This window comes from Bradyrhizobium sp. 153, assembly GCF_023073835.1.
In the GTDB taxonomy this organism is placed as follows: Bacteria; Pseudomonadota; Alphaproteobacteria; order Rhizobiales; family Xanthobacteraceae; genus Bradyrhizobium.
Map to the genome: position 1 here is coordinate 1 of NZ_JADPKH010000006.1, position 113,459 is coordinate 113,459.

Genomic DNA, 113,459 nt, shown 5'->3' on the forward strand with positions numbered 1-113,459 from the left:
ATCGGGGCATTCCTTGAATCATCGCAAAGTCCTTCTCGCAAAAGAACTTTCGCTGATTCGCGCCCCGATGCGCCTCAATACTGTGAGAAATGCGGGCTAGCTAATCTGGACCCCGACTTGTCGCTCGCCATTGCCTCAGTCGACGTTTCAAGCTAGCGACAGGCCGCCCGGGCGGGAACTCGATAGAGCCCTCGGGCGACACTTTGCCAATCCGGGAGCCGACCGTGATCATCACCCGCCGCGCCTTCACAACGATGCTGTCGCTGACCGGGCTTGCCGCGCTCGCCGGGTTCTCGCCGCTGCGGTTGGTGTCCGAGGCCATGGCCCAGTCCGCCGCTGATGTGGCGAAGCCCGTGTCGCTTCCCGACATGGCGCTCGGCCCGAACGATGCCGCGGTCACCATCATCGAATACGCCTCGATGACCTGCCCGCATTGCGCGGCCTTCAACGAGCAGGTGTTCCCCAAGATCAAGAAGGAATACATCGACACCGGCAAGGTGCGTTACATCTTCCGCGAGTTCCCACTCGACATCAAAGCCGCCGCAGGCTCGATGCTGTCGCGCTGCATCGCCAATGGCGACGCGCCGAAATATTTTGCGGTCACGGACATGCTGTTCCGCCAGCAGAACGACTGGATGGTGAAGAACACCACCGAGACCCTGACACGGATCGGCAAGCAGGCCGGCCTCACCCAGCAGCAGGTCGAGGCCTGCCTGAAGGACCAGGCGCTGCTCGACAAGATCGCCGCCGACCAGAAATACGCCAGCGACGTTCTGAAGGTGGATTCGACGCCGACGTTCTTCATCAACGGCGAGAAGATCAAGGGCGAGGCCTCATTCGAGGAGTTCGCCAAGAAGATCAATGCGCTGCTGAAGAGTTGATTCGCACGCCACAATTCTGATTCGCGCATCTAAAGCCGTATCATTCCTGGCATAAATCCCTTGGGAAAAGCGGCTTTCGCCGGTTGCCCTCGCGGCGCACCGCGGCCATTGTCCGCCGCACGAGCCGCCTCGCGCGACTCGCCCAGACAGCGACAATGCCTTCCATGGTATTGTCCCGGCAGGGGATTCGCGCCTGCCAACAGAGATGCGTGTTTATGAAAATCACCCGCCTGCGCCTTCACGGCTTCAAGTCCTTCGTTGAGCCCACGGACTTCGTTATCGAGCCCGGCCTGACCGGCGTGGTCGGCCCCAACGGCTGCGGCAAGTCGAATCTGGTCGAGGCGCTGCGCTGGGCGATGGGCGAGACATCATACAAGTCGCTGCGCGCCGCCGACATGGACGCCGTGATCTTCGCCGGCTCCGGCAACCGCCCGGCGCGCAACCACGCCGAAGTGACGATGACGATCGACAATGCCGACCGCACCGCGCCGGCGGCGATGAACGACAGCCAGCTTCTCGAAATCTCCCGGCGCATCGAGCGTGAGGCCGGCTCGGTCTATCGCATCAACGGCCGCGACGTGCGCGCTCGCGACGTGCAGATCCTATTCGCCGACGCCGCCACCGGTGCGCGCTCGCCGGCGCTCGTCCACCAGGGCAAGATCGGCGAAATCATCCAGGCCAAGCCCGAGCAGCGCCGCCGCGTGCTGGAAGACGCCGCCGGCGTCGCCGGTCTGCACGCCCGCCGTCACGAGGCCGAACTGCGGCTGAAGGCGGCCGAAACCAACCTCACCCGCGTCGAGGACGTGATCGGCCAGCTCTCCGGCCAGATGGAAGGCCTGAAGAAGCAGGCCCGCCAGGCGGTGCGCTACCGCGAGGTCGCGGCCAAGGTGCGCAAGGCCGAGGCCACGCTGTATCACCTGCGCTGGCTCGGCGCCCATGCCGACGTCAACGAGTCCGGGCAGACGCACGATCTCGCGGTCCGCGAGATGGCCGAGCGCACCCAGCACCAGGCCGAAGCCGCCCGCATCCAGGCCATCCGCGCCGCCGAGATGCCGGCGCTGCGCGATGCGGAAGCGCGCGCCGCGGCCGGGCTGCAGCGCCTCACCAATGCCCGCGAGCAGCTCGACCGTGAGGAAGAACGTGCCAAGGAGCGCGTCGCCGAGCTCGAACGCCGTCTCGCCCAGTTCGAGGGCGACATCTCGCGCGCCCAGCAGCAGACCATGGACGCCGACGTGGCGCTGCAGCGGCTCGACGCCGAAGACGCCGAGCTGAAGGAAGAGATCAAGTCGCGCGTCGAGAAGCGCTCCGGTGTCGACGAGCGCGTCGCGGAAGCCGAGGCGGTGCTGACCGAAACCGAGCAGCGCTTCGCCGAACTCACCACCGCGCTCGCCGACCTCACCGCCAAGCGCAACCAGTTAGAGGCCAACGTCCGCACCCATCGCGACAAGCTCGCCCGGCTCGACCAGGAGATCGCGAATGTCGCGGCGGAAGAGCAGAAGCTTGCGCAGGAGACCGGCGGCTTCGGCGATCTCGACGAGCTGACCGCTCTGGTCGAGATCGCAGAGCAGACGCTGGCCGCTTCGGAAGCCGCAGCGCAGGCAAGCGAAGCCGCGCATGTCGCCGCGCGCCAGACGCTGGAATCCTCGCGCTCGCCGCTGGTCGAAGCCGACAAGCGCGTGCAGCGGCTCGAGACCGAGGCGCGCACGATCTCCAAGATCGTCAACGGCGAGACCAAGAACCTGTGGCCGCCGATCATCGACGGCATCACCGTCGACAAGGGATTTGAAAAGGCGATCGGCGCCGCGCTCGGCGACGATCTCGACGCGCCGGTCGATCCCTCGGCGCCGATGCGCTGGACCAATGCCGGCGTCACCGACGGCGATCCGGAGCTGCCCGAAGGCGTCGTTCCGCTCGCCAACCACGTGCAGGCGCCGGCTGAGCTGGCCCGCCGCCTGGCGCAGATCGGCGTGGTGCCGCGCGAGCGCGGCGCCGAGCTGGTCTCGCAGCTCAAGACCGGCCAGCGGCTGGTCTCGCCCGAGGGCGATGTCTGGCGCTGGGACGGCTTTGTCGCCGCAGCTCATGCCCCGACGGGTGCCGCGCGGCGCCTCGCGGAGCGCGCCCGCCTTGTCGACATCGAGAACGAGCTGGAGCAGGCCCGCATCGACGCGCAGATCAAGCGCCAGGCGCTCGAGAATGCCGAGTCCGAGTTGCAGATGGCGGCCAGCACCGAAGGCGCCAGCCGCGAAGCCTGGCGTGCCGCGCAGCGCGAGCTCAACGTCGCGCGCGAGCGCCATGCCACCGCCGAGCGCGAGATCAGCCGCCATGCCGCGCGCAAGGCGACGCTGTCGGAAGCGCACAGCCGCCTCGCCGCCGACCGCGCCGAGGCCGAGGCCGCTTACGAATACGCCGAAGCCGGCATCGGCGAGCTGCCGTCGAGCGAGGACACCGAGACCCGTCTCGCCGCCGTCCGCAGCGACATCGAGGGGCATCGCCGCATGGCCGCCCAGGTCCGCGCCGAGGCGCAGGCACTGGCGCGCGAAGCCGAGCTCGCCGACCGCCGCGTGCAGGCGATCCTCGCCGAACGCACCGAGTGGCAGAACCGCAAGGAGAGCGCGGCCTCCCACATCGACACCATCCAGGCCCGCATCGCCGAACTGACGATCGAGCGCGGCGAGCTCGAAAACGCACCGGCATTGTTCGCCGAGAAGCGCAGCGCGCTAATCACCGAAATCGAATACGCCGAGAACGACCGCCGCATGGCTGCCGACGCGCTCGCCGCCGCCGAAACCGCAATGGCGGAGACCGACCGCGTCGCGAAGCTGACGTTAGAGGCGCTCTCCAGCGCCCGCGAGGCCACCGCGCGCGCCGAGGAGCGCATGGAAGGCGCGCGGCGCCGGCTCGAGGACATCGAGCGCGAGATCCGCGACATGCTCGAAGTCGAGCCGCAGGCCGTCGCCGGCCTCGCCGAGATCGAGCCCGGTGCCGAGCTGCCGCCGCTGCACGACATCGAGGAAGAGCTCGAAAAGATGCGCCGCGACCGCGAGCGCCTCGGCGCAGTCAACCTGCGCGCCGAGGAAGAGCTGCGCGAGGTCGAGACCCAGCACACCGGCCTCGTCACCGAGCGTGACGACCTGGTTGAGGCCATCAAGCGGCTGCGCCAGGGCATCCAGAGCCTCAACAAGGAGGCGCGCGAGCGGCTCCTGACCTCGTTCGAGGTCGTCAACAGCCACTTCAAGCGCCTGTTCGTCGAACTGTTCGGCGGCGGCGAGGCCGCACTGCATCTGATCGAGAGCGACGACCCGCTCGAAGCCGGTCTCGAAATCATCGCCAAGCCGCCGGGCAAGAAGCCGCAGACGCTGTCGCTGCTCTCGGGCGGTGAACAGGCGCTGACGGCGATGGCGCTGATCTTCGCGGTGTTCCTCACCAATCCCTCGCCGATCTGCGTGCTGGACGAAGTCGACGCGCCGCTCGACGACCACAATGTCGAGCGCTACTGCAACCTGTTGCACGAGATGACCGGCTCGACCGACACCCGCTTCATCATCATCACGCACAACCCGATCACGATGGCGCGCATGAACCGGCTGTTCGGCGTCACCATGGCCGAGCGTGGCGTCTCGCAGCTGGTGTCGGTGAGCCTGCAAGAGGCGGTGGATATTCTCGACCAGAACGTGGCGTGACGCGCGATCCCTCCATACCCATTGACGTCATCATCCGCGCAGGCGGATGATCCAGTACGCCGCGGCTTCTCGGTTTGACGGCACCTGTCTCGGAGTACTGGATGCCCCGCCTACGCGGGGCATGACCGCGGATGATAATCTCACCCACCCTCCCCGCTGAACTCAAGGCGGCCCTCGATGCCAGGCTCCAGGGCGTTTCGCGCACCGAGGCAGCACAGCGCTCGCAAAAGATATCCAACGCCTATCGCTCAGGCGGCGGCTCGGGCACGATCAAGTCGGAAGCCGATGCCCTTGCCTACGCGCTGGCGCGCATGCCGGCAACTTACGCGGCGGTGGCCGCAAGCCTGAATGCGCTGACCGCGATCGCACCGGCCCTCGCTCCGGAAAGCCTGCTCGACATCGGCGCAGGCCCGGGCACCGCGAGCTGGGCCGCCGCAGAGGCGTTTGCCTCGCTTCAGGATTTTACCCTGCTCGATGCCAACGCCACCCTAAGCCGGCTCGCGCTCGAACTGGCGCGCGACAGCTCGCGCCTGGCGGACTGCCGCTATCTGCCGGGCGACGCAGGCGCGAACCTCGCCGAGGTCTCGCAAGCCGATCTCGTCGTTGCGAGCTACGTCATCGGCGAGCTCAACGAAGGCGACCAGCGCAAGCTCGCGGCGGCCATGTGGACCAAAGCGCGGCACGCGCTGGTGGTGATCGAGCCCGGCACGCCCGCCGGCTACACGCGCATTCTCGCGCTGCGCCAGCAACTGATCGCGGCAGGCGCCTACGTCGCCGCACCCTGTCCGCACGACAAGCCGTGCCCGCTCATCGCGCCCGATTGGTGCCATTTCAGCCAGCGCCTGCCGCGCTCGCAGGCGCACCGCCAGATCAAGGGCGCCGAGGTGCCGTTCGAAGACGAGCGCTTCATCTACGTCGCGCTGACCCGCACGCCGCCTGCGCCGCGCGCCTCGCGCGTGCTGGCGCCACCGGACATCGGCAAGGCCGAGATCACGGCAAAGCTCTGCACCGAGACTGGGGTCGCGCTGACGAAAGTCCCACGACGCGACAAACCCGCCTATTCGCAGGCCCGGCGCTGGCGCTGGGGCGATGCGATCATGTCCGAAAGTTAACCTCGATCGCCCCTCTGGCCTTGAACTCGGATGGTTCCTCATCCGACCAAGCCTTACCTCCCCGCGCCGGGGCTCTCGCCCTGCGCCAATTTGGTCTAGGCTGCGCCCGCCTTCTTCCCCTCTCCAGGAGTTCTCCATGTCGACCGGCTGGATCGTTCTCGGCGTCATCGTCGTCCTCGTGCTGCTCGCCTTCAGCGCCTACAACCGCCTGGTGGCGCTGAGCCAGCGCGTCGGCCAGGCCTTTGCCGACATCGACGTGCAGCTCAAGCAACGGCACGACCTGATCCCGAACCTGGTCGAGACCGTGAAGGGCTACGCCTCGCACGAGCGCGGCACGCTCGACGACGTCATCAAGGCGCGCAATTCAGCGATGTCGGCGCAGGGACCGGCGCAGGTATCCGCGGCCGAGAACCAGCTCTCCGGCGCACTCGGCCGGCTGATCGCGCTGTCGGAGGCCTATCCCGACCTCAAGGCAAACGCAAATTTCCAGCAGCTCGCCAGCGAGCTCTCCGACCTCGAGAACAAGATCGCGGCGAGTCGACGCTTCTTCAACAACGCCGTCCAGGAATACAACACCGGCATCCAGCAGATGCCCGCCGCTTTGTTCGCCGGCATGTTCGGCTTCACCCGGAAGGAGTTCTTCGATCTCGGCGCCAGCCGCACCGAAGTCGAAATCGCGCCGCAAGTGAAGTTCTGATTGTCTAACATGTCCATTGCTTTTCTCCGTCATTCCGGGGCGTCGCAAAGCGACGAACTATGGTGCGCTGTTGCGCACCTGAGAATCTCGAGGTTCCGGGTTCACGCCTGCGGCGTGCCCCGGGACGACGGACTTTGACGAAGACGCATCATGGCGGCGTATGGTCTCTACACGCACATCGCCTCGAACAAGTTTCGTTCGATGCTGCTGCTCGCCGGCCTGTTCTTGCTGGTCTACGTGCTGGTCTATGCGGGCGCGCTGATTGCCGAGGTCGTCATCAACGGCAATGGCACGGTGGCCTACTATCTGAGCCGCGCCTTCGCCGACCTGCTCAAAGCCGCACCTTTCGCGACGATTGCGGCGATCGCCTGGATCGCGATCGCCTATTTCTTCCACCAGTCGATGATCGACGCCGTCATCGGCGGTCACGACGTCGACCGGCAGGAGCAGCCGCGGCTCTACAACCTGCTCGAAAACCTCTGCATCTCGCGCGGCATCACCATGCCGAAGCTGAAGATCATGGAGAGCCCGGCGCTAAACGCGTTCGCGACCGGCCTCAATCCGCGGCAATATTCAATCACCGTCACCACCGGTCTCCTCGATGCGCTGAACGACAAGGAGATCGAGGCAGTGCTGGGCCACGAGCTGACCCACATCAAGAACGGCGACGTGCAGCTCATGGTCGTTGCCGTCATCATCGCCGGCGTGGTCGGCTTCTTCGGGGAATTGTTCTTCCGCCTGTTCACGAATCTCAACTGGAGCTCCGGCTCGGGCGGCTCGTGGTCCTCGGGCTCCTCGTCGTCGTCGCGGTCGTCCTCGTCGTCGAGCGACAGCAAGAGCTCCGGCGGTGGCGCAATCATCGTCATCATCATTGCGATCGTGCTGCTCGTGGTGGCCTGGTTGCTGTCGCAGGTGGTCAAGCTCGCGCTGTCGCGGTCACGCGAATATCTCGCCGACGCCGGCTCGGTCGAGCTGACGAAAGACCCCGACGCGATGATCTCGGCGCTGCGCAAGATCGAGAATCGCGGCGAATTGCCCGGCGCGACCTCGGCCGTGATGGAGCTCTGCGTCGACAATCCGCGCGAGGGCTTTGCCGATCTGTTTGCAACCCACCCTTCGGTGCAGTCCCGGGTCGACGCGCTGGTCAAGTTTGCCGGGGGGCGCGACCCCGGTCCAATGCCGACGCTTACTGACGAGACGAAAGAGCCGGGGGCGCAAGCCGGCCAGCAGGATGCCCCACCGCCGCTGCGCCATGGCCCGTGGGATGATGCCGACAGATCGGGGAGCCCGCCGCCCGTGCCCGCAGCCAGTCCCTCCGGAACCGCAGGCAGCAACCCGGCGGGCAATCCCATGGGGAATTCTATGGGTCCTTGGGGCCGTCATTGAGCACCTGATTCCGGCCATGCGCGGCGAGTTTCTCCGCGATTGGGAAAAACCTCGGGATTTGCCGTAACTGGGGCCTCCGGAATTGAATTCTCCCTTGTTTCTGCCATGTTCGCGCCCAACAGCAGACTCGGGACATCGATTTGGGGCCCGGCCGATTGCGACCTCGCGATCGGGGGCGCGTTAGGGGACAGCAATGGCAAAGCCGGCAGTGGTTGTGGTGGGCGCAGACAAGGGCGGGGTCGGCAAGACCACGGTGTCGCGTACCTTGCTCGATTATTTTTCCGCCAACAACGTGCCGACGCGGGCGTTCGACACGGAGTCGCCGCGCGGAACCCTGAAGCGCTTCCACCCCGACATCACCGAGATCGTCGACATGACGACGACGTCGGATCAGATGAAGATTTTCGATACGCTCAACGCGGTGAGCCCGTCGGTGACCGTGATCGACGTCCGCGCCGGCCTGCTCTCGCCAGCGCTGGCTTCGCTCCGCGACATCGGCTTCCTCGACGCAGCCAAGGCCGGCCAGATTACCTTTGCCGTGTTCCACATCCTCGGGCCCTCGATCGCCTCGCTGGAGGAGATTGCGGAGACCGCGGGCTTCATGGGCGGCGCGAAATATTTCCTGGTGAAGAACTTCATCAACGACACCCAGTTCTTCCAGTGGGACCAGGCGACCTACAATTCCTACTTCCACCGCATCAAGGACGCGACTGAGCTGACCATCCCCAAGCTCAACGAAATGGCCTATGAGCAGGTCGAGGTCTCCTCCGTTCCGTTCCTGAAGTTCGTCGCCAACAAGGGCCTCAACGACGACGCCGCGAACTACTCGTTCGTGCTGCGCGGCTATGTCCGGCACTGGCTGGCAAATGTCTGGAGCGAGTTCGACCGGATCCGGCTGACCGACATCGTCGGTTCGAAATCCGCCACCCGCAACAGCGAAAAATAGTTGCGCAAGCGAGGCTGATACGGCTGGATTGGGCGGCGAGTTCGCTCAGATAATAGTTCGTGATGCCCGCGACACCCGTCTACATCATATGCTCGCCCCGCCCGCAGGTCGGTAAGACCCTGCTGGCGCGGCTGCTCGCCGAATTCTTGCTGCTCAAGAACGGTAACGTCGCGGCCTTTGACGTCAACCTGAAGGAGCCGTCGCTGCTCGATTACTTGCCTGCTGTCACCGAGACCGCGGACGTGATCGACACCTACGGCAAGATGCAGCTGATGGACCGCGTCATCGTCGATGACGGCCTTGCCAAGGTGATCGACCTCGGCTTCCACGCCTTCGACGAGTTCTTCAAAATGACCGAGGAGATCGGCCTGCTTAAGGAGGCGGCCCGCCGCCACGTCGCGCCTCAGATCCTGTTCGTCGCCGATACCGACCGCGCCTCGGCGCGGGGCCATGAGATGCTGCGCGGGCAAATCCCGCGCGTGAACCTGATCACGGTGGACAACGAATATATCGTGCGCGGCGAGCTGCCGCCCGCGATGGCCGGCGGCCGGCTGTTCCGACTGCCGGCGCTGCCGGGCTTCCTCAAGACCTATATCGACCGGCTGAACTTCTCCTTCACCGGCTATTTGCGCCAGGAAAAGGACGCCTCGACCGAGCTGCACCAGTGGACCCGGCGGAATTACATTGCGTTCCGCGAACTCGAACTCAGCTTGATCCTGCAGCGGTCGTAGCCTGGAATCACCAAGCCTAATATTGCTCAATGTCCCTCGAACGTCATCAGCGTGCGCACCGGCACGTCCATGGCGCGCAGCTTGGCAGCGCCGCCGAGCTCGGGCAGGTCGATAATGAAGCAGGCGGCGACGACATTGGCGCCGATCTGGCGCAACAGCTTCACCGCGCCTTCCGCGGTGCCGCCGGTGGCAATGAGGTCGTCGACCAGGATCACGCGCTCGCCGGGCTGGATCGCGTCGACATGCATTTCCATCTCGTCGATGCCATATTCGAGGGAGTAAGCGATGCGCACGGTGGTGTGCGGCAGCTTGCCCTTTTTCCGGATCGGCACGAATCCGGCCGAGAGCTGATGCGCCACTGCGCCGCCGATGATGAAGCCGCGCGCCTCCATGCCGGCAACCTTGTCGATCTTGTTGCCGGCCCAGGGATTGACGAGCTCGTCGACCGCGCGGCGGAACGCGCGCGCGTCCGCGAGCAGCGTGGTGATGTCGCGGAACATGATTCCTGGCTTCGGATAGTCCGGGATGGTGCGGACGCTGGCCTTCAGATCGTGGTCAAAGGTCATCGGTGTCTCACATCTCAGTTGTCATTCCGAGGCGCGCAAAGCGCGAACCCGGAATCTCGAGATTCCGGGTTCGGCTCTTCGAGCCGCCCCGGAATGACGAATATGAAATATCCTGCACTCAATTCGCTCCCGCATCCAGCCGGAACGCATTCTCGACAATTCGCAAACCCACCTCCCCACCGAGCGACATCAGCGATTCCGGGTGGAATTGCACGCCGGCGACCGGCAGGGTCTTATGCTCGAGCGCCATGGCGACGCCGTCCTCAGTGCTGGCGGTCACGCTCAGAACTTCGGGCATGCTGTCGCGCTCGACAAATAGCGAGTGATAGCGGCCAATGACGATCTCGTTCGGCAGATTGCGCATCAGCCGCCCGCCGCGCACCTGCACCCGCGAGGGCCGGCCGTGGGCGGGATGGGTGAGCTGCCCGAGCTCGCCGCCAAAATATTCGCCGATCGCCTGCACGCCAAGGCAGACGCCGAACACCGGCAGCTTCTTCTCCAGCGCCGCATCGATGGTCGTCTTGATTGCGAAATCCTCCGGCCTGCCGGGGCCCGGCGACAGAACCAGCAAGTCCCACCTCTTCTGCTTGAGCATGTCGAGCGCATGCACATAGCGGACCACGGTGACGCTGGCGCCGACCTGTCGGAAATAGTCGGCGAGCATGTGCACGAAGCTGTCGTCGTGATCGATCAGCAGCACCTGCTTGCCCGAGCCGGTTGCATCGGGCGCGAAGGTCGAGAGCGGCTTCGGCGGATCGCCGCGCAGCGCCTGGAACAGCGCGGCGGCCTTGACCTGGCACTCGCGATCTTCGGCGGCGGGATCGGAATCGAACAGGCAGGTCGCGCCGACGCGCACCTCGGCGAGGCCATCCTTCATGCGGATGGTGCGGATGGTGAGGCCGGTGTTGATGCTGCCGTCGAAATTTACCGCGCCGATCGCGCCGGCATACCAGCGCCGCGGCGAGCGTTCGTGATCTTCTACGAACTGCATCGCCCAGAGCTTTGGCGCGCCGGTCACGGTCACCGCCCAGGCGTGGGTGAGGAAGGCATCGAGAGCGTCGAAGCCGGGACGCAGCATGCCCTCAACGTGGTCGACGGTGTGGAACAGCTTTGAGTAGGTCTCGATCTGCCGCCGCGCCAGCACCTTGATCGTGCCGGGCACGCAGACGCGCGCCTTGTCGTTGCGGTCGACGTCGGTGCACATGTTGAGCTCGAACTCGTCCTTCTCCGAGTTCAGGAGCTGGCGGATCTGCTCGGCGTCGCCGATCGCATCGAGCCCGCGCGCGATCGTGCCTGATATCGGGCAGGTCTCGACGCGGCGTCCGTCCGAGCGCACGAACATCTCCGGCGAGGCCGACACCAGGAATTCGCCCTCGCCGAGATTCATCAGCGCGCCGTAAGGCGACGGGTTGATGACGCAGAGGCGCTGGAACACTTCGGCCGGCGAGCGGTCGCAGGGCTCAGCGAAGAGCTGCCCCGGCACCGCCTCGAACAGATCGCCACGGGCGAAGGCTGCGCGCGCCGTCTCGACCGTGGCCTGATATTCGCCGGGGGCGTGATCGGCAAATCCTTGCCGCGGCGTCTTCAGATACGGGTTGTCGGCGGTCTCGCGCGGCAGGCCTTCGGTAGACTTGCCCTTCCAGGCGAAATTGTAAGTGAGCACCACGCCGCGGCCGGTGGCGCGGTCATAAGCCAGCAGGCGATCGGGCACGTAGAGCACGATGTCGCGCTGGTCGCTTTCGCGCGGCCGCTTCTGCACGAGGTCCTCGATCTGGAACACGAGGTCGTAGGCGAACGCGCCGAACAGGCCGAGCAGCCCGTCGTCATTGGCGGAGAAGGCCGCGACGAGATCGCGCACCAGCGACATCACGCTGGCACGCCGGGTACGTTGGTCCTCCTCGACCGGGGCGTCGCCACGGATGATGTGGCCGGCAAGGCGCGTCGCCGTCTTCTCCGAGATCACCACGCAGGGCTCGCGCAGGACCTCAGCGAGGAAGGCGATCAGCACCTGGCCGCGGCCGTTCAGCGCCTCCAGCTTGAAATTGACACCGACGGTCTCGAGCTTCAGCGGCGGGTCGGAGAAGCCGAGATCGAAGCTCTCGTAGCGGCCAGGCACGGTCGTGCCCGAGGACAGCACCACGCCGCGGCGACGGTCGAGCAGGCTGACGAGATCGTCGAGCCGGCTCGCGCCGCCGGTGAACTGCTCGGTCATGCGCGTGACCGCAAGACCTGCACGGGTCACGTAGTCACTTCTGGGCGGGAGGGCAAAGACTGTCCTGTTCATGTGGTCCTCTTACGAGACTTGCCGAGGGAACGCCACACAGGACAAACGATCAGGCCGCCGCACTGCGTGGGCGACCTCAGACGATTTAGGAAAGGAAAATCGCACCGGCCACCTCGTTAGGAGGTGCGCCACCAGAGACGGGCTGCGCGGACGGCGGTGCTCATGGGGTCGATACTCACCATGGCGCGGGGGCGCCGTCAAGGGCGGTCACGTGGTGGCCGCCTGATGGTCAGCGCTGTGGGATACGGGGCGCTCCGACTTCGACCTCCGCCGTCATCCTGCCGAAGGGCCGGGATCGATAGCCACATGAATTGGTTTGACGAAGACTAGTGGTTACAAGCTCGCGCCATAACCCCTCCTGGGGTTATGCGTCCCGGCCTTCGCCGGGACATCGAAAATGTGGCGCGACTGATGGCGCTCCACCTACCCCAGATGTTTTCGGAAAAACTCCGTCGCCCTGCCCCAGGCGAGCTCGGCGGCTTCGCGGTCGTGCACGGCCTGGCGCTGCTCGTTGACGAAGGCGTGCTCGGCGTCATAGCGGAACAGCTCCAGCGACTTGCCGGCAGCCTTCATGGCCTTCTCGAATCCATTGACCAGCTCCGGCGTGCACCAATCGTCCTTGTTGGCGAAGTGGGCCTGGAGCGGGATCTTGACGTCGGCGGGCTTGGCCGCCTGCTCCGGCGGGATGCCGTAGAACACGACGCCGGCCGCGAGCTCCGGGATCTTGGTCGCGCCGATGATGGTGACGGCGCCGCCGAGGCAGAAGCCTGTTAGCCCGACCTTGGCGCCGTTGCGCGACAGATATTGCGTGGCGCCGCGCACCGTCTGCGTGGTGGCGTCCATGAAGTCGAGCGAGTTCATCTCGTTGTTGGCGCTGTCCGTGTCGTGATAGGGCACCACCTTGCCCTTGTAGAGATCGGGCGCCAGCGCATCGAAGCCGGCGAGCGCGAAGCGGTCGCACAGGCCCTTGATCTGGTCCGACAGGCCCCACCATTCCTGGATCACGACCACGCCCGGCGCGTTGCCGCGCGCGGCATTGGCGAGATAGCCGGAGGCGTCCTTGCCGTCCGGGCGCTTGAAGGTGATGGTGGTTCCCATGGTGTCCTCCGACGCGTTTTCTGAGGGAGCGATTGGCGGTATTTTGGCCGCTGAGAGCGCGCGGCGCAATCCACACTCGCGTCATTCCAGGACGCGCGTAGCGCGAGCCCTTGACCATCCAAAAAAAGCCCCCTCGCGGGGGGCTTCTTCTCCCGTTTCGGCTCGCGCCGCTCAGTGCGAGTCGGCCCAGACCTTTTTCTTGGTGAAGTACATCAGGATCGCGAAGATGATCAGGAACACGAACACCTGGAAACCGAGGCGCTTGCGCGCTTCCATGTGCGGCTCGGCGGTCCACATCAGGAACGTGGTGACGTCCTTGGCATATTGCGCCACGGTGGTCGGCGAGCCGTCGTCATAGGAGACCTGGCCATCGCTGAGCGGCTTCGGCATCTTGATGGCGTGGCCGGGGAAGTACTTGTTGTAATAGGAGCCTTCCGGGAGGGTGACGCCCTCGGGGGCCTTGTCCTCGAAGCCCTGAAGCACGGCCGCGACATAATCCGGACCCTGCTCCTGGTACTGGGTGAAGAAGTCAACGATGAACCAGGGGAAGCCGCGCTTGTAAGAACGCGCCTTGGTGATCAGGGACAGGTCCGGGGGCGCCGCGCCGCCATTCGCGGCACGCGCCGCCTGCTCGTTCGGGAATGGCGAGGGGAAATAGTCCGCCGGCCGGCCCGCACGCTCGAACATGTCACCGGCATCGTTCGGGCCATCCTTGACCTTGTACTCGGAAGCAAACGCCGAGGCCTGCGCCACCGAATAGCCGGGCCCACCGGGCTCGGCGAGGTTGCGGAAGGCGACGTAGGACAGGCCGTGGCAGCTGGCGCAGACCTCCTTATAGACCTTCAGGCCGCGCTGGAGCGCGCCGCGGTCGAACTTACCGAAGGGGCCCGAGAACGACCATTTGATTGACGGCGGCTGGTCGCCACCCTCGGACGCTTTCGCGCTGTCGATCGAGCCCGCGAACAACGAACCGGCGAGCGCCAGCATTATCGCGGTCGACACCATCGGGGTCGACCTGCTCCCGGTTTTGGCCAACACCGCATCCGAGATCGAATTCGGTACCGGTCGCGGCTTTTCGATGCGCGCGAGCAGCGGCAGCACGATCAGGAAGTAGGCGAAGTAGCAGAACGTCAGGACCCGGCCGGCAACGACGTAAATGCCCTCCGGCGGCTGCGCGCCGAGATAGCCGAGCAGGATACAGACCGCAACGAAGATCCAGAAGAACTGCTTGGCCAGCGGACGGTACTTCGATGACTTCGTCCTGGCGCTATCGAGCCAGGGCAGGAAGCACAGGATGATGATCGCCCCGAACATCGCGATGACCCCCGCGAGCTTGTTCGGTATCGAGCGCAGGATCGCGTAGAACGGCAGGTAATACCATTCCGGCACGATGTGCGGCGGCGTCACGCCCGGGTTCGCCGGGATGTAGTTGTCGGCATCGCCGAGATAGTTCGGCATGTAGAAGATGAACCAGGCGTAGAGCAGCATGAAGCAGGTGACGCCGAACATGTCCTTGATGGTCGCGTGCGGCGTGAACGGCACCGTGTCCTTTTCCGTCTTCGGCTCGACGCCGTCGGGGTTGTTCTGTCCGGCGACGTGCAGCGCCCAGACGTGGAGCACGACGACGCCCGCGATCAGGAACGGCAGCAGATAGTGCAGCGAGAAGAAGCGGTTCAGCGTCGGGTTGCCGACCGAATAGCCGCCCCATAACAGCGTCACAATGCTCTCGCCGACATAGGGAATGGCAGAGAACAGATTGGTGATGACGGTGGCGCCCCAGAAGCTCATCTGGCCCCAAGGCAGCACGTAGCCCATGAAGCCCGTGGCCATCATCAGCAGATAGATGATGACGCCGAGGATCCACAGCACCTCGCGCGGCTCCTTGTACGACCCGTAGTAAAGGCCGCGGAACATGTGGACGTAGACGGCGACAAAGAACATCGAGGCGCCGACCGCGTGCATGTTGCGCAGCAGCCAGCCGTAATTGACGTCACGGACGATCAGCTCGACCGACTTGAAGGCGAGATCGGCATGCGGCGTGTAGTGCATCGCCAGGATCACACCGGTGAGGATTTGCATCCCCAGCATGAAGGAGAGGATGGCGCCGAAGGTCCACCAATAGTTCAGGTTGCGCGGGGTGGGATAGGCGACGAAGGAGGAATGGATGAGACCAAAGATCGGCAGACGCCGCTCGATCCATTGCAGGGCCGGATTGCTCGGCTGGTAGTCGGATGGTCCGCTCATGATGCGATCCTGAGGAAATAGTACGACGAGACGGCACGAAGCTTCGGACGTCGGTCCGAGGCTCAGCCGATCTGGATTTTGGTGTCGGAAACGAACTGGTACGGCGGCACCGGCAGGTTCGCGGGCGCGGGCCCCTGGCGGATGCGGCCGGACGAATCGTACTGCGACCCATGGCAGGGGCAGAAGAAGCCGTCGTAGCTGCCTTCATGAGCGATCGGGATGCAACCGAGATGGGTGCAGATGCCGATCACGACCAGCCACTGCTCGTGGCCGGACTTGACCCGGGCCTCGTCGCTCTGCGGATCGGGCAGGCTCGCCACGTTGACGGCGCGCGCTTCGTCGATCTGCTTCTTGGTGCGGTGGCTGATGTAGATCGGTTTGCCGCGCCAGAACACCTTGATGTCTTGGCCTTCGGCGATCGGGCTGAGATCGACCTCGATTGGCGCACCGGCGGCGATGGTCGAGGCATCCGGATTCATTTGCGAGATGAAGGGCCAGAGCGCGGCCGCGCCCCCTACTGCTGCGGCGGCCCCCGTTGCAACGAATAAGAAATCACGGCGTGTCGGATGGTCCGCCGAAGACGCTGTCGTCACGATTCCAACCCTTTCTTCTTATGCGGCCGGTGGAACCGCTCCGGGGGGCGCCCATGAGGTCCCCGGAAAGGCTGCCGGCGCCCGCGGCCCCCCCGCGGCGGCAGAACTTTGCGTGCTCGCACCTAAACAGGTGAAACAGCAGTCCAGAATCGTTCTATTGGCACCCTTGCCGGGCGAGCGCAAGCCCGCTATCGGCGCGGGAGCGTGCAATGCACGAATTCCCGGACGAGCGATGTTTTATTGAGACATTTCCGGCCGCAACCAGCCCCGCACAGCCCATGCAGATAGCTCTTTTCCAGCCCGACATTCCCCAGAACACCGGCACGATTCTCAGGCTCTGCGCCTGTCTGAACGTGGCCGCGCATATCATCGAGCCGGCTGGGTTCCCCGCTTCCGATCGGACGTTCCGCCGGGCGGGAATGGACTACCTCGACCATGTCAGCATCGTCAGGCACGATTCCTGGGCGAGGTTCGAGGACTGGCGTGCGGCACAAGGCTGTCGCCTGCTGCTGTTCACCACCAAAGGTGCGACCGACTACCGTGATTTTCGTTACCAGACGTCGGACATCCTGCTATTCGGGCGCGAGAGCGCCGGCGTCACCGACGCGGTGCTCGAGGCCGCGGATGCGCGGCTGGTGATTCCGATCAAGGCCGGCCTGCGGTCGCTCAATGTGGCCATGAGTGCGGCGATGGCCGCCGGCGAGGCGCTGCGTCAGCTCCGGACCCCTGAAAGCCCAAACGATTGAGGAGAGAGACTTGAGTTACGCGGTCAAGGAAATCTTCCTGACCCTGCAAGGCGAAGGCGCCCATGCCGGGCGCGCCTCCGTGTTCTGCCGCTTTGCCGGTTGCAACCTCTGGAGCGGCCGCGAGGCGGATCGCAACGAGGCGACCTGCAAATTTTGCGACACGGATTTCGTCGGCACCGACGGCACGCTCGGCGGCCGCTATGGCTCGGCCGCGGAACTCGCCGACACCATCGCCGCGCAATGGATCGCATCGGCCGACAACCGCTACGTGGTGCTGACCGGCGGCGAGCCGCTGCTCCAGGTCGATGCCGCGCTGGTCGACGCGCTGCACGCCCGCGGCTTCGAGATCGGCGTCGAGACCAACGGCACGATTGCAGCCCCCGAGGGGCTGGACTGGATCTGCGTCAGCCCCAAGGGCGGCAGCGAGCTCGTTTTGCGGCGCGGCCATGAGCTGAAGCTGGTCTATCCGCAGGTGCTCGCCCCGCCCGAGACCTTCGAGGGCCTCGCCTTCGAGCGCTTCTCGCTCCAACCGATGGACGGACCCGAGGTCGCCGAGAACACCGCACGCGCGATCGACTATTGCCTGCGCCATCCGCAATGGCGGCTCAGCGTGCAGACGCATAAGTCGCTCGGCATCAGATAGGTTTGGTAGACGGACAGATGCAAAGCTCACCCGCGTCAGCATCCACGGCGACAATTGCAACGAGAGCCGCACCTGTTTGGCGTCCGCAAGGGCTGACGAAATGACCGCGATAATGGATCCGACCCTGATCGAAGACCGCAAGGCCCGCGCGCGCGCGTGGTTCGAAGCCTTGCGCGACGACATCTGCGCGAGCTTCGAACAGCTGGAAGAGGACGTCCCGCCAAGCCTCTATCCGGGCGAAGCCGGCCGTTTCAAGCGCACCCCCTGGCAGCGCACCGATCATTCCGGCGCGGCCGGAGGTGGCGGCGTGATGTCGATGATGCATGGCCGTCTGTTCGAGAAGATCGGCGTGCATTGCTCGACGGTGCATGGCGAATTCGCCCCTGAATTTCGTGCTCAAATCCCCGGCGCCGCGGAGGATCCAAAATTCTGGGCCTCCGGCATCTCGCTGATCGCGCATCTGCGCAATCCGCACGTGCCCGCCGTGCACATGAACACGCGCTTCGTCGTCACCACCAAAGCCTGGTTTGGCGGCGGCGCGGACCTGACGCCGGTGCTGGAGCGCCGGCGCACGCAGGACGATGCCGACAGCATCGCCTTTCACGCCGCGATGAAACAGGCCTGCAACCAGCACAGCAGCGTCGCCGATTACGACAAGTACAAGAAGTGGTGCGACGAATATTTCTACCTGCCCCACCGGAAGGAGGCGCGCGGCATCGGCGGCATCTTCTACGACTGGCACGACAGCGGCGACTGGGACGCCGACCTCGCCTTTACCCAGGATGTCGGCCGCGCCTTCCTGCAGATCTATCCCGAACTGATCCGGCGCAATTTCGCGACAGCCTGGACCGCTGCGGATCGCGAGGAGCAATTGATCCGGCGCGGTCGCTATGTCGAGTTCAACCTGCTCTACGACCGCGGCACCATTTTCGGGCTCAAGACCGGCGGCAACGTGGATTCGATCCTTTCGTCGCTGCCGCCGGAAGTGAAATGGCCATGAAGCTTGCAATGCCGCCGCTCCCTCGCGCCATGCTGATCGACATGGACGACACCATCCTGTCGGCCTATGGCCGGCCTGAGATCGCCTGGAATACGATCACGGCCGAGTTCGCCGAAGAACTCGCGCCGCTGCCGCCGCCGCTGGTGGCGACCGCGGTGCTGACGTTCGCGCGAAACTTCTGGGCCAACGCGGAAGCCGCATGGCGGCTGAAGCTTGCCGAGGCCCGCCACCTCACGGTCAAGGGCGGCTTTGCCGCGCTCGCGGCCGCCGGCCATCGCGCCCTGCCCGATGACCTCGCCATTCGCCTCGCCGACCGTTTCACCGCCTATCGCGAGGAGGAGATGTTCGTCTTTCCCGGTGCGCATGCGGCGATCGACCAGTTGAAGGCGCTCGGCATCAAGCTCGCGCTGGTGACCAACGGCGCCGCCGACACCCAGCGCGCCAAGGTCGAGCGCTTCGAGCTCGCGCACCGCTTCCACCACATCCAGATCGAGGGCGAGCACGGCTTCGGCAAGCCCGAGGAGCGCGCCTATCTGCATGCGATGGAGGCGCTCGGCGTCACCGCGAAGGACACCTGGATGATCGGCGACAATCTGGAATGGGAAGTCGTGACGCCGCAGCGCCTCGGCATCTATTCGATCTGGATCGACGTGCATGGCGACGGCCTGCCCGAAGGCTCGATCGTCCGACCCGACCGCATCATCCGTTCGCTGACCGAGCTCCTGCCGGAGTAACCAAAGGCGAAAACAAAAATATCGAAAAACAACCCCATGCACAGTAGGCGCTGCTGCGAATTCAAGGACTTACGGCAAACGCAAACTCAACTTTCGATTTTTACGAAATCCTTTTGACACGCCGGGCAAAACAGGGGCATGATGGCATCGTCGCGGCCTTTGCGATGAAGGGCCCCTAGCCAGCGGCCCCGGCATCTGAGCGTTTCTGCACGGCACGCGCGGTCTCATCCGCCGTTTTCCGGATGTCATGACAAATTGCTAGCCTCGCGTCCGGGTCGATCAACTCGAAAGGACAATCCATGGAATTGAAGGCCGGCGATGTCGTGATGCTGAAATCCGGCGGTCAGCCGCTAACGGTTGCGGAGGTGAAGGAGAACGACGTGCTCTGCCTCTGGATGGGCATGGAAGGCGATCTGTTCCGCGAGACGCTGCCGCTGGCCACGCTCGTGCAGGTGGAAGAGGAAGAGAACGGCGAAGACGACGAGGATGAAGACGAGGACGACGAGGAATAAGCACACCTAAGAGCGCGCGCTGGTCAGATGCGAGTGCTCGTCGTTGGCCTCGCGCTTTTGGATAGGACTTCGACCAATTTCTCGACAAGCTCCGAATGGAGGAAGATTGGAGAGGCCGGGGGCCTATGCATTCCCAATTTCGAGCAACAAAGCGTGCCGCAATCGGCCGACGTTTAAATCGCAGCGCCCGTTAAAGGCGCGCTCGATATTTAAATTTTGTTTCCAATTCGTTTGGAGCTGATCAAACCGAAACCATCGCCAGCGTGGTCCCCCGGACTGGCACGATGGACTTATAAGCATGCGGCAGTGCTCGCTATTCTAACTTGCCATCCTAAGGTTATACAATTAAACTGCAAAAAATATATTGCATTTAAAAGATGCGGGCGGCGAGATGCCGAGCCTGTTTAATGAAGGAGGGCTGATCATGGCCATTAAAAAGAATGTCGTTTTGAGAGGCGCGGCAGCTCCGACAGAGGTGACGGTTCCAACCTTCTCCTTCGGCCCCAACGATTCCCTCGCACAGTTGATCGTCGACGCGTGGGTCGAAGACGATTTCCGAAATTCGTTGCTGGAACGGGAGGCGGACAACACTACCGTGACAGCCGCCGCCGCGAACCGAGCCAAAGTCGCACTCGCGGCGCGAGGTATCTATCTGAACCGCGCGGTCATCATCACGGAAGAAGAGCACGATAGTCACTACACGATGCAAAACCCTGATGAAGTCGTTTTTGTGCTGCCGAACAAAAGCCGCGTGACCCCTCGACCCGGCCAGTCACTTCTGGAAACGGCTCGCTTGCTGATGTCTTGTACACCCAACGGTATCTAGCGCTGTTACCGTTCGGTTCGAGGGGCGGCGCGCTCCGTCTCCAGCTTGAAGCTGTCCGAAGTGGCAACGGCAGACAGACGGTCCTGCTGAGCACTGCAGGTTGGGAGGTTTCTAATGACGCGGTTGAGGACGGAGTGGGTCAACGTCACGGGTGATATTTCAATCATTGCTCGCGACTCCGGACAGGTTTGGTTCCACACGACGGGTGGGACGAAAGGGAATGTAGATCCATTCGCGATGCCGATGATGGGCATGGGTACGGCGGGCAGCACGATCGGGCTGCTCGACGGCGCGATCAATCTCGGATTTGCCGCGATTGAAAAACGCCTCGCGCGTCCGGAGCAGACGCTCACCGGCTATGTAGTGGCCCTGGTCGGCGCCTATCACACCTCTGTCGATACGCCTCGAAATCTGCGGCGCGCCGCCAGCCGCTTCGAGGAGCTGGGCAGGCCCGAGGTCGCTGCCTACCTTGAAGAACGTGCACGCGAGGAGTCTGGTCACGATCGCCTCGCGCTCAAGGACCTGCGCGCGCTCGGTTTACCAGCCGAGCGACTCGTCACCAATTTCATCCCGCAGGGGATCAAGCCGCTCTGCAAGCGCTTTGATGACCTTTGCTCGCAGGACTACCCGATCGGCTGTATAGGGTACTCCTACTGCCTGGAGCGCATCGCCGCGCTCAAGCAGGAGGCGGACGTCGAGAAGGTCCAGGCGCTGTGTCCGGACGGCGTCGATGCGACCCGCTTCCTCAGAAGCCACAGCTCTCTCGGGAGTGAGGCCACACACGTCAAAGATACCATCGAGTTCGTCGCGTCCCTTCCTGCGAATGACCGTATCGCAGTCGTTCAGGAGACGTATGAATCGGCCCTGATCCTGGCGGAAGGCTATAATCACGAACTCCATAAATCCGAAGCCGAAATGGTCGACGAGCTTCGACAGGCGATCGGAGAAGCGCTCCCATACGGTCTCAGTTCAGGGCCTTCAGAAGACGAAGATTGCAGCGCTCGCCCCGCGGCTTGAGCGGAACAGCGCGACATCATCGCGGTTTTGCTGGGCCTGAGCGCGCAACCACGCACTGTTCCGGCGCCTCCGTGGTGAGATAGAATAAGGGGTCCTACGGCGGTTAAGAGGAGGACCTCTTCGATGACGAGGACAAACACCGACTTAGCCGAGTGGCTGGCCAGACACGGTCTAGGCGAGTACGCCCAAGCCTTCGCGGAAAACAACATCGAGTATTCCGTCCTTCCGGACCTGACGGAAAATGATCTCAAGCAAATTGGAGTTTCGTCCTTAGGCCACCGCAAGAAGCTGCTTAGGGCGATTGAAGCCTTGACCGCTTCAGGCCAGCTCGGCGGCGCAACGCTTGTGGGTTCAAGAGTGGCTGCGGCGTCGCCCTCCGTTGCGCAGCATCGCGAACCTGAATTCCGTCAGATCACGGTGCTGTTCAGCGACCTTGTGGCTTCTACACAGCTCTCGGAGAAGCTGGACCCTGAGGATCTCCAAAAACTCATCGACGCATACCGTGAGGAATGCAGCACCGCGATCGGGCGGTATGGCGGTGAGGTGGCCCGCTATTTCGGCGATGGCGTCATGGCATTTTTCGGCTGGCCCTCCGCTCACGAGGATGACGCCATTCGTGCTGTTCACGCCGCACTGGAGATCGCGTCCGGGGTCCCGAAGATTTCAGGTCCGGTTCCTCTGTCTTGTCGAGTGGGTGTTTGCTCTGGACCGGTTGTTGTCGGTGACATTGGAGACAGCGGCAGGTGGTCGATGGACGCGGTGGGGGAGACGCCGAACATTGCGGCGCGCCTGCAGGCCCTTGCCGCTCCAGATACGGTACTCATCTCAGAGACAACGAGGCGTCTCATATCGGCGGCTTTTGATTTTCAGGACCTGGGGATCCAGGAACTCAAGGGTGTGACTCAGCCCGTTCATTTGTATCGCGTGCTGGCGGCTAAATACACGGTCAGCCGCTTCGAGGCTGCGCATGCGGGCTCTCTAACTCCGCTCATTGGACGCTCAAGCGAACTGAGCCTGCTGCTCGACAGGTGGCAGAAGGTCAAGGAGGGTGATGGCCAAGTCATACTCCTCTCGGGCATCCCGGGAGTCGGAAAGTCGAGGCTGCTCCACGAGTTGAAATCGCATATTCAGCAGGAACCGCATATTTTGCTGCATCATCAGTGCTCGCCCTACCACAATCAGAGCGCGTTCTTCCCCGTCATCGAGCAGATCCAACATTTGGCCCAAATAACAGCGCGCGAGCCTGATGCAGACAAGCTCGCCAAGCTCAGGGCTTACCTTCCCGATAATTCCACCGGGCCGGTCCTGCTGGTCGCCAGACTGCTATCCATCCCCGTGCATGATCACCTCCAACTATCCGGCCTGACCCCGCAGCAAATAAAGAACAGAACCATAAGCACGCTTGTCGATATGCTGTTGGCGTTCTCCGTCCAAGGGCCGACGCTCTGCATCTTTGAGGATGCACACTGGCTCGATCCGTCGACGGTTGAGCTGCTTGACTTGATTATCAGCCGGATCGGCCACGCCCGCGTGCTGCTTGTCGTGTCCTGCCGGCCGGAGTTCCGCCCTGCGTGGATCACTCATGCGAATATCTCCGTGCACTCGCTGACTCGACTATCGCAGGCGGAAGTGAAGGCGATGATTCGAGGTCTGTTGAGGGGCGGGAGAATGCCTCAACCGCTGCTGGACCAGATTATCGAAAAAGCCGATGGCGTCCCGCTGTACATCGAGGAACTGACAAACAGTATGTTGAGCGCACCTGTACTCGGTCGAGGTGCGTCCGAGCGGACGGCACAAGCTGCATTGCTCAGGGTTCCGGACACGCTGAGTGACGCATTGATGGAGCGGCTCGACCGCGTTGCGCCAAGTCGCAAACTTGCAATGATTGCGGCGGTGATTGGGCGCGAGTTCTCCTATGATCTCTTGTCGGCTGTATCGCAACTCGACGAAGATAAAATGCTGACAGCACTCTCGCTGCTCGAACAGGCTGACATCGTATATCGAGTCGACATTTCGCCTTCCCTCCGGTTCGCGTTCAAACATGTGTTGCTGCGCGATGCGATCTACGATTCCCTGCTCAGGAGCAAAAAACAGCAGATCCACGCCGAGATCGCCACAGTCCTGGAGCATCAGTTTCCGGAGCTTGCGGAAAATCAGACCGAAGTCCTGGCGTATCATCATCAGGAAGCAGGCAATCACAGTGCAGCTATCCGTTATTGGTTCAAATCCGGGCAGCGCGCACTCGCGCACTCCGCCAACATCGAAGCGATTGCCAGTTTTCGAAGTGCGCTTGAGCTTCTGAAAACGCTGCCCGAAACCCCCGAGCGGACCAAACAAGAGACCGAGGTTCAATTGGCGCTGGGGATACCGCTTATCGCCGTCAAAGGATATGCCTCCACGGAAACACGCGAAGCGTTTTCCAGAGCCCGCGCATTATGCCTGCGTCTCGGCGACATCCCTGAATATTTCCAGGCCCTGTTTGGGTTGTGGGGACACTCATGGATGGGTGGAAGGAATGATGAGGCCCTCAGCATGGCCGATGAGTTTCTGTTGCGGTCACGAGACTTGTCTGACCCCGTGCTGGCGATGGTGGCTCACAGAGTGATGGGCAGCACGTTGTTGACCATCGGGGACTTCCAATCCTCAGCGAACCATTTCGAAGAGACGATCAGGCTCTCGATCAGCGAAGGAAGACAGCCTCTTCATCAGCTTTACGTGGTGGAGCCTCAAGCGGCTTCACTGCTGCTTCAGTCCTGGGACTTGTGGTTTCTCGGCTATCCCGATCGAGCCCTTTCGCGCGTATCAGAAGCGCTCGCCCTGGCTCAGGATCTTGCTCACCCGTACACAGTGGCATTTGCTCATTACATGACCTCTGTCGTGCACCTGCTGCGCGGGGACGCCGCTCGCGCTCTCGAAAACGCACAGAGCAGCTTTGAAATGTCACAAGAACAGCGGTTTTCGCTGTACGCGATTTTATCGAGAATTTCTCGAGGCCGGGCTGTCGGCGAGCTTGGCCGGATCGAGGAGGCCCGATCCGACATCGCACTGGGAATCGATGAAGCGCGGCAAAACGGTGTCGGTTTCATGCTGCCAATGATGAATAGCTGGCTGGCAGAGATTGACGCCAAGGTCGGCGAGAATGAACGCGCACTATCATTGATCGAGGGGCTTCTGGCCGGCGTAGGTGATGTGACAGGCAGGGCATGGGAGTCGGAATTGCACCGGCAAAAAGCCCAAATTCTCCTATCGCTCGTCCCATCGAAAGTCGGCGACGCCGAGTCTCATCTTAGGAGATCCATTGAAGTGGCGCGTGGTCAAAGCGCCAAATCCTTGGAGTTGCGCGCCGCCACAAGCCTCGCAGAACTCTGGCGGAGGCAAGGAAGGATTGATGAGGCGCGCACGCTGCTAGAACCGATCTGCGATTGGTTTGACGAAGGAACCGAAACGGCCGACCTCAAGCGTGCGCGCGATTGTCGGCGTGCACTGCATTGATCCCGCCGCTCACAGCGCGTTGCGGTGGTCGAGTGCATCCGCTCTATGCGAACCCTATTGCAATTGCGCCTCCGCCAGCAAACGCATTGCCCTGGATTCGCAACAAAGATGCCCGCCCCCCGCGCGCCAAACCTCCGATATCTCTAGGAGTCAAACAGGAAAGTGACAGCCGACAGGACCCTTTTCCGGCGACCCGCTCTGAGGACATAATGACGCTGGTACGGCAGGTTAGCTCGGCCAAGAGCCGCCCTCGCCAAATGCAGTTTGTCCCTTCCCGGCTCCGGGAGCATGCCCGAGACGTATCAGCATCGATATTCTGGTGTTAGATTTCCTGCTCCTACCGAATAGGAGGACGACATGCCCGATAGCGTCTACAAGGTCATTGAACTGGTCGGTACCAGCACCGACTCCTGGGAGAAGGCGGCCGCCAATGCGGTCGAGCAAGCTGCAAAATCTCTCCGAGATCTTCGCATTGCAGAGGTCGTCAAGCTCGACATGCAACTGGATGACAAGGGAAAAGTCGAGGCTTATCGCGCCAAGCTCAACGTATCGTTCAAGTTCGAGGGCTCCTGAGCCTCAGCACCTCGCCCCCACTCGCGGGGCGAGGATGGCTCATTGGAAAAGGCGCGTCGCCCAGTCCGCCCAACCGGACGCTGTGGCCCGTCCCGGAAGTCGGCCCTAGTCCGACCGGGGCCGATATGCTTTGATGCGAGGGGGCGTGTAGCGCGTGGTGGCCCCATGTACATGGTCATTCGCAAGTACACCAAGGTTCGCTCGGTGGCGGACGCCGCTCGTCGCGCCAAGAGCGGCGTAGGTGAGATCCTCAGGCAATCGCACGGATTCAGATCTTACCATGTGCTGGATGCGGGCGACGGCGTTGGTATCGCCGTGATGATATTTGACGACCGGGAGAGCGCCAACGCAGCGAACGCCAAGATACTGGCGTTTGTGCAGGCGAGTCTGCATGATCTCGATCTTGGGGTTCCCGAAGTCACCACCGGCGAGGTCTTGGTGAACATCGAGTCTGATGGGTCTTCGGGCATAAAGTAGCGGCAAACATCACCAGTTGCGTGGCGGATGCCGCCCCCTGCTCTGGTCATTGACCTGGTGTCACCCTCGGGCTTGCAACGATCGCACCCTGAACATCCGTGTGCCGCCCGTCAGGAATATTCGACTGCGCGTGCTTTTCGAGGAGCAGCAACGACATGAAGCAACACACCTCCGAAGCATTTTCCACCACAGCGATCGGCTGGACACCGCTGATGCTTATGGGCATCGCGATGCCGCCCCGGGATCCCGACGAGGAGGATGAGGAGGACGAAGACGACGATGAAGAAGATGACGCTGACGAACCAGCAGTCGTGCGCGAGCCGGACGATGACTAGACTAGCCTGCATCTGGCAGTCGGCGCTATAGTATCTCCCATGGGCTGGGATGCGAAAGACATAGCGCTGCTCAAAAGGCTCTGGTCCGCAGGACAGAGCGCGGCGCAGATTGCGCGCCGTCTCGGGTGCAGCCGTAACGCAGTCTGCGGCATGCTGACCCGTCTGAGCCTGAAGCGCGGCCGCAAGCCGCCTACGGCACGGCCCAAGATAAGGCCGCCCCCGAAACTGAGGCCGACATCATCGGCAGCCTGCGCCCGTCCAGTCGCACAGAAGGTGTCGTCGAGTACGGCAAAGAGGCCGCAGCCCAAGGAACTCAGCAAGCAGCAGCTTTACGCCATTCTGGCTGAGGCGGTCAGAAACACCGGCTAAGAACTCACATGAATGTCGATGCGCTCCTGTCAGTGCCTGGCGCAGTTCGACGGGTTCGGCTGTCGTGTACCCTCCCAAGGCTCATGTGCTTCGGGTCAGAAATCTCGGTTTGAGATCACAACAGTAAGGTCGTATCTGGCTCCGGTAGTAGGTCTGCGCTGAGCTATCGACCTATTCAGCTGTGGACGCAGAAGCGGTCACCGCGCAGCGGGTTATTCGGGCAAGCCCGCTTTCCGAAGCCCCTCTCGCCAACGCACAGTCTACCGGCGCGCTTGTTTCAGCCCTGTTACGAACCAGGATCGTACTTGGCGCTTCTCGGCTCACGGCGGAGAAGGCCGGAAGACGCCATACGCATCGCACGCACCGCCTGCCCCTCGGAGCGACCAGGGCTAGGTTTTTACAACCGATATGAGCCGTGGTTCGGTTGGTGATCGAGCTGCGACACGATGTTCTAAGGTAGGAACGCCCCCGTGGCGGCCGAGTTAAGAGGGCAAAACCACCTATCAAGGAGGCAAAGTCATGGCCCGCGCAACAGCTCATCCGGATCATCACTGCATCTCAAGCGAGGACATTCAAGGAACCGAGGTTTATGGAGCAGATGGGACGAATATCGGTGAGATTGATCACCTCATCATCGACAAGGTGTCAGGCCGAGTGGCTTATGCAGTCATGAGCTTCGGCGGATTTGTTGGCTTGGGTCATAGCCACTACCCCATTCCCTGGAGTGCTCTGACCTATGACACGTCGCTTGGCGGTTTTCGAACCAACATCACAGAGCAACAGCTGAGGGACGCGCCTGAGTTCAGCGATGATTCCTTGCAGGATCGAGACTGGGAAACACGAACCCACCGGTATTATGGGACACCCACCTACTGGGAAGGACGAGGTGGCCTGTAACGCCAGGCGGCGCATCAGAACATTTCCAACCGTGAGTGCCGGCTGAATTGATCGGCGGGCGCTCATGGGGTGACGGCGGATTTGATCCCGCCGACTGAAGCTGGTGCTAGGCGGTGCTCTCCGCAAAGGGCCTCAATCGAGGCCCTCTTGCCGTGGGGCTTATCGATGAGGTTAGCTGCGAGAGATCGTTCAACAAAGTTCAGCCGCTTCCAGTGTTCATTGGCGGCCCTGCGCCCAAAGAATGCCAGCCGCAGCATCGGCGAGCGGGCGTAATCGCCGAGGATGCTGCTCACTGGCTCAGTCGAGGCGAAACCACCGATAGCCATAGCCATCAAGCTCGATAAGAGTGGCGTCGGCGGTAAGGTTGGAATCGTAAATTCGGTTACCGAATATATCGGTCAGCTTCCGTCCCTTCGGAATATCCCAGATCTCCGTGCTGCAGCTCGTCTGTGATAAATTGTGCAGCACCAGCACGAATTTGCCTTGCCAAACGAAATGTTGGATCAAGACAGCGGGACAGTTGCTTTCGGGTACGGTGCATTCACCCCAGCCGATCTCCGGGCACGACTGGCGCATTTCGACCAGACGCCGCAACCAATTGAACAGCGAATCCGGGTCGCGTTGCTGGGCAATCGCATTCACGTTGGCTGGTGCGTATTGGCCCTCGCGGATCACATGATGAAGCAAACGATTCCCCGGCCGCGTGGAGAATCCGGCGTTTTCGTCGTCCGTCCATTGCATGCACGTACGGACAGGCCATCGCTCAGGAAGCGTCAGATCGTCGCCCATTCCCAGTTCGTCGCCGTAGTAAATGACCGGTGTACCAGGAAGACTGAACAGCAGGCTGAATGCCAGCTCGATGCGGCGGCGATCGTTTCCGAACATGCAGGCGAGCCGCCGCCGAATTCCCCGTCCGTAAAGCTGCATTTTGCGGGTTGGAGCGAATGCAGCATAAACTTCGTCGCGCTCTTCAGAAGTTAAACGGCCGAGGTCCAGCTCATCATGATTGCGTAGAAATTGAGCCCAGTGTGCGAATTCGGGGCAGCTGGCTCATGCAGCGCCGCAGCGGTTCGGCACTTTCCCGTGCAAGTGCAAGGAACAAGTGCTGGTTCAGTAGGAACGCAAATAGCATGTGGATCCGCGATCCATCGCCAAAATAATGCTGAAGCTCCGTGGGAGCTACATTTGCTTCCGCCAGCAACACCGCATCACCTTTGCGCCAGGACAGGAAATTGCGGAGCTCGGCGAAAAACTCATACCGAGGCTTCGCCGGACGATCTGGACGTATTTCCTCCACGACGAACGGTGCAGCGTCTATTCGGAATCCCGAAACACCGAGTTCAAGCCAGAAGCCGAAGATCCTGAAGATTTCTTCGCGGACGGCAGCGCAGGCTATGTTGAGGTCAGGTTGATGTTGGTAAAACCGGTGATAATACCACGAGCGCGCGCAGAGGTCGTAAGTCCAGACGCTGAGTTGAAACCCGGGAAATACGACGCCTTCTGTGCTATTTTCGGGTTCGCTGGTTGACCAGACGTAATATTCCCGAAACGGCGACGACGGGTCGGCGCGAGCCTGCTGAAACCATGGGTGCCTGTCCGAAGTGTGATTGATGGGAAGATCGACTATCAGCCGCAATCCGCGCAGTCGGGCCTGATGACTGAATTCGACGAAATCGCCCAACGTTCCGAGTGCCGGCGCGATGTTGTAGTAATCCGTGACATCGTAGCCGTGGTCTAGTCCGGGACTGGGATAAAATGGAAGCAACCACAGGCAATTTACGCCGAGTTGAGCGATATGATCGAGCTGCTCGGTTAGTCCCTTGAAATCGCCGATCCCGTCTCCGTTGCCGTTCTTGTAGGTGGCTACGTTGAGGCTGTAGATCACGGCGTTCTTGTACCAGAGGTCGAGCAAGCGCCGACTTCCTTTGCTGGTGAGCGAGCGAACGGCTTGCAGGTAACCACCAGTGTGGACAGTCGTTCCGGGAATTAGTGGCAATGGGACGCAATGGGACCTGGGCGGGCGTGCGCGTTTAGGTCGCGTCCAATTTGACCGAAAGCATTGCAGGGCGTCCTTTAGGACGCCACAAGTCGTTGCGCGCGTCCCTGACCGCAACCCACCAGCGTCGGCCGAGCACAGCAATTGTGGCGACACCAAAGGAGCGAGTATCCGAAGGCCAGAGCAGGTCCGGGAAGATAGGCTACTCTTCAGAGGCACGAGCTCCACGCCGTGGCGCGACGAACCTTATCGGAAGGCGCCAATGTCTCGGTTGGGCCATAAGCCGCCGATGATGGCCAAGCGGGGCGACTTTCGGTTTGGGCTCGGAAGCCGACTTTTGTGAGTACACGCTCGGAGGAAGTTCGATCCCCGGTCCATGCACCAATCCCCGGTGAGCGGCGTCATCTACGCGACGAGCTGCCTTGCGGCGGCAGAGATCATCACCAGTCCGCCCGTGATCACCGCCACGTCGAGGATCGCGGTGTGGATGTGGATCGGCATCCGCTCGACGAAGGCTTTTGCGAGGAACGCACCGGGAATCGCAATCGCGCCGACCAGCAGCGCAAAGGCGAGCACCTGCGCGGTCACCGCGCCGGCAAGGCCGAACACCGAGATCTTGATCAGGCCGGTGCCGAGCGAGATCATCGCATCGGTAGCGATCACCGCGGCGCCTTCGAGGCCTGCGGCCACCAGCAGCGAGAGCAGGATCACGCCGGAGCCCGAGGTGCCGCCGACCAGCACGCCGTAGCCGACCGAACCGGCCGCAAGGCCGGTATCGCCGATCCTGAGCTCGCGACGGCGCAGCACGCGGCGCAGCGGTACGCTCAGGATCAGCATGGTGCCGATCACGAGCGCCGCGCCCGCATTGGTCAGACGCGTGTAACCGTAGGCGCCGAGCGCGGTCGTCAGCGCCGCGCAGGCGAGCACGTCCATCGCTCGACGTTCGGTCTCCCTCAAACAGCCGAAATGGCAACGCCGCGCGCGTTGGGCAGTTTAGGGCCACAACAGACCTCAGCCAAGAGAGCTTGCCACTGGGCTTTGTTGTCCGCAGATGGAGGCTTTGCTGCCTACGTGGTAGAGTTGCCTATGGTTCGCAAAAAGCAGCAAGCCCCGTTGGCATTTAAGAACACATCCAAGCTTGGGGACTGGCTTGAGAAGCACCATGGCACTGCGACCGAACTCTGGGTGCGGATCTTCAAATCAGACACGGGCGTGCCGTCTGTGACGTGGAACGATTGCGTTATTGAGTCCATCCGCGTCGGTTGGATCGATGGCCAGATGAAACCTTTCGACGACACGTCGTACTTGCAACGACTTACCCCGAGGAAGGTGAATTCCAATTGGTCGGCCAAGAACTGCCGTCACGCAACAACCCTGATCGCTGAAGGGCGGATGCTTCCCGCTGGATTGGCTCAGGTCGAAGCGGCCAAGTCGGATGGACGATGGGACACCGCATACGCGGGCTCAGCGGACATGACTATCCCGCAAGACTTTCTTGACGCCTTGGAGGACATGCCTGCGGCGAAAGCGTTCTTCGCGACGCTCGATCGCAGAAATCTCTATTCAATCTACTATCGCCTTCATACAGCGAGGAAGCCCGAGACGCGCGCCAGACGGATCGCGCAAATTGTTGCGAAACTGGATCGTGGCGATAAGTTTCACTGACCCATGCAGCCTCTCCGAGAGAGTAAGCCATAGCGGGCAGATGATCGGCTGCACTGTGCCGCTTGTGAAGCAAAACCGGCCGTCGCTCCACCATTTCGATCCGGCATCACCCCGACTCATGCACCGCATCAATTAACAGCCGGGTCAGCGGCGGCAAGCGGACCGGCAGACATGGTGAGGACCGGCCCTTACCGAAGAATTGAGAAGATCGTGCCGCCTATTTCCGATTAAACACCTCCGTACACCACGCCTGCTGATCTTCGGGCTTGCCCACAAAAGCACACTCAAATGGGCCGCCGGTTATTCCGGAAAGTTTTCCAGTTCCCTTGACGGTGTTCTCGCCTTTTGCCTTACCGTCAGTAACCGTGATGGTAAACGGCCCCTTTAGTTGGTCATCGCCGGTGCCCCAAGTGAGTTCGCCCTCACCCTTACCGGTCTCTTGTGTAAGACTATACGTCCCAGAAGCAGGTGCCATGTGCAGAGGACCGCTGCCAGCGTCGTTGAAGGTGATCCCCCACAGGGTCCCGTAGGCAAATCCTTTGTCTACGCGTTCTTGGATCAATTTCCACCCGCTGTGGACTTTGATCGTGCCCGCGTCCTCAGCCCATGCCGGCAGTACCAAACCGGCGGCGAACAGCGACGCAAAAAGGATTTTACGCATCTTGGAGTCTCCTCTTTGGGTTCGTGTGTCGAGGGATGATCCCGCCAAGTGAAGTCCAGTTCGCGTTCGTGGGGGGAGCTAACCATTATGAGGTACCAAGACGCGCAGGCGGTAAGCTTGCCCCGCGAGGTCTGAACAGGGTTAAAAGCTGCGGTCAGCACGTTCATCGCTCGATGTTCGGTCTCCCTCGATCAGCCGACATGGCAACGGCTCGCGCGTTGGGCAGCTTAGGGCCAGGAAGAGATGGCTCTGGCACGTTGGTGCGGCAGATAACCAAACGCCCGCGGCATTCGTTTTCAACTCAGAAGGCAGCTCCGGCCAGCAAAAAAACGCCGCCAAGCGCGACCATCACGAGTCCGGGCCAGTTCGATTTGACGCCGAAGCCGCTACCGGGCCTTTCAGGCTCCAGCGTGTCACGCCCGGAGCGAAGCCATTTCCCACCGCTGAATCGGCCTCGCCAGATGGGCTGAAATGCCATTTGGAGTACGCCGCCGAAAACAAGGAGCACACCAAGCCATATGAGAGTCATGCTCATCTCCTCTACCCGCGAACGCCGCTAGATTGCTGCGCCGAGAACCGTGGCCCATCCAGCGTCTGCCGGTGCTCTCGGAATCAGACCGACTCTGAAAGCCGCCGGACGCACCGGCGTGCCGCACCTAGGCCGAGGAACGCACTCACCGAAGCTCAGGCTACGTCTAGGCGTCCTGCTTAGTCCTCATCCGGCTCGCGCACGACCGGCGGTTCGTCGGTTTGGTTCTCGTCCTCGTCTTGCTCTTCCTCCTCTTCCTCCTCTTCCTCCTCATCCTCTTCGTCGTCATCGGGATCCCGGGGCGGCATCGTGTCGGGCATGATCGCGAAGACATGCCGGTCGATCTTAGCTGGAACCAGCTCGGGGGGTGGGGTCATGTTGTTGCTCCTCAGATGTGACCCTTGAGCACTCTACCCCTTTTTGGCGGGGCAGACACGAAATTGGCGGCCAGCGCGCCGGTTATCTCTATCAGACGCGCTAGTCCTCGCATTCGAGGTGATCCGCGGTCCAGGCGCGGCAATTGGGCCGGGGTCATCTACGCGACGAGCTGCCTTGCAGCGGCAGAGATCATCACCAGTCCGCCGCTGATCACCGCGACGTCCAAGATCGCGGTGTGGATGTACACCGGCATCCGCTCGACGAAGGCTTTTGCGAGGAACGCACCGGGGATCGCAATCGCGCCAATCAGCAGCGCAAGCGCGAGCACCTGCGCGGTCACCGCGCCGGCAAGGCCGAACACCGAGATCTTGATCAGGCCGGTGCCGAGCGAGATCATCGCATCGGTCGCGATCACGGCTCCGCCTTCGAGGCCGGCGGCCATCAGCAGCGACAGCAGGATCACGCCGGAGCCCGAGGTGCCGCCGACCAGCACGCCGTAACCGATGGAGCCGGCGGCAAGGCCGGTGTCGCCGATCCTGACCTCGCGGCGGCGCAGCACGCGGCGCAGCGGCACGCTCAGCATAAGCATGGTGCCGATCACGAGCGCCGCGCCCGCATTGGTCAGGCGCGTGTAACCGTAGGCGCCGAGCGCGGTTGTCAGCGCCGCGCAGGCGAGCACGATCAGAGCGCGGCGGCGGTCGGCATAGCGCAAGTAAGCTATCGCGCGGCTGAGATTGGTGAAGATCGCGGAGATCGCGATGATCGGCACCACCGGCTCAGCGCCGACCATCGGCACCAGCACCAGCGGCATCAAAGCGCCGGTGCCGTAGCCGGCAAGACCACCGATGATCGAAGCCAACAACGCCATCGTTGCTACCAGCAGGAGCTGGTAAATCGGGATGTCGGCGAAGCCTGAAACGATGGTCACGTTCTCTCGTCGCGGCGGACGCGGGCGGCAGCTTGATCGGCGATGGCAGCGAGCGCGGCTTGCTCTAGTGGAAAATCCGCCGCAAGCCAAGCGTCCTCGGCGAGCGTCAAGACATGTCCGAGCGCAGGTCCTTCCGCCATGCCGCGCGCGATGAAATCGGCCGCCTTCAACGGAAATTTCGGCGCAGTCCAGCGCTGCGGCAGCTCGGCGAGCGCGCGCCAGCGCGACGATCCGACGTCGCCACCGGCCCGGGCCCAGGCCAGCAACACGCGTTCCTGATAGCGCTCTGCGCCGAGCCGGTAGAGCAGCCGCCGCGCCTTCGGCTCGTTCTTGGCGGCCAAGCGCCACCAGCGATGCCCCATCGAATCCAGCGCCTTGGTCTCGCTATTGGAGAGCCGCAGGCGCGCGGCGATGCGCTTGGCATCTTCGGTCACCGCGACCGTCAGCGCGGCCAGGCGCCGCGTGCTGCTTGCGGTGAGGCCGAGCTCGCGCTCGATTGCGATCATCGCCGACAGCGGCCCCGTATAGACCACGCCTCCGGTCAGCGCCTGCAGCAATCCGCCCTCCGCCATGGCCAGCACGGCCGCGGATGCACCGCCGGCGACCAGCAGCTTCAGCATCTCCATGCGCACCCGCTCGGCCGAGAGGTTCGCAAGGCCCGCGCGTGCCCGGATACAGGCGAGATAGCCGTCGCGGTCTGGCTCGCCGGCGCCGAAGGCAGCGTGGATGCGGAAAAAACGCAGGATGCGCAAATAGTCCTCGGCGATGCGCTGGCCGGGATCGCCGATGAAGCGCACGCGGCGCGCTCTGGCATCCGCAATCCCGCCGACATAGTCGTGCACGACGCCGCCCGCATCGACGGACAGGCCGTTCATGGTGAAGTCGCGCCGCTCGGCATCCTTCACCCAGTCGCGGCCGAACGCGACCTTGGCCTTGCGGCCGAAAGTTTCGGTGTCCTCGCGCAGCGTCGTCACTTCATAGGGATGCCCGTCGATGACGAGCGTGACGGTGCCGTGGTCGATCCCGGTCGGCACGCTCTTGATGCCGGCGGCCTTGGCACGCCGCATCACTTCGTCCGGCAACGCGGTAGTCGCGATGTCGATGTCACCGGGTGAGAGACCGAGCAGCGCGTTGCGCACCGCGCCGCCGACCACCCGCGCCTCCTCGCCATTCGCGCCCAGCAATCGCAGGACGCGCCCGGTCCCGCCTGCGGTCAGCCAGGGCGCATTGGCGAGTAACGGCTCCGCGCTCATCGTCCAGCCCTTATTTTTCCGTGCCCGGCACGAATTTGCCGTTCTCGATATGCGCGGGAACGTAGGTCGAGTCCGGTCCGGCGCCGGAGAAATGTGCAAGGCCGACCAGCCCCGCGATCACCAGCGCGATCGCCACCAGGGCAAGGCGCGCAACGATGGTGACCGGCCAGGACGATCGCGCGAACAGGCCGGATCGGGTGGCGGCCAGGAACAGCGCATAGATGGCAAAGGGAATAAGGAAGATTCCGATCTCGGTCAGAACCGTCCGGATCATGACGAATAGATCCGCTCATACAGCACACGCAGCATTCCCGCCGTCGCACCCCAGATGTAGCGTTCCGCGAATGGCATCGCGTAATAGGAACGCTCCATGCCGCGGAATTCCTTGCTGTGCACCTGATGGTTCACCGGGTTCATCAGGAAGGATAGCGGCACTTCGAATGCGTCATCAACCTCTGAATGATTGATCGTGAGCTCGAAGCCCGGCCGCACCCTGGCCACTGTCGGCAGGATGCGGAAGCCGAACGCGGTCCCGTAGAGGTCGAGATAGCCGATCGGCTCGACGAAGTCGCGCGACAGCCCAATCTCCTCCTCGGCCTCGCGCAGCGCCGCATCGAGCGGCGAGGAGTCGGTCGCGTCGATCTTGCCGCCAGGAAAGGCGATCTGGCCGGCATGGTCGTTCAGATGCGCCGAGCGCTGCGTCAGCAGGATGGTCGGCTCGGGATGGTCGACCACTGCGATCAGGACCGCCGCCGGCCGTACCGGCTGCTCGCGCGCGATGATCTCGAGCATCCTGTCGGTGCCGGGATCGCCCGAGGCGGGAATGATGTTCGGATCATAGAGACCGGGCGGGACGTCGAAATCAAGCTTGGCCCTGGAGCGGGCGAAGAAATCCGCCGCGCTGAGCGCGACCGGATCGTTCTGCAGGATAGGTTTGTTCAAAGCGCGGCCCTCACCTGCTCAGCGTCGGCCATGGCGAAGAATTCGCCGGCCGACTCGACGCCGAACATCGGCTGGCCATCGACCATCCGCTCCTCGCCCATGTCAACCAGATCGTAATAGAGCGCGCGGGTGACCTTGGCCCAGAGATCGGCGCGGACGTGCAAGTATGGCGTCAGCCCGCCGTCCCTCGCCTGCTCGAAACGCAGCCGGTGCGCGGCGTCGCAGGTCACCCAGTCGTCGACATTGGTGCGGAAGCGCAGCACGCGATGGCCACCCTCGCGCTCCTTGAGCATCTCGACCGCCATGAACGGCGCGTCGTCGACGCGAATGCCGACCTTCTCCACCGGCGTGACCAAAAAATGCTTGTCGCCCTCGCGCTTGAGAATGGTCGAGAACAGGCGGACCAGCGCGTGACGCCCGATTGGCGTCCCCATGTAGAACCAAGTACCATCAGAGCCGATTCGGATATCGAGATCGCCGCAAAACGGCGGATTCCACAGATGCACCGGAGGCAGCCCCTTCGTGGCACCTTCGGCATTGGCAGCACTTTTGGCGGCGGCAGTCAGCCCTTCAAGGCCGCGATCGGCACTCTGCCCTTGGTTCGCCATGGTTTGCCCTGACTTTGTCCTTGGCACGATTGGTGCAGGTCTACGTTGTTTTCGGGTGTGCGGTTCCACTCCGGATTAATCCGATGTGCGAGGTCGCCACTTCGTGATGCCGTACATAACCCGAAGCCGATAAGGTGGGGATAGGTTAATTCAACGAATACATGGCCTTCCTGCAAGTCTAGCATAGGCCCATGATCCGGCGTGATGACCTGACGCGATGTGCCGAGGTGACGACGCAGGCAAGCCGCGTGACAGGCTGAAGGAGCGAGCGAATGGCGGAAAGTGTCGAGAAACTCGAAGACGGAATCGTCCGTTCGGCCGAGCAGGTATCTAGCCAGATTCGCGCGGCGAAGGAGGCGATCGCGTCGGTCATCTTCGGCCAGGATCGCGTGATCGAGAACACGCTGGTTACGATCCTCTCCGGCGGTCATGCGCTGCTGATCGGCGTGCCCGGTCTCGCCAAGACCAAGCTGGTCGAGACGCTCGGCGTCACGCTGGGCCTGGACGCCAAGCGCATCCAGTTCACGCCCGATTTGATGCCGTCGGACATTCTCGGCGCCGAGGTGTTAGATGAGAGCACCGCGGGCAAGCGGGCCTTCCGCTTTATTGCGGGTCCGGTGTTCGCGCAGCTGCTGATGGCCGACGAGATCAACCGCGCCAGCCCGCGCACGCAGTCGGCGCTGCTGCAGGCGATGCAGGAGCAGCACATCACGGTTGCGGGTGCGCGCCATGACCTGCCCAAGCCCTTCCACGTGCTCGCCACGCAAAACCCGCTGGAGCAGGAAGGCACCTATCCGCTGCCCGAGGCGCAGCTCGACCGCTTCCTGATGGAGATCGACGTCGACTATCCCGATCGCGATGCCGAGCGCCGCATCCTGTTCGAGACCACCGGCGCCGAGGAGACGCTGGCCAGGGGCTCGATGAGCGCCGATGCGCTGATCGTCGCGCAGCGGCTGATCCGGCGCCTGCCGGTCGGCGATTCTGTGGTGGAGGCGATCCTGTCGCTGGTGCGTTCGGCCCGTCCGGGCGTGGAGAGCGGCGAAGCCGGCAAGTTCATCGCCTGGGGCCCCGGCCCGCGCGCCAGCCAATCGCTGATGCTGGCCGTGCGCGCGCGTGCGCTGATCGACGGCCGTCTCGCGCCTTCGATCGATGACGTGCTCGACCTCGCCGAGCCCGTGCTGAAGCACCGCATGGCGCTGACCTTCCAGGCGCGCGCCGAAGGCCGCACGATTCCGGACGTGATCCGGCAATTGAAGACACGGATTGGTTGATGGCGGCAGAGAACGGGCACACAGCGAGGGAGATCATCGCGATCCGACGTGCCGATGGCGAAAGCCGTACGCTCGCCGCTTCGCTGCCGCGCCTGGTGCTCGAGGCCCGCCGTATCGCCGCCAACGTCATCCACGGCCTGCACGGCCGACGGCGTGCCGGCTCCGGCGAAAGCTTCTGGCAATACCGCCGCTTCGTCTCGGGCGAGCCGTCGCAGAACGTCGACTGGCGCCGCTCGGCGCGTGACGACCATCTTTACGTCCGCGAGCAGGAATGGGAAGCCGCGCACACGGTTTGGATCTGGCCCGACCGCTCGCCCTCGATGGCCTTCGCGTCGAAGACCGCGCGCGAGTCCAAGCTCGAACGCACGCTGATCGTCGCCTTCGCCCTGGCCGAGCTGCTCGTCTCCGGCGGCGAACGCGTCGGCATTCCCGGACTGATGGCGCCGACCGCGAGCCGCAGCGTGATCGACAAGATGGCGCAAGCGATGCTGCATGACGACGCCGAACGCCTCAGCCTGCCGCCGTCCTTCGTGCCGTCGGCGCTCGCCGAGACGATCGTGCTGTCGGATTTCTGGTCTCCGATCTCCGAGATCAGGACGACGCTCACAGGGCTGTCCGGCTCCGGCGCGCATGGCACCCTGGTGCAGATCGTCGATCCCGCCGAAGAGTCGTTTCCGTACTCCGGCCGCGTCGAGTTCGTCGAGCCGGAAGGCTTCGGCGTGATCACCGCCGGCCGCGCCGAGAGCTGGGCACAGGATTACACCGCGCGGCTCGCGCTGCACCGCGACCAGATCCGCGCCGAGACCAACAAGCTCGACTGGCTGTTCACCACGCACGCGACCGACCGCTCGGCCGCCGAACTGCTGCTGTTCCTGCATGCCGGCATGCAGGTGAGCAAGTCGGGCGCCCGCATCGCGACGATCAAGGCGGGGCCGGCCGCATGATAGGATTGCCGCTCGCCTTCACCGAACCGCTGCTCCTGATCGGCCTCGTCAGCCTGCCCGTGCTGTGGTGGCTGCTGCGGGTGATGCCGCCGCGGCCGCGGCGGATCGAATTTCCGCCGACGCGGCTGTTGTTCGACATCGCGCCGCGCGAAGAGACGCCCTCGCGGACGCCATGGTGGCTGACTGCGTTGCGGCTCCTAGCTGCGGCGCTCGTCATTTTCGCCGCCGCCGGCCCGATCTGGAATCCGCAAACGGGCGCCGCCGGCAGCAAGGCGCCGCTGATGATCATGTTCGACGATGGCTGGAGCGCGGCGTCGCACTGGGACATCAGGATCAGGGCCGCCGATGAGCTGATCGCCAACGCCGACAACGATCGCCGCGCTATCGCGCTGGTGCCGCTGTCGGAGCCGAACCGCGACATCACCCTGATGCCGGCGGGTGCGGCGCGCGTGGCGCTGCGCCAGCTCGCCCCGAAGCCTTATTCGATCGATCGCGTCGAGACCCTGGCGGCAATCGACCGTTTCCTGAAAACGACCGGCGACTGCGAGGTCGCGTGGTTGTCTGACGGCGTCGACACCGGCCGCGGCGAAGAATTCGTGGCCGGCCTCGGCAAGACTGTCGGCGATCGCAACCTGACTGTGTTCGAAGGCGGTACCTCTGCGCCGCTGGCGCTGGTCGCGGCCGAGAACGCCGCTGCCAGGATGACCGTGAAGGTGCTGCGCACCGACAGTGGCATTGCCGTCGGCACCGTGCGCGCGCTGGACCAGAAGGCCTCGCCGATCGGAGAAGCCCGTTATTCGTTCGGCCCGCAGGACAAGGAAACCGACGCAGCGTTCGATCTGCCGGTCGAGCTGCGCAACGACATCACGCGGCTCGAAATATCCGGCGAGCGCTCCGCCGGCGCAGTGCAGCTGCTCGACAAGCGCTGGCGCCGCCGCGCCATCGGCATCGTCTCGGGTTCGACCAGCGAAACCGCGCAGCCGCTGCTGGCGCCGACCTTCTACCTCACCCGCGCGCTGGCGCCGTTCGCAGACGTGCGGCTCGCCGACAGGGGCTCGCCGCAGCAGGGCATCACCCAATTCCTCGACCAGAAGCTGCCGATGATCATCCTGGCCGATGTCGGCACCATCGCGCCCGAGCTGCGGGAGCGCCTCAACGCCTGGATCGACCAGGGCGGCGTGCTGGTGCGGTTCGCGGGCCCCCGCCTGGCGCAGGCCGAAGACGATCTCGTGCCGGTCAAGCTGCGCAAGGGCGGCCGCACGCTCGGCGGCACCCTGACCTGGGAGAAGCCGCAGCATCTCGCCTCCTTCGCCGCCGACGGGCCGTTTGCTGGCGTCGTGGTCCCCAAGGACGTCACCGTGAGCCGCCAGGTGTTAGCCGAGCCCGACGCGGTGCTCGCCACCAAGAGCTGGGCTTCGCTGGAGGACGGCACGCCGCTGGTGACCGGCGAGCATCGCGGCAAGGGCCTCGTCAGCCTGTTCCACGTCAGCGCCGACATGCGCTGGTCGGATCTGCCGATGTCAGGCACTTTCGTCGAAATGCTGCGGCGTGTCGTCGACATGTCCGGCTACACCGCCAAGCCCGGCGCCGGGGTCGCAGCCGAGACCACCGCCGAGACGGTGGCGCCGCTGCACATCCTCGACGGCTTCGGCGCCTTCGGCCCGCCGCCGGCCACCGCAAAACCGCTGCCCGCGGATTATCGCGACCGCGCCACACCCGATCATCCGCCGGGCTTCTATGGTCCGGCCGAAGGACCGCTCGCCGTGAACACGCTTGCCGCCTCCGACCGTATCGCCGCCCTGAACACCGCGAGCCTGCGCGCCCGGCACGCCACCTACACCAACGCCGAGCCGCGCGATTTGCGCGGCTGGCTGCTGTCGACGGCGCTTGCGCTGTTCCTGATCGACGCGGTCATCGTCGCTCTGCTCGGCGGCGGCATCGCCGCGCTGCTGCGCCGCCGCGCCGCGCCAGCGATGATCGTGCTCGGTATCGTGCTTGCAGGCCTCGCGTCGCTCTCGCCGGCGCCCTCGCGCGCCGACGGCATCACGGACGAGTTCGCGATGAAGGCGGTGTCGCAGACCCGCCTCGCCTATGTCGTGACAGGCAATGCCGACGTCGATTCCATCGTCAAGGCGGGGATGAACGGGCTGACGCTGTTCCTGGCGCAGCGCACTGCGCTTGAGGCCGGCGATCCCGTCGGCGTCAATCCCGCGCGCGACGAGCTCGCCTTCTTTCCGCTGATCTACTGGCCGATCGTGCCCGGTGCGCCCAAGCCGCCGCAGGATGCCATCAACAAGATCGACGCCTACATGAAGCAGGGCGGCACCGTGCTGTTCGACACCCGCGATGCGATCGAAGCACCGCCCGGCGCGAACGGTGCCGCGCAGACCCCGGCCATGCAGACGCTGCGCGAGATCCTGTCCTCGCTCGACGTGCCCGAGCTCGAGCCGGTGCCGCGCGAGCACGTGCTGACCAAGACCTTCTACCTGCTGCGCGACTTCCCCGGCCGCTTCGTCACCGGCCAGACCTGGGTCGAGACCCTGCCGCGCGATGAGGACGAGGACAGCGCGCAGCGTCCGGCGCGCGGCGGCGACGGCGTCTCGCCGATCATCATCACCTCGAACGACCTTGCCGGTGCCTGGGCGGTGCGGCCCGACGGCCAGGCCATGCTGCCAGTGACTGGCGGCGACACCCGCCAGCGCGAATTCGCCTACCGCGCCGGCGCCAACATCGTGATGTACACCCTGACCGGCAACTACAAGGCCGACCAGGTGCACGCACCGGCGCTGATCGAACGGCTGGGGCAATAGGATCGATATGAATTACGGCATCGCGTTCACGCCGCTCGTTCCCGCGATCGTTCTCTGGCTCGCCCTGGCCGCGATCGTCGTGGTCGCGCTGGTGCTGCTGCTGGCGCGCGCGCGGGGGGCGGCCGTGCGCGTCGCCGCGTTGGCGCTGTTCCTGCTGGCGCTCGCCAATCCCTCCTTCACCCGGGAGGATCGCGATCCCCTCACCTCGGTCGCCGCGGTTGTCGTTGACAAGAGTCCGAGCCAGAATTTCGGCAACCGCAATCGCGAGGCCGCGCAGGCGCAGGAGGCGCTGGTCGACAGCCTGAAGAAGATCAAGGGCCTCGAAGTCCGCGTCGTCGATGCCGGACAGGCCGACGGCGAGACCGACGGCACGAAACTGTTCGGCGCCCTCGCCTCGGCCTTGTCGGACGTGCCGGTCGACCGCGTCGCCGGCGCGTTCCTGATCACCGACGGCCGGGTCCATGACATTCCGGCGAACGCAACCGCGCTCGGCTTCCAGGCGCCGGTGCATGCGCTGGTGACCGGGCAGAAGGACGAGCGCGACCGCCGCATCGCAATCACGGCGGCGCCGCGCTTCGGCATCGTCGGGCAGACCCAGACCATCAGCTACCGCCTCGACGACCAGGGCGTCACCGGCGAGCGCGCCAAGGTCACGGTCCGCAGAGACGGCGAGGTCATCAACGAGCGCACGCTATCGAGCGGCCAGGCCGCAAGCGTCGACGTCGACATCAAGCATGCCGGCCCGAACATCGTCGAGATCGAGGCTTCGCCCCTCGAACGCGAACTGACGCCGGTGAACAACCGCGCGGTTGTCGCCATCGACGGCGTACGCGACAAGCTGCGCGTGCTCTTGGTCTCGGGCGAGCCGCATTCCGGCGAACGCACCTGGCGCAATCTGCTCAAGTCCGACGCCAGCGTCGATCTCGTGCATTTCACCATCCTGCGTCCACCGGAGAAGCAGGACGGCACGCCGATCAACGAATTGTCGCTGATCGCGTTTCCGACCCGCGAGCTGTTCCAGCAGAAGATCAACGAATTCCAGTTGATCATCTTCGACCGCTACGCTCGCCAGGGCGTGCTGCCGATCGCCTATTTCGACAACATCGCACGTTATGTCCGCTCGGGCGGCGCGGTGCTGGTCTCGGCCGGCCCTGACTACGCCTCCAACACCAGCATCTGGCGCACGCCGCTGGATTCGGTGCTGCCGGCCGAGCCGGTCGGCGTGACGGAAAAGCCGTTCTATGCGCACCTGTCTGACATCGGCAAACGCCATCCGGTCACACGCGGGCTGGAGGGCTCCGCCAGCGAGCCGCCACGCTGGAGCCGATTCTTCCGCACCGTCGACACCCGCAATGCGATCAACCCGCCGGTCATGACCGGCGTCGATGGCAAGCCGCTGTTGTTCCTGTCGCGTTTCGGCGAGGGCCGCGTCGCGCTGCTGCTGTCCGATCACATCTGGCTGTGGGCGCGCGGCTATGAGGGCGGCGGCCCGCATCTCGACCTGCTCAGGCGGATGTCGCACTGGCTGATGAAGCAGCCGGATCTCGACGAAGAAGCGCTGCGCCTTCAGGTGCAGGGCAAGGATCTCGTCGTGGTGCGCCAGACCATGTCAGACAGCGTCCAGCCGGTGAACGTAACCTCGCCGTCGGGCGTGTCGCACGACCTGACGCTCAGCCCTGGCGATCCCGGCGAGTGGCGCGCCAGCCTGCCCGCGAACGAGCTCGGCCTGTGGCAGGCCACCGACGGCACGCTGAAGGCGCTGATCAATGTCGGCCCGACCAATCCGAAGGAGTTTTCGGAAGTCACCTCCACCGCCGAAACCCTGAAGCCGCTCACGCAGGCGACCGGCGGCAACGCCGTGCGCGTGGTCGACGGCACCAGCGTCGAGCTGCCGCGCATCCTGCCGGTGCGCTCTGCGAGCGTCTTCCACGGCGACAATTGGATGGGCGTGCGGATGCGCGACGCCAGCGTCGTCAAAGGCGTCGGTGTGCTGCCGATCTTCGCCGGGGTGATCGGCCTGCTGCTGCTGCTCGGCGCCTTCGCCGCGACCTGGGTCCGCGAAGGGCGCTGATCTCCTGGAGCGCGAAAAAATTAGGCTCGGTTGGTGTTCGGGGTTCACCTCTCCCCCGCGGGGAGAGGTGCTTCGAGTTCTGGGCGCGCAGTTCAACTAAAATTCCATCCCACTCTAGTTGCCGGAACGACACATCGGCTCGCGGCCCTGCGTGCGCCGATCCGGCCGGCGTTGACATCCACCGTCCGATCGGGCGATGTTACATTGTAACGCCGCGATGGCAGGGGATTGGCCGCGCGGTGTGGGGCGTTTTCGGATGAAATGGTTTCGGTCGAATGTGAGGCATGCTGCCCGGCTCGCGTTGTTCGCGATGCTGGTGCAGTTCGCGCTGACGTTCGGCCACAGCCACTGGTTCGCGCGGGCCGCGCCCCTCGCCCAATCCTCGCTCCAGCAGACCGACGGCGCCAAGGACAGCGCCAAGGGCGCTGCTGCGATGGGCCGCGCCGCAGTCCAGACGCAATCGCCGGCCGGTCCCGACCGCGAGCATCCGGGCGAGGACAATTGCGCGATCTGCGCCGTCGTCGCGATGGCGGGCACAATTGTGTTCGCGACGTCGCCCGTGCTGCTGCTGCCGCAAGCGATCGAACTGCTCCACCGCACCACCGGCGCCGAATTCATCCATCTGAAATCCGCCGGCACGGCATTCCAGCCCCGCGCCCCTCCCGCGTCCTGACCTCCAACGCTTGATCACGCCCAGCCTCGCTAAATGTCGGCGAATGCCTGGGGAGAAGTTGAAGTCGAATTCCGTCGCACCGCGACGGCAGGCCGCCTCCGATCAGCAGACAATACAATCATGCGGACGGCGCCTGAGTGGAATCAGGACCATGTCATTTCAATCGCGACGCGCGCAGCGTCTTGGCGGAGCAAGCCTGCTCCTGCTCGGGGCCGCCGCCACACCAGCCTTGGCCCAGTCGGCCGAGGACAAGTCGTCGACCGAGATTCCCGCCGTCACCGTGACGGCGCCGAGCCCGATCGTGCGCAGAGCGGTGGTGCCTTCCCGCACCGCAGGCCGCGGCACGCGGACCGCGCGAGTGCGCAGCCGCCAACAAACGGCGGAAGCGACGCCCGCGGCGTCCGCGCCCGCCGCGCCGCAGCAGGGCGTGCTGCCTGTTGTGACCAACCAGTTCGCTACCGTCACCGTGGTGCCGAACGAGGAGATCCGCCGCGAGGGCGGCGGCCAGCTCGGCGATCTCCTGTTCTCCAAGCCCGGCATCACCGGCTCGAGCTTCGCACCCGGCGCCTCCAGCCGGCCGATCATCAGGGGTCTCGATGTCAACCGCGTCGGCATCGTCGAGAACGGCACCAATGCCGGCGGCGCCTCCGATCTCGGTGAGGACCATTTCGTCCCGGTCGATCCGCTCGCCACCAACCAGATCGAAGTGGTGCGCGGGCCGGCGGCGCTGCGCTACGGCTCGACCTCGATCGGCGGCGTCGTCAGCGCCACCAACAACCGGATTCCGGACGCGATGCCTGCGTGCGCGCCCTCATTCCAGAGCTATGGCATGCCGGCCAAGGCCCCGCTCGCGAGCGCCGCGACCGCTCCTTGCGTCACCGCCGAGACGCGCACCGCGTTCAGCTCGGTCGATCGCGGCGTCGAGAGCGGCGTGCTGCTCGACACGGGCGGCGGCAATTTTGCATTCCATGCCGACGCCTATGGCCGCACGACCTCCGACTACTATATCCCGAGCTATCCCTATCTGACCGACCAGTCGCGCCCGGTGAACGGCCGTCAGCCCAACTCGGCGACGCGCTCGGACGGCGCCTCGATCGGCGGCTCCTACTTCTTCCAGGGCGGCTATATCGGCGCATCGATCACGCAGAACGACTCGCTCTACCACATCCCCGGCATCGACGGCGCCGACCACAACACGCGGATCGACGCACATCAGACCAAGATCAACGTCAAAGGCGAGTACCACCCCGACGCGGCCGCGATCGACGCGGTCCGCTTCTGGGCCGGCGCGACCGACTACCGGCACAACGAGATCGGCCTTGCCGATCCCGGCAACCCCAACAGCGACGGCGTGCGCCAGACCTTCACCAACAAGGAGCAGGAGATCCGCACCGAGGTGCAGCTGATGCCGTTCAATGCCCGCTTCGCCGAGGTGACGACGGCGCTCGGCTTCCAGGTCGGACATCAGGAATTGAGTGCGCCGAGCCCCGACAATCCCGGCACGCTGTTCAACGGCCTGTGGGACCCGAACAACAGCACGCGCGTTGCTGGTTACGCCTTCAACGAGTTCAAGTTCACGGAGGCGACGCGGGCACAGATCGCCGGTCGCATCGAGCATGTCGAGCTGCACGGCACGACGCCTGATTTCCCCGCCGATTACCTGCCCGACGGCACGCCGCAGACGGCGATCGCGCGCAATCCGTCCTTCACGCCGAAGAGCGGCAGCATCGGTCTGCTGCAGGACCTGCCGGGTGGCATGGTCGGCAGCCTCACCGCGCAATATGTCGAGCGCGCGCCGAAGGCTGCCGAGCTGTTTTCACGCGGCGGCCATGACGCGACCGCGACGTTCGACATCGGTAATCCGAACCTCACCATCGAGACCGCGAAATCGATCGAGGTCGGCGTGCGCAGGGCGACGGGGCCGTTCCGGTTCGAGGCGACGGTCTACTACACGCATTTCGACAATTTCATCTATCGCCGCCTCACCGGCGTGTCCTGCGATGACGACTTTGCGTCCTGCGGGGGACCAGATGGCGAGCTGAACCAGGCGGTCTATTCGCAACGCAATGCCAATTTCCGCGGTGGCGAATTCCAGTCGCAGCTCGACGTCGGCGCCTTCCAGGGCGGCATCTGGGGCATCGAGAACCAGCTCGACTTCGTCCGCGCCACCTTCAGCGACGGCACCAACGTGCCGCGGATTCCGCCGCTCAGAATGGGCGGCGGCGTATTCTGGCGCGACGACAACTGGCTGATGCGCGTCAACCTGCTGCACGCCTTCGCGCAGAACAACGTCGCGGTGATCGCGGAGACGCCGACAGCGGGCTACAATTTGCTGAAAGCCGAGGTCAGCTACAAGACCAAGCTCGACCGCAACTGGTTCGGCGCGCGCGAAATGATGGCCGGCATCGTCGGCAACAATCTCCTCAACGAGAACATCCGCAACTCGGTTTCCTACACCAAGGACGAGGTGCTGATGCCCGGCATTGGCGTGCGGGCATTCGCGAACTTCAAGTTCTAAGCTCATACAGTCGGGGCCCACAGCGGCCCCGGCTGGCCTCGCCCGGCTGGTTCACGCCGTCGCAATGACAGAGTATGGGCACTGCCGCTGCGCTTCCCATTCACAGCGTCGTAGCACCTACCCGCGCGCCTTGCTCCAGTCCGGCGCAACCCGCCCGGATACGCCTTCGAAAGCGCCGTCGACGAGCTCGAACACCAGAATGCGGGCGGGGTCAACCGGACCCGGCATGGTGACGCGGCCCTTTGCGACCGGCTTGAAGCCGACGCGGCTGTAATAGGCTTCGTCGCCGACCAGGAGCACGATGGCGTGGCCTTTTTCCTTGGCGTCCTTCAGCGCGCGCTCCATCAGGAGACGGCCGATGCCGCGGTCGCGGAACGGCGGCTCCACGGTGAGCGGCCCCAGCAGCAGCGCCGGCGTGTCGCCGATCAGGATCGGCAACTGCCTGACCGAGCCGACCAGCAGCGTCCCAACGCGCGCGGTGAAGGACAATTCGAGCAGATGGTCGACATGCTCGCGGATGCGGTAGGCGCTGAGCACGAAGCGGCCGGGGCCGAAGGTGCGTTCGTGCAGCCGTTCGATCGCCTGAGCGTCGCCGGCGGCCTCGGGAAGGATGGTGAGTGAGAGATCGCTCATGTCAGCGCGCGGGATAGCACCTGAACGCAGCGCGGTCCATCGGGCAGCAAAGATGCTCAGTTCCTTTTTCAGCGCCGACGGGAGAGGTGTTCTGATTCGCCGGTTTGCACTGTTGAACGACAACCCTCACGCACCAGCACGGGCCGCCCTCATCGCCACGTCGCAATCAGCGGCTTGCCGTCCAGCACTTCGGCGATCCGCAGCCGTGTGCCGGGCGTGGTCCCCTCGGGCAGCGCCGTGATCGCGAAGAACCCGCATTCGACGATCTCGCGGTTCGGTCCGGGCAGGCGGTCCTGGCTGAACTGCCTGACGACGTAGACGGCGACGTGGTCGCGGCGGGAGACGTGGCTGTTGAGGAAGATGCCGTGCAGCATGGCGTCCCCGGTGAGATCAATGTCGCCCTCCTCCTTGAGTTCGCGCCGCAGCGCCTGCGCCATGGTCTCGCCGAAGTCGACGCCGCCGCCGGGCAGGTACCATCCGGTGACGTAGCTGTGCCTGACCAGAAACACCCGATTCTCGGCGTCCAGCACCACGGCGCGGACGCCGAGCGTCATGCCGCGGACCAGCAGGAAATAGGCATGGAAGAGACGCCGCAGCAGCGGCTCGCATTGTCGTCGAATGCTGTTCAGACGTTCTCGCATCAGGCCTTCTTGACGCCCCGTTTCGAGCCGCGCTTGCGCGCTGGCTGCGACCTTGCCATTACAGCGGAGCAATAGCGAGGCAATCGCGCGCCATGGCCCCCTTCACGCTCGCCCATCTGTCCGACCCGCATCTGCCGCCACTGCCGAAGCCGCGGCTGATCGAGCTCGCGGGCAAGCGCGCGCTCGGCTACATCAACTGGACGCGCAACCGGCACAAATACCAGCGCCGCGAGGTGCTCGACGCGCTGGTCGCCGATATGAAGGCCCAGGCGCCCGACCACATCGCCGTGACGGGCGATCTCGTCAACCTCGCGCTGGAAGCCGAGTTCGCGCCGGCCCTGGCCTGGCTCGAAAGCGTCGGTCCGCCCGACCGCGTCACCGCGATTCCCGGCAATCACGACGCCTATGTCAGCGCGACGCGCCATCGCTTCGGCGAGACGTTCCTGCACTACATCGCCGCGGATACGCCCGATACCGCAGCCTTCCCCGCCGTGCGCCGGCGCGGGCCGCTCGCGCTGATCAGCCTGTCCACGGCGGTGCCGACCCTGCCGCTGATGGCGACGGGCACGCTCGGGCGCGATCAGCTCGCGGCCCTCGCAGAGGTGCTCGAGCGGCTCGCGGCGGAAGACGTCTTCCGCGTGCTGCTGGTGCACCATCCGCTGAGATCCGTCGCGCGCCAGAAGCGGATGACGGACGCGGCCGAGCTGCTGGCACTGTTGAAACGGCATGGCGTCGAGCTGATTCTGCACGGGCACGACCACATTCATTCGACGATGTGGTTCGAGGGCCCGAACGGCAACATTCCCGCACTCGGCGTGCCTTCCGCCTCGGCGCTCGCGCACGGACGTTACCCGGCGGCGGCGTATAACCTGTTCACAATCGAAAAGGACAATTCCGGCTGGCGCTGCGAGCAGACGGTGCGGAGCCTGGGCGCTGGATTTCAGATCGGGCAGATCAAGCATGCGCGGTTGATTTGAGGCCATCGTCATTTTCCGGGGGCGCGCGGCAGGCGAGCTCTGATGCGCAATTGCGCATCAGAGAATCCATTCACCCGCATGCGCTGTGGCCCGGTAGATTCCGGCGCTCATGCTTCGCATGCCCGGGAATGACGACGGAGAGAGCCTCACCAGCTCCGCAAGGCGGCCAGCACAGCGAGGCCGAACAGCGCCGCGGCGCCGAGGATGAAGCCGAACAGGAACGGCCACACGCGCGAGCGGCGCGGCGGCGCGGCGGCGGGCTTCGGCTCGGGCGGCACCACCATCGCGCGCTCGCGCTCGATCATGCGGCGCGCGACATAGTCGGTGACGGCCTCGACGATAACGGCGGTGTCGTGCGATTCGGCGAGCACGATGCGGCCGAAGCGGGTGTCCTGGACGAAGCGGTACATCCGCTTGTCACGCCCCATCAAGATGTGGGCGACGACGTCGATCCAGAGCCTCGGCGTATCGCCCTGGCTGATGCCACGGTCGAACAGCTCGATCTGCTCCGGCACCTGCGCGAACAGAGGATCGAGCGCGTCGTTGAGGATCTCCAGCCGGGCCACCTCGGCATCTCTGAGGTCGACGACCACGCCGGTCCGGTCGGCGGCCTCGATCCGGGCGCGCAACAGTGCATCGCGCAGCCGCACCGGGCGCGGCTGGCTGGGATGAATCCCGCTGGTTTCGGGCTCTGACATTGTCGGCCTCGTCCTCAAACACGGGAATTAACCTATCAGCAACCACAGCGCCCGCAAAGGGTCCACAATTCCAGATACTTACGGCGCCCACAGACGTTTCACCTGTGCCAAAAACAGACGATCCCACCCAGGCTAAGGCCTGGATGGGACCATCCGTCCTTGGACGTCTTCTTAGTTAGATCGGCAGCCGGAATCCTTAGGCCGAGACCCGCGAAGGCTCCTCCACGATGGAGAAGCGGACGCCGGCCTTGTAGCGGCTCTCTTCCGACACCTCGCGCCAGCAGTCTTCGGCTTCCTTGCGGGTCTTGAACGGACCTTTGACCTGAGCCGAGCCTTCCACGAGCTTGTGGAAGTTCATCGAACCGAACTCGCCGCCGATCACCCAGAAATTGCTGCCTTTGGTCATGTCAGTCTCCTGTCGAAGTGCGTGATGCGTTAGCCGAACTGGTTCATCGTGTTGTGGGCGCCGCCCGCCTTCAGGGCAGCTTCGCCGGCGAAGTACTCCTTGTGGTCGTCGCCGATATCGGAGCCGGCCATGTTCTGATGCTTCACGCAGGCGATGCCCTGACGGATCTCGGCGCGCTGGACGTTCTTGACGTAGCCGAGCATGCCCTGCTCGCCGAAGTATTCCCGCGCCAGATTGTCGGTCGACAGCGCCGCCGTGTGATAGGTCGGCAACGTGATCAGATGGTGGAAGATGCCGGCACGCTTGGCCGAATCCGCCTGGAAGGTGCGGATGCGCTCGTCGGCTTCCTTCGCCAGCGGCGTGTCGTCATATTCCGCCTTCATCAGCTCGGCACGGTTGTACTGGCTGACGTCCTTGCCGGCTTCCTTCATCGCATCGTAGACCTGCCAACGGAAGTTGAGGGTCCAGTTGAACGACGGCGAGTTGTTGTAGGCCAGCTTCGCGTTCGGAACCACCTTGCGGATGCGGTCGACCATCTTGGCGATCTGCTCGATATGCGGCTTCTCGGTCTCGATCCAGAGCAGGTCGGCGCCGTTCTGAAGCGAGGTGATACAGTCCAGTACGCAGCGGTCTTCGCCGGTGCCCGGGCGGAACTGGTAGAGGTTGGAGGGCAGCCGCTTCGGACGCATCATCTTGCCGTTGCGGTTGATGATGACGTCGCCGTTCCTGGCGTTCTCCGCCGTCACTTCCTCGCAATCCAGGAAGCTGTTGTACTGGTCGCCGATGTCGCCGGGCCTGTGGCTGACGGCGATCTGCTGCGTCAAGCCGGCGCCGAGCGAGTCGGTGCGGGTCACGACGACGCCGTCTTCGACGCCGAGCTCGAGGAAGGCGTGGCGGCAGGCGCGGATCTTCGCGAGGAAGACGTCATGCGGCACGGTGACCTTGCCGTCCTGGTGGCCGCACTGCTTCTCGTCGGAGACCTGGTTCTCGATCTGGAGCGCGCAGGCGCCCGCTTCGATCATCTTCTTGGCAAGCAGATAGGTCGCCTCCGCATTGCCGAAGCCGGCGTCGATGTCGGCGATGACGGGCACGACATGGGTCTGGAAGTTGTCGATCTTCTCGATCAGCTCCTTCTCCCTGACCTTGTCGCCTTCCTTGCGGGCCTTGTCGAGCGCGCGGAAGATATCGTTGAGCTCGCGCGAGTCGGCCTGGCGCAGGAAAGTGTAGAGCTCCTCGATCAGGGCGGGCACCGAGGTCTTCTCGTGCATCGACTGGTCGGGCAGCGGGCCGAACTCGGAGCGCAGCGCGGCGATCATCCAGCCCGACAAATACAGGTAGGTGCGATCGGTCTTGCCAAAGTGCTTCTTGACCGAGATCAGCTTCTGCTGCGCGATGAAGCCGTGCCAGCAGCCGAGCGACTGGGTGTACTTGGTGGGGTCGCCGTCATAGGCGGCCATGTCGGCCCGCATCAGCGCGGCGGTGTAGCGGGCGATATCGAGGCCGGTCTTGAAACGGTTCTGCAGGCGCATGCGTGCGACGGCCTCGGCCTTCACCCCGTTCCAGGTCGGCTGGGTCTCAAGGAGCGCCTGAGCCGCCTCGATCTCGCTCTGATACGAAGCCGGGCGCAGGAGGGTGCTGATGCCGCGGGGCTGATAGTTCATGTGCCTGATCCTTTCGCGGTCGATGGCGAGCCATCGACATTCTTGACAATGCATTGCGAAATGCGTGTCAGGAGCTAAACGCGAAAACAGAAACTTCGTATAGATGGCTTGTTTCTTATTGGTGATGTCATGTAACATAAGAACATGTAATACATGTTACTTTGTAAATTTTGTAAATTATAGGTCATCAAGACTGTCCTTGATGCCTACGGAGTCCTGAGAAATGCCCGTCGATTCCGGGAAGAAACTGTTCTCCGGGAAGAAACTGTTCGTCGGCCCGCGCTTTCGGAGGATCCGGCAGCAATTGGGGCTGTCGCAGACCCAGATCGCCGAGGGGCTCTCGATCTCGCCGAGCTATGTCAACCTGATCGAGCGCAACCAGCGCCCGGTGACCGCGCAGATCCTGCTGCGGCTGGCCGAGACCTATGACCTCGACCTGCGCGACCTCGCCACTGCCGATGAGGACCGCTTCTTCGCCGAGCTCAACGAAATCTTCTCCGATCCCTTGTTCCGCCAGATCGACGTGCCCAAGCAGGAGCTGCGCGACCTCGCCGAGCTTTGCCCCGGCGTGACTCATGCGCTGCAACGGCTCTATGCCGCCTATACCGAAGCGCGCCAGGGCGAGACGCTGGCGGCCGCGCAAATGGCCGACCGCGACGTCGGCACGCGTTATGAGGCCAATCCGGTCGAGCGCGTACGCGAACTGATCGAGGCCAATCGCAACTATTTCCCGGAGCTGGAGCAGGCCGCGGAAAACCTTCGCGATGAGCTGAACGTGCCGGCCGAAGGGCTCTACGCGGCGCTGGCCGCGCGCTTGCGCGAAAAGCATTCGATCCAGACCCGCATCATGCCCGTCGACGTGATGCGCGAGACGCTGCGGCGGTTCGATCGCCATCGCCGTCAGCTCCTGATCTCCGAGCTGGTCGACCCGCCCGGCCGTGCGTTCCAGCTCGCCTTCCAGCTCGGCTTAGGTGAATGCGCGCAGCATTTCGAGACTATCATCGGCCGATCCGGCCCGCTCGACGACGCGCCGCGGCGGCTGTTCCGCATCACGCTCGGCAATTATTTTGCAGCCGCCGTCATGATGCCCTACCCGGCGTTCCTCGCCGCGGCCGAGGCGCTCAATTACGACATCCAGGTGCTGGCGCAGCGCTTCAATTCCGGTTTCGAGCAGGTCTGCCACCGCCTCACCACTCTGCAGCGGCCCAACGCGCGCGGCATTCCGTTCTTTCTCTTGCGCGTCGACAATGCCGGCAACGTCTCGAAGCGCTTCTCCTCCGGCACGTTCCCGTTCTCCAAATTCGGCGGCACCTGCCCCTTGTGGAACGTGCACTCGACCTTCGACACGCCGGACCGCCTGCTCAAGCAGGTGATCGAGCTTCCCGATGGCACGCGCTATTTCTCGATCGCGCAGATGGTGCGCCGCCCCGTCGCGCCGCACCCGCTGCCGCAACCGCGTTTCGCCATCGGCCTCGGCTGCGAGATCCGTCACGCCGCGCGCCTGACCTACGCTGCGGGCATCGACCTGGAGAAGACCGAGGGCACGCCGATCGGCGTCAACTGCCGTCTCTGTGAGCGCGAAAACTGCGCCCAGCGTGCCGAGCCGCCGATCACGCGCACCCTGATCCTGGATGAGACGACGCGGCGGGTGTCGAGTTTCGCCTTCTCGAATGCACGGGAATTGTGAAGCCGGGAGCAGTGGGGCGCAGGGTGCATTTGGCCAATGGCGCGCGCCACGTCCTCCTGTCGTCGCCCGCGAAGGCGGGGCATGCCAGTTGAAGATAGAGCTCTAACGCGCCCCGCCGCCTACGCCAGCGTATGCACGATCACCGGCCCGGCCGCAGCGCTCGCATGTCCCGCGAGCAGCGGAGCCAGATCCTTCTCGATCCAGGCGATCGCGCGCCGGTTCGCCTCCTCCGCCTGTTCGAACTTGTCGAAGATCGAGATCGCGGTCACCGTGTCGTCGCCGGCATAGACGACGTAATAAGCGCGGAAACCATCGACGTCGCTGATGATCGGGACGGCGCCGTCCTTGATGCGGCGCGCCAGCTCTTCAGCGCTCCCGCTTTTCGCCTTGGCCTGACGGATGGCGGCATACATGACATCCTCCTTCCGGCTACTGATGTAAGGGCCTGGTGCCCGGAGTGGATGTTACGCCGAAGCGCGCCGCCGATCCACGCTTGGTTAACCTCGCCCTAATCCGACGCCGCGATCTGCAACCAAGGATTAAGCACGCCTCAACATCGGTGCCTTAGTCTTGCCCCACTCACGTTTCGCGAACAACGGTGGCTTATCCTGCCGGGCGAGGTGAGATCAGGGGGTTCATCATGCGCATTGCGTTGCTGCTGACCGCAACCATCGTCGGCGCGCTCTTCGCCAATCCATCCATTGCCGGATCGCTCGATGCGTCGACTGACGCAGCGCAGCCGCTGCCGCCGGGCTTCCAGAGCTACCGCGGCTACATGTTCGATTTGTCCGAGAATCGCGACCGCAAGGATGTCGACAAGCTCACCAGCAATCTGAAGAGCCAGATCGACGTGGTCGAAGGCGTCGGCCTGTCGCCGCGCGTGCTGCGCTTCTTCCACACCGTTCCGATCGTCGCGAGCGAGCTGGCCTGCCTCGACGAAGGTGCCGCGACCGCCTGCTACGGCAGGGTCACACCGGACATCCAGCGCAGCGCTCCCCGGACGCTGACGGTCTGGGATCCGGACAAGCAGCGCTGGACCAATCCGAATGCGGTCGATCTCGCGGTCGATTCGGGGCTCGGCGTGATCATGCTGCGGCCCGACATGATGCGTTACGAGAAGGAGGCTGTGCTGCTGCACGAGCTCCTGCATGCCTACCACGCGCGGCTGTTGCCGGACGGCTACGCCAACAAGGGCGTGATCGCCTATTACGTCCTGGCCAAGTCCAAGGACCTGCTGCCCAGGGAATCCTATGCGATGAAGAATCCCATGGAGTTCTTTGCCGTGACCGCGAGCATCTTCCTGGCCGGCAAGAGCGAATTCCACGATCCGAAGTCTCGCGAGGCGCTCAAGGAAAAGTTGCCGGACTATTACAAATACCTGGTCGGCGTGTTCGGCTTCGACCCCGACCCTGCAGCCCCAAGCGGTCCGGTCGCCTCGCTGAAGTGAGGCTGACGTCGCGCTTCCTGCGCCAGATGACATCAGAGCCGCGCAAAATGCGCGGCTTTTTTGTTTTGTAAACCGGAAGCTGCGGATGGCGGCTCAGCGGGAATTGCCAAGGTGGGGGCCGATCTGCATAGTCCCGCCCGCATCGATATTGTTTTCGAAGGGGATAGAACAACATGGCGGACGCCGACCTGGATGTCGTGATCCGGCAACTGGCCAGACAACTGCATACGGGCCTGATGACCCGCGCCAAGCAGCGGCGGGATCGCTTCAACGGCCTTGCCGCCAAGGCCAAGGGCAAGGAGACCAGCGACCGCTTCAAGATGATGGCCAAGGCCACCCTGGAGCAGGCCACCGCCGCCGCCAAGCGCCTCCAGATGTCCGCGGACAACGTCGCCGACAGCTACGCCCGCGCCATGCGCCTCGCCGCCAGCACGCCGGCCGCGGCAAAGGTGGAGAAGACGGCGAAGGAGAAGCCGGTGAAGAAGGCTGCGAAGGCGAAGAAGGCCAAAGCCAAGAAGGCGAAGTAATCAGCTCACCTTCTCGGCGCGGCGAGCCGAGTCGGCTCGGCGCTGGCGAGTTCGGCGAGCTTGGCACGTGCCGCCTCATGGGTGCGGCCGTCCTTGCCGGGCGGCAGCGCCAGCGCGGCCTCGAAATCGGCCCGTGCGTCGTCGGTCTGGCCGCGGGCGAGGAATGCAAAGCCGCGGTCGAGGCGGGCCTGCGCGTCCGAGGGGTCGAGGCGGACCGCCGTGTTGTAGCTCAGGATGGCGCGGTCGAGATCGCCTTTGGCGGCGAGCGCGAGACCGCGCTGGTGATAGGGCGCGGCGAGCTTGGGGTCATGCGCGATCGCCTCGTCATAATCCGCAATCGCAAGCTCCAGATCACCGTTCTGCCGGCGCGCCAGCGCGCGGTCTCGATAGAGTGAGGCGCGGTTGGGATTGAGATGGATGGCCTCATCGAAATCGGCGATCGCCCGCCTGAAGTCGCCATGGCGCAGCGCGATCCGTCCGCGCCCCTCATAGGCGAACGCGATCAGCGAGCCGCGCAGCGGCGAGAAGCCGATCACGGCCGAGCAGATGTCGGGATCGTCCTCGTCGCCGCAATTGACGACCATGTGCGTGGACAGCCCAATAAGCACGCAAAGGACGATCAGCAATGGTACGGCAGCTCTGGTCATCTTCGACGGTGACCGGCAGAGGGCCGGTCACGCATCCCCTTTCGAAGAAGTGGTCTCGCCGGGATGTTAACACCGGCGCCGGGGATCCTGTGTGCGCCAGGTCACAAAACAGAGCGCAATTTCCAGCCGGTGTGCCGCATCAGCCCCAAGGACCGCGCGAAGAGGAGCGGCCCCACGGGCTTCGCGGCGGATAGTTCTCGTTAGCGCCGAGCGACGGCGCTGACCGCGCGCCGAGTTCGGCCGCGAGCTGTTGAAGCGCCGCGATGCGGTTCTGGGTCGAGGGATGCGTGGCGAACAGATTGTCGACGCCGTGGCCCGACAGCGGATTGATGATGAACATGTGCGCGGTCGCGGGATTCCGCTCCGCCTCGAAGTTCGGCACCTGATGCGCGGCGCCCTCGATCTTCACCAACGCGGACGCCAGCCACATCGGCTGTCCCACGATGCGCGCACCGAGATTGTCGGCGGCATATTCGCGGGTGCGGCTGATCGCCATCTGCACCAGCATGGCGCCGAGCGGGGCAAGGATCATCATCAGGATCGAGCCGACGATGCCCAGACCGTTGTTGTTGTCGCGATTGCCGCCGAAAAACATGCCAAACTGCGCCAGCATAGAGATCGCGCCGGCGATCGTCGCGGTGATCGTCATCAGAAGCGTGTCGTGATGTTTGATATGCGCCAGCTCGTGCGCGATCACGCCGGCGAGCTCCTCGCGGCTGAGCTGGTTCACCAGGCCGGTGGTGACGGCCACCGCGGCGTTCTCCGGGTTGCGGCCGGTCGCGAACGCGTTGGGCTGAGCCTCGTCCATCAGGAACACGCGCGGCATCGGCAGGCCGGCGCGGCCCGCAAGCTCGGCGACGAGGCCGACCAACTCCGGCGCGCTGGCACGGTCGACCTCATGGGCGCCGTACATCGAGAGCACCATGCGGTCAGAGTTCCAGTAGGTGAAGAGATTGGTCGCGGCGGCAATGACGAGCGCGATCATGGCGCCCGAGGCACCGCCGATCAGATACCCCACGCCCATGAACAGGGCAGTGAGGCCTGCGAGCAGCATTGCGGTACGAAGATAGTTCATGGCCGTCTCCTGGCGCGGCCGCGGGCGAGCCTCTGGCCGGCTCCAACGAGGTATGAATGCTGCCTGTGACCGCAAGGTTCGTGCGTCGCCCGGCCGCAGATCGATGGCAGTGCGGCCAGCCTTTCCCCCGCCCCTAAACCTTGACGGAGATTTACGCAAAAACACACGTGGGCGCTTAGCAACCTGGAAAGCGCAGCATTGGCTTAATCCGCGCTCACCGGGCACGGCGCACGGTTCTTGTGCATTGACCGGTTCCGTTGGCATCCCGTCAGCAAGGTGACCGCCATGATGGACCGCTCACGCGCCGCTTCCGTCGACCCCGCATCCACTCCCTCCCCTCACGAGAGCAAGACTGACGCGAAGGGCTTGCAGGAGGCGCTGTACGAGCAGATGTTCGCCAATGACGAGCCCGGCCACGCGCCCGATGCGCAAACGGCGCCGGAACCGCCGCCGCGCTGGCCCCATCTGCGGCGCGGGGCCAAGATTGCCATCGGGCTCGCCATCATCGCAGTGTTCGGCTGGCTGCCGCTACGCGCGATCTGGGAGAATTCGAGCGTCGAGGCGGTGCTGAATTCCCGGCTCGTCACCTTGCGTACGCCGATCGGCGGCCGTGTGGCAGCTGCGCAGCGCATCACCGACCAGACCAAGCTCGACGCGGGAACCGTGGTCCTGCGCGTCGTGAATTCGCGCAGCGATCGCACCCGGCTCGACGATCTCCGGCGGCAGAAATCGCGCCTTGAAAACGAGCGGCCGAGCCTTGCTGCCAAGCTTGCCTCGGCCCAGGCCGCACAAAAGGATCTTGCGCGGCAGGCGACGCAATTCCGCGACGGACGCGTGCTCCAGCTCGAGGCGCGCATTGCGGAGATCCAGACCTCGATCGAGGCGGCCGCCGCGCGGCGCGACGAGGCCAGCGCCGCCGTCGACCGCGCCTCCTCGCTAGCGAAATCCGGCAACGTTTCGACCGTCGAGCTGGCGCGTCTGACGCGCGAGCTCTCGGTGTCACAGCAGACCGAACTCGGTGCGCGCAAGCGGCTGGACGCCACCAAGGTGGAGCTCGCCGCGGCACAGAACGGCTCGTTCCTCGGCGACAGCTACAACGACCGGCCAAGCTCGGTGCAGCGCGAGGAAGAGATGCGCCAGCGCGCCAGCGACCTCGAAGCCGACCTCGCACGAATCGACACCGAGATCTCCTGGCTCGCCAACGAGCTCATCGTCGAAGAGGTCCGCTTCGCGGATCTCTCAGAGGCCAACATCACGACACCGGTCACAGGGCGGGTCTGGGAGATGATGACCTCGCCGGGCGAGGACGTGCAGGCCGGCCAGCCCCTGCTCAAGGTGCTCGATTGCAGCGGCGCCGTCATCACTGCCAACGTCACCGAAAACGTCTACAACCACCTGCAGCTCGGCGACCGCGCCACCTTCGAGCCGAATGACGGCGGCGAGCCGATCTCCGGCACCGTGATCAATCTGACCGGCGCCGCCGGCGCGCCCGCCAATCTCGCGATCAATCCGGATGCGCTGAGCAAGGAGCCCTATCGCGTGACCGTGGCATCACGCGACGCTGCGGCCCGCGCTTGCACCGTGGGGCGCACCGGCCGCGTCGTGTTCGCCCGGCATGAGACCACGCCGTGACGACGGCGCTGACGCCTGGCCTGATTGCGCTCGGCGCCTTCATGGCGATCGTGCCGCTGCTCAGGCGCGACAGCACGATGGCTCGCTCGCTGCTGGCCGTCATGTCGGTGGCGTTGCTGCTGCGCTATCTCTATTGGCGGGTCACGGCGACGCTCCCGCCGCCGCATCTGACTGTTGATGCGGTGATCGGCTATCCCTTCATGCTGCTGGAGGCGGCCTCGCTGGTCGCAGTCGCGTTGTCCCTGCTGTTCCTGAGCCGGACGCTCGATCGCACGGGCGCGGCGAGGATCGATGGCCGTGCCACCGACCCGCGCGCGCCGTTGATCGACGTCTTCATCTGCACCTACAACGAGGAACGATCGATCCTCGAGCGCACGATCATCGGCGCGACCGGCATGGCGTACGGCAACTACCGCGTCTGGGTGCTCGACGATGGCCGACGGCCCTGGCTGGGGCGCCTTTCGCGCGAGCTCGGCTGCCATTATCTCACGCGGCCCGACAACCACCACGCCAAGGCCGGCAACATCAACCATGCGCTCAGGCATGTCGGCGCGCTGCCGGAGCGGCCCGACTTCGTGGCCATCCTCGACGCGGACTTCGTGCCGCGGCCCGACTTCCTCGCGCGCACCATCTCGCTCATGGACGATGCTTCGGTCGGCGTGGTGCAGACGCCGCAGCACTTCATCAATCCCGACCCGATCCAGACCAACCTTGCCGCGACTGACGTCTGGCCCGACGAGCAACGCTTCTTCTTCGACATCCTGCTGCCGGCGAAAGACGCCTGGGGGGTCGCGTTTTGCTGCGGCACCTCATCCCTCATTCGCTATACCGGACTGGTGCAGATCGGCGGGTTTCCGACTGACTCGGTGACCGAAGACTACCTCGTCACCCTGCGCCTGAAGGAACGCGGCCTCAACACGATCTATCTCAACGAGCGCCTGACGATCGGGCTCGCGCCGGAAGGCCTGAAGGAATACATCACCCAGCGCGCCCGCTGGTGTCTCGGCTTGATGCAGATCGTGCGCGGCCGCAGCGGACCACTCTCGCGGGACTCAAGGCTGCCCTTGATCGATCGGCTCTCGCTGATCGACGCCTTCATGAGCTGGGCCGCGGTCTACCCATCGAAGGTGGCCGGCCTCGTGGTGCCCTGGCTGTTCCTGCTGTTCGGAATCAAGGCGGTCCGGGCCGATCTCACCGAATTATTGCGCGTCTTCCTGCCGTTCTATGTCTGGAATGGTCTCAGCATGGCCTGGCTGTCGCGCGGCCGTTCGCTCGCCATGATGACGGACGTCTCGCAGCTCATCGCCGCGCCCGCCGTGCTCAAGGCGGTTGCGGCCGGCCTGTTGAAGCCGAAAGGTCACAAATTCAAGGTCACCGCGAAAGGCGGCGACCGCGACAGACGATTCGTCGAATGGCCGCTGCTGCGGCTCTATGGCACCGCCCTTCTCATCACGCTCTCGGCCATCGCCTATGCCTTCATCCTGCACCTTCGCGGCGAGAACATCGCTTATGGCGGACTGGCGCTGGCCTGGAGCCTTTACAACGCGCTCATTCTCACCGTGGTCTGCTTCGTCTGCATCGAGCAGCCGCGCAAGCGCAAGGCGGAGCGGTTCAATCGCAATGAACCGGTCCTGCTGCGCCAGGATGGCCGGTCGCATCTCGCGCGGCTCGCCGACATCTCCATCACCGGCGCCCGACTGATCGATCCCGATCGGCCGGCGCCCGGAAGCACGATCGAATGCCGGATCTATGGCCGCTCGATCGCGGCGATCGTGGTGCGATGGACTGCGGATGGATTCGCCGTGCGCTTCGAGGAAGGCATGGATACGCGCGTGCATGCGATCAGGGCGTTCTATGCCGGCGAATATGTTCGGGCCTATCGGGGCGTGAGGGCGCTGCCGGTCGGCAAGGCGCTGCTGCTGCGGCTGTTCGGCTAGGCCTCGTGCGACGCCCGCTCGTATTCCCTGGGCTGACGGGGCATGGAAAGGGCGGCAAGGAAGGATGGCCTGAGGCCATCACTTCGCCTAGACTTCTGTCGAATCCACGCCTGCCCCTTCCCCGCCGGAACCCCCATGGTCCAGACCCGATTTCTGATCGCGGCCGTCGCGCTCCTCGCATGCTCCGCCACCGCCTCGGCCCAAATGCTTCCACCTCCCGCCAAGCCCGCAGTGCCGAAGGCTCCCTCGCCGCGCGCGGCGTCGTGCCACAATGGCGCGAGCTTCGATCGCTTCCTGGCCGACGTGAAGCAACAGGCGATGGCTGCGGGCGTATCGCAGCGCACGATCGCGGAGGCTTCGCCCTATCTCATCTACGACCAGGGCATCGTGAACCGTGACCGCGGCCAGCGTGTGTTTGGCCAGCTCTTCACCGAATTTGCCGGCCGCATGGCCGCGCCCTATCGCATGCAGAACGGCCAGCAGCACATCAAGCAATACGCGGCCGCATTCGCGCGCGCCGAGAAGGAATATGGCGTGCCGCCGGCCGTCATCGCCGCGTTCTGGGGGCTGGAAAGCGATTTCGGCGCCAACATGGGCAACCTGCCGACGCTGAAATCGCTGGTGTCGCTCGCGTATGATTGCCGCCGCTCGGAGATGTTCGTCAACGAGACCATCGCCGCGCTGAAGATCATCGACCGCGGCGATCTGCATCCCGACGAGATGATCGGCTCCTGGGCCGGTGAGCTCGGGCAGACGCAGTTCCTGCCCGTGCATTACGTCAACTACGCCGTCGACTATGACGGCGACGGGCGGCGCGACCTATTGCGCTCGGGAGCCGACGTGATCGGCTCGACCGCGAATTACATCGCCAACGGATTGAAGTGGCGGCGCGGCGAGCCGTGGCTGGAGGAGATCAAGGTGCCGCCAAACCTGCCGTGGGACAAGACCGATCTCAACGTGCGGGAGCCGCGCTCGACATGGGCGCAGCTCGGAGTCACCTACCCTGACGGACGTCCGCTGCCGAACGACAATCTCGCCGCCTCCGTGCTGCTGCCGATGGGACGCTTTGGGCCGGCGTTCATGGCCTACCCGAATTTCGCGGCTTATACCGAATGGAATAACTCGCTGATCTACTCGACCACGGCAGGCTATCTCGCCTCGCGCATCGCTGGCGCCCGGCCGATGCGCAAGCCAACGGCGCCGGTGGCGCAGCTGCCGTTCAACGAGCTCAAGGAATTGCAGCAGCTCCTGGTGAGTGCCGGCTTCAATGTCGGCAAGATCGATGGCGTGCTGGGCCAGCAGAGCCGCGCGGCCGTCAAGGCGATGCAGATCAAGCACGGTCTGCCGGCCGATTCCTGGCCGACCACGGAGCTCTTGGCCCGCATGCGCGGCGGCACGGCGCAGGCGCAGCCGGCGGGCATGGTGAGATAAGAGAGCCTAACTCGCCGTCATGCCCCGCCACCGGGTCTCCTTTTTCGGCGAGCCCGATGACAGGCTCCGGCCGGCCATCCAGTACGCCGCAGCGCCTCTGCCCAATCACAATCGTCTCGGAGTACGGGATCGTCCGCCTTCGCGCGGCATGACAGCGAGAGATGTGGCGGCTAAAGCACCACGAGCCATCGAAGGAGAATTTTCGCATCGCACAAGCTGCTTCCGCGATTGTATTTTTCCATGACGTTCCCATGTGAGTCGCTCAGGTTTTCTCCTGAGATTCCCTCCCATTGAAGCGAGCATCACATGTCCTTCTACGACGCCGTCGTCCCCGCCTATTTGCAAATCCTGAACAGCCTCACCGGCCTGCTCACCAAGGCGGAGGCACATTGTGCGGCCAAAAAGATCGACCCCAGCGTCCTGCTCGGATCACGCCTGTTTCCGGACATGCTGCCGCTGTCGAAGCAGGTCCAGCTCGTCAGCGATTTCGCCGCCAAGGGCTGTGCCCGGCTCACCCATAGCGAGGTGCCCGCAACGCCCGACACCGAGACCAGCTTCGCAGAGCTGAAGCAGCGGCTGGCCAAGACCATCGATTACGTGAAGTCGTTCAAGCCCGAGCAGTTCGAAGGGGCCGACGTCAAGGACGTCACCTTCCCGGCCGGTCCGGACAAATCCATCACCATGAAGGGCCAGCAATTCCTGAGCTCGTTTTCGCTGCCGAACTTCTATTTCCACGCCACGACCGCCCATGGCATTTTGCGCCACAACGGCGTCGAAATCGGCAAGCGCGATTTCCTCGGCGCGAACTAACCTCGACAATGCAAGCGGCTGCGGCAGGAGATCGAATCTGCCGCCGCGGCCGAATTTGCACATGATCCATGCTGCGCAGAGCTCGCCGCGCAGCTCGCCTGCACTTTCCGTATGGCTCCTCCCTTGCGCCTGTTATCGCGATGCACAAGTGTTCGTGACCTCTCATTGCCTGGAAGCATTCCCATGAGCCGTCCGACCAAATTGTTTGCCTCCTACAAGCTCGGCCCGATCACGCTGGCCAATCGCCTGGTGATGGCGCCGCTGACGCGCAACCGTGCTGCGCCCGGCACGTTCGTACCTGGTCCGCTCGCGGCCGATTATTACGGCCAGCGCGCTTCCGCGGGGCTCCTGATCACCGAAGCGAGCCAGGTCTCGCAGCAGGGCCAGGGCTACCAGGACACGCCCGGCATCTATTCCAAAGACCAGGTGGCCGGCTGGCGCAAGGTCACCGACCGCGTCCATGAGCGCGGCGGCAAGATCTTCATCCAACTCTGGCATGTCGGCCGCATCTCGCATGTCGACCTCCAGGCGAATGGCGCAGCCCCCGTGGCGCCGAGCGCAATCCGCGCCAAGGGCAAGACCTTCGTCAACGGCGGCTTCGCCGACGTCTCCGAGCCGCGCGCGCTCGATCTGTCCGAAATTCCTGGGATCATCGACGACTTCAAGCGCGCCGCGAAGAATGCGCTCGAAGCCGGCTTCGACGGCGTCGAGATCCACGGCGCCAACGGCTATCTGCTCGATCAGTTCGCCAAGGACGGCGCCAACAAGCGAACCGACCCCTATGGTGGCTCCATCGAGAAACGTGCGCGGTTGATGCTTGAGGTCTCCAGAGCCGTCGCGGCTGAAGCCGGCAGCGATCGCACCGGCATTCGCATCTCACCGGTGACGCCTGCCAACGACATCTCCGACAGCAATCCGCAAGCTCTGTTCGATCACATCGTCGACGGTCTCAGCGCGCTCAAGCTGGTCTATCTCCACGTCGTCGAAGGCGCCACCGGCGGACCGCGGGACTTCGCACCGTTCGACTATGCGTCCTTGCGCAAGCGCTTTTCGGGCGCCTATATCGCCAATAACGGCTACGGCTTCGATCTCGCGAACAAGGTGCTGGACGCGAATGCGGCCGATCTCATCGCCTTCGGCAAGCCGTTCATCTCCAACCCCGACCTGGTCGAACGGCTGAAGCAGGGCGCGGCCCTGAACGACTGGGACAAGACCACGTTCTACGGCGGCGGCGCGAAAGGATACACGGACTATCCGACGCTCGCGGCTGAGCTGGCGGAGTAAGGCTGCGCCGTAGCCCCATTCTCCATCATTGCGAGGAGCGAAGCGACGAAGCAATCCAGACTGCCTCCGCGGAAAGACTCCGGCTTGCTTCGCGGAGCCTGTCATCGGGCCGCGCTTCGCGCGGACCCGGTGGCTCGCAGTGACGGTGCGGAGGCAGTGAGCCCAACTCACCAAAAAGAAAAAGGCCGGGATTGCTCCCGGCCTTCGTTGTTATGAGACGCTGCTTACTTCGCTTCCGCGCGCTTGGGCGGAGTGGCCGGCCACGACTTAATCAGGGTGTCGTAGTCGACCGTCTCGCCCTTCGGCTTCTCGTTGGCGAGCTTGCGCTGCGGAGCGATCGTGCCGTCCTTCTGGGCCTTGGCGAACCAGTATTCGGCCGATTCCTTCTTGTGCAGCTTGGGACCGCAGGCGCCCTGCACGCCGGACTTTTCGAGGCGCTCCATCACGGAGTCCTGGGCGGCCGCAAGGGCATCCATCGCCTGCTGCGGCGTCTTCGCACCGGACGACGCATCGCCGATGTTCTGCCACCAGAGCTGCGCGAGCTTCGGATAGTCGGGCACGTTGTTGCCGGTCGGGGTCCACTGCACGCGGGCGGGCGAGCGGTAGAACTCGATCAGGCCGCCGAGCTTCGGCGCACGTTCCGTAAAGGACTTGTCCCAGATGTCGGACTCACGGATGAAGGTGAGACCGACATGGCTCTTCTTCAGGCTCACCGACTTGGAGACGATGAACTGGAGATAGAGCCAGGCTGCCTTGCGGCGGTCCGGCGGAGTCGACTTCAGCAGCGTCGCGGAGCCGGCGTCCTGGTAACCGAGCTTCATGCCTTCCTTCCAGTAGGAGCCGTGCGGAGAGGGAGCCATGCGCCACTTCGGCGTACCGTCCGCATTCACGACCGGCAGACCCGGCTTCACCATGTCGGCGGTGAAGGCGGTATACCAGAAGATCTGCTGGGCGATATTGCCCTGCGCCGGCACCGGGCCAGCTTCGGAGAACGTCATGCCCTGCGCCTGCGGCGGCGCGTACTTCTTCAGCCACTCGAGATACTTGGTGATCGAGTAGACCGCGGCTGGACCGTTGGTGTCGCCACCACGTTCCACCGACGAGCCGACCGGACGGCAGCCTTCCATGCGGATGCCCCATTCGTCGACCGGCAGGCCGTTCGGAATGCCCTTGTCACCGTTGCCGGCCATAGACAGCCAGGCGTCGGTGAAGCGCCATCCGAGCGAGGGGTCCTTCTTGCCATAGTCCATATGGCCGTAGACCTTGACGCCGTTGATCTCCTTGATGTCGTTGGTGAAGAACTCGGCGATGTCCTCATACGCGGACCAGTTCACGGGCACGCCGAGCTCGTAGCCATACTTCGCCTTGAACTTGGCCTTGTAGTCGGGATTGGTGAACCAGTCGTAGCGGAACCAATAGAGGTTGGCGAACTGCTGGTCGGGAAGCTGATAGAGCTTGCCGTCCGGCCCGGTAGTGAATGACTTGCCGATGAAGTCATTGACGTCGAGCATGGGATCGGTGACGTCCTTGCCCTCGCCGGCCATGTAGTCCGACAGCACGATGGTCTGGCCGTAACGGAAATGCGTGCCGATCAGGTCGCTATCGTTGATCCAGCCGTCATAGACGTTCTTGCCGGACTGCATCTGGGTCTGGAGCTTCTCGACGACGTCACCCTCCTGGATAAGGTCGTGCTTGAGCTTGATGCCGGTGATCTCGGAGAACGCCTTGGCCAGCGTCTGCGCTTCATATTCGTGTGTCGTGATGGTCTCGGAGACGACGTTGATCTCCATGTTCTTGAAGGGCTCGGCGGCCTTGGCAAACCACTCCAGCTCCTTCTTCTGGTCTTCCTTCGACAGCGTCGAGGGCTGGAATTCCGCGATCCACTTCTGGATTACGGCGTCATCGGCGGCGCGAACCGGCGCCGAGACGGCGAACGACACCGCAACAATCGCGGCGACGCTGGACATGGTCGTAAAGCTATTCCTGGTCAATGGACCTTTCCTTCTCCTAAACTGCCGCATGTTATTCCTCCGTTGCAGCGACAAACTTTTATACAGGCCCGGGTTGGTCCCGGATCTGGCCGTCCCTTCGCCAGCTTCAGACCGTGCGAAAAATAAGCGCGGCCATGACCAGCGAAATTCCACTTGCGAGCCACAGGTTCGAAATCTCAAAACCTTCCTCGCCGACCGGCAGCGTGGCGATCGCATCGGTGCCGACGAGGCCGATCCACACGAGGTGAATGACGGCGGCCGCGATCAGCGAGATGAACAGGCGGTCGCCGCGCGTGGTCGGAATGCTGAGCACGCCGACGCGCTCGGCCTCGGGATAGACCGCGGCAAGCCACGTCATCACCGCCAGCGTGCAGGCGAGCGCTGCGAAGAAGATCGCGGTCGGCAACGTCCAGGCCATCCATGCAATGGATTCCATATGAGCCTCCCTAGACCCGGCCAAGCGCGAAACCGCGCGCGATATAGTTGCGGACGAACCAGATCACGAGCGCGCCCGGAATGATGGTGAGCACGCCGGCGGCGGCCAGCAGGCCCCAGTCCATGCCGGCGGCCGACACCGTGCGCGTCATGATCGCGGCGATGGGCTTGGTCTGCACCGAGGTCAGCGTGCGCGCGAGCAAGAGCTCGACCCATGAGAACATGAAGCAGAAGAAGGCGGCGACGCCGATGCCGCTCGCAATCAGCGGCACCAGGATCTTGATGAAGAAGCGTGGGAAGGAATAGCCGTCGAGGAAGGCGGTCTCGTCGATCTCGCGCGGCACGCCGGAGACGAAGCCTTCCAGGATCCACACCGCCAGCGGAACGTTGAAGATGCAGTGCGCGAGCGCGACCGCCCAGGGCGTATCGAACAGGCCGATCGCCGAATAGAGGTTGAAGAACGGCAGCGCATAAACCGCGGCCGGCGCCATGCGGTTCGACAACAGCCAGAAGAACAGGTGCTTGTCGCCGAGGAAGCGGTAGCGCGAGAAGGCGTAGGCCGCCGGCAGCGCCACCGCGATCGAGATGACGGTGTTGAGGACGACGTATTCCAGCGAGTTGATGTAGCCGGAGTACCAGCTCTCGTCGGTGAAGATGCGCTTGTAGTGCTGGAGCGTCGGGGTATGCGGCCACAGCGTCATTGTCGAGACGATCTCGCTGTTGGTCTTGAAGCTCATGTTGACGAGCCAGTAGATCGGCAGCAGCAGAAAGATCAGGAACAGCCCCATGATGAGGCGGCGGCCGGGGATCGAATGCATCAGGCCACTCCTTCCTTTGGCTTAAGCGCGGGCACGGGCTTGGGCCGGGCCGACGGCTTGGACTCAATCGCCGGCTCGCTCTCTGCCTGGACTTTGCGTTCGACGCCGGCATTGGTCATGACGGTATAGAAGATCCAGCAGACGATCAGGATGATCAGATTGTAGACCAGCGACAGCGCGGCGGCCTTTCCGAGGTCAAACTGGCCGAGCGCGATCTTGACCAGCTCGATCGACACGAAGGTCGTCGAGTTGCCCGGCCCGCCGCCGGTGACGACGAAGGGCTCGGTATAGATCATGAAGCTGTCCATGAAGCGCAGCAGCACCGCGATCAAGAGCACGCGGTTCATCTTCGGCAGCTGGATCGCCTTGAAAACGGCCCAGCGCGAGGCGCCGTCGATCTGGGCGGCCTGGTAATAGGCTTCGGGAATCGACTTCAGACCGGCGTAACAGAGCAGCGCAACGAGGCTGGTCCAGTGCCAGACATCCATCACGATGACCGTGACCCAGGCGTCGATGTCGTTGGAGACGTAATTGTAGTCGAAGCCCGCGGCGTTGAGAGCATAGCCGAGCAGGCCGATGTCGGGGCGGCCGAAGATCTGCCAGATCGTGCCGACCACGTTCCACGGAATCAGCAGCGGCAGCGCGAGGATGACGAGGCAGGCCGCAACCGTCCAGCCCTCGCGCGGCATCGACAGCGCGACGACGATGCCAAGCGGCACCTCGATGGCGAGGATCACCAGCGAGAAAAACAAATTGCGGCCGAGCGAAGCGAGAAAGCGGCCGCCGAGATCGGTCGAGGGATCGAGCAGCTCCTTGAACCAGCCGACACCGTTCCAGAAGAACTGGTTGTTGCCGAAGGTGTCCTGCATCGAATAGTTCACCACGGTCATCAGCGGCAGCACCGCCGAGAAGGCGACGACCAGGAACACCGGCAGCACCAGGAACCAGGCTTTTTGGTTGACGATCTTGTCCATCAGGCGGCTCCCTCCACCAGAAGGCTGTCGGCATAGACGTGGACATGGGACGGATCGAATTTCAGCCCCGCATTGCCGTCCGGGCTGGTGAATCCGCCGGGGGCGCGCGCGGCGAGCTTTGCGTCGCCGAGCCGCGCCCGCGCGAAACGGATGCGGCCGAGATCGTCGATGCGCTCGATCTTTGCGGTGAGCAGACCGGGCGCGGGCGCGACGACCTCGACGAATTCGGGGCGGACGCCGATCTCGATCTTGGCGCCCGAAGGCAAATTGTCGTAGCTGCGGTTGAGCGCGATGACGTGCCCACCGATCCGCGCCTCGCGTCCCCTCACCTCCGCCGGCAGGATGTTCATGCCAGGCGAGCCGATGAAGTAGCCGACGAACGTATGGGCAGGCTTGTCGAACAGTTCGGCCGGCGTGCCGCTCTGCACCACGCGGCCGTCATGCATGACGACTACAGTGTCGGCGAAGGTCAGCGCCTCGGTCTGGTCATGGGTGACGTAGATCATCGTGAGGTCGAGCTCGCGATGCAGCGCCTTCAGCTTGGAGCGGAGCTGCCATTTCAGCTCGGGATCGATCACGGTCAGCGGCTCGTCGAACAGCACTGCGGCGACGTCCGAGCGAACCAGGCCGCGGCCGAGCGAGATCTTCTGCTTGGCGTCGGCCGTGAGCCGCGTCGCCTTGCGGTTCAGATAGGGTTCGAGATCGAGCAGGCGGCCGATCTCGGCGACGCGCCTGTCGATCTCGGCCTTCGGCACGCCGCGGTTCTTCAGCGGAAACGCCAGGTTCTGCCCCACCGTCATGGTGTCGTAGATCACCGGAAACTGGAACACCTGGGCGATGTTGCGCTTCTGGGTTGACAATGGTGTGATGTCCACCCCGTCGAACATGATCTTTCCGCGCGAGGGCGTGATGATGCCGGAGATGACGTTGAGCAGCGTGGTCTTGCCGCAGCCGGACGGGCCGAGCAGCGCATAGGCGCCGCCCTGCCGCCAGGTCATGGTCACAGGCTTCAGCGCAAAGCTTTCCGGCGGCGCATTATTGCCGCCATAGGAGTGCGCGAGATCGACGAGGTCAATGCGGGCCATGGCGCATCTCCCTCAGGAGCTTTTTCTGTTTGACGCGTTTTCTTCACGCGAACCGCCACGCAATTCGCTTGAAAACGCTATGCCAGGTGCGGCGACCAGACGGTCGGCCGCATCGAACACGAAGACATCATTGGGATCGAGCACGGCATCCAGGGTCTGGCCCGGCTCGAACTCGTGCACGCCGTGCAGGACCGCCACCCAGTTCGAACCCTCGCGGGTCAGATGCACGAAACTCTCCGAACCGGTGATCTCGGTCACCGTCACCGTGGCGTGGAAGGCGTGGCGGTCGGCCTCGCCATTGGCAAGCCCGAGCTGATGCGCGCGGAAGCCGACGCGATAGGCGCCGTCGGCAAGGCCAGCATAGAGCCCCGAGGCCGGCGAGGCCGTGCCGCCGGCATATTGCACGGAGCCATTTCGCTTCTCGATACCGACGAGATTGAGCGGCGGATCCGAAAACACCTGCGCGACGCGCAGCGTCCGCGGGCGGCGGTAGACGTTGGATGTCTCGCCCATCTGAAGCGCCTGGCCCTCCCACATGCACACGGTGTTGCCACCTAGCAGCAGCGCCTCCGTCGGCTCGGTGGTGGCGTAGATGAAGATCGCGCCGGAGGCCTCGAAGATGCGCGGCAGCTCGGCGCGCAGCTCCTCGCGGAGTTTGTAGTCGAGATTGGCGAGCGGCTCGTCGAGCAGCACGAGATCGGCGCCCTTGACCAGCGCGCGCGCAATCGCGGTACGCTGCTGCTGGCCGCCCGAGAGTTGGAGCGGAGTTCGCTTCAGGAACGGCTCGAGGCGGAGCAGCTTTGCAGCCTCCGCGACACGCGCCTTGATCTCGTCGCGCGGCTTGCCTTGCACGCGCAGGGGCGAGGCGATGTTCTCATAAACCGTGAGCGAGGGGTAATTGATGAATTGCTGATAGACCATCGCGACCGAGCGTTGGCGCACGTCGGCGCCGGTGACGTCCTTGCCGCCCACCAGCACCCTGCCCGTGGTCGGCTTGTCGAGGCCGGCGAGCAGCCGCATGATCGAGGTCTTGCCCGACAGCGTCGGGCCGAGCAGTACGTTGAGGGTACCGCTCTCGAACGTCAGCGAGACATCGCGGATGTGCGGGACGCCCTCGACAGTCCGGGTCACGTGGTCGAGCGTCACTGTCATGAGCGTCCTCCTGCTTCCAGCAGGGGAGTTTGCGGCACGGCGTGGGCCCTGATCCAGTCGTCAAGCGCGGCGATCTCGTCGGCAGATAGTCGCAGGCCGAGCTTGGACCGGCGCCAGACGACGTCCTCGGCGGTGACCGCCCATTCATTCGCCATGAGATAGCGGACCTCGCGCTCGGTCAGCGTCGCACCAAAGGACCGGCCGAGATCGGCGGTCGATTTCGCATCGCCGAGCAGCTTGATGGCACGGGTGCCATAGGCGCGGGCGAGGCGCCGGGCATGCTCATGGCTGAGGAAGGGATAGCCGCGCTGGAGCTCCGCGATCAGGCCGTCGATGTCGGATACGTTCATGTCGCCGCCGGGCAGCGGCCATTTGCCGGTCCAGCCCTCGCGCGCTTTCGCGCTGCGAAGATAGGGCGCCAGCCGTTCCAGCGCCTCTTCGGCGAGTCGGCGGTAGGTCGTGATCTTGCCACCATAGATCGACAGCAGCGGCACGCCGCCGGGCGTATCGAGCTCGAACACGTAGTCGCGGGTCGCGGCCTTGGCCTCGCTGGCGCCGTCGTCATAGAGCGGGCGTACGCCGGAATAGGTCCAGACCACGTCGTCGGACGTCACCGGCTTAGCCAGGTATTCGCTCGCCGCCGTGCAGAGATATTGAATCTCCTCGGCTGTCGCCTTCACCTTAGCGGGATCGCCATCATAGTCGCGGTCGGTGGTGCCGATCAGCGTGAAATCGTCCTGGTACGGAATCACGAAGATGATGCGGCCGTCGGCGTTCTGGAACATGTAGGCGCGGTCGTGGTCGTAGAGCTTCTTCACCACGATGTGCGAGCCCTGCACCAGACGCACCTTGGCCTTCGCATTGAGGCCGGCGCCGCGGCCGAGCACGTCCTCGACCCAGGGACCGCCGGCATTGACCAGCGCGCGCGCCTGGATCGACGAGCGCTCGCCGGTCAGCGTGTTGATCATGCCGACGGTCCAGACGCCGTCGGACTGACGAATCTCGGTGGCGCGGGTGCGGGTGCGGATCTCGGCACCCTTGTCGGCGGCATCGCGCGCATTGAGCACGACGAGGCGGGCGTCGTCGACGAAGCAGTCGGAATATTCGAACGCGCGGCTGTAGCGGTTCGGGATCAGCGGGCGACCGACCTCGTCACGCCGGAGATCCACCGAGCGGGTCGCGGGCAGCAAGTGACGGCCGCCGATGTGGTCATAAAGGAAAAGGCCGAGCCGCAGCAGCCAGGCCGGGCGCAGGCCGGCGTGATGCGGCAGGACGAATCTCAGCGGGCGGATGATGTGGGGCGCGATGCCCCAGAGGATCTCGCGTTCGATCAAGGCCTCTCGGACCAAGCGAAATTCGTAATATTCGAGATAGCGCAGCCCGCCATGCACCAGCTTGGTCGACCAAGACGACGTCCCGCTCGCCAAATCGTTCATTTCGCACAGGAAAACCGTGTTGCCGCGGCCCACCGCGTCGCGCGCGATGCCACAGCCATTCACACCGCCTCCGATGATGGCGAGGTCGAAAATACGCTCCAACAGACGCATCCCCCGGCGACCGCCCGTTCATCGAGCGGCAACTTTCGTTTTTGATTAGATCACACCGCAAAACGAAAGCAAGATGAAAGAGAAGCGAGAGGAAATGAACGAGGAACTTTTTCAACCACGATGGAGTGGGGAAATCAGCAGGAGAACGGACAGATGTACGGGCAAGCAGCTCGATTAAGGAGCAGCTAGTGCGGCTCCGTGAACCAACGCGCTTATTGACTTGAATGTAGCAACATCTCTACATAGATCTCGTGAGCAGAGCATCGAATGGCTTGGACGCACAGATGGTCGTGACCACCCTGACCAGCCGGGAATTCAATCAGGATACGAGCCGCGCCAAGAAAGCGGCCTCGCACGGACCTGTCTTCATTACCGATCGCGGCCGCCCGGCCCATGTCCTGCTGACCATCGAGGACTATTTGCGCTTGAGCGGCGGGCACATGAACCTTGCCGAAGCTCTGGCACAGGCGAACGCGGACTTCGATTTCGAACCGCCTCGGATGACCGGCGGCGTCTCTAGGCCCGCTGATCTCGACTGATGTTTCTGCTGGACACCAATGTCATTTCCGAACTGAGGCGGCCGGACAAGGCCGATCGCAATGTCCTCGCCTGGGCCAATGCTGTGCCTGCGGCGAATTTTTTCATGTCCGCCATCTCGATTCGTGAGATTGAACTTGGTGCGCGCCTGATCGAGCGCAAAGACGCGGTGCAAGGTGCCGTCCTGCGTGCCTGGATCAACGATCACATTCTGGCCCGGTTCGAGGGACGGATTCTGGCGATCGACACGGCCGTGGCGCAGCGTTGCGCGCAACTGCATGTTCCGAACCCGCCGGCCGAACGCGACGCCCTTATTGCTGCGACCGCACTTGTTCACGGCTTAACGGTCGTTACGCGCAATGTGGGAGATTTCGAACCTACGGGCGTGACGCTGCTGAACCCGTGGAGCGCACCTAAATCTTAGCGCAACCGCATCACCGGCACTGCTTCAGGCGCGGCATCCTGCGCATCGGCCTGCGTCTCATCGATCTCCCTCGCCTCCTTCGGCATGGCTTCGACCACCTCGATGCCCTTGCTGTGACAGATGGTGGCGAGGCGCTCGGGCAGCTCCTGGTCGGTGACGAAGGTCTGTATCTGGCTGATGTGGGCGATCCGCACCGGCGCGCTGCGGCGGAGCTTTGTGGAATCGGCGACCAGCATGACGCTGCGAGCATTGGCGATGATCGCCTGCGCCACCTGCACCTCGCGATAGTCGAAGTCGAGCAGCGCGCCCTCTTCATCGATCGCGGACGCCCCGATGATGGCGTAATCGACCTTGAACTGGCCGATTAGCTGCGTCGCGGTCGAGCCGACCACCGCGCCGTCGGCGCGCCGCACCGTGCCGCCGGCGACCACCACCTCGATGCGGGGATGGCGGTAGAGCAGCATGGCGACGTTGAGATTGTTGGTGATGACGAGCAGATCCTCGTGCGAGGTCAGCGCGCTCGCGACCTCCTCCGTCGTGGTGCCGATGTTGATGAAGAGCGAGCAGCCGTTCGGGATCAGCGAGGCGGCAGCAGCGCCGATCGCCTTCTTCTCGTCGGCGGCGACGAAGCGGCGCGCCTCGTAGGCGAGATTTTCAACGCCCGAGGCGATGATGGCGCCGCCATGGATGCGGGTCAGCGATCTCCGCTCGCAGAGATCGTTGAGATCCTTGCGGATGGTCTGCGCCGACACCTCGAACCGGCGCGCGAGTTCCTCGACCATGACGCGGCCTGAGGCCCGCGCGAGGTTGAGGATTTCGGCTTGGCGATGGGTCAGTCCGGTCACGGCAAGAGCCTCAAATCAGAACGATGCATGGTGCGGCGGTTCGCGCGTTCGGTCAATGCGGGAGACGATCACGGTTAACGGACTGCCTCAACACGCCATCGCGGCGGCTAGGCGCGCGAGCAGCTCCGGATCGTCGTAGGCGCGCGCGGACGCGACCGCGCCCGCGGCAACAAGGTCTGCATGGCTGAGGGTGGTGCGCATGCCGATGGTCGGGATGCCGGCCGCCGCGGCCGATTGCACGCCGGAGCGTGAGTCCTCGAACGCGATCGACGCCTCTGCGCTGGCGCCGACGAAACGCAGTCCTTCCTGATAGGGCAGCGGATGCGGCTTGCCGTGCGGCAGCTCGTCGCCGATCACGATTGCCTTGAACCGCTCGGTGATGCCGAGGCCCGAGAGCAGCAGCTCGGCGTTGAGGCGCGGCGCGTTGGTCACGGCCACCATGGGAATGCCGGCGGCATCCGCACGGTCGAGCAGCGCCATCAGCCCCGGTATCGGCACGATCTGCCCGGCCACCAGATCACGAAAGATCGCCTCCTTCTCGCCGAGGATTGCGAGGCGCCGTTCCGGCGATTCGTCCGGCAGAAATCGCTCCTCGATCGACACATTGGAAAAGCCCTGAAGCTCGCGCTTGAAGCGCTCATCGTCCACCACATGGCCGCGCGGGGCGAACACGCGGTGAAAGGCTTCGCGATGAAGCGGATCCGTATCGGCCAGCGTCCCGTCAATGTCGAACAGTAACGCCCTGCCCATCGCTTGCCTTTTGGCCTCGATCATTTCCGTACTTCCCAAGTGCGTGGCGCATCAATGCGAAAGACGTATCAATACGGCCTCGATTGCGCAATGACGCGTCCACATCACGACAATGCGGCACTCGACAAAGTCGCGCGCGGCTGCAACACTCGTGGCAAGATCAAAAAGGAGGAAACGATGATGATCAACCGACGCGATTTGGCTCTATCGACTCTCGCCGTCTCCGCGCTTGCTCTCGCGGCACCGGCACTGGCCGCTTCAGCGGACGAAGAGGCCGTGGCGAAGAAGGTGGAGGCCTTCCGCCTCGCCCAGATCGCAGCGGATCCTAAGGCGCTCGGCGCACTCTGCGCGGAGGAGCTCAGCTACAGCCATTCCAGCGGCAAGGTCGAGGACAAGGCGACCTTCATCACCAATGCGACCGACGGCAAGTCGAAATTCCTCTCGATCGAATACAAGGACCCGACCATCAAGGTCGTCGGTCCCGCCGCGATCGTGCGCTTCCACTGGCTCGGCGAACAGGAGATGGCGGCCGATGGGAAGAAAGTATCGACCAACCTCCACATCCTGATGAACTGGCAGAAGCAGGGCGACGAGTGGAAGCTGCTGTCGCGGGCGGCGACGAAGTTGTGATGACGTTCCAACCCTCTCCCCTTGCGGGCGAGGGTGGTTCGCGGCGGAGCGGCGAGACGGGTGAGCGGTCTCCATCCACGAAACGAACCTCCCACTTCTGCGTTTGCGGAGCCGATCCTGATCCGGCGCTTCGCACCACCTTCTCCCGCAAGGAGAAAGGAGGAGCAGCGGTGTGGGCGGTAAAAATTTCCGACCACGCTTCGCGCGTCAAAATTACCAGCGCCAGGCGCTTACGCCGCCTCCTTCACCTCGCCGTTCACAAGCTTGCGCGCGGCGCGCTCGGCTTCGCGGGCATTGCGGAAGAGTTGACCTTCGAGGCGGTTGAAGCGGTCGGATGAGGCGAAGAAACAGTAGCCTCCCTGAGAACGAACGACGATACCTGCGGTCTGCGAATTGACTTCGATGATGTAGCTGTCCGGCATGGCCCGTGGATTCCTCAGTGCGGGCAAATAACGGCATTCCTGCCCAAAGGTTCCGCGGGCATTTGAGGCCGTTTCCACCCCGAATCGACACGCAATTGAGTACGCTAGGACCTCATCCGTTTTATGACTGGTTCTTGGCGAAGACGCGACGCGATGACTTAGTCGCGCCGCGTTTGCGGTGCTTGCCACGTCTTCGTGAGATGAGCCAGAGAGTCGCGCGATTACGTCGCGATCGTCGTGTCGGTCGCGCGAACCGCCTGCGGGCGGCCGTGCTCGTCGATCGAGACGTAGGTAAAGTTGCCATCGGTGACGAGGAACGGATGCTCCTCACCGCGCCGCAGCGCCCAGGCTTCCAGATGCACGGTGAGCGAGGTACGACCCACCCGTACGAGATTGGCGTAGACGGATACGAGATCACCGACATAGACCGCTTTGCGAAAATTCATCGCTTCGATCGCGACGGTCACCGTGCGCGACTTCGCGACTTTCGAGGCGAACACGCCGCCGCCCACATCCATCTGGCTGAGCAGCCAGCCGCCGAAGATGTCGCCATTCGCGTTGGTGTCGGCGGGCATCGCCAGAGTACGAATACAGAGATCCCCGCGCGGTCCGGTGGCGGCGTGTTCACTCATATCTCTCTCACTTGAAACTGTTCCACCCCGGATCGGGCGCAAAGCGCTCGCCGAATCGCTCGGCCAGTGCGCGCAAGCTGGATACGACATTTTCCACGCCGCGCGTGCGCGCATAGTTCAACGGACCGCCACGGAACGGTGCATAGCCGGTGCCGAAGATGAGGGCGCCGTCGACCGCGTCGGCGTCGTCGACGACGCCTTCGCGCAGCGCGGCGACGCAGACGTTGGACATCGGCAGCACCAGGCGGTCGATCATCTGGTCGGTGACGCGCGGACCGGTCTCGGGAAGCTGTGCCTTCTCCGCCTCGCCCTCCTTCCAGACATAAAAGCCCTTGCCGGTCTTGCGGCCGAGCTCACCCTTGGCGACCTTCTCGCGCAGCCAGGCCGGCGTCGGCGGCAGCAGATCGCCGAACTTGGTGCGCAGCATGTCGCCGACATCGAGACAGATGTCGAGCCCGACCTGGTCGGCCAGCTCGATCGGTCCCATCGGCATGCCGAACTGCTCGGCCGCGGCGTCGATCAGGCGTTGGTCGATCTTCTCGTCCAGCATCACCATGGCTTCCAGCATGTACGGCGTCAGCGCGCGATTGACGAGGAAGCCGGGCGAGCTCTTCACGGGCAGCGGCAGGCGGTCAATCGCGCCGACGAAGGCGAGCGCCTCTTTCAGCACTTGCGGGTCGTTGCCGTCATGGCTGACGACCTCGACCAGTTGCAGCCGCGACACCGGATTGAAGAAATGCAGGCCGACCAGCCGATCCGGCCGCGCCAGCGTTGTTCGCAAGTCCTGTAGCGGAATGCTCGACGTGTTGGTCGCAAGGATCGCGCCGGGCTTCATCCGCGGCTCGAGGCCGGCATAGACCTTCTGCTTCAGCTCGAGCTTCTCCGGCACGGCCTCGATGATGAGATCGGCGTTGCGTACGCCTTCTCCGTCCATGTCGGGAATGAGGCGATCGAGTGCGTCGCGCACGTCGGTCGGCTTGCGAATGATCTTGCCGTAGAGTTCGGCCGCGCGCTTCGCCGCGCCGGCGATCGGCTCCGGCTTCATGTCGGCCAGCGAGACGCGCATCCCCTGGCCCGCGCACCAGGCCGCGATGTCACCGCCCATGGCGCCGGCGCCGATGACATGCACATGCTTGACGGCATTGCCGCTGCCCGCCGCCTTCTTCATCTGCTCGCGCAGGAAGAAGACCCGGATCAGGTTCTGCGCGGTCGGCGTCACCATCAGCTTGGCGAACGAGCCCTGTTCGGCTTTCAGCATCGAGGCCTTGCTGCCGCCGTGGGTCTCCCAGAGATCGATCAGCGCGTAGGGCGCCGGATAATGCTCACGAGATGCCGCCTTCGCCGCCTGCGAGCGCATGCGTCTGGCGAGCAGCCCGCGCACGAGGCCGACATTCGCCGCGCGAACCAGCAAGCCCGGCCGCGCCCGCTTCAGACGTCCGAACAGCGCATCCTTCACGGCATTGTGGACGTGGCGCTCCTGCGTGACGGTGTCGACGAGGCCGAGCGATCTGGCGCGGCGCGCATCGATGGTGCGGCCGGTCAGCATCAGGGCCATCGACTGGATCGGATTGACCAGCGCGGTGAAGCGCGCGGTGCCGCCGAGGCCTGGATGAAGGCCGAGCATCACCTCCGGGAAGCCGAAGCGCGCCCCCTCGATGGCGATGCGCGCCTGACAGGCGAGCGCGACCTCGAGCCCGCCGCCGAGGCAGAAGCCGTGGATGACCGCCACCGTCGGCAACCTCAAGGCTTCCAGGTGATCGATTACGGCATGCGCGGACCGGATGCGTGTCTCCACCATCTCAGGATCGGACGCGCCGCGAAATTCGTTGACGTCGGCGCCGGCAATGAAGCCGGACGGCTTTGCCGAGCGGATCACGAGGCCGGCGGGACGCTCGGTCTCGATCGCCGCAAGCACGGCATCGAACTCCTCCATCACATCCGAGGACAGCGTGTTGGCGCTCGCCTCGGCGCGGTCGAACAGCAGCCAGGCGACACCATCGGCATCGCGCGTCAGCTTGAAGTGCTTGTAGGGACTGTCTGTCCCAGGCTTGGGCCCGAGCTCCAGCACGCGGTCGCCAAGCGCGGTCATGATCTTGGAATCCATGGTCACAGCGCCTCGATCAGCATGGCGCCGCCGAGCCCGCCGCCGATGCATTCGGTGGCAACGCCGCGCCGCGTGCCAAGCCGCTTCATGGCGTTGACGAGATGCAGCACGATCCGGTTGCCGGAGGTGCCGACGGGATGACCGAGCGAGATCGCGCCACCGTCGACGTTTAGTCTTTCGCGGGCGATCTCGCCGGCTGCGCCGTCGAGGCCCAAAATCTCGCGACAGAATTTATCGTCGTTCCAGGCGGCGAGACAGCCGAGCACCTGCGTGGCGAAAGCCTCGTTCAATTCCCAGGTCTCGACGTCGTTGATGCTGAGGCCGTTGCGCTGGAGCAGCGGCGTCGCCGAGATCACCGGGCCGAGCCCCATGATGCTAGGATCGAGCGCGGCCCAATTGCTGTCGACGATGACAGCTTTAGGGGTGAGCTTATGCTTGGCGACCGCGGCGTCGGAGGCCAGGATCACCCAGGAGGCGCCATCGGTGATCTGCGAGGAATTGCCGGCGGTCACCTGTCCCCAGGGGCGCTCGAACACCGGCCGGAGCTTTGCAAGCGTCTCGGCCGTCGAGTCCGGGCGTACGCCGTCGTCATGGTCGAAGAACTTGCCATCCCGGGAGAACGCGGTCTCAACCTCGCCCTTCAGAAAACCTTCGGCCTGCGCATGCGCAAGGCGGCGATGGCTCTCGGCCGCGTAGGCATCAGACTGCGCGCGCGTGATGCCAAAGAGATGACCGACGACCTCGGCGGTCTGGCCCATGTTCAAATCGGTGACGGGATCGGTCAGTCCGCGCTCGAGGCCGATGACCGGCTTGAGATAGCTTGGGCGCAGCTTGAAGGCTGCGGCGAGCTTCGCGGCAACGCCCTTGGCGGTGGCGAGCCCGGCGAACCAGCGCACGCCGGAATTCGGCCAGACCAGCGGCGCGTGGCTCAGCGCCTCGGTTCCACCGGCCAGGATCATGTCGGCATGGCCTTCGCGGATGTAGCGATAGGCAGTGTCGATCGACTGCATCCCGGAGCCGCAATTGATCTGTACCGTGAAGGCAACCATGTCCTCGCCCATGCCGAGCCGCAGCGCGGCGACACGGGCGGGGTTCATCTCGTCCGCGATCACGTTGACGCAGCCGAGGATGACCTGGTCGAAGTCAGTCGGGGCGAACGGCTGGCGCGCCAGCAGCGGTCGGCCGCATTGCACAGCGAGATCCACCGGCGTGAACGGGCCGGGGCCCGAGCGCGCCTTCAGAAACGGCGTCCGACTGCCGTCGATGATGAAAACCGGTCGTGCCATCAGCTCGCCGCCCTCTGTTCACCGAGTTCCTGGAAGAACTGATGCACGTCGCCGGATTTCTTGTAAATCGGTGACAGCGCCTCAGGCGCAAAGTCATCGACCTCGATCACTTCGTTGACGGCTTCGCGGGCCGCGGCGAGCTGCTCGCCCTCGGCTTGCGTGATCACACCCTTGGCGACCGCGTCCTTCCAGTCGCGGACCTGCGCGGCGCGCACGCGCCTAGCGATCGCATCGGTTTCTGCAGCGAGCTTGAACGCGCGCTCAAGCCGGGCAAAGCCGCCGTCGTCGTCGACATGGGCGAGATCGGGCGTGAGACGCTCGCGCGCCGCCGACGGCTCCAGGACGAGGCTTGCGCATTGATGGACGACGCGGTCCGACGGGCCGAGCACGCGTGCGCCGAACGGCTGGACCACGAGCTTGAGGAAGGCTGCGACGAAGCGGTTCGGCAGATTGGCCAGAATTTCCGCGAGCCGGTTCTCGATGGTTCGGAAGCCCGTCGCCATGCACCATTCCAGCGCGGCGAAATCCTCCTTCTGACGGCCCTCGTCCTGCCAGCGCTTCAGCGCGGCCGAGAGCAGATACAGCTCGGACAGAATGTCGCCGAACCGCGCCGACAGCATCTCCTTGCGCTTGAGCGCGCCGCCGAGCGTCAGCAGCGCCAGATCGGCGCAGAGCGCGAAGGCGGCAGAGTAGCGCGAGAGCTGGCGATAGAATGGCGTGGCATCGCCCGCATCAGGCGCCGGTGCGAAGGCGCCGAACGTCCAGCTTCGGCCAAAGGCGCGAAGCAGTGTGCGGAAGCTGTGGCCGACGTGCTTCCAGAAAGCCTTGTCGAACGCGGCGAGGCCGCGCTCGCGGTCGGTGTCGGCGAGCGCATTCATCTCGCCGAGCAGATAGGGATGGGCGCGGATGGCGCCCTGCCCGAACACGATGAGATTGCGCGTGAGAATGTTGGCGCCCTCGACCGTGATGCCGACCGGCACGGCGCGATGCAGATTGCCGAGATAGTTCTGCGGACCATCGATCACGGCCTTGCCGCCGTGGATGTCCATGGCGTCGTCGATCGCAGTGCGCATGCGTTCGGTCGCATGCAGCTTCATGATGCCGGAGATGACGGCAGGATGAATGCCGGCATTGAGCGCCGCGCAGGTCAGCCGCCGCGCCGCATCGAGCTGATAGGCGGTCGCGACGATGCGCGCGAGCGGCTCCTCGACGCCCTCGAACTTGGAGATGGAGATGCCGAACTGCTCGCGGATGCGAGCATAGGCACCGGTGGTGCGCGCCGCAAAGGCGGCGCCGGCGGCCGACAGCGACGGCAGCGAGATGCCGCGCCCGGCGGCGAGCGCGGTCATCAGCATCTTCCAGCCCTGCCCCAGCCGAGCTTCGCCGCCGATGACGTAGTCGAGCGGGATGAAGACGTCGCGGCCCCGGTTCGGGCCATTCTGGAACACTTGCATCGACGGCAGATGGCGGTGACCGATCTCGACGCCGGGCAGATTAGTCGGGATCAGCGCCACCGTGATTCCGAGCTCTTCCTGATCGCCGACGAGGTGATCGAGATCATAGGCCTTGAAGGCGAGACCGAGCAACGTCGCGACGGGGCCGAGCGTGATGTAGCGCTTGTGCCAGTTGAGACGAAGGCCGATCACCTCGCGGTCCTCGAACTCCCCCTTGCAGATGATGCCGGTGTCGACCATCGAGGCGGCATCGGAGCCGGCCTCCGGGCTGGTGAGGCCGAAGCAGGGAATGTCGCGACCATCGGCGAGGCGCGGCAGCCAGCGCTGCTGCTGCTCCTTGGTGCCGAAGCGCATCAAGAGCTCGCCGGGGCCGAGCGAGTTCGGCACCATCACCGTGACGGCGGCCGCGATCGAACGGGTCGAGATTTTTCGCACGACTTCGGAATGCGCATACGGCGAAAAGCCGAGCCCACCGAATTCCTTCGGAATGATCATGCCGAAGAACTTTTCGCGCTTGACGAAGTGCCAGACGTCCTGCGGCAGGTCGCGCCATTCCCAGAAGATCTTCCACTCGTCGAGCATGGCGCAGAGCTCGTCGACGGGGCCGTTGAGGAAAGCCTGTTCCTCCGCGGTCAGCGTTGCCTGCGGGACCTTCAGCAGCTTCGACCAATCGGGATTGCCGGTGAAGAGATCGGCGTCCCACCAGACGTCACCGGCCTCCAGCGCCTCGCGCTCGGTATCGGAAATCGCCGGCAGCACGCCGCGCGCGAGAGTGAAGATCGGCTTTGTCAGAGTGTCGCGGCGGAAGCTCATGGCTGACCTCATGCATCGGCGCGGTTATCGGGCATTTTAGCGGAAACTGGCTGGCCGAGGCGAACACTTCGCCTGCGAAATTGACGCGGCCGGGCGGCCGCCCAGGGGCCATAACGGCCGGGCCGCGGTGCCGGTTCCGGGATCGGGAAATGGGGCCGAACGCCTCGCCACAGTCATTCCCGGGCGACGTGCAAGCGTCGAGCCCGGAATCGAGCGTGCGGCAGCGTTGGTGGACCAATGGATCTCTGATGCACAATTGCGCATCATAGGTCGCGTCTGGCGACGCCGCGGAATGACCTGTGGAAGCAGCAGCCCGGCTTAATCCGGCCGGACCATCTCGAACATGTTTTCCGGCTTGATCTCGAAATAGTCGCCGCGGCGCCCCGCGCGGACGATAGGGCGGGCGGCGGCGGTCTGGTAGACGCCGTCCTTGATCATGGCCTTGTCGATGTGGACGGCGACGACCTCGCCGAGCGTCAGCCAGGCGTCAGCCTCCTTGCCGTTGGCGCCCTTGAGACGAACGATGTCGGACACCTTGCATTCGAAGGCGACCGGGCTCTCGCCGACGCGCGGCACGTTGACAAGCTTGCCGGGCACGGCGGTCAGACCCGCGACCTCGAACTCGTCGACCTCGGGCGCGACATGCGCGGCGGTTGCGTTCATGTGCTTCGCCAGATCCATCGTGGCGAGATTCCAGACGAATTCGCCGGTCTGCTGGATGTTCTCGACCGTGTCCTTCCAATTGGTGGAGGAGAAGCCGATGATCGGCGGCACATAACAGAACGCATTGAAGAAGCTGTAGGGTGCGAGGTTGACGTGGCCCCTGGCGTCGCGCGAGGAGATCCAGCCGATCGGCCGCGGCGCGATAATAGCGTTGAAGGGATCGTGCTTGAGGCCGTGGCCCTTGGAGGGCTCGTAGAAGTAGGGGTCTTTGGCGGTCACGCTCTGTTTCCTTCCCGTCTTGCGAGCGGAACGAAGCAATGCAGAATCCCTCTGCGGAGACAGCCTGGATTGCTTCGCTACGCTCGCAATGACGGAGTGTGTTGGTCCGTCCTTGCCGTCATCCCTCCGTTAGGGTGGCGCGAAGCTGCTTATAGGAGGAAAGCCACCGCCCCGTCAGTGCCGCGGCGACAATCCCGCGATGACGAAATCGATCATCTGGTCGATGGTCGGGCCCGGCTTGGTGGCGCACTGGGCGATCATCTGGGGATGGAAGAAGCGCATCATTGCGGTGCAGGAGCAGAGCGCGGCCAATTGCAGGTCCGGTGCCTCGAACTCGCCGGCGGCGACGCCCTGCCCGATCATCTGGCCGATCATTCCGGCGATACATTCCATGTGGGTGACGCAGACGTCCCAGTCCTCCTGCATGGCGATTTCGACCATCTCATGCAGCTTATTGTCGCCGACATAGCGCTCGGTGTTCATGCGATGGATGGTGGTGAGCAGCTCGCGGAAGCGCTCCAGCACCGGACCGGGCCGCGCCACGATCCGCTGCGCCTCCAGCTCAACCTCGCCCATCAGCGAGCGGGCCACCGCCTGATGGATCGCCTTCTTCGATTCGAAGAAGCGATAGACATTGGCGGGGCTCATCCGCAGTTCTTTGGCGATGTCTCCGACCGTGGTCTTCTGGTAACCGATCTGGCGGAACAGCCGCTCGGCCACCTCGAGGATACGATCCCGGGTGTCGCTTTCGATATGTTCCGTAATCAGTGTCATCTGTCAGGACTCGTCAGTCAGCACTTCATCTCACTTATTCAGCCGCTTCAGCAAGCGGAATTGCGCGTGGCTCATCGCTCCCATGCTGCGGCGCGGCAGGCTGCTCGGGAGTACCAGCCTCATCTAGGCTCTTTCTGAACCAAAGCGCATAGAGGCCCGGCAGGTACAAGAGCGTGAGGAAGGTCGCGACGAACAAGCCGCCCATGATGGTGATCGCCATCGGGCCCCAGAAGGCCGAGCGCGACAGCGGGATCATGGCGAGAATCGCGGCGAGCGCCGTCAGCACCACCGGTCGGGCGCGGCGGACGGTGGCCTCGACAATCGCCTCGCGCCGGGTCAGGCCGTGCGAGACGTCGGTCTCGATCTGGTCGACGAGGATGACGGTGTTGCGCATGATCATGCCGGCAAGCGCGATCAGGCCGAGCAGCGCCACGAAGCCGAACGGGGCATTGGCGACATTGAGCCCGAGAGAGGCGCCGACGATGCCGAGTGGCGCCGTCAGGAACACCAGGATCAGGCGCGAGAAGCTCTGAAGCTGGAACATCAAGAGCGTCAGCATCACCATCACCATCAGCGGGAAGAGAATGAAGATCGAGGCGTTGCCCTTGGCGGATTCCTCGAAGGCGCCGCCCGGCTCGATCCGGTAGGCCGGCTCGAGGTGGTCCTTGATCGCCTTCAGCTTCGGCGTGATCTGGTTGGTGACGTCGGGCGCCTGCACGCCGTCGACCACGTCGGAGCGCACGGTGATCGCCATGTCGCGGTTGCGCCGCCACAAGATCGGCTCCTCGTGGGCATATTCGATCTTGGCGATCTGCTGCAGCGGCACGGCAACGCCGTTGCGCGAGGTAATCGTCAGGTCGCCGACACCGCCGAGATCGAGGCGTTCGGACGGCGCCGCGCGGGCGACCACGCCGACCTTCTCGATGCCGTCGCGCACGGTCGTGACCTGCGCGCCCGAGATCAGCATCGCCAGCGCCTGCGAGACGTCCTGCGGGGTCAGGCCCATGGCGCGGGCACGGTCCTGGTCGACGACGAGCTTGAGGTAAGGCGACTGCTCGTTCCAGTCGAGCTGGACGTCCTTGACGCTCTTGTTCTGCCGCATGACGTCGCGGACCTGGTAGGCGATCTCGCGCACCTTGTTGGCGTCGGGGCCGATCACACGGAACTGGACCGGGAAACCGACCGGCGGACCGAAATTGAAGCGGTCGACGCGCACGCGCGCCTCGGACAGGAAGCCCTCGGCAGCGGCGTTTTCGATCTTGGCTTTGATGCGCTCGCGCGCCTCGACGCCCTTGGCGACGATGACAACCTCGGCGAAGGCCTCGTTCGGCAGCTGCGGATTGAGGCCGAGCCAGAAGCGCGGCGAACCCTGGCCGACATAGGCGGTATAGGTCTCGATATCCTTGTCGTCCTTCAGCAGGGTCTCGGCCTTCTTCACCGCCTTCTCGGTGACGTTGAAGGCGGTGCCCTCCGGCAGGCGGAGCTGGAGGAACAGCTCGGGGCGCTCCGACAGCGGGAAGAACTGCTGCTGGACATGGCCGAACCCGACGATCGAGGCGACGAAAATTCCGACGGTCGCGACCACCACGGTGATGCGATGATTGACGCACCATTGCACGATGGCGCGCAGGCCGCGGTACATGCGGGTCTCGTAGACTGCGTGCGGATCGTGATTGTGGTGGACCTTCGTCTCCGGCAGCAGCATGGCGCCGATATAGGGCGTGAAGATCACCGCCACGAACCAGGAGGCGACCAGCGCGATCGCCACGATCCAGAAGATGCTGCCGGCATATTCGCCGACCGCGGAATTGGCAAAGCCGATGGGGAGGAAGCCAGCGGCCGTGACCAGCGTTCCCGTGAGCATCGGAAACGCAGTTGATTCCCAGGCAAAGGACGCCGCGCGCATGCGATCCCAGCCCTGCTCCATCTTCACCACCATCATTTCGACTGCGATGATGGCGTCGTCGACGAGCAGACCGAGCGCGATGATCAGCGCACCGAGCGTGATGCGGTGCAGGTCGAGCGACATCGTGTTCATGACAATGAAGACGATGCCGAGCACCAGCGGCACAGACAGCGCGACCACGATGCCGGTGCGCCAGCCCAGTGCCAAAAATGAGACGAACAGCACGATGACGAGCGCCTCCATGAAGGAGTGCACGAACTCGCCGACGGCGTGCTCGACCACCTTGGGCTGGTCGGCAATCAGCCTGACGTCGATGCCCTGCGGCACGGCCTTCATGAATTCGCTCGTCGCCTTCTCGACCTCCTTGCCGAGATCGAGGATGTTGGCGCCCTTGGCGGTGACGACGCCGATGCCGATCGCGGGCTTGCCTTCCTGGCGGACCACGAAGCTCGGCGGATCGACATAGCCATGGGTGACGGTGGCGATATCGCCGAGACGGAAGACGCGGCCGTTGCTCTCGACCGGCGTCTCGGCCACGGCCTTGGCGCCGTCGAGCGCGCCGGTGACGCGCAGCGGCACGCGCTGCGACGAGGTCTCGACTGTGCCGGCCGGCGTCACGTTGTTCTGCTTGGCGAGCGAATCGAACAGCGCTTGCGGCGTGATGCCGAGGGTGGCGAGCTTGGCGTGGCTGAACTCGACGAAGATGCGTTCGTCCTGATTGCCGTAGACGTCGACCTTGGTCACGCCGGGCACCTTCAGGAGGCGCTGACGGAATCCTTCCGAGACCTTCTTGAGCTGAGCATAGTCGGCGCCGTCGCCGGTCATCATGTAGAGGATGGAATCGACGTCGGAGAATTCGTCGTTGACGACGGGCCCGAGGATGCCGGACGGCAGCTGACCCTGCACGTCGACCAGCTTCTTGCGAAGGAGGTAGAAGAGATAGGGCACGTCCTTCGGCGGGGTGCTGTCGCGGAACGTCACCTGGAGCGCGGTGAAGGCGGGCTTGGAATAGGTCTGCACCTTCTCGAAATAGGGCAGCTCCTGGATCTTCTTCTCGATGGGATCGGCGACCTGGGTCTGCATCTCCTGCGCGGTCGCTCCCGGCCACATCACGGAGACGTTGACCACCTTCACCGTGAAGAACGGATCCTCGGCACGGCCGAGCTTCTCATAGGAGAAGAAGCCGGCGACGCCGAGCACGATCATCAGGAAGAGCACCAGCGTCGGATGGCTGACGGCCCAGGCCGAAAGGTTGAAGCGCTTCATCGCACTCTCCGAAAGACGATCCAGTTGCAAAAACGACAGCCGCTCTATTGAAGGCCTCATCGCGAGGCAGCGAAGCAATCCAGGGGGCTGGGCAGGTTCTGGATCGCTTCGCCGCTTCAGCCCTTGCATTTGCGCTCGGGCCGAAACTCACCTCGCAATGAGGAACTCGTAAACGTTCGTTAGAAGGACAGCGACGAGACGATCCGCACCCTCTGGCTCGGATCGAGCTTCTGCACGCCGAGGGCGACGATCTTGGCGCCCTCTTCGACACCACCGGTGATGACGACGTCGTTGCTCTCGTAGGACTTCACCGTCACCGGCCTCAGCGTAATCGCGCCGTTGTCGTCGACGACGTAGAAGGACGGCTTGCCGCCTTCGTTGAACAACGCCGACAGCGGCAGCCGGGCGACGCGCTCGGTGGCGGCGTCCGACAGCGTGAGCGTCGCGGTCATGCCGAGCGCGACCTTGTCGTCGGCTTCGGGCAGCGAGAATTTTGCCAGATAGGTGCGGGTTGCCGGATCGGCCGCCGGCGCGATCTCGCGCAGCTTGGCCGTGTACTTCTTGTTCGGCTCGGACCAAAGAGTGACGCTGGCGGCGCCCGACTTGGCGCGTCCGACCAGCGTCTCAGGGATGGCGACGACCGCTTCCTTTTCGGCAAAGCGGGCGACACGGATCGAGGCCTGGCCCGCGGCGACCACCTGGCCGGGCTCAATCAGCGTTGCGGTGACGACGCCACGGGCGTCGGCGTTGAGCGTCGCGTAGGAAAGGGAATTCTTGGTCAGCTCGACCGAGCGCTCGGCCCGATTCAGGCGCGCACGGGCCTCGTCAGCGGCGGCACGACTCTGGTCGAGCTGGGCATCGGTGGTCCAGCCCTTGGCCTTTAGGTCCTTGGCGCGCTGCTCGGCAGCGGCGGCCTGGGCCAGCACGCCGGTCGCGGCAGTCAACTCGGCAACGGCCTGCTCGGCCTGGAGCTTCAGATCGATCTCGTCGAGAGTCGCCAGCGGCTGTCCGATTTCGACGGTCTGGCCGACCTCGACCAGGCGCTTTGCGACCTTGCCGGCGACGCGAAAACCGAGATCGCTCTCGATCCGCGGCCGAATGGTCCCGACGAAGCTCCGCTCGGGCGTCTCGGCGTCATAATGGGCCGTTGCGACCAGAACCGGCCGCGGCGGCTCGGCCTTTTCGGCGATGGTGTCATTGCACCCAGCCAGTGCGGCGGCCATCAGGGCCAGCGACACACCCGCCAACAGCCTGGAATAGCTGGACAAAACCGACCGGACGAACATCGAAGGACACTCCTGCATCTCGAATGAGAGGAATGTCGATTAATCACTGACAAAAGTCAATAATCGTCAGTCATCAGGAATCCGTGATCGTTAAGGGCTGGTAAGGATTGTCCCCGTTGTCAGGAAGGTGCGATGGTAGGGCGGACAACGCGAGATGTCCGCCCCAGCTCGAAGAGCGAAGGCGGACGCGTGCCACCTCGACAGTCACAAGCGGGGAGATGGGCACCGCGTGCGAAGAGCACGCCTTGGCCCACTGCAGGTGCTCCCTCGCCGTTCCTATTCGGCGAACTCGTGCTTGCTGTCATGGCCGCCGACGAAGACCAGGAGGCCGGCGATCAGCGGCAAGACGGCGAGCACGAGCAGGCCGCTTGAGGTTTGGCCAGTTGCTTCCTTGACCCAACCGATCAGATAGGGCCCGCCGAAGCCGGCGAGGTTGCCGACCGAGTTGATCAGGGCGATCGCGCCGGCCGCCGCGGTGCCGGACAGCCAGGCGGTCGGCAAGGTCCAGAACACGCCGAAGCAGCAGAACACCCCAATGGCCGCCACCGTCAGCACAACCATCGTGAGGGCTGGATCGGTGAGATAAGAGGAGATGCCGAGCGCAACCGCGGTGAGCAGCAGCGGCGCGCCGACATGCATCACGCGCTCGCGTGTCGCATCCGAATGCCGCGCCCACAGCACCATCGCGATGGTGCCGAACAGATAGGGAATCGCGGTGACGAAGCCGGTCTGCGCGTTGGTGAGGCCGAACGCCTTGACGATCTGCGGCAGCCAGAACTGCATGCCATAGAGCGCGCCGACGAAGCCGAAATAGATCAGGCTGAGCGCGATCACCTTCGGCGACGACAACGCTTGGCCGAGCGATGGATGCTTCACCGCCTGCTTGATTGCGATCTCAGAATCGAGCTTGGCCTTGAGCCAGGCCTTCTGCTCGGCCGAGAGCCAATTCGCCTTCTCCGGCCTGTCGGTGAGATAGAACCAGGTGACGATGCCGAGCAGCACGGAAGGAATGCCTTCGATGATGAAAAGCCATTGCCAGCCCTTCAGCCCCATCAGGCCGTCGAGCCCGAGCAGGAGGCCCGAGACCGGCGCGCCGATCACGGTCGAGACCGGAACGGCGATGGCGAAGGCCGCGAGAAAGCGGGCGCGATATTCGGCCGGATACCAATAGGTGAGATAGAGGATGATGCCCGGGAAGAAGCCGGCCTCGGCGACGCCGAGCAGGAAGCGCAGGACGTAGAAGCTCGTGACGCCGCTGACCGCCGCCATCAGCGCAGAGATGATGCCCCAGGTCACCATGATGCGGGCGATCCAGCGGCTGGCACCGAATTTTTCCAGCGCGAGGTTGCTCGGCACCTCGAAGATGAAGTAGCCGATGAAGAAGATGCCGGCGCCCCAGGAGAAGATCAGCGGTGTGAACTTCAGCTCCGCATTCATGGTCAGCGCGGCGAAACCGAGATTGACGCGATCGAGATAGGAGAAGAAGTAGGCCAGCACCAGGAACGGAATCAGGCGCCATGAGATAGTGCGGATAGTCGAGGTCTCGATTTCCGACTTGGCTGCGCCGACGGAACCGGCATAGGTCGTGGTCTGGCTCATGGCTTCCCCCGTGTTGTTGCTTTTGTAGCTAAGAGGCGGTTTTGAGCATCGCGGGCAAAGAGTCAATGGAGCGAGCAATGCACGGAGCGCAGCCGGATAAACGCGTTGCGCTGCTGCGGACATCGCTGATCCGCGCCGGCCTCGCGTTTGCGGTGATCGTCTGCGGGCTGTCTCTGCGCTGGTACGGCTTTCCGCTCGGCCTGCCCGCCTTCGCCGTGAAGTACGGCGGCTCGCTGTTGTGGGCGACGATGGTGTTTCTGCTGGTCGGTCTTTTGCTGCCGCGGCTGACGCGGATGCAGATGGCAGCTATCGCGGTCGTGATCGCGGTCGTCGTGGAATTCTCCCGCCTGGTGCATACCCCTTGGCTTGACGCGTTCCGCCTGACCACCGCGGGCGCGCTGCTGCTCGGGCGCATCTTCTCGTTATGGAATTTGGTGGCTTACGTGATCGGCATTGTGTTCGGCGTCTGGCTGGATCGGCTTGTGGAAACGCGCAGCCTAGGCAACGGCTAGCCAGCCAGCCTCTTCCTGGTGGCGCGGAGAATCTCGTCTGACAATTTGGAATCGCTCACGGCGCGGGCGAGTACAACCGCTCCGACCAGAGAGGCCAGAGTCACGATCGCGTCCCCATCGCGCTTGCGTTGGCCGGCCCCCGCTCCCATGCGGGCGCTGAGCCATCCGATCATGCCACTCACGCCGGCGGTAAATCGCTCTCGCGCGCCTTGGCTCTGGCGGTGCATTTCAGAGCACAGGGCAGCAAAGGGGCAGCCGCTTCCCGGTTCATCCCGGTGCGCCACCGAGAGATATTCGGAAACATAATCGCCGACCGTGGTGGTTTCACGGAGTTCGCGTCCTTTGGAGACGATCGCTTCGGCGACCGCCTCTTCGATTAGCCGCTCCTTGGAGCCAAATTGGCTGTAAAGGCCGCCATGCGTCATGCCGGCGGCTTCGGTCAGCGCGTCGACGCTGACGCCGGAGATCCCGCGCTCCCGGATCAGGCGTGAGGCCGCCGTTAGAATTCGCTCGCGGTTGTCGGCCGCCTTCTCCTTGGAAACGCGCATGTCGGAAGTCCCGAATCAGAGGTCTTGACAATTATAATTACGATCGTCATCTAATTCAAACATTACGATCGTCATCAAAATCTGACGGGCGCAGCGACGATCACCAGGAGAAAGTCATGGCCAAGGTAAAGATTGCTCTCGTGACAGGCGCCTCGTCGGGCATCGGCGAAGCCACCGCGCAGCGGCTCGCAACAGCCGGTTATAGAGTTTACGGCACCAGCCGACGCGGAGTTCAGGCAGGCAAGCGGCCTTTCGAGATGCTGGCCCTCGACGTGACCAGCGACGAATCCGTCACAGCGGCCGTCAGCGAGGTGATCGGGCGCGAGGGTCGCATCGATCTACTCGTGAACAACGCCGGATTCGGCGTTGCCCCCGCCGGCGCCGAGGAGAGCTCGATCGAGCAGGCCCGCTCGATTTTCGAGACGAACTTCTTTGGGCTGATCCGGGTGACGCGCGCCGTCCTGCCGCAGATGCGCGGTCAGGGCAGCGGCCGCATCATCAACATCAGCTCCGTCCTTGGCTTTCTGCCGATGCCCTATGGAGCGCTCTATGCGGCGACCAAGCACGCCGTGGAAGGCTATTCGGAATCGCTTGACCACGAGCTGCGCACGCGGGGTATCAGGGTCTCCACCATCGAACCCGCCTACACGAAGACACCGTTCGACGCGAACTTCATCGAGCCGGACGTCAAGCTCGACGAGTATCGCGAAGCACGCGCGGCCGTGAGCAGGCGGGTGAACGAGGTCATTGGCAACCGCCGAATCGCCGGATGTGGTCGCCGACACCGTATTGAAGGCGGCAAACGCGACGCATCCGAAAATTCGATACACAGCCGGCAAGCTCGCGAACCGCCTGCGACTTCTACGCAGGTTTGCGCCCGCCGGCCTGGTCGATGCCGGGATTCGAAAGGACCTCCGGCTTGATGCGGCTCAGCCGTCACGGTCCGCTCGTCTCCCACGAGCTTTTTGACGGCGCGCGCGCCGCCGCTCCCGGCCCTGCATTCGCCCGTGCTCGCGGCATGAACTTCTTCATGGTGTTCGGCCTGCTGAGCCGCAAGATCATTCGCGGCGCTGGAAAAACGCGGCGTCGAATATTCATTCCTGTTTGTGCATCCGGACGGGGGGCAGCTCTCGCAGATCTCGGACATTCTCACGGCGGGTCACATTCGGCCGGTGATCGACAAGGTATTTCCGTTCGCGCGGGCAAAGGACGCCCTTGGCTATCTTGCGAAGGGCAGGGCCAAGGGGAAAGTCATTGTCCAGATGAGGTGAGGCTCACTCCGCAAGCTGAAATCGCTCGAACCGGTCGAGCTCGTCCTCGATCTTGCGCTTGAGCTCCTTGCGGCCTGCAGTCTTCTTGCCCTCGCCAACCCAGGTCCATTTCTGCATCAAGAGCTTCTTGGCCTGCCGGTCCGTCTTGAGATCAAGCGCGGCGACGATCTCGTGGCCGACCAGCACGGGCAGCGCGAAATAGCCGAGCTTGCGCTTGGCCTTCGGCACATAGGCTTCGAACAGATGGTTGTAGCCGAAGATGAGATTGGTGCGCTTGCGCTGGATGATCAGCGGATCGAACGGCGACAGGATATGGACGAGATCGGGCGACGCCGCCGCGCCGGTGGACTCGAGCACCGCAGGCACCGCCCAATGCTCCTGCTTGCCCGCGCCGTCGATCGCGACAGGCACGAGCTCGCCGCGGCGCACGCGCGAGGCGATCAGCCCCGCCACCGCCTTCTTGCGCGGCGCATCGAGATGGCAGACCGAATCCAGACTGACCACACCCTGTGAGCGCAGCGCGCGGTCGAGCAGATAGGCCGTGATCTCCTTGGGCGAGGCCGGCTTCGGCAGCTTGTCCCAGCCAAAATGGCGCGTCGTCAGCTCATAGGTCTTGAGCATGCCCTGGCGCTCGCTGATGGTCACAGCCCCGGTATAGAAGGCAAGTTGCAAGGCCCGCTTCGACGGCTTGCGGCTCTGCCACAAATGTTCCTTCTCGACGAGCACGTCGTCCTCGATGTCGCGGATCGTGAGCGGACCGGCGCGCAGCAGCCGCATTACCTTGCGCGTGTCGGCCGGCTTCACCGAGTCGAACCATTTGTGCCCTTCGCGCCGGTGCTCGCGCATCGCCGGCAGGAAGAAGCGGAAGTCGCTCGCCGGCACGTAGGACAGCGCATGCGTCCAGTATTCGAACACACTTCGGTCGACGCTCTGGGCATGGCGAAGATCAGCGCGGCGGTAGGACGGGATGCGGCTGAACAGGATGTGGTGGTGGCAGCGCTCGATCACGTTGATGGTGTCGATCTGCACATAGCCGAGATGAGCGACCGCGTGCGCGACGGCCTGCGCGCCTTCGCCGAACGGGGTACGCTCGTCCAGCCGCTGGGCATGCAGCCAGATCTGCCGGGCCTGTGTCGTCGAGAGAGGGAGAGGCTTGGGAGCGCGGGACATTGCAGGATGCAATGTAGCGGGATTCGCGCTGAGGCAAACAAGACAGGCAAAGAAAACCGCGCTGCCATCTGCTGACAGCGCGATCTGTCAGCGAACTGCTCAAACTATTTCGCGCCCATCTTCTGCGCCTTCATGTAATGCATGCAGGCGCCGCGCATATTGCCTTTGCTCATCTCGGTGTTGGCCGCAGCCATTTCCTTGGCCATCGCCTGTTTGGCGGGCGAATCGACGGTTCCCATTGCGGTCATCGATTTGCCGATAGCCTCGCCTGTACAGGGTTGCATCTTTGCCGCAGAAGCCGGCGAGGCCGCGAACACCGCGAGCACAACAGCCGAAAGCAACATCTTCATCGAGTGTCTCCTCCGTAGAACAAAACCGGCGTCGTGCCGGCCAACGCAAGAGCCATTCTTCAGCGACAAGTTTTCAGGGAGAAGACATTTTCGTTGCTGCGCCGCAGCGATAGCCCCCCTTAGCGTGCGGCTTTTGGGCGCTCCCCGAGGCTGCCTGTAGCAGTATCCGGCTCGCAGGACGCCTTGCCGCGCCCCTCCGACTGGCAGCGATAGACGCTGCCAGTGAGACGATCGACCAGCCACATGTTATCGTCGGTCGGCGCTTCCAGGCCGACATAGCGGGAGGTCAGCCCCGTGATCAATGTCGACAGCAGGATCGCCACCGCGATCATCGCCGCGCCGATATAGATTGGCATTGAGCTCAGGGACACTGTCCGATCCGGCGGGCCGCTGCGATAGAACTGGTAGTCACGCTGGTAGTCACTTGGCCTCGGCACTGGACGGAACTCGCCTCCCTCGCGGACGAATTGTTGGATGACAAAGCCTGCTAGGCGCGCATATGGACGAATTCTTGTTCGTGGGCGGGCCTTGGGGCGACGCCTTTGCGACGATCGGCGAAACGCGGATGTCCGGGGCGGCCAGAGAGCTCGTTCGGAGCAAGCCGGAACGAACACTGTGACCTCCGGCTCGTGATTTCGAATGTGACAAGGATCACATCAGGGCCTTTGAACCTTCCCTATGCTCGCAGCATCAAATCGCCATCAGGCGTAACAGCGAGGATACGACAATGACCCGTTTCGATAAATTTTTTGGACTGAAGGCGATTACTCTCTCGGCGGCCCTGTCGATGACGGCGAACCTTGCGCTGGCCGGCGACAACAACGTCTCCGCGGGCCAGATCCTGGATGCATTGAAGCCGAAGCCGGTGACCCGCGGCCTGTCCGTTGGGCCACCGGCCGATACCACCGCGCAGGCCAAGGAATCGACGTTCCTCAACACCGTGCGCAACCGCTCGACCCGGTCGCTCTCGACCGGCGAGCGCGAGCAGATCGCCGAGCTCGCGGCCGCCAAACCGAAGATCGATCTGGAGATCCAGTTCGACTACAACTCGGCCGAGATCGCCAAGACCTCGGTGGCCTCGGTGCAGGCGCTCGGCAAAGCGCTGTCCGATCCGGCGCTCAAGGGTTCGACCTTCGTGGTCGCAGGCCACACCGACGCGACCGGTGGCGAGGAGTACAATCAAGGGCTCTCCGAGCGGCGCGCCGACACCATCAAGAAGTACCTGGTGCAGAACTACGGCCTGAACGGCGCTGATCTCGTCACTGTCGGTTACGGCGAGACCAAGCTGAAGGATGCCGCCAACGGCGCCGACCCAGTCAACCGCCGCGTCCAGGTCGTGAACATGGACACCAAGACCGCGTCGAAATGATCTCCTAGTTACGCGTGACGAAACGCGCCGCCTGCTGTAACCCGGCAGGCGGCGATGTCATATCCAGCTCTGGAACAGCATCAACCGGCCGAAGGTTCGCATTGAGCTGCCGACAAAGGCCGCGGAGATCGGCAGCAGGACTGCAAAGCCGGCGGCGGCGATGCCGACATAGGCCCACAGCAGCCAGCGCGGCAGTCCGTCCCGGCGCAGAACATAGACCAGCGCAAGCGACGCCGCGGTCGCGGCCGGCAGATAGTAGTAAATGAAGCCCAGCGTGCGTGGCAGCAGCGCCCAGGCGAGCCAAGGGCCGAAATAGAACGCCGCGATCAGGAACGCATCCCAGCGCCGCGCCACGATGAAATCGCGCAGCACGACCGCGAGCGCGAGCAGCGCCGGCCACAACACCAGCGGATTGCCGAGGAAGACGATCGCGGCGACGTTGTCCTCCGCCGTCTTGTCGAACAGGAACCAGACCGGGCGGGCGAGCAACGGCCAGGATGGCCATGCGCTCATATAGGTGTGGCCGGCGATCGCCGTTGTGGTGTTGTCGGCGAAGATTCGCCGCTGCGCCTCGACCAAATCCGGCAACGACAATCCGTACAGCGGAACGAAAGCGGCAAGATACGTCAACGCGGGCAGAAGGGCGAAGCAGAGCGCGGCATGCTGTACCCGAAAGCCGCGCCAGAGATCGGGCCGATACCAGTCGCTCGGCTTGGCGTCGGCGAACTGCGTGTGCCAGCCCTGCATCAGGCGAATCACCGCAACGATCATAACGCAGACGGCCAGTGGAAACAGGCCGCTCCATTTGCAGGCCGCAGCACAGCCGAACAGGCCGCCCGCGAGTGCGAACAGCGCATGCGGCCGCTCTCTTCGAAAACCATGCATGAAGGCGGCGGTCGCGAGCAGGCCGAAGCCGAGCGCAAAGATGTCGAGCATGGCGATGCGCGCCTGCACGTAGAGCATCTGGTTGCTGCCAGTGATCAGCGCGGCTGCGATCGCCGGCCCCTGCGCGGAGAACAGCGCAAGGCCGCACAGATAGATCGCGACCACCGCGAGCGCGCCGAACAAGGTCGCCGGATAGCGCCAGCCAAACGCGTTGTCGCCGAAGGCTGCGATCGATGCTGCGATCAGCTCCTTCGCCAGCGGCGGGTGCATCGGATTGAGCATCGGCTGCGACATCGCAGGCGTCAGCATCTGCCGCGCCGCCGGCACATAATGCACTTCGTCGAAGACGAACTTCTCCGGCGTCGAAAGACCGATCAGCAGCGCCAGATGAGCAACCAGGAAAATCGCGACAGCAATCACTGCGCTCCGCGACACCTTTGGAACCGCGGACAATTCGAGCGTCGGCTGTGGAGATGTTGTGCGTGGCAAATTGGCGTCACCGCGGACAAAAAAGAGATCGCAGTTTCATTGAACGCATTCTGCCGCAACTGTCACTAAGCATAACGCAGGTCCACGCCGCTTGTGATAATTCCGCCACATCTTAAGCGCGCGCGATCCGGTACGATCAGGGACACATCGATCGGTTGCGAAATGAATTTGCGCTTCTGGCTTTTCCTCTCTCTGTTGTCAGCCGCATTGTGCGCTGGTCCTGGCGCTCGGGCGCAGACGCGCGTCGGCGAGGCCGTCGTGATCCAGAACGAAGTGGCGCGCGTGGCCGCGAGCACCACGCCGATCAATGTCGGCGACAGCATGCTGCGCGACGAGACCGTGCGCACCGGCGCCGGCAGCGCGGCGCGCTTCGTCATGGCCGACAGCACCAATCTGTCACTGGGCCCGAGCGCGACGCTGAAGCTCGACCGCACCGTCTTCAACGACGAGCACAGCTATCGCGACGTCGCGATCCGCATGACCACCGGCGCATTCCGCTTCGTCACCGGACACTCCGACAAGACCGCCTACAAGATCACGACCCCGCTCGCAACCATCGGCGTACGCGGCACCACGCTCGACATCCTCTCGCAGCGTGGCCGATCCGTCGTCGTGCTTCAGGACGGCGCGGCCAGCGTCTGCACGAAGAGCTCCCAGTGCGTGCAGCTCACCCAGCCCGGCGACACCGCCATCGTCACCTCCACCGGCGGCAAGGCCGGCATCACCAAGTCCAACACCCCGCCCTGGACGTTTGCCGCCAACTGCGCCGCGAATGCCGGGCTTTGCGCGGTCGACCAATATGCCGCCGCCTGGCCGACCATCACACCTGCCGTCCAAGACGACGGCGTGCTGTGCGGGCGGTGACAATGGCGAAACTCCGCTTCAAGCGCTTCGTCCGCGCCGGCGCGCTGGCCACCTTGGCTGCGCTTGCGTTTGTCGCGCTCGATATTCGACCGGCTGTAGCCCAGGCGGCGTGCGGATCCGAATGCGGTGAGCCGACGCCTTACCCGACCTATTCACCGTCCCCAACGCCCACATATTCTCCATCACCATCGCCCTCCCCCTCGCCGAGCCCCTATCCGTCGCCCTCGCCGAGCCCCGATCCTGCGCCCGCTCCGAGCCCGTATCCGGCTCCGAGCCCGACACCGACCGGCGCGGATTCCAGCGGCAATTCGATTCGTGGCCTCGCCAATCAGCGCTTCAACCAGATGATCACCAACCGTGTGCTCGGCACGGTGCTGCTCGGCGTCAACGAGCAGGTCAATTGCAGCGACTGCATCAGCGCGTTCGGCTCGGCCGGCTCGTTCTCCGCCGGCATCCACGGCCGCAAGGAGCTGACCAACAATCTGTCGCTGCTCGCCGGCATAGCCTACACGCACTACAACGAGGGCGGCTACAAGGTCACGAGCGCACCGATCGGTGCCTTCGCGCTACGTTATGACTTCACCGACTGGGGCTCGTCGCGCCCGTTCTTCGACGTCGGCACGATCCTGACGCCCTGGGAGAAGGCGCGATACACACGCAGCTACGACACCAGCCTCGGGCCTGTGAGCGTGACCAGCTCAACCAACGCCTCGAACTACGCTGTCTATGGCCGTGCTGGCTGGATGAGGCGCCTGTCGCCGCGCGACGAGGTCGCGGCCTCCATCGAGGTCTGGCAGCTCTGGCAGCGGGTATCGGGCTACACCGACGGCGCAGTGGCTTTCAATCCGTTCGACGCCGCGATTGCGACCGGCACCGACCGCACCAGCCTGGTCAAGATCGGCGGCCAGTGGACGCATCTCTACGGCAGCAACATTGAGGCCAACATCAACGGCGGCTGGGTCCAGTCCTTTGCGAGCCACAGCGGCATCGTGGCGACCGTGACCGGCAACGGCGTGGTGGTTCCGACCATGGGCAACCAGGGCTGGTTCGAATATGGCGGCCGCCTCGGCTTCCGCGTGCAAAAGGGCTGGATCGTGGATCTGTTCGCCAACGGCACGCTGGGCCCGCAACCGGTCGGCAATACCATCCACGGCGGCGTGGGGCTGCGGATTAGTTATTGAGGCACAGCCTCTAGGGTGGGCGAAGCGAAGTGCGCCCACCGCTTTTCTCTCGCCTTGAGAACGCTGGTGGGCACGGCGCGAATGCGCCTTTGCCCACCCTACGGCATCCGTCCGGCCCTCACGCCGCCGACTTGCCCTCGAACGCTCGACGGAGAACATCGACATCGAGCTTCACCATCTTCATCATGGCCTGCATGGCGCGGGCGGCCGCCGCCTTGTCGGGGCTCGACAGGAATTCGAACATCACTTTCGGCACCACCTGCCAGGCCACGCCCCAGCGATCCCTGACCCAGCCGCACCGCTCTTCCTTGCCCCCATGCGCCAGGAACGCGCTCCAGACGCTGTCGACCTGGGCCTGGTCATCGCAATCGATCATCAGCGACAGCGCGTGGGTGTACTCCATTTTCATTCCGCCATTCAGCGCGACCAAGCGCTGTCCGCCGAGCGTGAACTCGACGACGAGCACCGAACCCTGCTTGCCGGAGGGGCCATCGGAGACGTTGCGCTGGACGTGCACGATCTTGGAATCGGGCAGCAGGGAGACGTAGAAATTGGCGGCTTCTTCAGCGTCGCCGTTGAACCACAGGCAGGGCGTGACCTTCGACATTTGAATGCTCCTGTTCGATCTTGGCGGGCTTGGATCAGGCAGTCGCCATGTCGGGCTGCAAGGGAGCCGCGGCGAGATCCATCCAGTTCACGCCCCACATATGGCCATCCGGATCCTCGAAACTGCGGCCGTACATGAAGCTGTATTCGTCCTTCGGACCGGGATCGGCCACCCCGCCCGCAGCCTCAGCCTTGCCGACGATATCGTCGACCTCGCTGCGGCTCTCCGCGGATAGGCAGAACAGGACCTGGTTCGAGGTCCTGGCATCCGCGATCGGCTTCGGCGTGAACTGACGGAATTTGTCGTGGGTCAGCAGCATGGCGAAAATGGTCTCGGAAAAGACCATGCAGCTCGCTGTCTCATCGCAGAATTGCGGATTCTTGACCGCGCCGATCGCCTCGTAGAAGGCAGTGGCGCGCCTGAGGTTGGTCACCGGCAGATTGACGAAGATCATCTTGGGCATCGGAGGCTCCTTGGCAGGGTTCCGCCCTAGGACGGGCCAGCCGGCGGCCATCCGACATAGCTTCCGAATATTTTTTGACCTTCTCCTGCAAGGTTCCGTCGCTCCGAACCTCGCTCCTCCTCGGACGCCTTACTTCTTCTCGTTGGGATCGCGGTGAACGGGGTCGATCCACAGCACGGTTTCGGGCTTCTCGACCGGCTCGATATCGAGATTGATTGCGACCGCCTCGCCGTCGCTGCGCACCAGCACGCATTCCAGCACCTCGTCGGGACTGGCGTTGATCTCCTGATGCGGGACGTAAGGCGGGACGAAAATAAAATCGCCAGGGCCTGCCTCCGCGGTGAATTGCAGACGCTCGCCCCAGCGCATCCGGGCCTTGCCCTTCACCACATAGATGACGCTTTCGAGATGACCGTGGTGATGCGCGCCGGTCTTGGCGTCGGGCTTGATGCTCACCGTGCCCGCCCACAATTTCTGGGCGCCGACCCGCGCGAAATTGATCGCGGCCGCGCGGTCCATACCTGCCGTCGATGGCACATTCGTATCGAGCTGGTTGCCCGGGATGACGCGTACGCCGTCATGTTTCCAGCGATCCTCGTGATCCTGTGCATGGTGCGAATGCGTGTGGTCATGGCCGGTCATGGGACTGCTTTCTGTTGGTTCCTTGCGCGGCAAACTAACCCAAAGCCACGCCCGCGAGCCACAGCAAATTCGGAACCCTCGTAGTCATGAGACGTTGTCTTCGCGAGCGAACCCGAAGGAGAGAGTTTCATGGGCAGCACGACCGACAAGATCAAGGGCAATGCCAACGAGGCAATCGGCAAGGCCAAGCAGGGCATCGGCGAAGCCACCGGCTCGGAACGTATGAAGGGCGAAGGCGCAGTCCAGGAAGTGAAGGGCAAGGGCCAGCAGGCCATGGGCGATGCCAAGGACGCCGCGAAGGAGGCAATGGATCGTGCCGCCGCTGCGGCAAAGCGCGCCGCGGAGTAGCGCGCGCATCGCCAAAAGCGAAAAGACCGGCCGGAAGGCCGGTCTTTTTGTTTGTCTTGCTCAGCCATCCGGGCGATCCGCAGCATCGAACCCGAGATCTCGAGATTCCGGGTCTGCTCCTTCGGACCATCCCGGAATGACGGCTGCGCCGTCACTTTACCGCGAGCAATTCCACGTCGAACATCAGCGTCGCGTTCGGCGGGATCACGCCGCCGGCACCGCGGGCGCCGTAGCCGAGTTGCGGCGGGATGATCAGCGTGCGCTTGCCGCCGACTTTCATCGAAGCGACGCCCTCGTCCCAGCCGGCGATGACGCGGCCCTTGCCGATCGGGAATTCGAATGGCTCGTTGCGGTCGACGGACGAGTCGAATTTCTTGCCCTTCTGGCCGTTCTCGTAGAGCCAGCCGGTATAGTGCATCACGCAGATCTGGCCCGCCTTGGGCGAAGCGCCAGTGCCGGCGACGCTGTCGATGATCTGCAAGCCTGAAGCTGTGGTCATGGTCTTTCCTGCGGTCTGGGCCGAGGCCGTGGTGGAAACGAAATGCGACACGCTGGCAATCACGGTGATCGCGAGTGCCGACATCAGGGCGAGGAGCGCGCGTTGGAAACGCTGCATGAGGCACCTTCCGTTTGAGGCGGGAGGTGTCTAGCGCAACGCCGATGAGGTTTCCACCCCTACACCTCGATATTTTCCAGCCGGACCGGGAGCTTGCGGATGCGCTGGCCGGTGGCGTGATAGATCGCGTTGCAGATCGCCGCATTGGTGCCGACATTGGCGAGCTCACCGAGACCCTTCACGCCTGCCGGGTTGATGTGATCGTCCTGCTCGGAGAGCAGGATGACCTCAACGCCGGGCACGTCCGCATTCACGGGCACGAGGTAGTCGGCGAAGTTGTCGTTGACGTAGCGCGCGTTGCGCTCGTCGATGTCGGTGGCCTCGAGCAGCGCCGACGACATGCCCCAGATCAGCCCGCCCATCAGCTGGCTGCGCGCGGTGCGCGGATTCATGATGCGGCCTGCCGCGAACGCGCCAACCAGACGGGGACAGCGGATCTCATGCGTGAAGCGGTTGACGCGGACCTCGACGAACTCCGCACCGAAGGCATAGGCGATCTGGTCTTTCATGGCGTGACCGCCGACGAGCCGCACCTGCCCGCTGTGCATGGCGCGGAAGGAATCCAGCGGCGCGCCCTCCGGCTTCCACTCGCCATACTCCTCGACGACGCCGACACCGAGTGCGTCGAACGCCTTCTCGAGGTCGAGCGGGCGGTCACCTTTCGCCGCCTGTGTGGCCGGTGTCTGGCCGATGCCCACGGTCTCCTTGGCCTTGTCCGTCAGGCTCTGGCTCGGCATCGCCGCCTTGAACAGGCGCTGGCGGATCTGATCGCACACCATCATCACCACGGAGCAGGTGCTGGCCGTCGAATTCGAGCCCCCGGCAACAGGCGCCGGCGGCAGATCGCTGTCGCCGATGAAGACCGCAACCTTCTCGAGCGGCACGCCGAGCCGCTCGGCGGCGGTCTGGGCGACCACGGTGTAGGCGCCGGTCCCGATCTCGTGGCCGGCGATCTCGACCCGGGTGCGGCCGTCGCGCTGGAGGCGCACGCGCGCGGCCGCCGGGCCCATCTGGGTCGGGTAGCAGGTGGCGGCACAGCCATAGCCGATCAGCCAGTCGCCATCCGACATCGATTTCGGCTGCGGCGAGCGTTGCGCCCAGCCGAACGCCTTGGCGGCCTCGTCGAAACAGGCCATCAGCGAGCGCGACGTGTAGGGCTTGCCGCCAATCGGCTCAACGGTGGTATCATTGATACGGCGGAGCTCGACCGGATCCATGTTCAATTTCACCGCAAGCTCGTCCATCGCGCTCTCCAGCGCAAACAGATACGGCACCTCCGGTGGAGAACGCATGAAGCCGGGCGTGTTGCGGTCCGCGCGCACGATCGAGACGAGGCTGTCGACATTCGGACAGGCATAGAGCCGCGTCGTGGTCTTGGTGCCGCCGACGCAATAGGCGTCGGGGCGCGAAGAGATTTCGGCGCCCTCATGCTTTAAGGCCAGCAGCTTGCCATCACGGCTCGCCCCCAGCTTGATCTCGTGGCGGGTCTCGGCGCGATAGGTGGTGATGGTAAAGCCCTGGTCGCGGGTCGGGACCAGCTTGATCGGCCGGCTCAGGCGCTTTGCGATGCTGGCGATGATGGCGGTGCGCGGTGTCATCGAGCCGCGCGAGCCGAAGCCGCCGCCGACATAGGGATTGACCACGCGGACCTTGTCGGCGTCGATGCCAAGCTGTTCGGCGACGCCATATTTCAGGCCGTAGACGAATTGGCTCGGCTCGTAGATGACGAGTTCGTCGCCCATCCAGGCGCAGCTGGTGGAGAACAGCTCCATCGGATTGTGATGCTGCGTCGGGGTGTCGTAGGACGCGGTCAGCTTGACCTCGGCCTCCTCGAACGCCTTTGCGAAGTTGCCGACCTTCGGGTCTTCCTTGAATTGGGCATTCTGTCCCTTCGCGGCCGCAATGGTCGTTCCGGGCGAGTCGAAGGTCGCGCTCGGCGCGGCGGCTGTGTAGCTGACCTTGACGCGGTTGGCCGCCTCGCGCGCCGCCTCGTAGCTTTCGGCAATGACCACCGCGATGATCTGGCCATCATGGGCAATGTCGGCCGATTTCAGCGGCTGGATCGTCGTGCCTGCATAGCCGCCATTGCTGAAGAGCTTCGACTCCTTCAGCTTCGGCCCATTCTCGTGCGTGACGATGTCGATAACGCCCCGGACACGCCTGGCGTCATCGAGGTCGAAGCGATCGATTCGCCCCTTGGCGATGGCGCTGGTGACGAGAAACGCATAGGCGGGATCGGCGAGCGGCATGTCCGACGCATAGGTGGCGCGTCCCGTCACCTTCACGACGGCGTCATAGCGCGGCACGGGCTGGCCCATGTTGATCTTCGGCTCGGGAGCAGCAGCAGTCATGATCAGATCTCCATCGTTACGGCCTGCTGGAGCGCGCGTGCCACCACGCGCTTGCCGAGCGCGATCTTGAAGCTGTTGTGCCGCCGCCCTCTCGCGTCTGCGAACGCAGCATCGGCGGCGCGTTGTGCGAGGGCTTCGTCGAATTTTTGTCCCTTGAGCAGCGCCTCTGCCTCGCGCGCTCGCCAGGGCACGGTTGCGACACCGCCAAGCGCGACGCGCGCATCCTTGATCGTGCCGTCCTGCACGTCGAGCGCCACCGCAGCCGAAGACAGCGCGAACTCGTAGGATTGGCGGTCGCGCGCCTTCAGATACACCGATCGCGGCCAGCGTCCGGACACCGCAAAGGCCGAGATCAGCTCGCCGGGCTGAAGCGTGGTTTCGATGTCTGGCGTGCTGCCCGGCGCCTTGTGAAGCTGGGCGAACGGCATGCTGCGCGTGCCGGCCTTGCCCGTGATCTCGACCGTGGCGTCGAGCGCGATCAGCGCCTGGGCGAAATCGCCCGGATAGGTCGCGATGCACTGGTCGGAGATTCCGAGCACGGCATGCATGCGATTGACGCCGTCCATCGCGGCGCAACCGGAGCCGGGATGGCGCTTGTTGCAATTCTCGTAGGAGACATCGCGGAAATAGCTGCAACGCGTCCGCTGCATCACGTTACCGCCGAGCGTCGCCATGTTGCGCAGCTGGGCGCTGGCGGCGAGCTTCAGCGAATTGGCGATCACCGGGTAGTTGCGCTGGATGCCGTCATGCGCGGCGACGTCGGACATCTTTGCGAGCGCGCCGAGCCGCAAATTGTCGCCATTTGGCTCGATCACCGACCAGCCGTGCGCAAGCGGATTGATGTCGACGATCGCGGCCGGCCGCATCACATCCAGCTTCATCAGGTCGATCAGCGTGGTGCCGCCGGCGAGCGGCTGCGCAGCGGCCTGGGTCAGCGGATTGTTCGCGGCCGCGGCGGCGCTGAGCGCCTGCACGGCCATGTCAGGGTCTGTTGCCCTCTGATACGAAAACGGTCGCATGCGCCTAGCCTTTCATGATCTCGGGCGCGGCCTGCTTCACGGCGGCGACGATATTGGGATAAGCGGCACAGCGACAGATATTGCCGCTCATATACTCGCGTATATCCGCCTCGCTGTTTGCATGGCCCTCCTTGACGCAGGCCACAGCGGACATGATCTGGCCGGGCGTGCAATAGCCGCACTGGAATGCGTCGTTGTCGATGAAGGCCTGCTGCATCGGATGCAGACGGTCGTCGGTGGCAAGCCCTTCGATCGTCGTGATCTCCTGCCCCTCGGCGGCGAGCGCAAGCGTCAGGCACGACACCACGCGCCGGTCGTCGATCAGCACCGTGCAGGCACCGCACTGGCCGTGATCGCAGCCCTTCTTGCTGCCGGTGAGCTTGAGGTGTTCGCGCAGCGCGTCGAGCACCGTGGTGCGGGGATCGATGCTCAGGCGCTTGTCCTTGCCGTTGACGTGGAGGGTGACCTCGACAGGAAGCGCCGGATCTTGTGCGACTGACGCGCTCGTATCCCCCGCGGCTGCGCGCGCCGTGATCGGAACAAGCGCACTGCCGGCAGCGCCCACCATAAAGGCGCGCCGATCGAATGCGGATGCTTTGGAACTTGATTTATCGGACATGGACGGCCTCCACTGCTTCGAACCAAGCAGCACACGCCTGCACCGCTCATCGCCCCTTAACCTGAAGCCATGAGCTCCGTTCCAGAAAGGGCGACGCAGCAAATGCCGCGCCGCCCTTTGTCAACTTTTCCTGATCTTGCGGGGGAACCGCGCGGGCGCCTCAATAGCCCAGCGCACAACCGTCCTTGCGTGGATCGGAACCGCCGGTGAGCGTGCCCCTGTCCCAATCGATCCAGATCGCCTGGGCGCCGCCGAGCGGACCGACCACGCTGGTGGTCTTGTGGCCGAGCTTCTTCAGGCCTTCGACGATCGCGGCTGGCACGCTGTCCTCGAGCTGATATTGGCCCTCGTAGTGCAGGCCGCGCGGCATGTCGATCGCCTCCTGCACGTCGCAGCCATAGTCGAGGATGTTGGTCAGCACATGGGTCTGGCCGACCGGCTGATATTGTCCGCCCATCACCGCGAACGGCATCACGGACCGGCCGCCCTTGGTGAGCAGGCTCGGCATGATCGTGTGCAGCGGCCGTTTGCCGCCCGCGATGCAGTTGGGATGGCCCGGCTGGATGCGGAAGCCGCCGGCACGGTTCTGGAACAAGACGCCGGTCTTGTTCGAGACGATCGCCGAGCCGAAGGAATGCGCGATCGAGTTGATGAACGAGCAGACGTTGCGGTCCTTGTCCACCACCGTGATGTAGATGGTCGAGGGATTCATCGGCGGTGCGACGTTGGGCAGGTCGAGCATGCCGTCCATGCGGATCTTGGCGATGTGCTCGTCGCAGAATTCCTTGGCGAGGATCTTGGCGACTTCGATCTGCATGTGGTCGGGATCGGCGACATGCAACTCGCGATGCATGTAGGCGATGCGCGCGGCTTCCGCCTCGAGATGGAAACGCTCGACGCTGAGCGGTGCATATTTCTTCAGGTCAAACCGCGACAGGATGTTGAGCATCAGCAGCATAGTGAGGCCGGGTCCGTTCGGCGGGCACTGCCAGACGTCATAGCCCTTGTACATGGTGCCGATCGGCGTGGTCACTTCCGTCGTATGCGCGGCGAAATCGTCGAGCGTGTGCAGGCCGCCGATGCCCCTGAGGGTGTCGACCATGTCTTCCGCGATCGGGCCCTTATAGAAGGCGTCGCGACCATCCCTGGCGATCGCGCGTAGCGTCTTGCCGAGCTCCGGCTGGCGGATGAGGTCGCCGGCCACCGGCGGCTTTCCGCCCGGCAACAGGTAACGCACGGTGTTGGTGCCACCCTTCAGCTTCTCGAATTGGTTCTTCCAGTCGAAGGCGATGCGCGGCGCGACGACATAGCCTTCTTCGGCCGCCTTGATCGCTGGCTGGAGCAGCCGGTCGAAACCGAACTTGCCGTGATCGCGCAACACGGTGGCGAAGGCGTCGACCACGCCGGGAATCGACACCGCATGCGCCGAGGTCAGCGGCACGGAAGTGATTTTGCGCTCGAGATACCAGTCGGCGTTCGCCGCTTTCGGCGCGCGGCCGGAGCCGTTATAGGCGATGATCTTGCCCTCGCCCCGCGGTTGGATCAGCGCAAAGCAGTCGCCGCCGATGCCGGTCGATTGCGGCTCGATCACGCCAAGCACGGCCGAGCCGGCGACCGCAGCGTCCACCGCCGTGCCGCCCTCGCGCAGCACCTCGATCGCGGCGAGCGAGGCCAGCGGATGCGAGGTCGCCACCATCGCGTTGGTGGCGTGGACCGTGGATCTGCCGGGGAAATGGAAGTTTCTCATGCGAATTCTTGCTTTCTTGGACGTCCGGCGCGACGGCGCGCCATCTCGGAAAAACCCGGCCTACATGGCATATTCCGGCCAGCCGGAGCAATGCTGGCATACCAATGAAATGGCTGCCATCCGCTGGGCGTATATGGACGGATCGCGGCTTCAGCCATAGCGGGTTTTCCGGGCGGCCGTCGCCTGCTAAACGAGCCGCCATGACTTACAAGGTCGCCGCCTTCTACCAATTCGCCGCCCTCCCGGATCACCGGGAGCTGCGCGAGCCGTTGCGTGCATTCTGTGCTGGCCTGGCCCTGAAGGGCAGCGTGCTGCTGGCCCAGGAGGGGGTCAACGGCACTGTCGCGGGCGCGCCGGAGGCGATCGACGCTTTCACTGACGAGCTCGCGCACGGCGACATGTTCGGCGGCAGGCTGGACAATCTCGAGCTCAAATTCTCGACCGCGGCGGCGATGCCGTTCCGCCGGCTCAAGGTGCGGCTGAAAAAGGAGATCGTCACGCTCGGCGATGCGGCCGCCGATCCGACCAAGAACGTCGGCACGTATGTCGACGCCGCCGAATGGAATGCCTTGATCGCGGCACCCGACACGCTGCTGCTCGACACCCGCAACGCCTTCGAGGTGGCGATGGGCACGTTCGAGGGCGCGGTCGATCCCGGCATCAAGAGTTTTGGCCAGTTCAAGGACTTTGCCGCCGATCAGCTCGATCCGGCAAAGCACCGCAGGATCGCGATGTTCTGCACCGGCGGCATTCGCTGCGAGAAGGCCAGCGCGCATCTGCTCGCGCGCGGCTTTGCCGAGGTCTATCACCTCAAGGGCGGCATCCTGAGATATCTGGAAGAGGTGCCGGAGACGCAGAGCCGCTGGCGCGGCGAGTGTTTCGTATTCGACGAGCGCGTCGCGCTCGGCCACGCTTTGCGCGAACTCGACAAGGGGCACAGCCGTGGCGAATGAGATCAAGACGCTGAGCGAGCGCATCGACGCATTGGAGATGCGCCTCAGCTATCAGGACGACACCATCGAAACGCTGAACCAGACTATCACCGCACAGTGGAAGCAGATCGATGCGCTGACGCGGCACATTGCGCAGCTCAGTGAACGGCTCCAGGATGCCGAGGCGAATGCGCCGGGGCCTGCCAACGAGCGCCCGCCGCATTATTGAAACGATGAGCTACTGACCGGACGCCTTGAGCATCAGGCTGGCCACCTCGCCCGACATCATCAACCGGTTGCGCCCGGCCTCTTTCGCGGCGTAGAGCGCCTGATCGGCCGCCTCGACGAGCGAGGCCACGCCCGCCGTGCGCTCCAGCACCGGCCGGCAGGCTGCGCCTCCGAGCGAAGCGGTAACGCAACCGGTGGCACAGTTGCTGGTGTGGACGAGGCCCGCCTCGCGGATCGCCCGTCGAATCCGGTCGCCGATCCGGGCGCAGCCCTCGGCATCGGTGTTCGGCAGCAGGATGGCGAACTCCTCGCCGCCATAGCGCGCCGCCAGATCGCCGGGACGCTGCATCTCGGCCGCGATGACCTGCGCCACCCGGCGGAGGCAGGCATCGCCGGCAGGATGGCCGTATTCGTCGTTGTAGGCCTTGAAGTGGTCGACGTCGACCATCAGCAAGGCGAGGCTGGAGCGGTCGCGATAGGCGCGCGCCCACTCGTCCTTCAGACGTTCGTCGAAGCGGCGGCGGTTGGCAAGGCCGGTGAGGCTGTCCTCGATCGCGAGCGTCTCAAGCCTGGTCTCCAGCTTCTTGTGTTCGGTGATGTCGCGCGAGATCGCCACCACGCCGTCGATGTTACCGTTGGCCTTGCGTGTCACCCGCATGGTCGATTCGAGCCAGACTTCGCCGTTCTCCCGGTGCGAGTTGCGATAGACGAGGCGCGCCTCCTCCTTCTCGCCACGCTTCATGGCGTCGACGATCGCCTGAACCTGCGGCCGATCCTCCGGATTGACGCCCGCGAGCGCGGGCGTGCCGATCAGTTGATTGGCGCGCCAGCCGACGAGGCGCACCGACGAGGGCGAGACATAGCGCAGCCGCTCGTCGAGCCCGATGCGGGTCACCATATCGCTAGAGCCTTCCGCGAGCAGGCGGAAGTGAGCCTCCTTTTCGATCAGGGCTGCGGCCATGCGCTGGCCCCGTTGCAGCTGCCGCACCAGTACGGCACCGATGACCACGATCAGCATCACCAGGGCGACCACGTAAAGCATGCGGGAGATCGCGGCTGCGCGCCAGGGCGCCAGCAGTTCGTCCTTATCGACGGTGGCGAGCAGGACCAAGGGGTAACGGCTGCTGCGCTTGAAGAAGCTGACGCGCTGGGCGCCGTCCAGCGGCGACTTGAAATGATAGGCGCCGCCCGGCTGCTGCAGGCTGGCGTCGCGGAACAGCGGTGTGTCGCCGACGTTGCGGGCCACGAATTTGTCGTTACTCGGGTTGCGCGCAACGATCAGACCGTCGCCATGCGTCAGCGCCACCGAACTGTTGCGGCCGATCTCGAACTGCTCGTAGAAATGCGAAAGATATTCCGAGCTGATGGTCGCGAGCACCACGCCGCCGAAGCTGCCGTCCGGCTTGTTGAAGCGACGCGACAGGGTGACGACCCATTCGCCGTCCAGTAGGCTCTTCACGGGGCGGCCGACATGGGCCTCTCGTTTCGCAGAGAGCTGATGATGACGGAAGAACGCGTCGTCGCTGAAGGTCGAGCCGATCGTGCCGGGCAAGGTCAGCCAATTGCCCTGATCGTCGATGATGGCGAGGCTGTGAATGCGCTCAACGGCCCTCTTGCGCGCTTCCAGCAGGGTGCGCAGCTTCGCGATCGTGGCCGGGCCGGCGCCGTCCATCTCTAGCCGGCTGACGACGCCGACGACGCCCGAATCCAGCAGATCGAGGCTGTCCTCTGCATGCTGTGTCAGCGAACGGGCAACGTTCGCCATTTCGGTCTCGGCACCCTTGAGCACCGCATCGCGCGCGGCCCACTCGCGCCAGCCGCTGACCCCGAGAATGGTCACGCAGGTCAGCACGACGAACGCCGCCGCGCGCAGCGGCAGACGGCTCCATCCGGCTTTTTGGGTCGCAGCACTCATGCGGCAGAATTCTCCGATCTTTTCGGAAACTCTGCCGCTTCTGCCAGTGAACTCTGAAATAACCGCGGTAATGCGCGGCGATATGCGCTCTTTCCCGTAGTCGTACGGACGCAAGCATCAGCGCATTGCTAACAGAACATTACCGCGCCTCTCGGGAACGACTCCCGCCCGCTAGCTGAAGATGGCCTTGACTTTCTCCCAGAGCGTGGGGTGCTCGGCATCCGCATCCGCCTTCGAGGGTGTCGGTTGCGCGACGCTGACGGGATCGGAGGCCGGAAACGTATCCTTCAGACCGCCGTCGAGCTTGGCGTTGCGATCGGCGGCGAGCGCCTCGCGCAGGTCATCGGCATGCTTGTCGTGCGGCGCAGGGTTGAATCTCTCAGCCATGATCTCCTCCATTGGCTGGTCAACGCGGCCCGATTGCGCTGGTTCCCCTGTTCCGCTGGGGGCCGCGGCAGTGTATCAGGAGCCATAACTCTCTTCAGGACCATTCGTGCCCCAGTCTGCGTCAAAGCCCTTCATCGACGTGCTCTCCGGCCAGCGCCAGGCCATCCCGCCCATGTGGATGATGCGGCAGGCCGGCCGCTACTTGCCGGAATATCGCGAGGTGCGCGCCAAGGCGGGCGGCTTCCTCGATCTCTGCTTCAATCCGGAGCTTGCCGCGGAGGTGACGCTGCAACCCATCCGGCGATTCGGCTTCGATGCCGCGATCATCTTCTCGGACATCCTGGTGATCCCCTATGCGCTCGGCCGCTCCGTGCGTTTCGAGGTCGGCGAAGGCCCGCGGCTCGAACCGCTGGATGACCCGGCGAAGATTGCGACGCTGGCCGCGCGCGCCGACTTCTCCAAGCTCGCACCCGTGTTCGAGGCGCTGCGGATCGTGCGCGGCGCGCTCGCTCCCGAGATCGCGCTGATCGGCTTCTGCGGCGCGCCATGGACGGTAGCGACCTACATGGTCGCCGGCCAGGGCACGCCCGACCAGGCACCAGCGCGCCTGATGGCCTACCAGCATCCGGAGGCGTTTGCAGAGATTATCGACGTGCTGGTCGACAACTCGGTCGAATATCTGCTGGCGCAGCTCACCGCTGGCGCCGACGCCTTGCAGATCTTCGACACCTGGGCCGGCGTGCTGCCGCCGGCAGAGTTCGCGCGCTGGTCGATCGAACCGACGCGGCGCATCGTCGAAGGCGTGCGCGCCAAGGTGCCGGATGCGAAGATCATCGGCTTCCCGCGCGGCGCCGGCGCGCAGTTGCCTGGCTATGTCGAGACGACCAGCGTGAACGCGGTGAGCATTGACTGGACCGCGGAGCCGGCCTTCATCCGCGAGCGCGTGCAGAGCAAGGTCGCCGTTCAGGGTAATCTCGATCCGCTGGTGTTGATCACTGGGGGTACCGCCCTCGACCGGGCCATCGACGACGTGCTGGCGAATTTTGGGCAAGGGCGGCTGATCTTCAATCTCGGGCACGGCATCCAGCCGGAAACGCCGATCGCCCATGTCGAGCAGATGCTGAAGCGCGTGCGGGGCTGATTTATTTCGCAGGTGGGACGCGGCAAAACAAAAAGCGCGAAAACAACCCCATGCACAGTAGACAAGTCATTGAAAAATCTAAGCCAGCATGACTCACCCGGCGCGTTTGACACGTCGGGCAAAACAGGGGCACGATGACATCATCGCGGATTATGATCTCGCAGGCAGGCTAGCGCGGCCGGCTGCGCTCGATGATCTCGGCGGCACCCTTGGCCAGCAGATCCAGACCCACCGCACGACCGAGTTCGCGCGGGCGGTTGGCGGGGCCTGAACGCGAGGCCTCGATGATGGTGTTGCCGGAGAGGTCGAGCACGGACGCCGTCAGCGACATCCGATCGCCGGCGCTGGTCGAAAAGCTCGCCACCGGCGAATTGCAGTGGCCGTTGAGCACCCATAGCACTTCGCGCTCCGCGTTGGCACAGGCGTGCGCGGCGGGATCGTCGATCGATGCAAGGATTTGCCGCGTCTGCCAATCTTGCGCCGCGCATTCAACGGCGACGATGCCCTGGCCTGCGGCCGGCAGCATCTCCGCCGGCGTGAATTCGTAAGCGATGCGATGGGAAAGGCCGACGCGATCAAGGCCGGAGCGCGCCATGATCAGCGCATCCGCGGGACCCACCTCGCCGCCATCGGGCAGACGCTGCTTCGTCTTGTTGTCGAGCTTGCGCACACGCGTGTCGGCCGCACCGCGAAAATGAATGATCTCTGCCTCCGGAAAGAGCCGACGCGCATAGGCTGCGCGCCGTACGGCATTGGTGCCGATCTTGAAGCCTCGGCCGCGCGCTTGCCGAAACGTCTCCAGCGTCACGCCATAACGCAGCACCAGCGCGTCACTGGGCGGATCGCGCGACAGCGTGGCGCCGATCACGAGGCCGGGCGTGTCCTCGTTGCCCGGCATGTCCTTAAGCGAGTGCATCGCCGCCTGCAATTCGCCCGAGAGCACGGCGGCGCGGATCTGCGCCACGAAGGCGCCGCCCTTGCCGCCGTGGGGCAGGAGCTTGCTGGTCTGGTCGAGATCGCCCGTCGTGTCGAATTTGACGATCTCGACGTCGAGATGGGGCACGGCGGCGGTCAGGCAGCGCACAATCTCTTCCGTCTGTGCCAGCGCCATCGCGCTCTTGCGGGTGCCGATCTTGAATCGCGTAGCCAAGTCTTTGTCCTCTCGAAGCGCGCGGGTTAGCGCGCATCCTCCAATATCATGTCGGAGGCCTTTTCGGCGATCATGATGATGGGCGCGTTGGTGTTCCCCGACACCAGGTCCGGCATGATCGAGCCGTCAACGACGCGGAGGGCGTCAAGCCCCCTCACCTTCAGCCGTTGGTCGACCACCGCGAGCGCGTCGTTGCCCATACGACAGGTCGAGGTCGGATGGTAGATGGTGCTGCCGCGCTCGCGGCAGAAATCCAGCAGCTCCGCATCCGTGGATACTTTCGTGCCGGGATCGACCTCGCCAGCGACGAACGGCTTCAGCGCCGGCGCGCTCAGGATCTTGCGCAGGATCTTCAGGCCTTCGACGTTGGTGGTGCGATCGGTCTCGGTCGACATGTAGTTGAT

Annotated in this window: 105 protein-coding genes and 3 pseudogenes (1 of these 108 running past the window's edge); 49 read left to right on the forward strand and 59 right to left on the reverse strand. The window is 64.2% G+C overall.

The features are described from left to right. Positions 1-224 precede the first annotated feature (224 nt). The 7 genes from IVA91_RS00710 (at position 225) to IVA91_RS00740 (ending at position 9,433) form a co-directional block, all read left to right on the forward strand. The gene (locus IVA91_RS00710) at positions 225-881 is read left to right on the forward strand and encodes a DsbA family protein (RefSeq protein WP_247279633.1); all 657 of its coding nucleotides are present in this window, start codon (positions 225-227) and stop codon (positions 879-881) included. Positions 882-1,096: 215 nt separating this feature from the next. Continuing rightward, entirely contained in the window at positions 1,097-4,561 is a 3,465-nt protein-coding gene (gene smc, locus IVA91_RS00715) for a chromosome segregation protein SMC (protein ID WP_247279632.1), read from the forward strand. A gap of 131 nt (positions 4,562-4,692) precedes the next feature. Continuing rightward, positions 4,693-5,673: a small ribosomal subunit Rsm22 family protein gene (locus IVA91_RS00720; protein WP_247279631.1), complete on the forward strand. Its 981-nt coding sequence runs from the start codon at positions 4,693-4,695 to the stop codon at positions 5,671-5,673. A 136-nt stretch (positions 5,674-5,809) separates the two neighbouring features. Continuing rightward, positions 5,810-6,370 (forward strand): LemA family protein, encoded by a 561-nt coding sequence (locus IVA91_RS00725; RefSeq protein WP_247279630.1) that lies wholly within the window; start codon positions 5,810-5,812, stop codon positions 6,368-6,370. A 150-nt stretch (positions 6,371-6,520) separates the two neighbouring features. Then, the gene (locus tag IVA91_RS00730) at positions 6,521-7,756 is read left to right on the forward strand and encodes a M48 family metallopeptidase (RefSeq protein WP_247279629.1); all 1,236 of its coding nucleotides are present in this window, start codon (positions 6,521-6,523) and stop codon (positions 7,754-7,756) included. A 193-nt stretch (positions 7,757-7,949) separates the two neighbouring features. Next, positions 7,950-8,702, forward strand: a complete 753-nt coding sequence (locus IVA91_RS00735) for a hypothetical protein (RefSeq protein ID WP_247279628.1) — start codon at positions 7,950-7,952, stop codon at positions 8,700-8,702. A gap of 62 nt (positions 8,703-8,764) precedes the next feature. After that, entirely contained in the window at positions 8,765-9,433 is a 669-nt protein-coding gene (locus IVA91_RS00740; protein ID WP_247279627.1) for a hypothetical protein, read from the forward strand. A 26-nt stretch (positions 9,434-9,459) separates the two neighbouring features. Here the strand turns inward: IVA91_RS00740 and IVA91_RS00745 are convergent, their stop codons facing one another. The 5 genes from IVA91_RS00745 to petA form a co-directional block, all read right to left on the reverse strand. Further along, entirely contained in the window at positions 9,460-9,999 is a 540-nt protein-coding gene (locus IVA91_RS00745; protein WP_011085277.1) for an adenine phosphoribosyltransferase, read from the reverse strand. Positions 10,000-10,117: 118 nt separating this feature from the next. Continuing rightward, positions 10,118-12,283: an anthranilate synthase component I gene (locus IVA91_RS00750; RefSeq protein WP_247458265.1), complete on the reverse strand. Its 2,166-nt coding sequence runs from the start codon at positions 12,281-12,283 to the stop codon at positions 10,118-10,120. A gap of 423 nt (positions 12,284-12,706) precedes the next feature. Next, positions 12,707-13,381 carry a dienelactone hydrolase family protein gene (locus IVA91_RS00755; protein ID WP_247279625.1) on the reverse strand — a complete coding sequence of 225 codons (675 nt, stop codon included), beginning with the start codon at positions 13,379-13,381 and terminating at the stop codon, positions 12,707-12,709. A 171-nt stretch (positions 13,382-13,552) separates the two neighbouring features. Next, positions 13,553-15,625, reverse strand: coding sequence for a cytochrome b/c1 (gene fbcH / locus IVA91_RS00760; RefSeq protein ID WP_247418003.1), 2,073 nt, complete (start codon positions 15,623-15,625; stop codon positions 13,553-13,555). A 62-nt stretch (positions 15,626-15,687) separates the two neighbouring features. After that, positions 15,688-16,218 carry a ubiquinol-cytochrome c reductase iron-sulfur subunit gene (gene petA, locus IVA91_RS00765; protein ID WP_211407456.1) on the reverse strand — a complete coding sequence of 177 codons (531 nt, stop codon included), beginning with the start codon at positions 16,216-16,218 and terminating at the stop codon, positions 15,688-15,690. 278 nt (positions 16,219-16,496) lie between these two features. Here petA and IVA91_RS00770 point away from each other — a divergent pair, with 278 nt between their 5' ends. The 13 genes from IVA91_RS00770 (at position 16,497) to IVA91_RS00830 (ending at position 27,839) form a co-directional block, all read left to right on the forward strand. After that, complete coding sequence (locus IVA91_RS00770; protein ID WP_247458274.1) at positions 16,497-16,964, forward strand: tRNA (cytidine(34)-2'-O)-methyltransferase; 468 nt, start codon at positions 16,497-16,499, stop codon at positions 16,962-16,964. A 10-nt stretch (positions 16,965-16,974) separates the two neighbouring features. Then, the gene (gene queE, locus IVA91_RS00775; protein WP_247279623.1) at positions 16,975-17,607 is read left to right on the forward strand and encodes a 7-carboxy-7-deazaguanine synthase; all 633 of its coding nucleotides are present in this window, start codon (positions 16,975-16,977) and stop codon (positions 17,605-17,607) included. Positions 17,608-17,719: 112 nt separating this feature from the next. After that, positions 17,720-18,607 carry an oxygen-dependent coproporphyrinogen oxidase gene (gene hemF, locus IVA91_RS00780; RefSeq protein WP_247279677.1) on the forward strand — a complete coding sequence of 296 codons (888 nt, stop codon included), beginning with the start codon at positions 17,720-17,722 and terminating at the stop codon, positions 18,605-18,607. Continuing rightward, positions 18,598-19,341, forward strand: a complete 744-nt coding sequence (locus IVA91_RS00785; RefSeq protein ID WP_247279622.1) for an HAD family hydrolase — start codon at positions 18,598-18,600, stop codon at positions 19,339-19,341. The genes hemF and IVA91_RS00785 overlap by 10 nt, the downstream gene beginning before the upstream one ends. A gap of 299 nt (positions 19,342-19,640) precedes the next feature. Further along, on the forward strand, positions 19,641-19,853 hold the full coding sequence (locus IVA91_RS00790; protein ID WP_247279621.1) for a DUF2158 domain-containing protein: 213 nt from the start codon (positions 19,641-19,643) through the stop codon (positions 19,851-19,853). Between the two features lie 424 nt (positions 19,854-20,277). Then, positions 20,278-20,679 (forward strand): hypothetical protein, encoded by a 402-nt coding sequence (locus tag IVA91_RS00795; RefSeq protein ID WP_247279620.1) that lies wholly within the window; start codon positions 20,278-20,280, stop codon positions 20,677-20,679. A gap of 114 nt (positions 20,680-20,793) precedes the next feature. Then, positions 20,794-21,696: a hypothetical protein gene (locus tag IVA91_RS00800; protein WP_247279619.1), complete on the forward strand. Its 903-nt coding sequence runs from the start codon at positions 20,794-20,796 to the stop codon at positions 21,694-21,696. A 123-nt stretch (positions 21,697-21,819) separates the two neighbouring features. Next, positions 21,820-25,188 carry an adenylate/guanylate cyclase domain-containing protein gene (locus IVA91_RS00805; protein WP_247279618.1) on the forward strand — a complete coding sequence of 1,123 codons (3,369 nt, stop codon included), beginning with the start codon at positions 21,820-21,822 and terminating at the stop codon, positions 25,186-25,188. Positions 25,189-25,545: 357 nt separating this feature from the next. Next, positions 25,546-25,761, forward strand: a complete 216-nt coding sequence (locus IVA91_RS00810; protein ID WP_027529685.1) for a dodecin family protein — start codon at positions 25,546-25,548, stop codon at positions 25,759-25,761. Positions 25,762-25,926: 165 nt separating this feature from the next. Then, complete coding sequence (locus IVA91_RS00815; protein ID WP_247279617.1) at positions 25,927-26,238, forward strand: hypothetical protein; 312 nt, start codon at positions 25,927-25,929, stop codon at positions 26,236-26,238. A 155-nt stretch (positions 26,239-26,393) separates the two neighbouring features. After that, a complete protein-coding gene (locus tag IVA91_RS00820) occupies positions 26,394-26,573 on the forward strand; it encodes a hypothetical protein (protein ID WP_247279616.1) in 180 nt (59 codons plus the stop codon). Positions 26,574-26,612: 39 nt separating this feature from the next. Further along, positions 26,613-26,942 carry a GcrA family cell cycle regulator gene (locus IVA91_RS00825; RefSeq protein WP_247279615.1) on the forward strand — a complete coding sequence of 110 codons (330 nt, stop codon included), beginning with the start codon at positions 26,613-26,615 and terminating at the stop codon, positions 26,940-26,942. Positions 26,943-27,461: 519 nt separating this feature from the next. Beyond that, entirely contained in the window at positions 27,462-27,839 is a 378-nt protein-coding gene (locus IVA91_RS00830; RefSeq protein ID WP_247279614.1) for a PRC-barrel domain-containing protein, read from the forward strand. Between the two features lie 297 nt (positions 27,840-28,136). Here the strand turns inward: IVA91_RS00830 and IVA91_RS00835 are convergent. Together IVA91_RS00835 and IVA91_RS00840 are read right to left on the reverse strand one after the other, a co-directional pair. After that, a pseudogene (locus IVA91_RS00835) lies at positions 28,137-29,751 on the reverse strand (alpha-amylase family protein). A gap of 489 nt (positions 29,752-30,240) precedes the next feature. Beyond that, positions 30,241-30,777, reverse strand: a pseudogene (locus IVA91_RS00840) (sulfite exporter TauE/SafE family protein); the annotation flags it as partial. Positions 30,778-30,921: 144 nt separating this feature from the next. Between IVA91_RS00840 and IVA91_RS00845 the strand changes: the two are divergent. Beyond that, complete coding sequence (locus tag IVA91_RS00845) at positions 30,922-31,500, forward strand: YdeI/OmpD-associated family protein (protein WP_247279611.1); 579 nt, start codon at positions 30,922-30,924, stop codon at positions 31,498-31,500. Between the two features lie 217 nt (positions 31,501-31,717). Here IVA91_RS00845 and IVA91_RS00850 read toward each other — a convergent pair whose 3' ends face one another. From IVA91_RS00850 to IVA91_RS00885, 8 genes are all read right to left on the reverse strand, one after another. After that, positions 31,718-32,161: a hypothetical protein gene (locus tag IVA91_RS00850; RefSeq protein ID WP_247279610.1), complete on the reverse strand. Its 444-nt coding sequence runs from the start codon at positions 32,159-32,161 to the stop codon at positions 31,718-31,720. A 301-nt stretch (positions 32,162-32,462) separates the two neighbouring features. Then, positions 32,463-32,690: a hypothetical protein gene (locus tag IVA91_RS00855; protein WP_247279609.1), complete on the reverse strand. Its 228-nt coding sequence runs from the start codon at positions 32,688-32,690 to the stop codon at positions 32,463-32,465. Positions 32,691-32,869: 179 nt separating this feature from the next. Next, a complete protein-coding gene (locus IVA91_RS00860; RefSeq protein ID WP_247279608.1) occupies positions 32,870-33,067 on the reverse strand; it encodes a hypothetical protein in 198 nt (65 codons plus the stop codon). A 158-nt stretch (positions 33,068-33,225) separates the two neighbouring features. After that, positions 33,226-33,996 carry a sulfite exporter TauE/SafE family protein gene (locus tag IVA91_RS00865; RefSeq protein WP_247279607.1) on the reverse strand — a complete coding sequence of 257 codons (771 nt, stop codon included), beginning with the start codon at positions 33,994-33,996 and terminating at the stop codon, positions 33,226-33,228. Then, the gene (locus IVA91_RS00870) at positions 33,993-35,249 is read right to left on the reverse strand and encodes a CCA tRNA nucleotidyltransferase (RefSeq protein ID WP_247279606.1); all 1,257 of its coding nucleotides are present in this window, start codon (positions 35,247-35,249) and stop codon (positions 33,993-33,995) included. The genes IVA91_RS00865 and IVA91_RS00870 overlap by 4 nt, the downstream gene beginning before the upstream one ends. Positions 35,250-35,259: 10 nt before the next feature. Further along, positions 35,260-35,523: a DUF6111 family protein gene (locus tag IVA91_RS00875; protein WP_247279605.1), complete on the reverse strand. Its 264-nt coding sequence runs from the start codon at positions 35,521-35,523 to the stop codon at positions 35,260-35,262. Beyond that, positions 35,520-36,191, reverse strand: a complete 672-nt coding sequence (locus IVA91_RS00880) for a CoA pyrophosphatase (protein WP_247279604.1) — start codon at positions 36,189-36,191, stop codon at positions 35,520-35,522. The genes IVA91_RS00875 and IVA91_RS00880 overlap by 4 nt, the downstream gene beginning before the upstream one ends. Further along, positions 36,188-36,799 (reverse strand): DUF1285 domain-containing protein, encoded by a 612-nt coding sequence (locus IVA91_RS00885; RefSeq protein ID WP_247279603.1) that lies wholly within the window; start codon positions 36,797-36,799, stop codon positions 36,188-36,190. Before IVA91_RS00885 ends, IVA91_RS00880 begins: the two co-directional genes overlap by 4 nt. Positions 36,800-37,071: 272 nt before the next feature. On the opposite strand from IVA91_RS00885, the gene IVA91_RS00890 reads away from it, so the two are divergent. The 6 genes from IVA91_RS00890 to IVA91_RS00915 all read left to right on the forward strand — a co-directional run bounded on the left by IVA91_RS00890 (position 37,072) and on the right by IVA91_RS00915 (position 47,086). Beyond that, complete coding sequence (locus IVA91_RS00890) at positions 37,072-38,070, forward strand: MoxR family ATPase (RefSeq protein WP_247279602.1); 999 nt, start codon at positions 37,072-37,074, stop codon at positions 38,068-38,070. Beyond that, a complete protein-coding gene (locus IVA91_RS00895) occupies positions 38,070-39,014 on the forward strand; it encodes a DUF58 domain-containing protein (RefSeq protein WP_247279601.1) in 945 nt (314 codons plus the stop codon). Before IVA91_RS00890 ends, IVA91_RS00895 begins: the two co-directional genes overlap by 1 nt. Beyond that, positions 39,011-41,824 carry a DUF4159 domain-containing protein gene (locus IVA91_RS00900; RefSeq protein WP_247279600.1) on the forward strand — a complete coding sequence of 938 codons (2,814 nt, stop codon included), beginning with the start codon at positions 39,011-39,013 and terminating at the stop codon, positions 41,822-41,824. Before IVA91_RS00895 ends, IVA91_RS00900 begins: the two co-directional genes overlap by 4 nt. A 7-nt stretch (positions 41,825-41,831) precedes the next feature. Beyond that, positions 41,832-43,895, forward strand: coding sequence for a hypothetical protein (locus IVA91_RS00905; protein WP_247450112.1), 2,064 nt, complete (start codon positions 41,832-41,834; stop codon positions 43,893-43,895). A gap of 256 nt (positions 43,896-44,151) precedes the next feature. Further along, positions 44,152-44,568 (forward strand): DUF2946 family protein, encoded by a 417-nt coding sequence (locus IVA91_RS00910; protein ID WP_247279598.1) that lies wholly within the window; start codon positions 44,152-44,154, stop codon positions 44,566-44,568. Positions 44,569-44,719: 151 nt separating this feature from the next. Further along, positions 44,720-47,086 carry a TonB-dependent receptor gene (locus IVA91_RS00915; protein ID WP_247279597.1) on the forward strand — a complete coding sequence of 789 codons (2,367 nt, stop codon included), beginning with the start codon at positions 44,720-44,722 and terminating at the stop codon, positions 47,084-47,086. A gap of 117 nt (positions 47,087-47,203) precedes the next feature. Here the strand turns inward: IVA91_RS00915 and IVA91_RS00920 are convergent, their stop codons facing one another. Both IVA91_RS00920 and IVA91_RS00925 read right to left on the reverse strand, forming a co-directional pair. Beyond that, positions 47,204-47,719, reverse strand: coding sequence for an N-acetyltransferase (locus IVA91_RS00920; protein WP_247279596.1), 516 nt, complete (start codon positions 47,717-47,719; stop codon positions 47,204-47,206). Positions 47,720-47,868: 149 nt separating this feature from the next. Then, positions 47,869-48,360, reverse strand: a complete 492-nt coding sequence (locus IVA91_RS00925; protein WP_247279595.1) for an NUDIX domain-containing protein — start codon at positions 48,358-48,360, stop codon at positions 47,869-47,871. Positions 48,361-48,452: 92 nt separating this feature from the next. On the opposite strand from IVA91_RS00925, the gene IVA91_RS00930 reads away from it, so the two are divergent. After that, entirely contained in the window at positions 48,453-49,337 is an 885-nt protein-coding gene (locus IVA91_RS00930; RefSeq protein WP_247279594.1) for a metallophosphoesterase, read from the forward strand. A gap of 146 nt (positions 49,338-49,483) precedes the next feature. Here the strand turns inward: IVA91_RS00930 and IVA91_RS00935 are convergent, their stop codons facing one another. The 3 genes from IVA91_RS00935 to IVA91_RS00945 all read right to left on the reverse strand — a co-directional run bounded on the left by IVA91_RS00935 (position 49,484) and on the right by IVA91_RS00945 (position 52,102). Beyond that, entirely contained in the window at positions 49,484-50,035 is a 552-nt protein-coding gene (locus IVA91_RS00935) for a hypothetical protein (protein ID WP_247279593.1), read from the reverse strand. 196 nt (positions 50,036-50,231) lie between these two features. Further along, complete coding sequence (locus IVA91_RS00940; RefSeq protein ID WP_247279592.1) at positions 50,232-50,441, reverse strand: hypothetical protein; 210 nt, start codon at positions 50,439-50,441, stop codon at positions 50,232-50,234. Between the two features lie 29 nt (positions 50,442-50,470). Next, entirely contained in the window at positions 50,471-52,102 is a 1,632-nt protein-coding gene (locus tag IVA91_RS00945) for an isocitrate lyase (protein ID WP_247279591.1), read from the reverse strand. Between the two features lie 223 nt (positions 52,103-52,325). Here IVA91_RS00945 and IVA91_RS00950 point away from each other — a divergent pair, with 223 nt between their 5' ends. Further along, positions 52,326-53,789, forward strand: coding sequence for a short-chain fatty acyl-CoA regulator family protein (locus IVA91_RS00950; protein ID WP_247279590.1), 1,464 nt, complete (start codon positions 52,326-52,328; stop codon positions 53,787-53,789). A 119-nt stretch (positions 53,790-53,908) separates the two neighbouring features. Here IVA91_RS00950 and IVA91_RS00955 read toward each other — a convergent pair whose 3' ends face one another. Further along, complete coding sequence (locus tag IVA91_RS00955; protein WP_247279589.1) at positions 53,909-54,202, reverse strand: antibiotic biosynthesis monooxygenase; 294 nt, start codon at positions 54,200-54,202, stop codon at positions 53,909-53,911. 227 nt (positions 54,203-54,429) lie between these two features. Here IVA91_RS00955 and IVA91_RS00960 point away from each other — a divergent pair, with 227 nt between their 5' ends. Both IVA91_RS00960 and IVA91_RS00965 read left to right on the forward strand, forming a co-directional pair. Next, entirely contained in the window at positions 54,430-55,236 is an 807-nt protein-coding gene (locus IVA91_RS00960; RefSeq protein WP_247279588.1) for a hypothetical protein, read from the forward strand. A gap of 173 nt (positions 55,237-55,409) precedes the next feature. Next, positions 55,410-55,763, forward strand: coding sequence for a hypothetical protein (locus IVA91_RS00965; RefSeq protein WP_247279587.1), 354 nt, complete (start codon positions 55,410-55,412; stop codon positions 55,761-55,763). Between the two features lie 5 nt (positions 55,764-55,768). Here IVA91_RS00965 and IVA91_RS00970 read toward each other — a convergent pair whose 3' ends face one another. Together IVA91_RS00970 and htpX are read right to left on the reverse strand one after the other, a co-directional pair. Continuing rightward, the gene (locus IVA91_RS00970) at positions 55,769-56,410 is read right to left on the reverse strand and encodes a tetratricopeptide repeat protein (protein ID WP_247415682.1); all 642 of its coding nucleotides are present in this window, start codon (positions 56,408-56,410) and stop codon (positions 55,769-55,771) included. Positions 56,411-56,549: 139 nt separating this feature from the next. Next, positions 56,550-57,485, reverse strand: a complete 936-nt coding sequence (htpX, locus tag IVA91_RS00975) for a zinc metalloprotease HtpX (RefSeq protein WP_247279585.1) — start codon at positions 57,483-57,485, stop codon at positions 56,550-56,552. Positions 57,486-57,770: 285 nt separating this feature from the next. Here htpX and IVA91_RS00980 point away from each other — a divergent pair, with 285 nt between their 5' ends. The 5 genes from IVA91_RS00980 to IVA91_RS01000 all read left to right on the forward strand — a co-directional run bounded on the left by IVA91_RS00980 (position 57,771) and on the right by IVA91_RS01000 (position 64,579). Beyond that, positions 57,771-59,117 (forward strand): HlyD family secretion protein, encoded by a 1,347-nt coding sequence (locus IVA91_RS00980; protein WP_247279584.1) that lies wholly within the window; start codon positions 57,771-57,773, stop codon positions 59,115-59,117. Beyond that, positions 59,114-61,054, forward strand: a complete 1,941-nt coding sequence (locus IVA91_RS00985; RefSeq protein ID WP_247279583.1) for a glycosyltransferase — start codon at positions 59,114-59,116, stop codon at positions 61,052-61,054. The genes IVA91_RS00980 and IVA91_RS00985 overlap by 4 nt, the downstream gene beginning before the upstream one ends. A 135-nt stretch (positions 61,055-61,189) precedes the next feature. Then, positions 61,190-62,485, forward strand: coding sequence for a lytic murein transglycosylase (locus tag IVA91_RS00990; RefSeq protein ID WP_247279582.1), 1,296 nt, complete (start codon positions 61,190-61,192; stop codon positions 62,483-62,485). 306 nt (positions 62,486-62,791) lie between these two features. Beyond that, positions 62,792-63,295 carry a DUF1993 domain-containing protein gene (locus IVA91_RS00995; RefSeq protein WP_247279581.1) on the forward strand — a complete coding sequence of 168 codons (504 nt, stop codon included), beginning with the start codon at positions 62,792-62,794 and terminating at the stop codon, positions 63,293-63,295. Between the two features lie 183 nt (positions 63,296-63,478). Then, entirely contained in the window at positions 63,479-64,579 is a 1,101-nt protein-coding gene (locus IVA91_RS01000; RefSeq protein WP_247279580.1) for an alkene reductase, read from the forward strand. 224 nt (positions 64,580-64,803) lie between these two features. Here IVA91_RS01000 and IVA91_RS01005 read toward each other — a convergent pair whose 3' ends face one another. The 7 genes from IVA91_RS01005 to glpD all read right to left on the reverse strand — a co-directional run bounded on the left by IVA91_RS01005 (position 64,804) and on the right by glpD (position 72,581). Continuing rightward, the gene (locus tag IVA91_RS01005; RefSeq protein WP_247279676.1) at positions 64,804-66,546 is read right to left on the reverse strand and encodes an ABC transporter substrate-binding protein; all 1,743 of its coding nucleotides are present in this window, start codon (positions 66,544-66,546) and stop codon (positions 64,804-64,806) included. Between the two features lie 130 nt (positions 66,547-66,676). Then, positions 66,677-67,006, reverse strand: coding sequence for a DUF2160 domain-containing protein (locus IVA91_RS01010; protein ID WP_247279579.1), 330 nt, complete (start codon positions 67,004-67,006; stop codon positions 66,677-66,679). Between the two features lie 10 nt (positions 67,007-67,016). Beyond that, a complete protein-coding gene (locus IVA91_RS01015; RefSeq protein ID WP_247279578.1) occupies positions 67,017-67,823 on the reverse strand; it encodes a carbohydrate ABC transporter permease in 807 nt (268 codons plus the stop codon). Further along, positions 67,823-68,797 carry a sugar ABC transporter permease gene (locus tag IVA91_RS01020; protein ID WP_247279577.1) on the reverse strand — a complete coding sequence of 325 codons (975 nt, stop codon included), beginning with the start codon at positions 68,795-68,797 and terminating at the stop codon, positions 67,823-67,825. Before IVA91_RS01020 ends, IVA91_RS01015 begins: the two co-directional genes overlap by 1 nt. Further along, complete coding sequence (locus IVA91_RS01025) at positions 68,797-69,882, reverse strand: ABC transporter ATP-binding protein (RefSeq protein WP_247279576.1); 1,086 nt, start codon at positions 69,880-69,882, stop codon at positions 68,797-68,799. The genes IVA91_RS01020 and IVA91_RS01025 overlap by 1 nt, the downstream gene beginning before the upstream one ends. A 12-nt stretch (positions 69,883-69,894) precedes the next feature. Continuing rightward, positions 69,895-71,034: an ABC transporter ATP-binding protein gene (locus tag IVA91_RS01030; RefSeq protein WP_247450104.1), complete on the reverse strand. Its 1,140-nt coding sequence runs from the start codon at positions 71,032-71,034 to the stop codon at positions 69,895-69,897. Next, positions 71,031-72,581 carry a glycerol-3-phosphate dehydrogenase gene (glpD, locus tag IVA91_RS01035; protein ID WP_247279574.1) on the reverse strand — a complete coding sequence of 517 codons (1,551 nt, stop codon included), beginning with the start codon at positions 72,579-72,581 and terminating at the stop codon, positions 71,031-71,033. The genes IVA91_RS01030 and glpD overlap by 4 nt, the downstream gene beginning before the upstream one ends. A 284-nt stretch (positions 72,582-72,865) precedes the next feature. Here glpD and IVA91_RS01040 point away from each other — a divergent pair, with 284 nt between their 5' ends. Together IVA91_RS01040 and IVA91_RS01045 are read left to right on the forward strand one after the other, a co-directional pair. Next, complete coding sequence (locus IVA91_RS01040) at positions 72,866-73,120, forward strand: type II toxin-antitoxin system Phd/YefM family antitoxin (protein WP_247279573.1); 255 nt, start codon at positions 72,866-72,868, stop codon at positions 73,118-73,120. After that, on the forward strand, positions 73,120-73,542 hold the full coding sequence (locus tag IVA91_RS01045; protein WP_247279572.1) for a type II toxin-antitoxin system VapC family toxin: 423 nt from the start codon (positions 73,120-73,122) through the stop codon (positions 73,540-73,542). Before IVA91_RS01040 ends, IVA91_RS01045 begins: the two co-directional genes overlap by 1 nt. Here IVA91_RS01045 and IVA91_RS01050 read toward each other — a convergent pair. Then, positions 73,539-74,387: a DeoR/GlpR family DNA-binding transcription regulator gene (locus IVA91_RS01050; RefSeq protein WP_247279571.1), complete on the reverse strand. Its 849-nt coding sequence runs from the start codon at positions 74,385-74,387 to the stop codon at positions 73,539-73,541. The genes IVA91_RS01045 and IVA91_RS01050 overlap by 4 nt on opposite strands. 87 nt (positions 74,388-74,474) lie before the next feature. Beyond that, positions 74,475-75,161 carry an HAD-IA family hydrolase gene (locus tag IVA91_RS01055; protein WP_247279570.1) on the reverse strand — a complete coding sequence of 229 codons (687 nt, stop codon included), beginning with the start codon at positions 75,159-75,161 and terminating at the stop codon, positions 74,475-74,477. Between the two features lie 153 nt (positions 75,162-75,314). On the opposite strand from IVA91_RS01055, the gene IVA91_RS01060 reads away from it, so the two are divergent. After that, complete coding sequence (locus IVA91_RS01060) at positions 75,315-75,767, forward strand: nuclear transport factor 2 family protein (RefSeq protein WP_247279569.1); 453 nt, start codon at positions 75,315-75,317, stop codon at positions 75,765-75,767. 230 nt (positions 75,768-75,997) lie between these two features. On the opposite strand, the gene IVA91_RS01065 is transcribed toward IVA91_RS01060, so the two are convergent. The 10 genes from IVA91_RS01065 to IVA91_RS01110 form a co-directional block, all read right to left on the reverse strand. Continuing rightward, complete coding sequence (locus IVA91_RS01065) at positions 75,998-76,189, reverse strand: hypothetical protein (protein ID WP_247279568.1); 192 nt, start codon at positions 76,187-76,189, stop codon at positions 75,998-76,000. A gap of 221 nt (positions 76,190-76,410) precedes the next feature. Beyond that, positions 76,411-76,821 (reverse strand): acyl-CoA thioesterase, encoded by a 411-nt coding sequence (locus tag IVA91_RS01070; RefSeq protein WP_247279567.1) that lies wholly within the window; start codon positions 76,819-76,821, stop codon positions 76,411-76,413. 7 nt (positions 76,822-76,828) lie between these two features. Then, on the reverse strand, positions 76,829-78,925 hold the full coding sequence (locus tag IVA91_RS01075; RefSeq protein WP_247279566.1) for a 3-hydroxyacyl-CoA dehydrogenase NAD-binding domain-containing protein: 2,097 nt from the start codon (positions 78,923-78,925) through the stop codon (positions 76,829-76,831). A gap of 2 nt (positions 78,926-78,927) precedes the next feature. Then, the gene (locus IVA91_RS01080) at positions 78,928-80,211 is read right to left on the reverse strand and encodes an acetyl-CoA C-acetyltransferase (RefSeq protein ID WP_247450098.1); all 1,284 of its coding nucleotides are present in this window, start codon (positions 80,209-80,211) and stop codon (positions 78,928-78,930) included. Further along, positions 80,211-82,478 carry an acyl-CoA dehydrogenase gene (locus IVA91_RS01085; RefSeq protein WP_247279564.1) on the reverse strand — a complete coding sequence of 756 codons (2,268 nt, stop codon included), beginning with the start codon at positions 82,476-82,478 and terminating at the stop codon, positions 80,211-80,213. The genes IVA91_RS01080 and IVA91_RS01085 overlap by 1 nt, the downstream gene beginning before the upstream one ends. A gap of 318 nt (positions 82,479-82,796) precedes the next feature. Further along, positions 82,797-83,420 (reverse strand): flavin reductase family protein, encoded by a 624-nt coding sequence (locus IVA91_RS01090; RefSeq protein ID WP_247279563.1) that lies wholly within the window; start codon positions 83,418-83,420, stop codon positions 82,797-82,799. A gap of 174 nt (positions 83,421-83,594) precedes the next feature. Further along, entirely contained in the window at positions 83,595-84,194 is a 600-nt protein-coding gene (locus IVA91_RS01095; RefSeq protein ID WP_247279562.1) for a TetR/AcrR family transcriptional regulator, read from the reverse strand. A 34-nt stretch (positions 84,195-84,228) separates the two neighbouring features. Then, complete coding sequence (locus IVA91_RS01100; protein WP_247279561.1) at positions 84,229-87,366, reverse strand: efflux RND transporter permease subunit; 3,138 nt, start codon at positions 87,364-87,366, stop codon at positions 84,229-84,231. Positions 87,367-87,545: 179 nt separating this feature from the next. Further along, positions 87,546-88,652: an efflux RND transporter periplasmic adaptor subunit gene (locus IVA91_RS01105; RefSeq protein WP_247279560.1), complete on the reverse strand. Its 1,107-nt coding sequence runs from the start codon at positions 88,650-88,652 to the stop codon at positions 87,546-87,548. 276 nt (positions 88,653-88,928) lie between these two features. Then, complete coding sequence (locus IVA91_RS01110) at positions 88,929-90,251, reverse strand: MFS transporter (RefSeq protein ID WP_247279559.1); 1,323 nt, start codon at positions 90,249-90,251, stop codon at positions 88,929-88,931. Positions 90,252-90,328: 77 nt separating this feature from the next. On the opposite strand from IVA91_RS01110, the gene IVA91_RS01115 reads away from it, so the two are divergent. Next, the gene (locus IVA91_RS01115; RefSeq protein ID WP_247279675.1) at positions 90,329-90,763 is read left to right on the forward strand and encodes a DUF2809 domain-containing protein; all 435 of its coding nucleotides are present in this window, start codon (positions 90,329-90,331) and stop codon (positions 90,761-90,763) included. On the opposite strand, the gene IVA91_RS01120 is transcribed toward IVA91_RS01115, so the two are convergent. Then, entirely contained in the window at positions 90,760-91,311 is a 552-nt protein-coding gene (locus IVA91_RS01120; RefSeq protein ID WP_247279558.1) for a TetR/AcrR family transcriptional regulator, read from the reverse strand. The two genes, IVA91_RS01115 and IVA91_RS01120, sit on opposite strands and share 4 nt — an antisense overlap. 116 nt (positions 91,312-91,427) lie before the next feature. Between IVA91_RS01120 and IVA91_RS01125 the strand changes: the two are divergent. Both IVA91_RS01125 and IVA91_RS01130 read left to right on the forward strand, forming a co-directional pair. After that, positions 91,428-92,280 (forward strand): annotated as a pseudogene (locus IVA91_RS01125) (oxidoreductase). Positions 92,281-92,417: 137 nt separating this feature from the next. Then, positions 92,418-92,582, forward strand: coding sequence for a zinc-binding dehydrogenase (locus IVA91_RS01130; RefSeq protein WP_247279556.1), 165 nt, complete (start codon positions 92,418-92,420; stop codon positions 92,580-92,582). 3 nt (positions 92,583-92,585) lie between these two features. Here the strand turns inward: IVA91_RS01130 and IVA91_RS01135 are convergent, their stop codons facing one another. The 3 genes from IVA91_RS01135 to IVA91_RS01145 all read right to left on the reverse strand — a co-directional run bounded on the left by IVA91_RS01135 (position 92,586) and on the right by IVA91_RS01145 (position 94,458). Next, entirely contained in the window at positions 92,586-93,752 is a 1,167-nt protein-coding gene (locus IVA91_RS01135; protein WP_247279555.1) for a crosslink repair DNA glycosylase YcaQ family protein, read from the reverse strand. 104 nt (positions 93,753-93,856) lie between these two features. Then, positions 93,857-94,102: a hypothetical protein gene (locus tag IVA91_RS01140; RefSeq protein WP_247279554.1), complete on the reverse strand. Its 246-nt coding sequence runs from the start codon at positions 94,100-94,102 to the stop codon at positions 93,857-93,859. Positions 94,103-94,221: 119 nt separating this feature from the next. After that, positions 94,222-94,458, reverse strand: a complete 237-nt coding sequence (locus tag IVA91_RS01145) for a hypothetical protein (protein WP_247279553.1) — start codon at positions 94,456-94,458, stop codon at positions 94,222-94,224. A gap of 371 nt (positions 94,459-94,829) precedes the next feature. Between IVA91_RS01145 and IVA91_RS01150 the strand changes: the two genes are divergently transcribed. Beyond that, positions 94,830-95,471, forward strand: coding sequence for an OmpA family protein (locus tag IVA91_RS01150; RefSeq protein WP_247279552.1), 642 nt, complete (start codon positions 94,830-94,832; stop codon positions 95,469-95,471). 57 nt (positions 95,472-95,528) lie between these two features. Here IVA91_RS01150 and IVA91_RS01155 read toward each other — a convergent pair whose 3' ends face one another. After that, a complete protein-coding gene (locus tag IVA91_RS01155) occupies positions 95,529-96,809 on the reverse strand; it encodes a phospholipid carrier-dependent glycosyltransferase (RefSeq protein WP_247450094.1) in 1,281 nt (426 codons plus the stop codon). Positions 96,810-97,007: 198 nt separating this feature from the next. Here IVA91_RS01155 and IVA91_RS01160 point away from each other — a divergent pair, with 198 nt between their 5' ends. Next, positions 97,008-97,709 carry a FecR family protein gene (locus IVA91_RS01160; RefSeq protein ID WP_249797227.1) on the forward strand — a complete coding sequence of 234 codons (702 nt, stop codon included), beginning with the start codon at positions 97,008-97,010 and terminating at the stop codon, positions 97,707-97,709. A 2-nt stretch (positions 97,710-97,711) separates the two neighbouring features. Continuing rightward, the gene (locus IVA91_RS01165; protein ID WP_247279549.1) at positions 97,712-98,890 is read left to right on the forward strand and encodes a hypothetical protein; all 1,179 of its coding nucleotides are present in this window, start codon (positions 97,712-97,714) and stop codon (positions 98,888-98,890) included. A 118-nt stretch (positions 98,891-99,008) separates the two neighbouring features. Here IVA91_RS01165 and IVA91_RS01170 read toward each other — a convergent pair whose 3' ends face one another. The 3 genes from IVA91_RS01170 to IVA91_RS01180 form a co-directional block, all read right to left on the reverse strand. After that, positions 99,009-99,497 (reverse strand): VOC family protein, encoded by a 489-nt coding sequence (locus IVA91_RS01170; protein WP_247279548.1) that lies wholly within the window; start codon positions 99,495-99,497, stop codon positions 99,009-99,011. Between the two features lie 34 nt (positions 99,498-99,531). Beyond that, entirely contained in the window at positions 99,532-99,960 is a 429-nt protein-coding gene (locus tag IVA91_RS01175; protein ID WP_247279547.1) for a VOC family protein, read from the reverse strand. Positions 99,961-100,089: 129 nt separating this feature from the next. Continuing rightward, the gene (locus IVA91_RS01180; protein ID WP_247279546.1) at positions 100,090-100,602 is read right to left on the reverse strand and encodes a cupin domain-containing protein; all 513 of its coding nucleotides are present in this window, start codon (positions 100,600-100,602) and stop codon (positions 100,090-100,092) included. Between the two features lie 129 nt (positions 100,603-100,731). On the opposite strand from IVA91_RS01180, the gene IVA91_RS01185 reads away from it, so the two are divergent. Continuing rightward, positions 100,732-100,950 (forward strand): CsbD family protein, encoded by a 219-nt coding sequence (locus IVA91_RS01185; RefSeq protein ID WP_247279545.1) that lies wholly within the window; start codon positions 100,732-100,734, stop codon positions 100,948-100,950. Between the two features lie 151 nt (positions 100,951-101,101). Here the strand turns inward: IVA91_RS01185 and IVA91_RS01190 are convergent, their stop codons facing one another. The 5 genes from IVA91_RS01190 to ggt form a co-directional block, all read right to left on the reverse strand. Further along, positions 101,102-101,566, reverse strand: a complete 465-nt coding sequence (locus IVA91_RS01190; protein ID WP_247279544.1) for an FKBP-type peptidyl-prolyl cis-trans isomerase — start codon at positions 101,564-101,566, stop codon at positions 101,102-101,104. A gap of 59 nt (positions 101,567-101,625) precedes the next feature. Beyond that, a complete protein-coding gene (locus IVA91_RS01195; protein WP_247279543.1) occupies positions 101,626-103,917 on the reverse strand; it encodes a xanthine dehydrogenase family protein molybdopterin-binding subunit in 2,292 nt (763 codons plus the stop codon). A 2-nt stretch (positions 103,918-103,919) separates the two neighbouring features. After that, positions 103,920-104,936 carry a xanthine dehydrogenase family protein subunit M gene (locus IVA91_RS01200; protein ID WP_247279542.1) on the reverse strand — a complete coding sequence of 339 codons (1,017 nt, stop codon included), beginning with the start codon at positions 104,934-104,936 and terminating at the stop codon, positions 103,920-103,922. A 4-nt stretch (positions 104,937-104,940) separates the two neighbouring features. Next, positions 104,941-105,555 (reverse strand): (2Fe-2S)-binding protein, encoded by a 615-nt coding sequence (locus IVA91_RS01205; protein ID WP_247279541.1) that lies wholly within the window; start codon positions 105,553-105,555, stop codon positions 104,941-104,943. 160 nt (positions 105,556-105,715) lie between these two features. Beyond that, entirely contained in the window at positions 105,716-107,302 is a 1,587-nt protein-coding gene (ggt, locus tag IVA91_RS01210; RefSeq protein WP_247279540.1) for a gamma-glutamyltransferase, read from the reverse strand. Between the two features lie 200 nt (positions 107,303-107,502). On the opposite strand from ggt, the gene IVA91_RS01215 reads away from it, so the two are divergent. Together IVA91_RS01215 and IVA91_RS01220 are read left to right on the forward strand one after the other, a co-directional pair. Beyond that, positions 107,503-108,255 carry a rhodanese-related sulfurtransferase gene (locus IVA91_RS01215; protein ID WP_247279539.1) on the forward strand — a complete coding sequence of 251 codons (753 nt, stop codon included), beginning with the start codon at positions 107,503-107,505 and terminating at the stop codon, positions 108,253-108,255. After that, positions 108,245-108,463: a SlyX family protein gene (locus IVA91_RS01220; RefSeq protein ID WP_346015457.1), complete on the forward strand. Its 219-nt coding sequence runs from the start codon at positions 108,245-108,247 to the stop codon at positions 108,461-108,463. The genes IVA91_RS01215 and IVA91_RS01220 overlap by 11 nt, the downstream gene beginning before the upstream one ends. A 9-nt stretch (positions 108,464-108,472) precedes the next feature. Here IVA91_RS01220 and IVA91_RS01225 read toward each other — a convergent pair whose 3' ends face one another. Continuing rightward, positions 108,473-110,377 carry a diguanylate cyclase gene (locus IVA91_RS01225; RefSeq protein WP_247458270.1) on the reverse strand — a complete coding sequence of 635 codons (1,905 nt, stop codon included), beginning with the start codon at positions 110,375-110,377 and terminating at the stop codon, positions 108,473-108,475. A gap of 171 nt (positions 110,378-110,548) precedes the next feature. Beyond that, a complete protein-coding gene (locus IVA91_RS01230) occupies positions 110,549-110,764 on the reverse strand; it encodes a hypothetical protein (RefSeq protein ID WP_247279537.1) in 216 nt (71 codons plus the stop codon). A 106-nt stretch (positions 110,765-110,870) separates the two neighbouring features. Here IVA91_RS01230 and hemE point away from each other — a divergent pair, with 106 nt between their 5' ends. Further along, on the forward strand, positions 110,871-111,905 hold the full coding sequence (gene hemE / locus IVA91_RS01235) for a uroporphyrinogen decarboxylase (protein ID WP_247279536.1): 1,035 nt from the start codon (positions 110,871-110,873) through the stop codon (positions 111,903-111,905). 169 nt (positions 111,906-112,074) lie between these two features. Here the strand turns inward: hemE and hemC are convergent, their stop codons facing one another. Then, on the reverse strand, positions 112,075-113,055 hold the full coding sequence (gene hemC / locus IVA91_RS01240) for a hydroxymethylbilane synthase (protein ID WP_247279535.1): 981 nt from the start codon (positions 113,053-113,055) through the stop codon (positions 112,075-112,077). Between the two features lie 26 nt (positions 113,056-113,081). After that, positions 113,082-113,459, reverse strand: the 3' portion of a protein-coding gene (locus IVA91_RS01245; protein ID WP_247279534.1) for a choline dehydrogenase. 1,248 nt of this gene lie beyond the right edge of the window; only the last 378 of its 1,626 coding nucleotides appear in the window; the start codon falls outside the window, past its right edge — the gene reads right to left on this strand; it ends in the stop codon at positions 113,082-113,084.

Excerpts from the sequence above, each read along its gene's own strand:
- IVA91_RS00970 (WP_247415682.1), bottom strand. The coding sequence starts at position 56,410 with ATGACCAGAGCTGCCGTACCATTGCTGATCGTCCTTTGCGTGCTTATT.
- smc (WP_247279632.1), top strand. The coding sequence starts at position 1,097 with ATGAAAATCACCCGCCTGCGCCTTCACGGCTTCAAGTCCTTCGTTGAG.
- IVA91_RS00725 (WP_247279630.1), top strand. The coding sequence starts at position 5,810 with ATGTCGACCGGCTGGATCGTTCTCGGCGTCATCGTCGTCCTCGTGCTG.
- IVA91_RS00955 (WP_247279589.1), bottom strand. The coding sequence starts at position 54,202 with ATGTATGCCGCCATCCGTCAGGCCAAGGCGAAAAGCGGGAGCGCTGAA.
- IVA91_RS00935 (WP_247279593.1), bottom strand. The coding sequence starts at position 50,035 with ATGTCAGAGCCCGAAACCAGCGGGATTCATCCCAGCCAGCCGCGCCCG.
- IVA91_RS00845 (WP_247279611.1), top strand. The coding sequence starts at position 30,922 with ATGGTTCGCAAAAAGCAGCAAGCCCCGTTGGCATTTAAGAACACATCC.
- IVA91_RS00745 (WP_011085277.1), bottom strand. The coding sequence starts at position 9,999 with ATGACCTTTGACCACGATCTGAAGGCCAGCGTCCGCACCATCCCGGAC.
- IVA91_RS00995 (WP_247279581.1), top strand. The coding sequence starts at position 62,792 with ATGTCCTTCTACGACGCCGTCGTCCCCGCCTATTTGCAAATCCTGAAC.
- IVA91_RS01215 (WP_247279539.1), top strand. The coding sequence starts at position 107,503 with ATGACTTACAAGGTCGCCGCCTTCTACCAATTCGCCGCCCTCCCGGAT.
- IVA91_RS01055 (WP_247279570.1), bottom strand. The coding sequence starts at position 75,161 with ATGATCGAGGCCAAAAGGCAAGCGATGGGCAGGGCGTTACTGTTCGAC.
- IVA91_RS00905 (WP_247450112.1), top strand. The coding sequence starts at position 41,832 with ATGAATTACGGCATCGCGTTCACGCCGCTCGTTCCCGCGATCGTTCTC.
- IVA91_RS00720 (WP_247279631.1), top strand. The coding sequence starts at position 4,693 with ATGATAATCTCACCCACCCTCCCCGCTGAACTCAAGGCGGCCCTCGAT.
- IVA91_RS01150 (WP_247279552.1), top strand. The coding sequence starts at position 94,830 with ATGACCCGTTTCGATAAATTTTTTGGACTGAAGGCGATTACTCTCTCG.
- IVA91_RS00860 (WP_247279608.1), bottom strand. The coding sequence starts at position 33,067 with ATGACCCCACCCCCCGAGCTGGTTCCAGCTAAGATCGACCGGCATGTC.
- IVA91_RS00915 (WP_247279597.1), top strand. The coding sequence starts at position 44,720 with ATGTCATTTCAATCGCGACGCGCGCAGCGTCTTGGCGGAGCAAGCCTG.
- IVA91_RS00900 (WP_247279600.1), top strand. The coding sequence starts at position 39,011 with ATGATAGGATTGCCGCTCGCCTTCACCGAACCGCTGCTCCTGATCGGC.
- IVA91_RS01030 (WP_247450104.1), bottom strand. The coding sequence starts at position 71,034 with ATGACAGTGACGCTCGACCACGTGACCCGGACTGTCGAGGGCGTCCCG.
- IVA91_RS00740 (WP_247279627.1), top strand. The coding sequence starts at position 8,765 with ATGCCCGCGACACCCGTCTACATCATATGCTCGCCCCGCCCGCAGGTC.
- IVA91_RS01180 (WP_247279546.1), bottom strand. The coding sequence starts at position 100,602 with ATGACCGGCCATGACCACACGCATTCGCACCATGCACAGGATCACGAG.
- IVA91_RS00770 (WP_247458274.1), top strand. The coding sequence starts at position 16,497 with ATGCAGATAGCTCTTTTCCAGCCCGACATTCCCCAGAACACCGGCACG.
- IVA91_RS00925 (WP_247279595.1), bottom strand. The coding sequence starts at position 48,360 with ATGCGAGAACGTCTGAACAGCATTCGACGACAATGCGAGCCGCTGCTG.
- IVA91_RS01015 (WP_247279578.1), bottom strand. The coding sequence starts at position 67,823 with ATGCATTCGATCCCCGGCCGCCGCCTCATCATGGGGCTGTTCCTGATC.
- IVA91_RS00885 (WP_247279603.1), bottom strand. The coding sequence starts at position 36,799 with ATGGCGAACCAAGGGCAGAGTGCCGATCGCGGCCTTGAAGGGCTGACT.
- IVA91_RS01070 (WP_247279567.1), bottom strand. The coding sequence starts at position 76,821 with ATGAGTGAACACGCCGCCACCGGACCGCGCGGGGATCTCTGTATTCGT.
- IVA91_RS01000 (WP_247279580.1), top strand. The coding sequence starts at position 63,479 with ATGAGCCGTCCGACCAAATTGTTTGCCTCCTACAAGCTCGGCCCGATC.
- IVA91_RS00875 (WP_247279605.1), bottom strand. The coding sequence starts at position 35,523 with ATGATCCGGACGGTTCTGACCGAGATCGGAATCTTCCTTATTCCCTTT.
- hemF (WP_247279677.1), top strand. The coding sequence starts at position 17,720 with ATGGATCCGACCCTGATCGAAGACCGCAAGGCCCGCGCGCGCGCGTGG.
- IVA91_RS00895 (WP_247279601.1), top strand. The coding sequence starts at position 38,070 with ATGGCGGCAGAGAACGGGCACACAGCGAGGGAGATCATCGCGATCCGA.
- IVA91_RS00965 (WP_247279587.1), top strand. The coding sequence starts at position 55,410 with ATGGCGGACGCCGACCTGGATGTCGTGATCCGGCAACTGGCCAGACAA.
- IVA91_RS00825 (WP_247279615.1), top strand. The coding sequence starts at position 26,613 with ATGGGCTGGGATGCGAAAGACATAGCGCTGCTCAAAAGGCTCTGGTCC.
- IVA91_RS01060 (WP_247279569.1), top strand. The coding sequence starts at position 75,315 with ATGATGATCAACCGACGCGATTTGGCTCTATCGACTCTCGCCGTCTCC.
- IVA91_RS00890 (WP_247279602.1), top strand. The coding sequence starts at position 37,072 with ATGGCGGAAAGTGTCGAGAAACTCGAAGACGGAATCGTCCGTTCGGCC.
- IVA91_RS01085 (WP_247279564.1), bottom strand. The coding sequence starts at position 82,478 with ATGAGCTTCCGCCGCGACACTCTGACAAAGCCGATCTTCACTCTCGCG.
- IVA91_RS01110 (WP_247279559.1), bottom strand. The coding sequence starts at position 90,251 with ATGAGCCAGACCACGACCTATGCCGGTTCCGTCGGCGCAGCCAAGTCG.
- IVA91_RS00945 (WP_247279591.1), bottom strand. The coding sequence starts at position 52,102 with ATGAACTATCAGCCCCGCGGCATCAGCACCCTCCTGCGCCCGGCTTCG.
- IVA91_RS01115 (WP_247279675.1), top strand. The coding sequence starts at position 90,329 with ATGCACGGAGCGCAGCCGGATAAACGCGTTGCGCTGCTGCGGACATCG.
- IVA91_RS01140 (WP_247279554.1), bottom strand. The coding sequence starts at position 94,102 with ATGAAGATGTTGCTTTCGGCTGTTGTGCTCGCGGTGTTCGCGGCCTCG.
- IVA91_RS01075 (WP_247279566.1), bottom strand. The coding sequence starts at position 78,925 with ATGGATTCCAAGATCATGACCGCGCTTGGCGACCGCGTGCTGGAGCTC.
- IVA91_RS01170 (WP_247279548.1), bottom strand. The coding sequence starts at position 99,497 with ATGTCGAAGGTCACGCCCTGCCTGTGGTTCAACGGCGACGCTGAAGAA.
- ggt (WP_247279540.1), bottom strand. The coding sequence starts at position 107,302 with ATGAGAAACTTCCATTTCCCCGGCAGATCCACGGTCCACGCCACCAAC.
- IVA91_RS00990 (WP_247279582.1), top strand. The coding sequence starts at position 61,190 with ATGGTCCAGACCCGATTTCTGATCGCGGCCGTCGCGCTCCTCGCATGC.
- IVA91_RS00815 (WP_247279617.1), top strand. The coding sequence starts at position 25,927 with ATGTACATGGTCATTCGCAAGTACACCAAGGTTCGCTCGGTGGCGGAC.
- IVA91_RS01080 (WP_247450098.1), bottom strand. The coding sequence starts at position 80,211 with ATGGCACGACCGGTTTTCATCATCGACGGCAGTCGGACGCCGTTTCTG.
- IVA91_RS00750 (WP_247458265.1), bottom strand. The coding sequence starts at position 12,283 with ATGAACAGGACAGTCTTTGCCCTCCCGCCCAGAAGTGACTACGTGACC.
- IVA91_RS00940 (WP_247279592.1), bottom strand. The coding sequence starts at position 50,441 with ATGACCAAAGGCAGCAATTTCTGGGTGATCGGCGGCGAGTTCGGTTCG.
- IVA91_RS00795 (WP_247279620.1), top strand. The coding sequence starts at position 20,278 with ATGGCCATTAAAAAGAATGTCGTTTTGAGAGGCGCGGCAGCTCCGACA.
- IVA91_RS01160 (WP_249797227.1), top strand. The coding sequence starts at position 97,008 with ATGAATTTGCGCTTCTGGCTTTTCCTCTCTCTGTTGTCAGCCGCATTG.
- IVA91_RS01100 (WP_247279561.1), bottom strand. The coding sequence starts at position 87,366 with ATGAAGCGCTTCAACCTTTCGGCCTGGGCCGTCAGCCATCCGACGCTG.
- htpX (WP_247279585.1), bottom strand. The coding sequence starts at position 57,485 with ATGAACTATCTTCGTACCGCAATGCTGCTCGCAGGCCTCACTGCCCTG.
- IVA91_RS01005 (WP_247279676.1), bottom strand. The coding sequence starts at position 66,546 with ATGTCCAGCGTCGCCGCGATTGTTGCGGTGTCGTTCGCCGTCTCGGCG.
- IVA91_RS01175 (WP_247279547.1), bottom strand. The coding sequence starts at position 99,960 with ATGCCCAAGATGATCTTCGTCAATCTGCCGGTGACCAACCTCAGGCGC.
- IVA91_RS01095 (WP_247279562.1), bottom strand. The coding sequence starts at position 84,194 with ATGACACTGATTACGGAACATATCGAAAGCGACACCCGGGATCGTATC.
- IVA91_RS01200 (WP_247279542.1), bottom strand. The coding sequence starts at position 104,936 with ATGCGACCGTTTTCGTATCAGAGGGCAACAGACCCTGACATGGCCGTG.
- IVA91_RS00820 (WP_247279616.1), top strand. The coding sequence starts at position 26,394 with ATGAAGCAACACACCTCCGAAGCATTTTCCACCACAGCGATCGGCTGG.
- IVA91_RS00930 (WP_247279594.1), top strand. The coding sequence starts at position 48,453 with ATGGCCCCCTTCACGCTCGCCCATCTGTCCGACCCGCATCTGCCGCCA.
- IVA91_RS00805 (WP_247279618.1), top strand. The coding sequence starts at position 21,820 with ATGACGAGGACAAACACCGACTTAGCCGAGTGGCTGGCCAGACACGGT.
- IVA91_RS01165 (WP_247279549.1), top strand. The coding sequence starts at position 97,712 with ATGGCGAAACTCCGCTTCAAGCGCTTCGTCCGCGCCGGCGCGCTGGCC.
- IVA91_RS01045 (WP_247279572.1), top strand. The coding sequence starts at position 73,120 with ATGTTTCTGCTGGACACCAATGTCATTTCCGAACTGAGGCGGCCGGAC.
- IVA91_RS01230 (WP_247279537.1), bottom strand. The coding sequence starts at position 110,764 with ATGGCTGAGAGATTCAACCCTGCGCCGCACGACAAGCATGCCGATGAC.
- IVA91_RS00830 (WP_247279614.1), top strand. The coding sequence starts at position 27,462 with ATGGCCCGCGCAACAGCTCATCCGGATCATCACTGCATCTCAAGCGAG.
- IVA91_RS00910 (WP_247279598.1), top strand. The coding sequence starts at position 44,152 with ATGAAATGGTTTCGGTCGAATGTGAGGCATGCTGCCCGGCTCGCGTTG.
- IVA91_RS01120 (WP_247279558.1), bottom strand. The coding sequence starts at position 91,311 with ATGCGCGTTTCCAAGGAGAAGGCGGCCGACAACCGCGAGCGAATTCTA.
- IVA91_RS00980 (WP_247279584.1), top strand. The coding sequence starts at position 57,771 with ATGATGGACCGCTCACGCGCCGCTTCCGTCGACCCCGCATCCACTCCC.
- fbcH (WP_247418003.1), bottom strand. The coding sequence starts at position 15,625 with ATGAGCGGACCATCCGACTACCAGCCGAGCAATCCGGCCCTGCAATGG.
- IVA91_RS01135 (WP_247279555.1), bottom strand. The coding sequence starts at position 93,752 with ATGTCCCGCGCTCCCAAGCCTCTCCCTCTCTCGACGACACAGGCCCGG.
- IVA91_RS01010 (WP_247279579.1), bottom strand. The coding sequence starts at position 67,006 with ATGGAATCCATTGCATGGATGGCCTGGACGTTGCCGACCGCGATCTTC.
- IVA91_RS01020 (WP_247279577.1), bottom strand. The coding sequence starts at position 68,797 with ATGGACAAGATCGTCAACCAAAAAGCCTGGTTCCTGGTGCTGCCGGTG.
- IVA91_RS00735 (WP_247279628.1), top strand. The coding sequence starts at position 7,950 with ATGGCAAAGCCGGCAGTGGTTGTGGTGGGCGCAGACAAGGGCGGGGTC.
- IVA91_RS01185 (WP_247279545.1), top strand. The coding sequence starts at position 100,732 with ATGGGCAGCACGACCGACAAGATCAAGGGCAATGCCAACGAGGCAATC.
- IVA91_RS00870 (WP_247279606.1), bottom strand. The coding sequence starts at position 35,249 with ATGAGCGCGGAGCCGTTACTCGCCAATGCGCCCTGGCTGACCGCAGGC.
- IVA91_RS00785 (WP_247279622.1), top strand. The coding sequence starts at position 18,598 with ATGGCCATGAAGCTTGCAATGCCGCCGCTCCCTCGCGCCATGCTGATC.
- glpD (WP_247279574.1), bottom strand. The coding sequence starts at position 72,581 with ATGCGTCTGTTGGAGCGTATTTTCGACCTCGCCATCATCGGAGGCGGT.
- IVA91_RS00960 (WP_247279588.1), top strand. The coding sequence starts at position 54,430 with ATGCGCATTGCGTTGCTGCTGACCGCAACCATCGTCGGCGCGCTCTTC.
- IVA91_RS01145 (WP_247279553.1), bottom strand. The coding sequence starts at position 94,458 with ATGCCAATCTATATCGGCGCGGCGATGATCGCGGTGGCGATCCTGCTG.
- IVA91_RS01105 (WP_247279560.1), bottom strand. The coding sequence starts at position 88,652 with ATGTTCGTCCGGTCGGTTTTGTCCAGCTATTCCAGGCTGTTGGCGGGT.
- IVA91_RS00730 (WP_247279629.1), top strand. The coding sequence starts at position 6,521 with ATGGCGGCGTATGGTCTCTACACGCACATCGCCTCGAACAAGTTTCGT.
- IVA91_RS00920 (WP_247279596.1), bottom strand. The coding sequence starts at position 47,719 with ATGAGCGATCTCTCACTCACCATCCTTCCCGAGGCCGCCGGCGACGCT.
- IVA91_RS01195 (WP_247279543.1), bottom strand. The coding sequence starts at position 103,917 with ATGACTGCTGCTGCTCCCGAGCCGAAGATCAACATGGGCCAGCCCGTG.
- IVA91_RS01205 (WP_247279541.1), bottom strand. The coding sequence starts at position 105,555 with ATGTCCGATAAATCAAGTTCCAAAGCATCCGCATTCGATCGGCGCGCC.
- IVA91_RS01065 (WP_247279568.1), bottom strand. The coding sequence starts at position 76,189 with ATGCCGGACAGCTACATCATCGAAGTCAATTCGCAGACCGCAGGTATC.
- IVA91_RS00755 (WP_247279625.1), bottom strand. The coding sequence starts at position 13,381 with ATGGGAACCACCATCACCTTCAAGCGCCCGGACGGCAAGGACGCCTCC.
- IVA91_RS00850 (WP_247279610.1), bottom strand. The coding sequence starts at position 32,161 with ATGCGTAAAATCCTTTTTGCGTCGCTGTTCGCCGCCGGTTTGGTACTG.
- IVA91_RS01190 (WP_247279544.1), bottom strand. The coding sequence starts at position 101,566 with ATGCAGCGTTTCCAACGCGCGCTCCTCGCCCTGATGTCGGCACTCGCG.
- IVA91_RS01225 (WP_247458270.1), bottom strand. The coding sequence starts at position 110,377 with ATGAGTGCTGCGACCCAAAAAGCCGGATGGAGCCGTCTGCCGCTGCGC.
- IVA91_RS00800 (WP_247279619.1), top strand. The coding sequence starts at position 20,794 with ATGACGCGGTTGAGGACGGAGTGGGTCAACGTCACGGGTGATATTTCA.
- IVA91_RS00790 (WP_247279621.1), top strand. The coding sequence starts at position 19,641 with ATGGAATTGAAGGCCGGCGATGTCGTGATGCTGAAATCCGGCGGTCAG.
- IVA91_RS01040 (WP_247279573.1), top strand. The coding sequence starts at position 72,866 with ATGGTCGTGACCACCCTGACCAGCCGGGAATTCAATCAGGATACGAGC.
- IVA91_RS00855 (WP_247279609.1), bottom strand. The coding sequence starts at position 32,690 with ATGACTCTCATATGGCTTGGTGTGCTCCTTGTTTTCGGCGGCGTACTC.
- IVA91_RS01025 (WP_247279576.1), bottom strand. The coding sequence starts at position 69,882 with ATGGCCCGCATTGACCTCGTCGATCTCGCGCACTCCTATGGCGGCAAT.
- IVA91_RS00950 (WP_247279590.1), top strand. The coding sequence starts at position 52,326 with ATGCCCGTCGATTCCGGGAAGAAACTGTTCTCCGGGAAGAAACTGTTC.
- IVA91_RS00810 (WP_027529685.1), top strand. The coding sequence starts at position 25,546 with ATGCCCGATAGCGTCTACAAGGTCATTGAACTGGTCGGTACCAGCACC.